Origin of the sequence: Thermosporothrix hazakensis (genome assembly GCF_003253565.1) — a bacterium.
Taxonomy (GTDB): Bacteria; Chloroflexota; Ktedonobacteria; order Ktedonobacterales; family Ktedonobacteraceae; genus Thermosporothrix; species Thermosporothrix hazakensis.
In genome coordinates, this window is the sequence record NZ_QKUF01000002.1 from 114,967 (window position 1) to 230,309 (window position 115,343).

The window sequence follows — 115,343 nt, forward strand, 5'->3', positions numbered from 1 at the left end:
CGGCAGTTGCCGTATACCTGCTGTGTCTCCATCAGCACATGACGACGCTCCACACCTTGCGCCACTCCATTGATACGTATGCGCCGCCGGGTTGACAGATCAATTGCCAGTAAGCCAATACCGAATACGCTTCCCCGGGCGAAGCGCTCATAAAGCGGGTCCGCCGAATCAGGAAAAGCGGCCATATCAAGAATATGTTCCGAGAGTGGTTGCAGAAATCCCGGAGCGCCAAACAGCACCGAAGCCCACACCTTCCCCCGTGGATCCGTTGCCCCGAGCACCACCATCGGTAGCCCGAGCAGAAACAGTTGCAGCGCCGGCGGCATGGTCGACCAGATACCCTGGCCCATTCGCTGCGCCCTGTCATAGACGCCTGCACGCTGCTGAACCGCGATTTCTCCTTCATGATAGAAAGCGTTCATCTGTTCTGTCCTTTCTGTACAAACCCACCTGTAGCGCTCCTTGGAGCGCTACAAATGAGAAAGGCCAACATGAAGAGCGTTCATACGCATGTCATTGTTCTACTATGTCTGTCTTCCGCTCAATCCTGATGCTGAGCAGCAGCAGCAGCAACGCCATCAGAACGCCTGCCCCACCAATCCAGACAAGCTGTGTGACATCAACTATACGCAGTGACAGCCCACCAACCGCCGAGCCCGTCGCTATGCCCAGATAATACATCGAGTTATTCAATGCGAGCATGATCTGCGCATGCTGTGGAGCCAACCGCAAGAGACGTTCCTGCTGTGGCACAAAGACCACTGAAACCAGAAATCCCCAGATGAGCAGAGCCAGGAGCGCAACCATGAGGTTCCCGGCTGTCGCCAGCGCCAACAATACCTCAACCACGATGAGGACAGACAGGAAGAGCATCAATAGCCGGTTCACCCGGAAACGGTCAACGAGCCTTCCCGCGGCGATTGTGCCAAACATTGCCCCCAATCCGAATAACACCAGCAGCCCACTCACATCCACTCCCGGCAGATTCAGGTGCAACAGCGGGGCGATGTAGGTATAGACGGCGTAGACGCCAATATTACAGAAGAACATCGGCACGAGTGCCAGCACCAGACGAGGCTTCAACATCGGCTCCAGACGCGTGCGCAAGGACACAGAAGGCGCTGCTGCTGCTTTGGGCAATCTTCCCATAATCAGCCCCAGAGAAGCCAGCCCCGAAAGCACAACCACCAGGAAAAACGATTGACGCCAGCCAAAATGTTCGCCGATCCAGGTTCCAAACGGGGAACCAAGCGCTGTGGCAATGGTTATTCCGATCACAACCAGCGCAATCGCCTGACCGCGCTTCCCTTCAGGGGCAAGTGAGCCGGCGGTAGCATAGGCCAGCGGCACATAGGTACAGGCAAAGATACCCGCCAGAATGCGGCTGAACATAAGCATGACAAATGATGGCGCGATCGCCGACAGGACATTTGCCAGACAGAAAAGCAGAAGTGAGCCAACTAATACATAATTGCGCGACCAGCGACTTGTAAGTGCTGCTGTCAGGGGAGCTGCAATTCCATATGTCAGGGAGAAAGCCGTCACGAGCTGGCCTGCAACTCCCTCCGTTATCCCCACATCATGCGCAATGGCAGGGAGCACACCCGCGACGACAAACGCGTCTGTCCCCAGGGCAAACGTGCCTAGCGTCAGCAGGAAAATACGCGGATCAATCGAACGACGCCGCTCTATTGAGAGCGTTTCTACGTGAGACATGAAAAGGAGGTCTCCTTTCAAGGTTTCATTGTAACTATTTTTGTTACAATAGTCGGTAAAAAAAAAGAGCCGACATCCTCACACAACCCCATTGTCACTATTTTTATTACAATGGGTAGCAAAAAAAAGAAGCAGGGTGCGAGTTCGTGCGCCCCTCATTCAGGTCGCGGCGGATTGCGCTGCAATCGGATGTTCGTCTGTATATTTCAGGGTGCGCTGTAAGATATCGGCAATCGTGATCTGTGTCAGTTGTTCCTCGACCGAGTTCTGTACATCTCTGTACACTTCTTCCAGCACCGGTCCGATCCCATGACCAATGCGGCACTTTGGATTCGGCGGCGTATGATGCATGGCAAAGAGAGGAGAGGGCCGCGATGCACGATACACGTCGAGTAGCGTGATCTCCTCCGGCTTGCGGGCAAGCGTCCAGCCAGCATTGTTCCCGCGCTGAACCCGCACCAGGCCATATTTTGCCATCTCGCCTAACAGACCCCGCAAGATCACCGGATTGGTATTCACGCTTTGCGCAATTCGCTCCGAGGTCGCGATATAATGATTATCTGCGTTATTGGCAATCCAGGTCAGTGTATGGATAGCCAGCGTCAAGCGACTATTGGCGCTCATAAGAATGTCCCTCCTCTCCGCAGCATGCGATGTAATAAAGTTTATTACATCGACTGGATAGTAGTAATATACTCGCCATCGTACCAGGTTGTCAAGGGCAGATCCGAAAACGCCGCAAGCGTTCGCTTCAACAAGAACCCGACACGCAGGTCTGATACACCAGCCACACAAGGGGGCTGTACAAACGCCATACAGCCCCTCGTCTTATACTCGTCGATAGGTCTCCGTCTCATCGGGCCAGGTTCCAGCGACCAGCGCAAAGTATTTCTCAACATAGGCGGCTATCTGTTCGAGCGCCAGCCGTCCTTCTGGCACCATATCTGCGAACGCCGTCCAGCCGTGAAACATGTTTCCCCACGGCACGCACTGCGCTCGTCCACCGGCAGCCCGGATTCGATCTCTTAACCGGAACGCATCATCAAGGAGAAACTCATGCTCGCCCACAACCACAATGATCGGGGGTAAACCATGCAGATCTGCATACAGCGGTGAGGCCAGCGGCGTCGCTGCATCTTCCGGGTGGGCATAGAGCTTCGCCGCATATTCCAGCAGTACCCGACTGAGAATCCCGTCTGATTGCCCCTGTGACGGCGGATTCGCCAGCGTCAGATCAACCCAGGGAGAAATACAGGCTGCCACTACCGGCAACGGGAGCCCCTGATCTCGTGCCCGCAGGAGCGTCGCCAGCAGAATACCACCTCCGGCAGCCGCGCCTACCAGCGCGATCTGTTCAGCAGTATAGCCCTGTTGCAGCAGCCACGTGTAGGCGGTAAGCCCATCCTCTACCGGAGCCGGAAACATACATTCAGGGGCAAGCCGATACGCGATCTGAAGAACCTTCGTACGGCACGCGTTCGCCAGCATGCTGATTGCAGTACGATCCGTTTCCAGCGATCCATTGATATAGATCCCGCTATGGAAATAGAGCAAGACACGCACTGCAATGGCATCAGCCGGGATGATCCACTCAGCCGCGAGCGTCCCAAGCTGGAAGGGTTCCACCGTTACCTGATACGTACGGGAATCAAAGGGTATTGTCTCCTCAAAAGCGGTGCGGCAACTTTCAAGGGAGAGCTTTTCAGGAGTGGAGTTATACACGCACTGCAATTTGTTGTGTAGCCGTTCCTCGATGAGATGGGCATCGTCAGTCATTGGCTCACCTCTTCCTTGCAACAGGAAAATACAGGTAAAATAAGAGATACCTGTATTATAATGCAGTGTCATTCTGGAGGTCAAGGAAATGGTACAGGTACTCTACGCGCAGTGCCTGTACCATTCGCTGTTCTCCTTTTTGGAGAGGGGGGCAATTTTGTCGATGCGGTTGGTCCAGATCCACCCGTTATAGTCGGATGGGAGCCGCTTCATATCATCTGGCGTATCGAAGCCGCTAGAGAACTCGCTACCGTCGCCACCAACAATAATCACGCGGGTGTTATTGCTTTCCATACGCTCAAGAAAACGCCCGGGCCAACCCCAGAACCAGTGAGCCAGAGCCTCGGGAATATGCAGCTCGGTGTTCTGGCAGGCCGGCGGGACATAACCGCTCCAACCAAGTACCAGATACGGGATCAGACAGCTTTTCATGGTCTCCTTTGACATCACACGAATGCCAGGAAGCTGTTCATGAAAAGAGGCAACCGGCAGATCGCCACCATAGACGGTCAGCAGGCATTGCTGTGCCGCTGAAAGCCGTGAGAGCACCTGAGCAAGCTGTCTGCCCTCTTCTGGATCATTGCTCTTGACGTGGATCAAGAACGCCTTGTCCGGGAATGTCTGCAACACCTCATCAAGCGAGGGCATCATATGCAGTCCCTTCCCGCGGAGCGGGTAGGTTTTCCCACCATCGGCAGTGTAGCCATAGCCGACATCGAGCTGTTTTAATTCAGCCAGCGTATGTTCACGCGTCACGCCCTTCCCATTGGTGCGACAATCAAGCGTCCAGTCGTGGAACACCACAAACTTGCCATCTCTGGTCGGCTGCACGTCAAACTCGACCATGTCAGCGCCCAGACGAAACGCCTCTTGCATCGAGGGGATCGTGTTCTCGATAAACGAGTGTTCCGGAGGATAAATGCGCTCGGCGGTACAGGTATCATTTTGGAGTCCATGCGTATCAAAGGTCTGGGCAACACCGCGATGAGCCAGTAGAAACGGCCTACCCGTTCGCTGTTTTACAAACAATGGCCCATTATTGATAGAGAGGAATGCGACGAAAAGCAGCATTACAATGCACCCTATAAGCAAAGCTCGCAGGCAACCACTTCTTTTTTTCTCCATAGAGTGAATAGCGATTCCTTTCAAAACAGAAAATAAGCTCAAACATCCATATATCTGCTAGCATACTGAATGGTAGAGGTCGCTGTCTACCTTTATGGAATAATGCTCAATATATGGCTGTTTTTTACTATAACCAATGCAAATAGATACTGATGTAAAGAAGAAAAGGGGAATTGCGGAATGAGAGCAATTCGTTTCACAAGAAAAGATATACCAGGAATTCGATATGAAGAGGCGCCAGAGCCTTCCCTTGCCGGTAAGAAAGAGGTGCTGGTTCGTGTCTATGCGACCTCTGTGATGTGGCAGGAACCGCAATGGGTTGAAACCTGGAAAACCACAGCGGGAACCGAGCGCACCCACCCCATTCCGGGCCATGACCTTTCCGGCGTTGTAGTCGCAGTTGGTGATGAAGTAACTGGCGTCAAGGCAGGCGATGCCGTCTACGCGTTGACCGAGTTCGATCGCGATGGAGCCGCCGCCGAATATACTATCGCACATGAAAGCGAACTGGCTCCCAAGCCGCGCTCACTGACCCATGTGCAGGCCGCCGCGATACCCCTTGTTGGTCTGACAGCCTGGCAGGCTCTCTTCCAGCATGGCAAGCTAGAGGCAGGACAGACGATTCTGATTCATGGTGCGGCGGGAGGCGTGGGAAGCATTGCCGTCCAACTGGCACATTGGGCGGGGGCTCATGTCATTGCGACAGCCAGCGCGAAAAACCATGCCTTCTTGCGTGAACTTGGCGCTGACGAGGTCATCGATTATCGAACTACTCGCTTCGAGGAACAGGTGCAGGCTGTTGATCTGGTCCTTGACACGGTTGGTGGTGCAACAGTAGACCGCTCATGGAGCGTGCTGAAAAAAGGGGGCAGACTTATTTCGGTCTTCGCTCCAATCTCCGAGGAGAAAGCCAACGAACATGGTGTCCACAGCGCCTTTTTCGTCGTCCGTCCAAGCCGGGAAGAGCTGATACAGCTTGGTAAGCGTATTGATGAGGGCCACATTCAACCGATCATTGAGCAGGTCTTCCCGCTTGAGGAAGCGCCGGCCGCGTTTGCACAGGCCTCCCGAGGACATACACGCGGAAAGCTGATCCTTCAAGTGCGTGAAGACGAAAGCTCAATCACTCATTGATATATACCATTTCAGGCACACGATACAGTAAGAACAGAGAACCCCACAAACCACCATTTCTCCACCACCGAAGCCTTTATGTGAGCAAAGAGAAGAGAAAAGGGTATCTGCCCTCTCTCTTCTCTTTCTCGCTTTCAGGCCAGGCACTCACTCAGCCGACGCCGTGCCACGAGAGGCCTGCGAATGCACCCGGCGAGACAGATCAATAAGAAGCTGCTGTGCCCGACAACGTACCTCTGCAAGCAAGGCGAAATCCGCCTATAGGTCGTGAGCCCTCTATTTCCGGTTGGCTACTCTATTTCTTTACGTGTTGCTTCCAGCTTCTGCCGATCACATCCCGCAACAGAACGCTTGCTCCCTGCCGAGCGTGGTTGCCTTACCCGGGTCTGTCACCAACACCGTTTGTTGTTTCAATGGTTCCACCGTCTTCTTTTCCTATGGGAACCTGTCAAACTGGTCTCTTCATTTCGGCTTTGCTATAATAACGATACGCTTTGTATCATTATTGTTTCATACTATACACCACGGATCGTTTCTGTCAAGGGAGGAATCATGGTCCAACAAAAGCAGCAGACTCCGGGCCGTCCACGCAGTGAGGCATCACATCAGGCCATCTTGCAGGCCACTATTGACGTGCTGAAACAGCAGGGATATCGAGCAACCACCATCGAGGCTATCGCGGCGGAAGCGGGAGTCGGGAAAAAGACTATCTACCGCTGGTGGTCCTCAAAGGCCGAGGTTGCCCTTGAAGCGCTCACCACCCACAGCAATACACATGTCCCCTTTCTCGATACTGGCTCGTTACAGAGCGATCTCTTAAGCTACTTTGAACGCTCATTTGAGAGTTTGCGCGGAGAATCGGGGATGCTGCTCCGGGGCATCGTCGCCGAGGCGCTGCTTGACCCTGCATTCGCCGCAACCTTTCAGCGTGTCTTTATCGTGCCACGCAGGGCATCGCTGGTTGAGTTGCTGCAACGTGCTCAGGCCCGGGGAGAGCTCACAGCCGAGACCAATATAGAGGTGCTCGCGGACATGATCTTTGGCGCGAAATGGTATCGCTTCCTGCTCTATCCCGCCCCGCTGGATACAACGTTTGCGCAGGAGATCGTCGCGCTGGTATCGCGTCACAGAGCATAAGGCCGCGCTGAATCTTCATTTTCAATTGTTCAGCTTGACTTCTGATATCGATGAGTGTATCTTTTTTATAACAAACGTTTGATATAAAAAGTGAGTACCAGAAATGCCGAAAGTTGTTGATCACGTCAGCTATCGCAAACAGCTCCTCTCTCGCTGTCTCGACCTGTTTGCCCAATCGGGGTATAGTGCCCTGACGATGCGCCAGATCGCCGAAGCGCTTCAGGTTTCGACGGGCACACTCTATCACTACTTCCCGACGAAAGAGGCCCTGTTTCAGCAGCTTGTCGAAGAGGTCACCGCCCGGACCACGGAGATGATAACGTCCTTCGTTCAGCAAGATATGCCACCGGAACAGCGCCTGACGATGCTGTTTCGCTTTCTTGAGCAGCACGAAAGCTTTCTGAACAAGCAGTTGATGGTCACACTCAACTACTACCAGCATCGCGACCTCTACGGCGAAGATGCGGGCCTTCTCTTACAACAGGGCGGACTACGCTATCAGCAGCTCCTCATGCAACTGCTAGAGATTCAGGACGAACCGTTCCTCTTTCTCCTTCAGAGCCAAATCAACGGGTTGCTCTTTTCACGCATGATACATCATGTGACAGTTCCTCTAGTGGAACAGGCACAGCCCCTGATTGTGATGCTGAGCATGTATCTTCAACAATTCAGGCAGAACAAGAGCGTCGAATAAGGAGGTTCATCACCATGACGACCATTCCCAGGCACACCTACACTACCCTTCAACGCAGCCTGCGCCACGATATCCCGCCCATGCGGCTCTATCACAAGGCAAAGAAGCTCGGCACCTGGGACCCGCGGGCCATTGATCTGACGAAGGACCGTCAGGATTGGCTCAATATGCCTCAGAAGAAGCGTGAGGCCCTGCGCAACTTGCTCGTTGGCTTTCAGGCCGGTGAAGAGGCCGTCACGCTCGACCTGCTCCCGCTGCTCATGACGGTCGCACGTGAGGGACGACTTGAAGAGGAGATGTATCTGACTACCTTTCTCTGGGAAGAAGCCAAGCACACCGAATTCTTCCGTCGCATCTTTGATGAAGTGCTTGAGGAACCAGGGGCGCTTGTCGAACAGAAGGCAAGCAGCGATACTGGAGGACGCAACCTGTTCACCGAAGACCTGACGCACGATATGCACATCTTGCTGACAGATCCCTCACCGGTCAACCAGGTACGCGCCTCCATCATCTACAACATGATTATCGAGGGTGTCTTTGCCGAGACAGGCTACTACAGCTTCTCACGCATGCTCAGCCAGGAAAAGATCATGCCCGGCCTGATGGAGGGCATCCAGCTTATCAAGCGCGATGAGTCCCGCCATATCGCTTATGGGGTCTTCTTTATCTCCCGCCACGTTGCGCAGGACAAATCGCTCTGGCCTGTCGTTGAGGCACGTATGCACGAGCTCTACGATCGCGCTCGCAACAACCGATCGGATCAACCCCCGACTCCCGAGCAAGAGGAGATTCGCAACTTCGCCTATCAGCAGTTCCAGAAACGCCTGAATCGCATCGCCAAAGCACGTGAACAAACGCTGGAAGATGTCTACCAGATTGCGAACATTGAAGAAGAAGCAAACTAGCAGAGAGAATGAAACAGGGATCGATTATGCAAACGACAGTAGAAACCCGTTATGGCAAAATACGCGGAACCGAACTGAGCAAAAGCATCGTCTGGAAAGGCATTCCCTACGCTCAACCCCTTGCAGGACCGCTTCGCTTTCAGCCACCACAGCCACCTGAGCCCTGGACGGGGACCCGTGACGCAACCGAGTTCAGCCCGATTGCTCCCCAGCCAATCCTTCAGGAACAGCGACTCAGTCAGATCTTTACAGGCAAGCAGGGGAAGCCTCCTGTTATCGGCGAGGACTGCCTGACACTCAACATCTGGGCTCCACAGGACCGCAGCCAGAAACATCCGGTCATGGTCTGGATTCATGGTGGCGCGTTTGTCTCCGGCTCAGGCTCGACCCCACTCTATGATGGTGAGAGCCTGGCAACTGAGGGCGATGTGGTGGTTGTCACCATCAACTATCGGCTTGGTGCCCCTGGCTTCCTCTATCTGGAAAATGAGGGACAGCCCCAGTGCAACCGGGGTCTCTTGGATCAGATTGCAGCCCTGCGCTGGGTTCAGGAGAACATCGCAGCATTTGGTGGTGATCCCGACAATGTGACCGTGTTTGGCGAGTCGGCTGGCGCGATGAGCATTGGCACCCTGCTCGCGATGCCCGCGGCAAGGGGGCTCTTCCATCAGGCCATACTCCAGAGCGGCGCGTCCCATGCTGTTTCCACAAAGGAGCAGGCAGAACAGCAGGCAGGAGACTTCTGGAAGGCGCTCGGCAAGGAGCAGCCTGACCTGAACGCTCTGGCGGAACTCCCGTTTGAAGAGATCATCCAGGCACAGGTGCGCTCCGCCGAGGGCAAAACACAAATGAGCTACCAGCCCGTAATTGATGGCGTCACGCTTCCACAGGCACCCATCGATGCCGTTGCCTCGGGCTCCGCACGGGAAGTATCGCTCCTCATCGGCACCAACCGCGATGAATGGAAGCTCTTTGAAGCGATGCAGACGATGAAAGTTCCCTTCAATGAGGAGATCTTTGCAAAAGCCTTTGGCCCGGCGGCTCCAGCGGTGCAAGCAGCCTATACAGCAGATCAACGTGGTGAGACCCCGGCTGAGGTCTGGTCCAGCGTGCAAACGGATCGCATTTTCCGCATACCCGCGATCCGTCTGGCAGAGCGACAGATACAGCACTCCCCGGTCTGGATGTATCGCTTTGACTGGGTATCTCCAGTGCTATACGGTCGCCTGGGAGCCTGTCACGGTCTGGAAATACCTTTTGTCTGGAACACCATTGAGAAGGCCGCCGCCTTGACAGGCAACACATCCGACAGCCATGCTCTGGGGAGGCGCATGCGGGCCGCCTGGATCGCCTTCGCACATACCGGCTCCCCTGAAGCCGAGGACCTGCCTCACTGGCCGCGCTACGATCTCGAACGCCGTGCAACTATGATCTTCAATACCTCATGTGCCGTGATAGACGATCCCGAACCCCACACGCGCGCCCTCTGGGAACGCTTGATGTAGCCACACAACGGAGAGGGAAGGAGAGACACCGCTTTCTCCTGCCTCTCCGGTTTTTCCCGCCCTCCCTCGGCTTTACAATGCCATCATCTTCACGTCTATCTCCTTAGAAAGCAGAATCGATCACTATCAATCGTAAAGAGCGAGGAACAAAGAACCACATAGATGTCTTCCAGGAAGAGAAGAAAGGATCATCTCCATATGCGTGTCATTCGCCTGCTCATTGCGACCGTCCTGCTCTTGGTCGGCATTGTAGCGCTCTATTTCCTGGGCCTCACGCCCTTCGGTCACGCCATCTGGATGGCGCTTTTCTTTCGCGGTTTCGGCTTCTGGCTGATCGCTGCCGGGATCGCGGGCCTGTTTCTGATCCCTGCCGCGATTCTCAAGTTCACGCGCGGGTATTCCCCGGGCTTGCGCTTCTTGCTGACACTGGGGGTTGTTGAGTTGCTCGCCTTCTTTCTCTTTCTCTTTCTCAACAACCAGTTCTATCACAAGTACCTGGCACAGCAATCGTTTGAAACGATCACCAGTCTCCCGAATACCACGCAAATACGCTATCTGCCGAAAGAAGTCAGCAAAACCTTCGGCAGCAACCGCTATCAGGACTCCCAGACAGCCCCGGGCGACTTCCACTCGATTCAGATCGGGGAGAACATCGAGTGGGTCGCGGCACGGGTGCCCAACGGCTTTATCAATAAGCTATCAAACGCAGGGCATCCTGATCGTACAGTCAGATGGCAGCCTGAAAAGCGTTGATGCGCCGATGACCTTTGGCGAGGGCATGGCCTTCAACCGCAGCATCGAGTGGCAAACCTATTCACGGCGCTTTAACAGCGATATCGACACACCCTATTACATACTCACCTCCACTAACGAGGTGCTGACGCTGGTCCCCTCCATCGGCTATCACTTCCAGTTTCCGGCTATGGTTCCTTTTTGGGAAAGCACCTATGTGATTCATCCCGATGGCACGATTGAGAATCTGAGCCCCGAACGCATCCAGCAAGATCCCCGCTTCCAGGGGCAACGCCTGTTCCCTGAAGGGCTTGCCCGCGAGATTGGCAACTCCTGGGGTTATCGGGACGGCATCTGGAACGCGCTCTTCATCCACAGGAATCAGGTAGAGCCCGTTTCCTTTGAGCATGACGAAAATCAGATGCCCTATCTGCTTCCCGCCACGGACAGCCCCATCTGGGCGATTGCTTGCAGCCCGGTCAGCCAGGCACACGGCATTAACACCCTGCTCCTCTGGAACGCGCACAGTGGCAAAATGCAGGTCTACACTGTGCCGAAGACAGCGAGTCTGCTTGGCCCGAACAAGGCAATGGAATATGTACGAGCTGCTTATCCGCTCTATAACTGGACAAAAGACGAAACGGGCTCCGTGGTGACGCTGGAACCACGCCCGGTGATTCGCGATAGCAAACTGTACTGGATGGTCTCTGTCACCAACACCAACTATGCAGGCGTCTCGCTACAAACGCTGGTCAACGCCGAGGATGGCAGCGTCCGAGCCTTCCATAGTCCAGACGAGATACAGGCGTTTCTGCATGGGACGTACGAGGGAGAAAAGCCGCCCACCTCTGCCGATACGCAATCACAGCAGCAAACAGATATCTCAAAAATGAGTGATGATCAACTGTTCAAGTTGATTGATAATGCGCTTAACGAGCTCAAGAAACGCCGCGAAAAGAAATGAGGCAGATCCAAATATTGGTGTCTCTCCTGTTCCTCCCCTGCCGTGTGGCACGCCATTCCCACGCCTGCACACAGCCACGAACAGGACCAGAAAGAAACGGAGCAGCACCGTCAATCGTACTACAGATATGGATAAGCTCGGTGAGCTATGGTTCACTTTGCTTTTCTCAGCAGAAATGATAACCTGGTAGAAATACCGACATGGGAAGTCAGGAACACTCAAATTCATGACAACAACTTCAAGCAATTCATCATCTTCTCAAAAAGCACGGAAACTCAAAAAGCACCCTTCACAGACCTATATCGAGGAGAGTCAAAATATCATACTGTTGCTGAATCGCCAGGGCCACATTACGTATGCCAGCCCGGCACTCACGCAACTGATGGGCTATGTTCCTGAAGAGCTGCTCGGACGCGCACTTGATTCTCTCGCTCCCCGGGACGAAGCCCGTATTCTCCGCATCATCCTGAAAGAGGTACAGCCTTCCCCTGGCAGAACCCTGAAAGCCGAGGTAGTGCTTCGTTGTAAGGACAATACCACGCGCCGCTTTGAGGGAAGTTTGACGAATCTGCTTGAGGTGCCGGGAATCGAAGCCCTTCTCTATACCCTGAGTCCCGTGCGGGAAGGGCGCCTTGCTCCCTCCACTGGCTGGCATAACATGGGAGCAACAGATCACTTTGTTCAGTTTTATGAGCATGATGACTTTCTTCTGCACTCATTGAGCGGCTATGTGGCAGCCGGGCTCGCCGCCAATGAAGGCTGTATTGTGATTGCCAGCGCCGAGCATCTTCGCAAGCTGAACGAACTCCTGCAAACGCAGGGATGGGATATTGACGCCGCCAGCAAAGAGGGAACGTATGTGACCGCTGAGGCTACCGAGGCGCTGTCCTGGTTTGTCAAAGGGGAAAAGCTGGATGAAAAGCGCTTCTCCCGCATCTTTGGCGGCCTGATTGAAAAAACTGCTATCAATCGACCACATGTGCGCGTCTATGGCGAGATGGTCGCACTCCTGTGGGCGGAGGGCAAGCAGACCACTGCGATTCAGCTAGAAGACTGCTGGAACAACTTACAGCACTCAATCTGCCCGTTCTCGCTCTTCTGTGCGTATCCTATACGCAGCTTTCAGGGAGATATGCATAGCCCTTCATTTGAAACCATCTGCCATCAGCACTCGCAGGTAATCCCCGAGGAAAGCTATACCTCGCTCCAGAGTCCAGACGAGCGACTTCGCGCCATCACGCACTTGCAGCAACAGGCGCTTTCCCTGTGGGGCGAGATTGCCGAACGCAAGCAAGCAGAAGAAAAGCTTCGCATCTCAGAGGTGCGCTATCGTCGCCTGTTTGAGGCTTCAAAAGATGGTATCCTGATTCTTCATCCGCGTTCGGGCTCAATTACCGACGCCAACCCGGCTATCGCCCAACTGCTTGGTCGCTCACAGGAGGAGCTGATAGGACAGGATATACGGCAGGTGCTCCTCTCTCGTGAAAGCACAAAAGCTGAAACATTTCTGGAAGAACTGCAACAGAAGCGCTTTCTCCATTATGATTCGCTCTTCCTGCCCCATCCGGATGGCACGCCTCAGTATCTGGAGTGCGTGTGCAACCTCTATAAGGTCGATGAGCACGAGCTCATCCAGTGCAATATACGTGATATCACCGAACGGAAGCAGGCTGAAAAGGCGCTCCGTAAGGCGGAAGCGCGTCTACGCTTTCTTGCAGAGTCGATGCCGCAAAAGGTCTTTATTGCCAGGCCTGACGGCTCCATTGATTACGTCAACCCCCAGTGGTATGACTTTACTGGCCTCCCGGCTGAAGAACTTCTGGGATGGAGCTGGCTGCAATGCCTGCATCCCGATGATAAGGAAGCGACACTTCAGAGCTGGCTCCATTCCCTCAAGAGTGGAGAGCCGCTTGAAATCGAACATCGCTTCCGGCGCGCCAATGGAGTCTACTGCTGGCATATCAGCCGAGCCATTCCCATACGCGATGACACGGGCCAGATCACTACATGGATCGGCTCGACAACGGATATTGATGAGCAAAAGCAGCTTGAAGAGCGTAAGAATGCCTTTATCAGTATGGCAAGTCACGAGCTCAAGACCCCGGTGACGAGCCTCAAGGGCTTCACGCAAATCCTACAGCGTCGTCTGGGCAAAAATGCCGATAGCCAGACTCTGATGTTCCTCAACAGAATGGATTCGCAGCTCAAGAAGCTCACAGCCCTCATTACTGATCTGCTGGACATCTCGAAAATCGAAATTGGCAAGCTCTCGTTCCATAAAGAACCGCTCGACCTCGACACGCTGGTTCAGGAAACCGTGCAGAACGTTCAGGAGATCAGCAGCACACATCACATTCAGTTACAGGGCAGCACAAACGCCCGCATCTATGGCGACAGGGATCGATTGGAGCAGGTCCTTATCAATCTGCTGACCAATGCCATGAAATATTCTCCCCATGCCGATACAGTCATTATACGACTGGATCGACAGGACAATAAGGCACGCATTGCCGTACAGGATTTTGGTATTGGCATTGCGCCAGAGCATCACCACAATATCTTTGACCGCTTCTATCGCGTCATTGATTCGGAGGAACAAACCTATCCAGGCCTCGGTATCGGCCTCTATATTACTCGCACCATTATTGAGCGGCATGAAGGCCAGCTCTGGCTGGAAAGCCAAAAAGACAAAGGGAGCACATTCTATGTCACCTTGCCACTCTATGACTAATCCCCACCCTTCAGACTTTGTGAAAGGAGATGGGAGACAATGACATCTACCGGTAAAAAGGTACTGATCGTTGACGATGACCCCGATATCACGCTTGCACTTGCAGCAATGCTGGAAGATGAGGGGTATGATGTCACAACCATCGACAGAGGTGAATATCTGGAGCAGCTTCCAGAACAGAATATGCCCGATGTCATTCTGCTGGACATGCTGCTTTCGGGCGTGGATGGTCGCGAGATTGCCAGACGCCTGAAACAGCAACCTGCCACGCGTCATATTCCCATCTTGATGCTCTCAGCGCATCCCAATGCGGCTCAAGAGGCGGAAAAGGCCGGAGCAGATGACTTTCTGGCCAAGCCCTTTGAGCTTGATGAGCTGCTCAACAAAGTCGCGCTACACCTGCATTCATCCGCCTGAATATGCTCTTCTATACTCTTTCTTCTCGCTATGCAAACAGAAACGCTTTATGGCGCTCTCATCCGTCATAGCTCCGATGCCTCATGCGCTCGTTGTTGCACGAGTGCTGCCGTCTGCTCCTGAAGGGGGAGCCGGGAGCGCCGATCATATTCCTCACGGGCCCGCTCCACCTCCTCAATGTGCTCCTCCGACCAGTCGCGAAACGCCCAGATCGGTTCAATGATGGTCTCCCCCAATGGAGTCAGCGAATACTCGACCATTGGCGGTATCACCGGATAGACCACGCGTTTGATCAACCCGTTGCGCTCCAGATCACGCAGGGTTTGCGTCAGCATCTTCTTTGAGATCCCTTCAATGATAGTCTGAAGCTCGCTGAAGCGTAGCGTTCCTTTATGCAGCGCACCCAGGACAAGCAACGTCCACTGATTGGAGAGCAGGGACAGGCCGCGTCGCGTGGGACAGAGTACGTCTATTGTTGGTTTTGAATCGTTGAAGGTAACCATGAGGTGACTATATCACTTTTTGGTTCCTTCTTACAAGAGCTGCGTCCATCACGTATAATCAAGACACATTCAAAAAAACAACGAACTTGAGAAGCGTGGCAAGATCAAGAGGGAAAGACGACAATATTGCAGCGAATGCACTTTCTGACGTACGTCCGGTCGGCCTGTTGATAGGTTTTACCTGGGCAAAGGCAGAATCCCTCAAAGTTCTTACCCGGGAGAAAGGAAAGCAACTTAATGAAAGCAATCGCAATCAATGCATTTGGTGGTCCAGAGGTATTGCAGCTTCAGGAGATGCCCAAGCCAGTTCCCGGCCCGGGAGAAGTTGCTATTCGCGTCGCGTATGCCGGGGTCAACTTCGCCGAGTCGATGCTGCGCCGGGGAGGCCACCATACCGTTCACCTCCCCACCATTCCCGGGCTTGAGGTCTCGGGACACATCGCGGCACTTGGGAAGGGCGTCGAGGGGCTACGCGTCGGACAGCCGGTTGCCGCTTTCACACGAGAAGGAGGCTACGCGGAAGTTGCCATTGCACAGGCCGCTCTGACCTTTCCTCTCGACACCCTGAGCAAGTCCATTGATCTGGCAACCGCCGCCGGATTTCCAACGATCGTCCCAACGGCACATGATCTGCTCGTCCGCGTTGCACGACTGCAACAGGGTGAATCGGTGCTGATTCATGCGGCTGCCGGCGGCGTTGGCACGCTGGCCGGTCAGATAGCACGGTTGTTGGGCGCAGGCCGGGTCATCGGGACCGTCAGTACGCAGGAGAAGGCACGCTATGCGGCACAGTTTGGCTATGATACTGTGCTTCTGCGCGACAACTTTGTCCAGCAGGTCCAGGAGCTAACGCAGGGGCGTGGTGTAGATATCGTGCTCGACTCCATTGGAGAGCCTGTTCGTAGCCAGAGCCTCGCAGTTCTTGCACCGCTAGGACGGCTCGTCATCTTTGGCGGAGCCAACGAAGATGTCAAGAAAGCGCTCGACCTTCCGAAGATGCCAGGCAACATGCTTGCCGAGAACAAGGCTATCATGGGCTATAGCATCGGTATATTGGGCTCCAGTGCGCCCGCGCTCCTTCAGGAGACTGCCGCGCGCACCCTTGAGTGGCTTGCACAGGAGCGCATTCGGATCGACATTACCGAGATCCTGCCGCTGAAAGAAGTCGCAACAGCTCATGCTCGGCTGGAATCGAGAGCGTCAACCGGGAAATATATTCTCCGGGTCAACGGCTGAGTATGAAGAAAGGGAAGGGGCAGTACCGCAATACTGCCCTCTTCCCATGCTGGTATTTGCGTTGTTGTTGTGGGATCTATCACAGGAAGTTCTATGTCTCTTATCTCTATTATACCTGCATGGCAATATCACTGTTCCTGCTGCACATACACACTGCGTATCTCGTCATAGGAGCTATCCGTTACGGGCGCGAAACAGTGCAGACAGCTCTCCTGCAAGATCCGGGCATGCTCCCTCTCGGTATGCATACTCAGCAGTGCCTCGCGTAATGCCTCCTTGAGTCCGCGATCCAGGCGGGAAGCCGCGATCACCGGCGGGCTTGTTGCCGGACCAATCGAGGCAATAATACGTATCTGTTGACTGAGCTCAGGTCGTGCGACCAACAACAGGTCAAGCACATGCGAATCAAGCGCCGTGGCGTCGGCCATGCCATCGAGCACCATCTGTAGTGAGCGCTCATGCGACCCCGAAGCCAGACAGCGCCCAAAATACGCGCAGGTTTCGCCTTGCAAGGAAAGCGCCCGGGCAACCGCTACATAGCCGGAATAGGACACCTGCTCGTTATACACCCAGGTCGCGCCACGTAAATCGGCAAAACGGGTAAAGCGGCTATCCTGCCGCACCACCACATCCGAGAAGTACACCGGACGCGCACAATAGCGCATGGCAACCGCGACCGGTGCCGCCAATAACTCAACCGACTCGGGCTGACAGGCCGTGAGCCGCACATAATCCAGTCCGCAGACAAAGCCGAGGTCAGCGGCTCCTGCGGCAAACGCATCAAATGATGTGCCAACCTCAAGCTCGATGGGCTGCCCTACTCGTCGGGCCAGATACGCCACTATCGCCTGATAGGTTGGAAAGAAGACCGGGGCAAGAAAGGTTACACAGCGAAGCATCATACTCCTTTCGCTTACACACTCAAAGCTCGACAACAACATGCTCAGGGCGCGGATAGGAATACTCGTAGATTCTGGCCTGCGCGTTCATATATGTATACGTTCTGGTCAGCGAACCGGAGCGCATTGCTGCCTCCCGACCCTCATCCCCGAAGAGATAGAACTTCGTCGACACGATGACCAGTTGACCGGGTGTAAAGCCTTCGAGCAATATTCCCCGATGCAAGCGAATCCACTCGTAGTACTGTGGGGCAAGCTGGTGCGCGGCCAGCATATGCATCTGATGCTGCGTGACCGTCTCTTTTGCTTCTTGCTTCCGAAACACTACCAGATTGCACCAGTTGCCATCATGCAGTTCAACGGAAGAATAGCTCAAGATATCCGGAGCCTTTGCCAGTTCCATAATGAGGGTTTTATCCACCTCCGTCAGCGCTTCCACAACCGCCGCCTCCGGGTCCAGGCGCTTCTTGCCCAGAAAGCCAACAAAAAAGAGCGGGCCCCGCTCAAACGTATCCCTGTTCTGGTACAGTACGATACGATGCGCATAGCTATACTCATCACGTGTCTGCGCCAGAAAGGGCAGCGCCCCGGGAGCAAGCGGCCAGCGCAATGCCTCCTGTACATGGGCCGCCAGATGACGCAACATCACCAGATCAAAGGTGCTGGCATAGACGTCAGCCAGGGTAAAATGCTGTAATTCAGGATAGAGAATCATACTATACTCTCCTTCACAAGAGGATAGGGTAATACAAACACAAAAAGAGTCAAAGAGAAAAACGGGTGGAGAAAAAAAAGCAGGAGTTAACAACAACACATACAGCAGGAGAAGAAACAGGGGACGAAGAGGCGGCCTACAACCGTAACAGGGAACTCAGATCGCTCGGTTCTGTATCGATACATTTCTTCTCTCTCTTTACAATACAATAACGATACTTCCTGAGAATCATTATATGGATGAGCGCAAACAATGTCAACCACGGAGCAGAAAAATGAGAGGCCAGTTTTCTGGCCCCTCACCAGTACCCCATGTCGTGTACCACACGAGAAGCACCCTGGGGATACTCTCACGCTGACAGTCGAGAAGTGAGTAAATCTCAGAGGAGTTGCAATCAGTCTGTCTGCTCTGTGACTGCCGCGCTCTTCTGTTGTGCCTCGATATAGTTCGCATACCACAGCCCGCTCTGCTTGATAATCCGCTTCTGAGAGGGATAATCGACATAGACCAGGCCAAAGCGCTTGCTATATCCTTCGGCCCATTCATAGTTGTCCATCAGCGACCAGGCAAAATGGCCCTGCACCGGAATGCCCTCGGCGACCGCCGCTTCAATCGAGGCCAGATGGGAGCGCATATACTCGACCCGCTCGGGATCATGAACCAGATCTCCACCATCCCAGATATCGTTGAAGGCAGCCCCGTTCTCGGTAATGACGATTGCGGGCGGAGCGTAGTCCTGCTGGACCTGGCGCAGCGCTTCCAGTAAGCCCTGCGGGTAAATCTCCCACCCCATCACGGTACGTGGTGCGTCCTCGGGAACTGGCAGCGCCTCAAGCGCATTACTCTCTCGCGAGGTGCGCCAGCGCGAATAGTAGTTGACGCCCAGAAAATCCAGCGGAGCCGCGATGCGCGCCATGTCATCAGGCTGAATATCGGGTGCAACACAGCCCAGATCTTCAAACAGCCCGTCAGGATAGCATCCCCGGAAGAGCGGATCAAGGAACCAGCGATTGCGGAAACGGTCCAGTCGCTCCGCCTGTTGTCTGGCCTCATCGCTCTCATCCATAGCATAAACCGGATAGGGATCGACCGTGAAGCCGATTTTCGCTCCGGGCTGTAAGAGGGCCCGCAGGCGCGGCAGGACCAGCCCATGCGCCAGAAGCACGTGGTGTCCGGCATTCAACGCGTCCTGCTTGTTTGCCAGACCCGGCGCATGCACTCCCACACCATGCCCGAGATAGGCGATACACCACGGCTCATTAAAGGTGATCCACCAGTTTACCCGATCACGCAGACGCCGGGCCACAATCTCGGCGTAATCAGCAAATGCCTGTGCAGTCTCTCGTCGGAGCCAGCCGCCCCGCTCCTGAAGCGCATAGGGGAGATCCCAGTGATACAGCTTAACAAGCGGTGTAATGCCCTGAGCCAGCAGCTCATCAACCAGCCGATCATAGAAATCCAGTCCCTTTTCATTGACGGTTCCTGTCCCCTCGGGGATGATGCGCGGCCAGGCAATAGAAAAGCAATAGGCATTAAAATGCAGCTTTTTCATTAATGCGATATCTTCTTGAAAACGATAATAATGCTCAAGAGCCACATCACCTGTATCACCCTGATAGACCTTGCCTGGTGTCGCCGCGAACCGATCCCAGATGGACTCACCGCGCCCGTCTACGCGAGTCGCGCCCTCTATCTGGTAGGCCGATGTAGACGCGCCCCAGAGAAAATGGGAGGGAAAACGATCCGAATGCACAGCACCCTCCGTCGCCGTTTTCTGGCTCATGCGTCAATTACTCCTTAGATGCTATTTCGTTAGAGAGAGAACGTGAACGGCCCATTGGCGTGGTATCATGCTTCTGTGCCCCATACAGAAAACAGGACGTCCAATGTCCGTGACCGAATTCGGTGCGTTCCGGGAAACGCTCTTTACAGACCGGCATCGCATGTGGACAACGAGTATGGAAGCGACACCCTGTCGGAGGCTGGATCAGGCTTGGCACCTCGCCGCGAGCCTCTAGCGGTGTCCTGCGCTGTCCTTTCAGTCTCATGCGCTCTGGAGCAGGCGTCGCTGAGAGCAAAAGCTGCGTATAGGGATGTTTTGCCTGCTGAATCACCTGCTCACTCGGTCCCCCTTCCACCATCTGACCGGCATAGAGGACCAGTGTCTCATCAGCAAAATAGCGAGCGCTTGCCAGATCATGCGTGATAAAGAGAATCGCAATCCGCTCTTCCTCTTTGAGCTGCGCCAGCAGATTCAGAATATCCAGGCGGATCGAGACATCCAGCATTGACACCGGCTCATCAGCAAGAATCACTTCTGGACGCACAGCCAGCGCCCGGGCAATCGCCACACGTTGCCGCTGACCGCCGCTGAGCTGATGCGGATACTTTTCAATAAACTGCTCGGCAGGCGTCAGGCTCACACGCCGCAATAGAGCAAGAATCTGCTCCGTCTCTTCCTCCGCATTCTTCGCAAAGCCATAGATGCGCAGCGGGCGGCTGAGGTGATAGCGCACATTATGCACCGGGTTAAGCGAAGCAAAGGGATCCTGAAAGACCATCTGCACGCTGCGGCGATAGGTGGTCAGTGTGGCCGCGTTCGCCTTGCCAAGCGGCTTGCCATGAAAGCGAATCTCGCCACCAGTCGGGTCATAGAGCCGCGCCAGCAAACGCGCAATCGTTGATTTGCCGCTGCCGCTTTCGCCAACCAGCGCCGTCACCCTGCCCGGATAGAGTGCCAGCGAGGCCCTTTCCAGCGCGTGGACCGCCTGTTTACCCCCGAATGGATTCCACTGACGCAGCGGAAACTCTTTCTGCAAATTCATGATTTCCAGTATAGCCTGTTGGCTCATTGCGTTCATCTGCGTCGTTTCCTTTCTGCAAGCTCCGAGTAGCTACGCGCAATCTGAGCGGTCGAGGGCGGCTGATTCAAGAAGCGCGGATTATACAAATGGCAGGCAACCAGTTGCTCGGTCGGTCCGCTCGGCTCAAGCGGAGGAACCACCCCACGACACGCCTCAAAAGCCATCGGGCAGCGCGGATGGAAGGCGCAACCGGTCGGCATCGCCCGCAGATCAGGAGGCGAGCCAGGAATACCGATCATCTGCAAACGTGGTCCATGCAGCGTCGGGAAAGCGTTCAACAGGCCATAGCTATAGGGATGGCGCGGCTGCCGATAGAGCTGCTCGCTAGTAGCCTGCTCGACAATATTGCCCGCATACATAATCGCGATCCGGTCCGAGAGTTCCAGCAACAGCGAGAGATCGTGCGTGATAAAGATCAGCGCCGTATTAAACTCACGGCACAGCCCGGCGATCAGATCCAGAATCTCGCGTTGCACCACCACATCCAGTGCCGTCGTTGGCTCATCCATAATAATCAGTTCGGGACGCAGCGCAAGGGCGATCGCGATCGCCACACGTTGCCGCATGCCGCCGCTCAACTCATGCGGGTAGCTTCTCAGACGATCAGCGGCAATACCGACCAGATCCAGCAACTCAACCGCTCGCTTGTGATAATAGTCCTTCCCCTTGCCGGGCCAGTGCGTATGCAACACATCAATAATCTGATCGCCGATGCTCAGCACGGGATTCAACGCGTTCATCGCACTTTGAAAAACAACCGCCAGCTCTTTCCAGCGAAACGAACGCAGTTGCGCCATTGACAGCTTCATAATATCAATGCCGTTGTTCGCGTCCAGTCGATCCAGCAGCGCGGGCGGGGTCTCCTTCTCTGGATCGGGATAATAGATCACCTGTCCACTGGTAATCATTGCCGGAGGGCGGAGCAGGCGAGCAATCGCAAAAGCCAGCGTTGATTTACCGCACCCGCTCTCGCCAGCGAGGCCCAGGACTTCGCCGCGATGCAGCGTCAGGTCGACGCTCTTCACCGCGTGGACTGCCCCATCCATCGCCTCATAATCAACGCTGAGCGATTTCACTTCGAGTAATGCGTCCATCTTACGCCACTTTCTTCTTTCTTCGGGCAAGCCGCCGCTCGTTGCGCAGCGTCGGGTTTGCCAGCTCATCAATGCCGAAGTTGATAAAGGTCAGACCGGCACAGAGCAGCGCCACACAGAGGCCTGGCGGGACAAACTGCCACCATCCACCTGTCATCAGTGCACCATCCGTCTGCGCCCAGTACAGGATCACGCCCCAGGATGGCTCAGAAACATCACCCAGTCCCAGGAATTCCAGGGCCACTTCAGAGAGCGCCGCGAAGATAAACGTCCCGACAAAGCTTGAGGCCACAATTGCGATCTCATTTGGCAGAATCTCAAAGAGAATAATACGCCAGGGCTTTTCACCAAGCGTGCGAGCAGCGGTGACAAACTCGCGCTGCCGCATCGAGAGCGTCTGCGCGCGCAACACACGCGCACCCCAGGGCCAGCTTGTAAACAAGAGCACCAGAATAATCGTCCAGGCTCCCTTCACGGCAAACGACGCGACTACGATTGCCAGCGGCATGCCGGGCAGCACCAGGAAGATATTCGTGATAAACGACAGCACATCGTCGACCCAACCGCCACTGTAGCCCGCGAGCAGGCCGATCAGCACCGAGAGCAGCGTTGAGCCAGCCGCAGCCGTAAAGCTGATTAACAGCGAGACACGAGTTCCGTAGACCAGACGCGCAAAGATATCCTCACCCTTCTGCGTGGTCCCGAGCCAGTGCGTCGCCGATGGTGCCTGAAACAGATCGTTCGTCAGGGTATGCGGATCATATCGCGCAAACAGCGGGCCGACCAGCCCTACCAGGATAAAGAACAGCAGTATCCCGATCCCGATCATCATACGCGTGTTTGAGGTAATCTGGGAAAGCTGTGCCTTCCACTGGCTCTGCACCTTGCCTGTTGTTCCCGCGACGTTCCCCGGCAGGACCACAGGCGCAACCTGCGCAGGGGACGACGCTTCTTGCACGTTCGGAGTGCTATTATTGGTCTCTTGCTGCATCAATTATCCCCTTTCGTGTCGCACCCGTGGATCAAGGAGCGCATAGACGATATCCGACAGAAAGTTCGCAGTCAGCATCGCGATCGCGATCATCAGGAAGATTCCCTGAATCAGGCTGTAGTCGAAGCCGCGAATAGCCGTCAGCAGGTCAAAACCGATGCCCGGATACGAGAAGACCATCTCTGTCAGCAGCGCACCACCAACCACAAAGCCAAGCGACATCCCCAGACCGGTGATGTTGGGCAGAATGGCGTTTCGAGCGGCATAGGTAAACATCACGCGCCGCTCGGGCAGGCCTTTTGCTCGCGCCAGCAACACATAGTCTTCCGAAAGCGTTGTGACCATTGCATTACGCATGCCAAGCACCCACCCGGAGATAGAGCTGATCACCACTGTCAACGCGGGCAGGATCGCATGCAAGAGCACACTCAGAATAAAGTCCAGGTTCCAGCCGGGGTAGATATCGCTCAAGGCATCATAGCCACCACCGAGCGGGAAAATCCCCATATTAAAGGAAAAGATATACAACAATCCCAGGGCCAGCCAGAAATAGGGAATCGCCGAGAAGAAGGTCAACAGCGGTGTGACCACGGTATCAACCCATGAATTGCGCTTCCAGGACACCACCACACCAAGCAGCGTACCGAGCAAGAAGCTGATAATAGACGCCACTCCCACCAGGCCAATCGTCCAGGGCAGGTCAGTCGCGATGACCTGAACCACCGGCGTTGGAAAATGCGAGGTAGCAATACCAAGCTCACCACGCAGCAGATTCCCCAGGTAGTGAAAGTACTGTATCCACAGCGGATCGTTGCTCACGCCTAATTGCAATCGAATCGCGTCGAGCGTTGCCTGCGTAATTGTGCCCTGTCCACGCAAGCGGTTCACATACGCCTGCACAGGATCACCAGGCATCAGACGCGGAAGAATGAAGTTAATGGTGACCGAGGCCCACAGGGCCGCCAGATAAAACGCGATACGGCGGAGTAGATGACGCATCCTTCTTTCTTTTCTCCTTTCAGCTTGGGTTCGCGCAAGAGGCAGGGATAAGAACGGGCCTTATCCCTGCCCGCCACCCGCTTATGCAGCAGGTTTCAAGCGGAGAACGATTTGCGTGCAGTCGGGAGCGTCAAACGGTGATCCATAGGCGTACGGGTTGTCCTTGTCAGGCCAGCCGGTCGCGTTCTTGGTGCTGTACTCAAACCAGCTCACATTGTAGTACAGAGGAATCGAAGGCAATTTCTCGACGACGATCTTCTGAATACCATAGAGCGCCTTTTTCTGAGCTTCCTTATCGGAGGTTGTGCGATACTGGTGCAACAGGTTGTCCGTCTCGGAGTCTTTCCAGTGCTGCCAGTTGGTTGCACCACCATTGGCGGCCTTGCCCTGATCCCAGGTATTGGAGCTCAGCAGCCAGTCGTTCAGGAAGAAGAACGGCGAAGGCCCTTTGTTCGTCCAGGAGATAGCCGTGTCATAGTTGCCGGTGTTCAACGCATTCGAGTAGATTTCGGGCGAAGCCATCGCGTTCGGTTTGGCCTCAATACCCGCAGCCTTCAGGTTGTCAGAGATAACGGCAAGCGCACTCTGCCAGTCAGCCCAACCATTGGGTACGTTCATATTGAAGGAAAGCCTCTTGCCGTCCTTCTGGTAAATACCATCGCTGCCTTTGGTGAAGCCAGCCTTCTCCAGAAGCTGAGTCGCCTTTGCAGTATCATGGGTGAACGAAGCATTCTGATACTCCGGTGCGATCCAATCTTTATGGGCTGGCAGCAAACCAGTCGGATTGGCAGGAACGCCGTAGGGAGCCGCCTTCTGCTTGATCTCTTCGCGGTTGATCGCGGTGCTGATCGCCTGACGCACCTCAGGGATGTCGAAGGGGAACTTGGTCAGGTTCAGATACAGCATCACAGTGTTATTGCTCTCGAACCAGTGATGATAGTTCTTCGGGTCCTTGTTGACGAAATTGGCATCAAACTTCGGATCCCAGCCAACACCGGCCCAGTCGATTTCACCACGAGAGAGACGCAACATCGCCGCGGTGTTATCGTTGGTCGCGATATAGCGAAGCTGTGCGATCTCCGGCTTACCAGACTCCCAGTAGTTGGGGTTCTTCACCAGTGTATAAGCCGAAGGGGAGAACTCTTTGAGGGTGTAGGGTCCGGTACCAACCGGCTTCTCGTTCTTGTCGGTTGCCGGGTTGGACTTCGCTTCCCAGATATGCTTCGGCACAATATAGGTCTGACTGAAAAGCCAGGTTGCCGTTGCATCGGCATTCTTGAAGTTCACCTTGATGGTATTGGCATCGGGCTGTGCGTAATCCTGGATCAGGGTTGTCCACAGACCGGAGGTGTCAGTTGCAGGATATTTCTTCAGCATATCCAGCGTGAACTTCACGTCATCGGCGCTGAAGGGCTGTCCATCGCTCCACTTCACGCCCTGTCTGATGGTAAAGGTGATACTCTTTACATCATCAGAAAGCTTGTAATCGGAGGCCAGGATAGGCTTGATCTCACCGTTGTAGCGGTTCACATAGATCAGGGTCTCATAGATCATGCCCTGTGCACCGTACATGCCACCAGCATTCGGGCTGATGTACGGGTTAAAGTTCGCGGAGGAGAAATTTCCCGCGGGCGATGCCAGGATATTGAGCGTCGTCTGTTTGTTCTGTTGCTGAGGATTTTGCCCCTGCGACCCGCCACTTTGACAGGCCGACAGAACAACCAGAAGAGCCAGCAGTGAAAGCAGTGTTAACTGTACTTTCCCCTTGACTCTGGAGAACGGTCGTAGAGCCATTGAAAAAACCTCCTGACGACAAACGAAAAATCACACGTTGATTCCCATGCACTCATTGCATGTAACAGCTACTTCGATAAAGAGAGAGGGGTACAGAGTTGCTTACATGATGCTCTTACAACAACATGCGTCTTATGTGTGATAAATACCGATCTGGAAAGGTTCCGTTCAGATACCGACCACTTCCACTCATAGGGCAACGAAGGCGTCTCGATCATGCGCAGCAACAGCTCGATAGCACTTCTCCCCATCTCATCCAGCGGCTGCCGGACCGTGGTCAGGGGAGGCTGCATCAGCGAGGCGAACAGCACATCATCAAAGCCAACCACCGTCACCTCTTCAGGAACCCGCAAACCAAGCGATTGCGCCGCAAAATAGACACCCTGCGCCATCAGATCGTTCGCGGCAAATATAGCGGTCGGGCGCTGATCCAGCGTCAAAAGACGTTCGGCGCAGAGCTGACCACTGCTCAGGGTGAAATCACCGGTCTCGATCAGTTGAGGCTCAACCATGATCTGAGCCTCGGCGAGCGCGTCGCAATATCCCCGAAAGCGATCGTGCGACACCTGATATTCAAGCGGCCCACGAATATGTGCGATCCGCCTGTGTCCGAGACGCACCAGATACCGCGTCGCTTCATATGCACCGTTGCGCTGATCGGCGGACACCCAGGGAATGCGCTCAGAAGGGGTTGCTTGATCGTCAAGGATCACCACAGGAAACCCCTGACGTTGCAGCTTCTCCAGATACTCGGTCGATTGCCCTGGATAGATTGCCAGCAAGCCAGCAACAAGCTTACGCTCCAGGATACGTTCAAGAATCTCGCTGCGGTCCTTCTGATGATTGCGATCATTGACGCTATACAGCACAAGCTCATAGTCGGTCTGCGCAATCACCTCAGCCACGCCATGCATAATCTCCGGGATAAGAGGCCAGGTCAGTTCCGGAATGAGAGCGCCAATCAAACGACTCCTTCCGGCAAGCGTCGAAGCTGCGACACTGGGAACAAACCCGTGCTCTTCCACCACCTTCATCACCCGCTCCCGGGTCTCTGCGTCTACATCTGGTCGATTATTGAGCACACGAGAAACGGTCGTTTTGCTCACACCCGCCAGTGCGGCAATGTCCCGTATCGTCATCCTCTTTGCCATGCGGTTTTGTCCTCTTCACAATCAAATAGGTGCGGGCCCGTTTCCGGGAACGGTTGCGGGAACGGTACAGGAACCGCTTCCAGGAGTTAGTGTACGCGGGATTGAAACAAAAAACAGGTAGCAAAAGTGGTATTTTCGGGGTTTATTTTTGATACCAGCGAGCAAGCAGGGGCACGATATAGGTACCAACCAGCTACATAGGTCTGATCTATGGTCCCGGAATACTTGACTATTTCTGGCGTTTTGAGGTATCTTGGTAGAAAACAAGCTGCGCAATAAGCTGGTTCCCGAGAAAACAAACAGAGAAACCGCAGACACAATGTAGTGGCATAAGGGCTTATAGAAACAGGAAGCAATGACACGCTCACATCCTACGGTCCACGGACAGACCTTAGTGTATCGACTCGACGACCGGGAAATTCAAGTGCAGGTTGATTCCCCCGAATGGTTCGAGTGGCTGACAGAGGCAATGACGTTTGCTTTCCACTCTGCGGAAGGCTCCTTTACCGCGCGTAAGGAGCGTACCAGCAATGGTCGTGGCGGCTGGTACTGGAAAGCCTATCAGCGCCGTAAAGGGAAACTCTATCACGCGTACCTCGGCAAAACCGAAACCCTGACACTGCAACGCCTGCTGAGCATCGCCGGACAGCTTTCCCGAGATGGAGCACAACAACCTGAGGAACCAATTGACCAGGAACCGTTTTTCCTGCACATCGGGCCCCTGATTGGCCGCGAGCAGGAAATAGCCACGGCGCTGGAACTGCTAAAGCGCCCGGATATCCGCCTGCTGACCATTACCGGACCGGCAGGGGTCGGCAAAACACGTCTCGGTGTCCAGCTCACGCAGATGCTTTCCGCTGAGTTTGCCGATGGCTCGCAGAGCGTTTCGCTGGCAACAGTACGTGATGCCTCGCTGGTGCTGCCTACGATCGCCTACCGGCTAGGCTTTGTTGAGGCAGGCGAGGAGTCACTGCTACAACGTGTAAAGACCTATCTTGCCCACAAACAGATGTTGCTGCTGCTTGATAACTTCGAGCAGATCGTCATCGCTGCACCTCTGCTTGCTGAACTGCTCTCGGCCTGCCCGCAGATCAAGTTCCTGGTCACCAGCCGCGAGGCTCTCCATATCCGCTCAGAGTATGAGCTGAACATTGCGCCGCTCCCGCTTCCTGACCTGCGCCGCCTTCCCGATCTCAATGAACTGGCCCAGAATGCTGCGGTCTCGCTCTTTGTCCAGCGGGCCGCCTCGGTGAAGGTTGGCTTTCGATTGACCGCCAATAACGCCCGCCCGATTGCCGAGATTTGTACGCAGCTTGACGGGCTCCCGCTCGCGATCGAGCTGGCAGCCGCCCGGGTGAAGTTCTTCCCACCCCAGATGCTACTTGCACGTCTGGGAAGCCGCCTTCAGATCCTCACGGGAGGAGCGCGGGATCTGCCCCCACGTCAGCAAACATTGCGCGATACGCTCCATTGGAGCTACGAGCTGCTGACCGAACAAGAACAACGGCTGTTCCGTCGTCTGGCCGTCTTTGTCAATGGCTGCATGATTGACGCGGTTGATCCGGTCTGTGGCACGGCCGATGAGAGCGATACGCTAGAACTCATCACCTCATTGATCGATAAGAATCTTGTACAGAGTATCGAGCAGGCAGACGACCAGATTCGCCTGATGATGCTGGAGACGGTGCGCGAGTATGGGCTTGAGTGCCTGCAAGAATATGATGAGATCGAAACGGTACGTCAGGCGCACGCTGCCTACTATCTTGAACTGGCGCTAGAGGCCGAAGCGCACCTGAAGGGAGCCGATCAGGTCGCATGGCTGAACCGACTTGAGCAGGAATACGACAATCTGCGCACTGCCTGTCACTGGCTCCTTGAGCGTCAGCAATATGAGGCCACGCTTCAGCTCTGTAGTAGCCTCTGGTGCTTCTTTCTGATTAGAAGCCACCAGAGCGAGGCGCTCCACTGGCTGGAACAGGCGTTAACCTATCATCACACGACAATCTCTCCATCCTTACGCGCAAAAGGCTACTATACCGCCGGACTGCTCGCGGGAAGTCAGGGCCTCCATCCGCAAAGCCTGCTCTATCTTGAAAAGAGTCTGGAACTCTCGACCGATAAGCACAACAACGCAGCAGCCCTGAATCAGCTCGGGCATATTCGCGCCCGGTCATCACCTTTGGAGGCACACAAGCTCTATCAGCAAAGCTTTGAGCTGGCGAAAGAGGTACAGGACTCGCACTGCATGGCCGATGCCCTGATCTCGCTGGCAGATGAGGCGCTGGCGTTGGGTGATCTGCCTCGATCACGTACCCTCTTCACGGAGAGCCTGCGCATCTCTGAGGAGCTACATGACAAGCGAAACATCGCCTGTAGCCTGGGCGGACTGGGTCAGGTCTACGCGCAGGAAGGGCGCTTCTCCGAGGCCCAATCATTCCTGCTGCGCAGCCTCAGCATTTTCCGCGAGATCGGCGATCGTACCAACCTGGCTTATATGCTGATCCCGCTTGGCATGGTGACCCTCTATCTGGGCGACTATCCAACCGCGCAGGCGCTCTTTCAGGAAAGCCTGACCGTGTCGCGTAGCCTGGGCAATCAGAACCATATCGCGAACTATCTGGGCATTCTGGGAGAAGTTGCCCTGCACAAGAAAGGCGAGGAAACTGCGGCCCGCATCTTGCTTGAAGAGAGTCTCTCTATCTTTCGCGAGACAGACAACGAGGAGGGCATTGCTTCACGCCTGCTTGTGCTTGGCAATCTGGAACTGGCGCAGGGACATTTGCAGACAGCAGAGCCACTGCTACAGGAAAGTCTGCTGATCTTCCGCAAGCTTGCAAACCGAGCCATGACTGCGACCGCGCTCTATATGCTCTCTCATACCGCGGCCCATCTGGGGAACTATAGCGCCGCACGCGCCTACATGGCTGAGAGCCTGACGATCACTCGCGAGATCGGTGACAAATGGCAGATGCCCTCGCGTTTGAGCCACCTCGGATTGATCGCGCTCAATCAGGGAGAGCTTGAGGTGGCACGTCCGCTCATTGAGGAAAGCATTGTGCTTGCACGCCAGTCGGGGGATCTGCGCTATCTCTCCGATGCGCTTGGAATCATGGGCCTGCTCTTGATGAACGAGGGCAATTATGCAGGTGCACAAACCCAGTTACAGGAGAGCCTGAGCATCTCGCAACAGATCAAGGACTCCATAGCCAGTGCCTATCGTCTGGCCGATCTCGGCACGCTGGCCTTCTATCAAAAAGACTACGCACATGCTCGCCCCCTGATCGAGGAAAGCCTGATGATCTGTCTGGACGCGGGCAACCGCTGGTTTATCGCGTCATGTCTGGAACGCCTGGGAGAAATCGCGATTGAGGAGCAGCAGACGGTTCGTGCCGTACAACTCTGGGGAGCCGCCGCCACGATTCGGGAAACTATTCAGGCCCCGATTCCGCCCATTGAGCTCAAGCCCTATCAGGAGGCCGTCGCAAAGGCCCGACAGCAGCTCGGTGATGAGCAGTTTGAAAGTATCTGGGCTTCGGGACAGAAGAAGACGCCCGCCGAGCTCCTCTCACTCACCCATACCGAGCCGCTTGAGGAGAAAAGCGTTCTGTCCACTCCGGGCACCGGACTGACGACCCGCGAGCGTGAGGTTCTGGAACTGGTCACACAAGGGCTGACCAACGCGCAAATTGCCGAGCGGCTGATTATCAGCCCGCGCACCGTGCAGACACACCTGACCTCGATCTACAGCAAAATCGGCGTCACCTCGCGGAGCGCCGCCACACGCTACGCTATTGAGCAAAAGCTGATTGAGAGCTCCGCAGAATGGCGTAATCTCGCGTAATCTCTCCATTCCAGCATGTTTCCCACCAGAAATACGCACTCTTGCCGATGTGGATACCCACGCTATAGGGCTATGCTTGAAGGAAAGGACGAAGAAGCAATGAAGCATACTACAAAGAGAGAAGGCACCCTATGGCACGAACCACTCTACCGCACGTCATTGATGACTGCCTGCACTTGCAGGAAACACCCCCTTCTACCATCACTATAGGTTCAGCGGGCTGGTTTCGCTGGCTCGAAGAGAACACCTCATTTTCTTTCCGGCATCCGCTGGGCACGTTCACCGGGCGTCGTGAGCTGCATCAGCAGAAGCCGTACTGGTATGCCTATCACAAACGCGAGGGCAAAACGTTGAAAGCATATCTTGGCAAAGCAGAGGACCTCACAGCAGAGCGCCTTCTTGCAGTTGCCACCCTGTTATTTACCAGAACGACACTGCGTCAGCCAGCTTCAGAGGCCACATCAAGCCATATAGTAGCGCGTCCCTATCTCTTTCAACACTGCCTGCGCTCGTTGCACAAAAAGCTGATCCTGCTCTCTGCACCCGCCGGTTGGGGCAAGAGCACGATACTCCAGGAGTGGCAGCGTCTGCTTCAACAACAGAAAGTGCAAACTCTTGTCCTGACGCCGCACGAGGCCGGCTTTCAGGCCTCGCTCAATGCCGCCCTGACAGAGCATGCTGAGATAGCCATTCACTCACACGAGCAGGCGCTAGAAACGCTGCGTCGCCTGCAACGCGTGGTGCTGTTCCTCGATCAGAATGAGATCACCTGCGCTGACGAGATTATACACTTTCTGCAACAGGCCCCGGCAGGCTGTCACCTTATCCTGGCGACGCGTCACCCGTCAACGCTGGCGCGGCTCTCCGTTCAGAACCTCATAAGCGAACTGTCTCTTGAACAGCTTGCGTTTCGTCCGGAGGATATCCGCACGCTTGTGCAGCAGCTTACTGGCACAGAGCCCACAGAGGAAACCGTCAACCAGCTTGCAGAGCTTACCGGGGGCTGGCCCCTGGGAATTCGCTGGCTCCTGACACACTGTCCCTTCCCGATCACCAATGATGAGCTTGCAACCGTGCTGGAACACGATCGCTCGCTACAGCACTTTGTAGACGAGGAGATCCTGCAACCACTCCCAAAGCCCTGGCGGGACTTCCTCCTTCAGATCTCCATTCTGGATGAGCTCGACGAGCAGCGCTGCAATGCCGTGCGCGAGCGCACCGACAGCCATACACTGCTTGCCTCGCTGGCACAGGCACACCTTTTCCTCCAATCGACCGAGCATGGAACCCTTCGGCTGATCCCGCTTCTTGCCCGGGTGCTCCGCCAGCAGACCGATACAGCACCGCTTCACGCTCGTGCGAGCCGCTGGTACAGACAGCGCGGGCAATTGCAACAGGCCCTGTTCCATGCCCATCAAAGTGCTGATGAGCAACTGGTCCAGCGCCTGCAGCTTCACTCGGCCCTGCTCCATCTGTTCAAGGGACAGGACGTACCGGCACATACCTCACCCCTGCTTGCGGCCCTCGCTGTGCAGCGCTTTGACGAGGCAGAGCGCCAGCTTGCCACCCTTGAAGATACCGACCTGATCAGTCTGGTACAGCTCTATCTGGCAGGGCAGACCGGGAAACGCTATCCCATCGAATACGTATCCGAGCAGCCAGACGTCCGGGCCTGGTGCGCTACGCTTGCCCCGATCATGACCGGCGATGTTGCAGAATATCCTGTTCGGGAACTTCTGGCATCCAATGGGCACCAAACATCGCTTGCGCTCGGAGCGCTGGCCTTTCTCTTGCTTCAGCAGGGAAAGCTTCAACAGGCAGCCTCGACACTCGAACAGCTCAGGGAGCGGCTTGAGGCTGAAACAGATTCGCTGCTCTATGCCCTGGGAATGAGTGAACTCGCGCTGGAACGCCATGACCTCCCCACGGCGGCGCACTTCCTGCTACAAGGCCAGCAGCTTTTGCACGCCACACACTACTGTCATGCCGCACTCTCATTGCGCCATACCATTGCGTATACGCGGTTCTATCTGGCCCAAAGCCAGTATACGCGGGCGCTTCAGCTCGCCAGCACGATCGAGGAGCAGGCAACATGGCCACAGCTTGCCCATCAGCTTGCAGCCGCACAGCGGGCCTGGGTTTTCCTGTCACAGGAGCAATTCGACAAGGCGGAATACTGGCTGACCATCTGCAAAAACAATAGCGTGGCGCTCCCTGAGCTGCTTCAGACATGGATCGCACAGCTTGAAATTCGGCTCCACCCCCAGAGCGCATATCGGCATCTGCCCTTGCTCAAGCAGGCCGCCCAGGCACATCAGCGCTGGACCGATCTGCTGACGTACGAGCTCTTTCAGGCGCACCTGTTCTATACTACTGGAGCTCAGGCAGCGGCACAGGCCACGCTCGAACGGGCAGTGCTGCGAGCGCGTCCCGAACAGCATATTCGTCCGTTCCTTGAAGGGGGACAAACCATCTATCGGCTCTTGAGGCTTCTCCAACGGGGCGCGGTTGCTCCGGCCTTTGTGCGTACACTTATCACGCATTTTCATAAGGTTGAGCCCCGCCAGAGCAGCGCCCTTTCTCGGGAGGCGTCCACACTGACCCGACGAGAGCATGATGTGCTGCAATTACTGGTTAAAGGAGCCTCCAACCGCACCATTGCCCGTGAGCTGGTCATCAGCGAGGGAACCGTCAAAAAGCATGTCTTTAACATCTGCTCCAAGCTCAACGCCCAAAATCGAGCCCAGGTTATCGCACAGATTCTACAGGAGCAGCAATTCAGATACACGGAAGCGTCGTAAAGGGACCGAGCGGGGACAGGCAGTGTTTCCTGTCCCCGCTTTTTCATGCGGTCGCTCGCCGCAAAATCTGCTCCACAACGCCAGTCTTGGCATCTGCATAGTTCTGCACATATTTCCAGTTTCGGGCCGCAAGCGTGCGCTTGGTCTCTTCATAGAGCTCGCGATCCTCCGGATGCGTGCGCAGCCAATCGCGGAAACGCAGCATCCGAGCAACTTCCGGGCACCCGGGCGAGAAGACATGCAGGTTGCACATCGGCTCGGTTCTCTTGAGCACCCGATGCTCATACCACTCTGGCTCACGAATCCGCAGGGTGTAACCAGCGGCTTCCAGCGCTGGCACATAGGACGCCTCATCCGCCGCATCTGGCACAACAAGCACGATATCGATAATCGGCTTGGCGGCCAGACCCGGAACCGAGGTTGAACCCACATGCTCTAGCTGGCATACTTGACCATTCAGGGCAGCCCGAATGTGCTCCGCCTGACGCTCAAAAAGATGAGGCCATTGTGGATCATAGTCAACGAACTCAATCGGTTTATGTAGCGGAACAAGCTCTCCAATTGTGACGGCTTGAAGCTGTTCCTCCGTTGTTTCTCTGATCTGTTCTTCATGCTCAGACACAGAACACCTCTTTTGTCAGAATCCAAAACACACCAATCTATCTATCATAGCATAGGAAGCGCTCTGTGAGAACTTAGCCTTTCAGGCCGCTCTGCTTGTATCCCTCCACGATATAGCGCTGAAGCAAGAAGAACAGCACCATCAGCGGCAGAATCGCGACCGCGGCGCCGATAAAGAGTTCGTGTAAATTCAACACCTGAGCGTTGAGGAAATTGGATAGCACCACCTGCACCGTCCAGGCCGTCCGATCCTGCCCGACCACAAACGGCCACAGGAAGGCGTTCCAGCTCTGGATAAAGGTAATCACGCTCAACGCGGCAATGATACCATACGAGTTCGGAACCACAATCCGCCAGAACGTGCCCCAGTAGCCCAGACCGTCCACACGCCCCGCCTCTTCCAGCTCACGCGGGAAACTCAGGAAGAACTGCCGAAACAGAAACGTGGTGAAGCCGCTGAAGATACCCGGCACAACCAGCCCCTGTAGCGTGCTAAGCCAGCCCAGATAGGAGACGACCACATAGGTTGGCACATAGATCACCGCCGAGGGAATCATCAGCGTGAGCAGGATCGTATAGAATACCTGGTTGGCATAGCGATACGGCACCCGCGCCAGACCATAGCCCGCCAGCAACGAAATAAGGATCTGCCCCACCGTCTGCAAGAAGGCGATCAAAGCCGAGTTCACCATTCCATCCGAAAAAGGAACCTCCGAATCCGAGAAGAGTTCGCCAATATTTTCAAAGTGCAGCGCAGAGGGGAAGAAGGTCCAGTTCGGTGAGGTGATTTCCTGTTCCGTAGCAAGCCCGTTACGCACGATCAGATAAAATGGTAAGAGAAAGAGCAGCGCCAGTACAATCAACACACCATAATGCAGCGTGTTCAGGAGCGCCTTCTTCAGCGTGACACGCGGCGCTGGTCGCACAACAGAAGTTGACATACATTCTCCCTTTGCATACTGTATCTTAATTGGAGCGCCCGAAGCCAAGCAAACGGCCCTGTAGCAAGGTAAAGAAGATGATAATGATGGTAAGAATCATCGCTCCGGCACTTCCGAGCCCATAATCCTGGCTACCAAGCGCGACATTGTACAGATACATCAGTGGCGTGCGCAGCAGACTTTGATTGCCGCCCGACATGATATTCCAGAACTCGTCAAATGCCTGATAGGCCGCGATAATGTTCAGCAACAGGATCGCAATAGAGGTATTGCGTAGTTGTGGCACGGTGATATACCAGAACGTCTGCCAGCCTCGTTTTGCGCCATCAACCAGCGCGGCCTCATACAGCTCACGCGGGATCTCCTGAAGCCCGGCAATAAAGATGATCATATACATGCCAAGCTGGAGCCAGAGGCGCACCGTTACCAGTACCAGCCAGTACCAGGGAGGATTAGGCGAGGAGATCCACTGCACCGGGTCCAGGTTGAACAGATGGAGAATCGCATTTGCCAGCCCATAGCGCGTCCCGTTGAAGATACTCATTTTCCAGACAATCGAGGCCAGCACATATGAGCAGGCTGTTGGCAGAAAGAAAACCGAGCGAAAGAACCCCTGTGCGAACTTCGCGCTGTTGACCAGCAGGGCCAGCCCGAGCGCACAGAGAAACGTGGTCGGTACAATAAAAAAGGCAAAGATCGTAAAGGTCAGCAGGGATGAGGTAAACTGCTGATCCTGAAGGAGATCACGATAGTTCCGCAAGCCCGCAAAGCCTGTCGGGAGAATCACCGCCCGAGCCTCCGAAAAGCTCAAGACAATGCTCCAGATAATCGGAACAAAGAAAAACAGGATCAGGCCAAGCATTAAGGGAGCCACAAAAGACCAGAAGATCAGCGTCGTCTTGATGGAACTGCGTCGCACGCGCCGCGCGCTCTCTCGCTCGCCAATAGACGGCATCAGCGCCGCAGCCGGGGTCTCTGGAGAGCTCATCCGATTTTCCCTCCTTGCGTTGAACTACAAACGGTATGGAGGAAGAAAGCGCTCCATACCGTTCAACATGGCCTAGCTCAAGAGCTTCTGCAACTCTTTATCGCACTTGTCCGCGGCCTTCTTCAGCTCGGACATTGCGTCAGCATTGTGCTTGACAATGTTGCTGACGGCATCGGTCAGCGCGAGTTGCATGGCGTTATCCCAGTACGGCGTATTGGAATGTCCATACGCATTCAGGAACTCCACTGCCTTCGCGGCAAGACCTTTCGTCAGCTTGTCCGTTTTCGCGGCGATGCTCTTGCGAGGAGGAACATGGAAGCCATAACCGACATTCCAGTCAATCTGTATGTCGGTGTTATCGATCCAGAGCCACTTGACATACTCCTTCGCGGCATCGATATGCTTGCTCTTCGCCGAGATCATCTCAGCCCAACCACCAAAGCCAACCGCAGGCTTGCTCTGCGCATCCAGCGCCGGGAAGGGGAACACGCCGAAATCGTCACCAAGCGCCGCCTGAATCTCCGGCATGGCCCAGAGTCCACACCACTGCATGGCACACATACCCTGCTTGAACGGCTCGGAACTCCACCAGAAGACAGGCGCATCAGGCAGCAATCCCCCGGATGCATTCAGCTCACGCAGCTTCTCATAGGCACCCGCCACGCGCTCGTTCACAAACGTAATCTTGTTATCCTCGGTAAGAAACTCGGAGCCAGCCGCCCACCCCAGAATATAGAGAAGAGCATCAATACCGCCGTCAGAGCCGATATAGAGCCCCTTCATATCCTTATTCGAGAGTTTCTTTGCCGCTGAAATAAGCTCGTCTATGGTCTGAGGCTCTTTCTCAATGCCTGCCTTCTGGAACAGGCCCTTGCGATAGTAGACCATCGACATGTCATTCAACATTTTGATCGCGTAGATTTTGCCGTTGATCCGGAGGGGTTTCAGGGCGTTCTCGTTGAAGTCGTTAAGGACCGGGGAAATAATATCATCGAGCGGCACAACCAGACCGGCTTTCACCTGATCAACAGTCGGGTTGGGAAGCTCAAAGACATCGGGAGGATTGGAACCAAGCAGAGAGGTACGTACTTTATCGGGATACTCATTTCCGGTGCCCGGCACCCAGTTAACTGTGACTTTCGCCTTTGTGTACTGTTTGGCGTAGCGTTGTACCGCCTCATGGGTGCCTTTTTCGCCATACTGATGATACCAGTGCGTCAATGCAGGCAGATCTGAATTGCTTCCTCCTCCGCCACCGGTACCCGCACAGGCTGCCAGTAATCCCCCACTGAGAGCCAGCGAAGCAGAATAGCGCAAGAAATGCCGTCGAGACTGAGTCGATCCGTGAGCCATATACCAAGCCTCCTACATGGTAATAAAACCGCACAACAATTGGTCATAGGAATTCTTACGGCCCATCGCTCTTTCTCCACCCCACATGAAATGAGAATCCGCATAAGCCAGCGATATGCGAATTCACGGGTGCACGCTTTCTATCGGTTTTGCCTGCCCTCTTCCTTGAAGAGCTTTCAACCGATCATCGGGGTTGCCACAAACGTTCTAGAAGAAGAAACGCTGTTTCCTTGCTGGGATACTGGAATCGGATTTTTCCTCATGGTCTCTTTGTTAAACTAATGTTATAAAAATCATACCATTCACATTTTTCTTTGTCAATGATACAAGCGAGCAAGATATTTCAGTTACACGATAGAAGAAGAAATCCTCGCCCTCCCTTCGCTCCTCTACTCTATAAATAGTCTTTTCAGGTAGAGCCTCTGTTACCAGGAAAGGACCGGTAACAGAGGGAGTACATCAATTGGCATAGGTGTGGACAAAGGTCAGAATACGCTTCAATAGATCCTGCCAGTGCTCTTCATAGAAGAGGTCGGTGCCGTGGGCGGACCCACTATAGATGTGCATTTCCTTCGGAGCATTCGCCACCTGATAGAGCTTCTCCGTATCCTCGTGATAGGTGTCATCCTCACTGTTGATGATCAACTGTGGAGCAGTTATCTTCCTGACCGTCTGCTCATCCACCCAGCTAATAAAGGGAGCCGAGAGGGTAATCACCCCTGCCACCTTCGTCTGCGCGGCAGTCAGCAGCGATGTCGTGCCGCCAATACTGGCCCCGATCAACACGATCTTATTCGCCCCCTGCTGCTGCATAAAGGTAATCGCGCCAAGCAGATCAAGCTCATACTTGCTGGTATTATCATCACCCTCCGAATCGCCATTGCCCCGATAGTCGTATGCCAGCACCCGAAGCCCCTGCTGAGCCAGCCAGGGAGCCAGCATCTCCCATTCCTGCTTGGAGCCTCGGCGCATATGGGAGCAAATAACAGCCGTCTGCCCCGAGGCGCCATACAACCACCCGGTCAGCTTGATTCCATCGCGCGAGGAGAACTGCACCGTTCGCTTCGGGACCGCCGGTGGCGTCGGTGAAGGAGTGGGAGCCGGAGGTGTTGGCGTTGGTGATGCTGTACCCTCTTGAGGGGACGACGCACAGGCCGTCAGCAGCAACAACAGGCACAAAATCACGAGTTGACGAACAGACTGTCTCATCCTTCTCTCCTTGTAAAATCTCATACATCGATATGTCACACAATACATACGTCAGTGGAGACATACTTTTTCTCATTCCTGGCTCAGCCGTACGCGGTGTAACGTGACGAGGCTGTGATATCGTCTTATCTATACGTGAGGGGGCTGTGAGGTCACTGCGATATACTACACACAGAACGAAGAAGAGATATCCGCTTCCCCCCGAAGCCGAGGCGGCAACAAAGGAGAGATTGTTATGGCTTTCCAGAAAGATGCCCTCTACGCTCGCTTGCAGCCACACTTTCACGAGCGAATTCGCCGTGATGAGCCGCTGTCGGAGCATTGCGCCTTTGGGATTGGAGGTCCCGCAGATCTCTGGCTTGATCTGGTATCAAAAGAAGAACTCTTCAGGCTGGTGCAGCTCTGTGGAGAGCACCGTGTCCCGCTCTTGTTGATCGGAAATGGAACGAACATTCTGTTTGCCGACCAGGGTGTGCGCGGCATCGTTGCCCATCTTCACGAGAAAGAGTTCGAGGTGGAGAATGAGGGAGATTCTGCACTGCTCCTTGCCGATGCCGGGTTAAGCTGGCCTTCTCTCGTCAACCAACTGGCCTCGATGGGATGGAGCGGGCTTCAATTCACAGCCGGGATTCCCGGTACCCTGGGTGGCGGGGTCATGAGCAACGCCGGCGCCCACAATAAGCATTTGGGACAGGTGCTTGAGTGGATTGAGGTGCTTGACGCACGCGGGGTGAATGCGGGGGAGCCTGGTGCGATAGCAGTACCACAGATACGCCGCTATTCCCGTGATGAACTGGATCTTCGGTATCATCACAGCCGCTTGCGCGAACAGCGATATGTCCGTTGGAGCGAAGATGGGTCGTTGCTTCCGGCTCCACATGCCTTGATCGAGCCGCCAGAAATGGTGTTACGACTCGCCCTGCGGCTCTATCCTGACCAACCGGAGCACATACGCGAGGAAATCGGTGCGTATGAGGCAATTCGACGCGCTGAGCTTCCGCGGGAAAAACGATCGGGCCCGGTCTTTCTTGATCCTGAGGGACAGCGGGCAGGCGAGCTCATCAAGCGGGCGGGACTGCGCGGTCGGGTCTTTGGCAATCTACAAGTCTCACCACGCAATGCGAACTATCTCATTAACCGTGGAGGTGCCAGCGCAAATGATGTCGTTGCGCTGATCTCATATATTCGTGGCGAGGTACTTGCTCGTTGTGGCGTTGATCTGGCAGTTGACCTCGAATTACAGGGCGAGTGGCAACCCGTCAAGACGCATACAATGATCTCTGCCTATGCGCGAAGAGAAGCGTATGCACGCAAGGAAAGGAGGCGATAAGATCTGTTCAAGCCGGTATAGGACTCCTCCTATACCTGACCTTCCCGATACACAACCATCCTGAAAAGAGTGAGTTGATTGAGCTTTCCACAATGCCGTTAAGCTCAAGCCTTCTCAAAAATACTGTAGTAAGATCGTGCCTTTCAATAACGTCGTCGTGCTGCCCGGGATCAGCTCCGGGCGGCATTTTTTGCCCCCTGAAGGACACAGCACACCACCCACAGAGAACGCATCCTCGTGCTTCCATGCGGCTGAGACACCTTCTCTCGCCTCTCAACGTGTCTCTTACAGTTGCGCCTGCTCGCCGGCAGGCAACACAAGCTATTGTAGCAGAAAGGGCCTCACAACCATGCAACAAGAACAGGAAAAGACCCGGGGACATCTAGCTGCACGACCGAAACCGACCGGGGAATCTTCAGCTCCCGTCGGCCTGCACCCGCTGGAGCTGGACATACAGCGCGATGGCTTCCTGTATGTACCTCAGGGCTATCAGCCCACACACCCGATGCCGCTTGTGCTGATGTTGCATGGCGCAGGCGGGACCGCTCATGGCACGCTTAGCTACTTTCTTCCAAGCATCGAGCAGATCGATTTTCTCCTGCTCGTTCCCCAATCGCGTCAGCAGACGTGGGACGCGATTGAACATGGCACAGGTGTCTATAATGCCGATGTTTCCTTTATTGAGCGTGCACTGGAACAAACCTTCAGCCGCTACGCTGTCGATGCGTCACTGCTCGCGATAGGCGGCTTTTCCGATGGCGCTTCCTACGCGCTCTCGCTCGGTCTGATGAATGGAGACTTGTTCAATCATATCATCGCGTTCTCGCCGGGTTTCCTCTCGCCCCTTTATACTGAGGGCAAGCCACGCATCTTTATCTCACACGGCAGGCAGGACCCTGTACTCCCGATTGATCGATGCAGCCGCAAAATTGTACCACTGCTTCAGCACAACAACTACGATATCCACTATCATGAGTTCGATGGGATGCACGCGGTCCCGCTCGACATCATTCACGAAGCCTGGCGCTGGTTCCTGGATGGCTATATACCGATTTGATTCCGCGTCACTTTCCCCGTCTATCAGAGTAGAGACGCATGTTCGTAGACTTTCTTTTATCAGGAGAATCATACTTTGGTAGACTTCCAACAGGGCTTCATTAAACTCTCGCCAATCCCACCACAGCAAGTGATGTCGCTTGTTGGGCCTATGCTGGTCGCAGATGAGCAGATCATAGCAGCGTTCAAATCAATTCGCGACTCCGTGGTTTTTACCAATAAGCGGATTCTGGCAATCAACGTGCAGGGCATTACAGGGAAGAAGATCGATTATACCTCATTGCCCTATAGCAAGGTCCAGGCTTTTTCAATCGAGACCGCAGGCGTGCTCGACCGTGATTGTGAGCTGGAACTGTACTACAGTGCGGTCGGGAAAGTCAAATTTGAGATCAGAGGAAGCTTTGATATTGTCGGCTTCAACAGAATACTGAGTCAATACGTGCTCTAGTGAGGAAGAGAAGAAGGGCAGATGTTCTCTTTCTGCCCTTTAAATAGCTTATGCCTCAAACTCATAATCCAGATGGAACAAGGCCGCCTGCTCGGTATGCTCAAATGAACAGCGCCCCTTCAAGCCACGCAGTTCATCGGTTCCCGAGCCCGGCACTATATAGCCGAAGGTCTCAACGAGCTTATCACCCTCCATCGCGCCTCCATGCTGCACTACAAAACTCCCGAAGCGCTCTCCCAACCGTCCCGTTATTCGTTCCGTCGCGACATAGCCCTTGCCATCCTCACTCTCGCAACTCAGCATGCAGACCGTGCTCTCTGCCTCAAGCTCTCCGGAAAAGACCTTTTTCAGATCGGTCCGATACAGAGTCGCCCCCTTCTCTGGCTCATCATAGGGCTGTGGCTCCCAGGAGATTACCTTGAAATTCGATGTACAACGCTTACCCATATGTAAACTGTCCTTTCTGTTTCATGCTGATCTCAGTGTACGTCCTATTCCGGACAGAATCGTTCCTGATCTCAGACATAGAAATAGTGCAACCGACAGCAGCGACGGAACATCCTGCTCACATCCAGGGGACAGCAGCAGACGAGCAGAGGACACCTCGCCCTCCCGAGCGGGGTACGGAAGGCCACAAAGCCGGTCAGAAGAAGCGTTTGCAACCACTATAAACAAATTTTCTATCATAAATAGTATTTTCTTGTCGATGCAAAATTGCATATTCAGTTTTGTAATGCATATATACTGAAAATAGAGTGTAGTGGAACCGGTCAGAGTGACGAGGCCGCTGACCGCTTCGCGTTCACTCACTGTTTGGTGGGGATGAGTGCAGAGCTGAACAGGGTTCTGAGCTTTTCCTGCACTACAGAGCTCAAGAAGAGAAAGGGAACAAAGCACGCGGTCTGATGGTTTGCTTCGAGCTGTAGTTTGTATGATTTGTTCTGCTCCTCTGTTTGGCTCTCACTCGGTAGGCGCTCACCGTGTTGACAGCATCAGATGAAAGGAGACTGATAATGGACAAACCCATGTCGACTACCAATGTCATGTATGATGGTGATGAGATCCGTCAGATCCAAATGCTGCTTGTCCTGCTCTCGCACCTGCCACCAGACAGTATGCTACGCGAGATCTTTGAACATGCTATGGCGCTTCCCCATGATCCCTGGGCAGCGCGCGTCACCCCCGTTACTGATACCAGTTTCTACGGCCTCAAAACCTGGCTGGAATCCCTCTGGGCCCGCGACGGCCTGAGTGCTGATGAACAGCGGCTGGTCGACTGGCAGCGATCGGGCAAGAATATCGAGATCGCTGTGCGCGAACTCAAGGCAATCCAGCAACTGACAGGCTTTAAATTCGGCATCGTAGCACTGAACCCCGGACAGCAATCGCCAATGGTCTCCCAGTAGGAGGTTTCCCCATGCCTGCACTACCATGCGCAGATGAACAGTTGCTCTATCAAGCCGCCGTTGATCACACATTTCGCAGCGCTCTGATGGAGCAGCCGACCGCGTTTGGCATCGACCGCAACGCCGTGCGGATCCCCGATGCAGTCGAACCACAGGATCAGGCGACGCTCAACTTCTGGCGCGAAGCCATTGCCGCCATTGAGGTCTATGGTTGTGTACAGTCCTGTAGCTTCGGACCAATCACAGCCATCTGCGACGGAAACACCAAATAGCCTGATGCTCGCATCCTCAATGACGCGGATGTAGTGGCCCGACTGTTCGGGCGCTCAGGCAACATCCTCACGGTGGGGGATCAGCGCTCTTCAGCCTGACCTGCTCTGGATCATATCGGGATCACTCCTGATCGGGGGCTGTTTGCCCACACACCTGGCATGTTCGAGCGAGGATACCACCCGCCGCCGAGGATATCCTGAATCTTTACAGACTGATTGCAAGGAGAGTGCGCGATGTTTCCTCTGGATATTGCCTGTCGCGCCAGCAACCTGACAGAACGCGAGCAGCTTGTTACAGCGTTGACCGCCAGGTATGCCACGCCGACATGCACCCTCAGCGCCTTTGATCGCTGGAAAATCGACTCGCTGGCCGAAAAGCTCGCCGGATACATGGAGCCACAGCGCAAGGCCGAGCTCGTCGCCCTCCTCTCGACATACAAACGTTTTGAACTGGGGCTACCCGCTCTGGAAGAGCCTGCACACGCCCTCTTTGTCGAAACACACCGGGCGTGGCTTCCCACCTATCAGCAGGCCCTTGAGATTTATGATCACGCCTCGGTGCAGCAACGCGACCCCGATATTGCCTATGGACGCTTCGCCAGGGCATGCGAACCCTTCCTGCACTACCTTCACCGTGAGCTGGCGTCAGCACGTCATCGAGCGAACACCCTCAGCGGCTGCGAGTTCTTCTCTTCCCAACTGCTCGACGACCTGCAACTTCACCTGCTTGGTCGCTTTGAACTTCCGCTTGCCTGGGCCATCGAGACAGATGCAAAGGTCTATTGCGCCCGCTCTGGCATCAACCGCACCAGCACCACCGCCGACGACTATATCAGCTACCTGAATGTCACCTTCTCGGATCGGGACGCCTACCACCGCTTCTATCTTCGCTTTCCAACCCTCGGGCGCTGGCTGGCACAGATCACACGCTTTGTGCTCGATAACGGCTGCATGCTCATCGAGCGCCTCACTCGTGATCGGGAAGCACTCTCGGCCTGCTTCTCAGGCACACCGATTCGCCGTATCCTGAGCGTTCAGCCGGGCAAGTCCGATTACCATAACGGTGGGCAGAGCGTCACCACTGTTCACGTTGAACTGGAAGATGGAACCCCGGGAACCCTGCTTTACAAGCCGCGTTGTGTCCGCTCCGAGGTCGCGCTTGCGGAGCTTCAGCAGCATCTGGCAACACGTGGCGTGATCCCGTTCGCGACCTACCTGACCATCGCCCGAGACGGGTACGGATTCGCCGCCATGATCCCGCCCCATCGCAACCATGTTACCTCACTGGAACAGGCCGCGCAGATCTATGAGGAAACTGGCGGCTATCTGGGGCTCTTCCATATTCTGGGAGGCAGTGATATTCATCTGGAAAACCTGCTTGTGGCCGATGGCCATGCCTTTATCTGCGATGGTGAAACAATCCTGGGCGTGCTTCCCTGCGGGCAGGAGCAACCGGCTGGCAGTCTGCTCGACTCGGTGTATAAAACGGGGCTGCTCGAATGGCCTCGCACCGATAGTACGGATATGAAACTCAGCGGTGTCGCGGGTGGCAAGCCCTTTCAACTGCCCTACGCGCAACCTCGTATCAGCACACAACGCCTCTCGCTGGCGCTCTCCGTGAGCAGTGAAGTCGGGCTACATGTCGATCCAACCGCCGCAAATCGAGTGTATTTCGAGGGGCAGCTTGTCGAGCCCGAAGCCTTTCAGGAGAGCATCCTGCGCGGCTTTGATCGCGTCCATACCTGGTTTCAGCAGCATCCTGAGGAGGCAACCCGTGTCCTCACGCGCCTCTTCGCTGATGCCTCGGTGCGCTTCATAAGCTGGAGTACGCAGATCTATATGCAATTATTGCTCGCCGCCTCTCATCCCTCCTGCCTGATGGAACCTCTGGAAGTGGATCTGATCTTCGCAAGCCTGCGGTACCACCCGCGCAAATGGGATCATGGCGGCGCTATGGCTGACCGCGAACAGGCATCACTCTGGCGGCTGGATATCCCCATCTTTACTGTCAGGGCGCAGGAGCGCACGCTTGTACATGATCAGCAAACGCCTCTGCCACAGCCGCTTGAGCTCTCGCCGCTTGAATATGCCACGCAGCGCATCAAACACCTGACCCCGGAAAACCGGCTCCGCCAGCGCCACTATATTCGAGCGAGCCTCTCCACGGCAGAGGTTCAGAATCCATCTTTTGTGGCTTCGGCGCTCGACTACGCCCGGCAGATCGGCGAGCAGCTCTGCATGCATCTGCGCCCACCCACGGCCTCCGCCCCGTGGACATCGTACCGGCTGACTCGCGAGGGCCTGGCCGAGGTTGACATCAGCACCGAGCTCTACAATGGCTCCGCTGGCATCGCGCTATTCCTGGCCTATCTCGATGCGATCGAGCCTCGGCCCGCCTTTCGTGCAGCAGCAGAACGGGCACTCGATCACGCGATCACCCGGCGCGACCCGTCACAACCTGGCGCATTCCAGGGAATCGGTGGTCTGATCTATCTCCTCACGCATCTGGCACATCTCTGGCAGCGCCCGGACCTCCTGGTGCTGGCGACCAGACTCAGCCGAGAGCTGGCCACCTTGATCGAGCAGGATCGAGCATTTGATGTGCTTGGCGGTACCGCAGGCCTGATTCCCGTCCTGATCGGGCTGGCACAGGCAACCACCGACGAGCCGCTGAAACTGGTTCAGCACTGCGTGCGTCATCTGCTTCAACATGCTGAACACCAGGGCGACACGCTGAGCTGGCCTTCACCGCATCCCGAAGAGGCAAAGGCAAATCTGACCGGCTTTGCCCACGGAGCCAGCGGCATCGGTTGGGCACTGATTCTCGCGGGCTGTGCTATCGGGCAGCCTGAGGCAATCGAGGCCGGACGGCAGGCCTTCGCGTATGAGGCGCTGCACTTCGACCCCGAAGAACAGGACTGGTACGACCTGCGTACCCGCGGCATCACGCCAAACAAGAAGGGTCTGCATTTCGCCAATGCCTGGTGTAACGGAGCGGCGGGCATCGGCCTGAGCCGTATTGCCTGCTGGTCGCTGCTCGGCGATGACCACCTGCTCCATGAGGCTTCGCTTGCGCTGGCGGCCACATTGCGCAATTTTCATAAGCTCAGCAATGACACGCTCTGTCATGGGCGATCGGGCAATGCTGAACTCTTCCTCCGCTTCGCCTGTCTGAAGCAGGAGCCCGCCTTCAGGGTAGAGGCCAACGTCCAGGCACAGAGTCAATGGCGCTCCTTTGAGAAGGCGCGAAGCTGGCTCTTCGGCGGCGCAAATGTCGATGTCTTCCCTGGCCTGATGCTCGGGCTGGCAGGCTTCGGCATGCACTTCCTGCGGCTGGCCTATCCCGAGCGTGTTCCTTCACCGTTACTTCTGGATTCTCCGCAGTTAGAAAGGAAATAAGCAGCTATGTCTATCCAAACCTGCACCACTTTTCTTCACGAGATCCTCTCTTCAACTGAGCTCAGGCAGCAAATGAAGGCAGTAACGGATACCAGAGAAATTATTGAGCTCGGGCGCAAATATGGCTACATCTTCGATATGCAGGACCTGATCGCCGCCTCATCCTCATTCAACCAGGAAAGCGCTCCACACCAGCCGCCACCCACCGAGCAGAAGCCCGCCTTCTATCACTATGAATATGATATGGAACAGATTCGGGGCTTCGAGGAGATCGTCAAAGAGCTGGAGAACCTGAAAATCAAGCCACCCACTGTTGATATGGAGCGCTACGAGCAGAGTTTCCGCACGGATGACTTTCAGTTTCTCTCCCTGTCGCCTGCGGACCCCGCTTTCGAGGGACGGTACAAAGAGATCATGCAAGCGCACTGGGAGCCTTCCGCCGAAGCGCACGAGTTTTCGCGCCGCGACTTCCATCTTGTCAATCTCGATCAGCACATCAACCACCCGGGGTATGAAGCCTACCTGGAAGCCAAAACGCGCATGATCTCCCTGCTGGAAGCATTCTTCGGCTGCGAGATCCGCTTTTCGGGCAGTATGTGGTATCCGCCCTTTGCCTACCGCCTCTGGCATACGAACGAATCCCAGGCGGGTTGGCGCATGTACCTGATCGACTTTGACACGCCTTCCGGTGGCGGGCGTTCCTTCTTCCGCTACATGAATCCGGAAAACAAGGAGATTGTCACGCTGGAAGAGCGCCCGAAGATAGCCCGCTTCTTCAAAATTGAGCAGGCAAAGGAAAAGCTCTTCTGGCACTGTATTGCCAATGCCAGCATGCGAAACCGCTGGAGCTTTGGCTTCATCGTTCCTGATAACTGGCTTGAGCGCTTCCCACAGCAAGACAACCCGATCTGATTCCTCTACCCGTTATCCAACCGCTTCCAACACGAAGGCAACATGGTTTCCTCAACCATGTTGCCTTTTATCATGCTGACTCACCACACAAACGATCAGGGTCCGCGGACCATGCACCCCTTCAACGCGGCAGAACTCAATATCACTGGTGGCAGAGGGGCCGGAAATAAAGGTGATAGGCCGCATGGCATGCTCGGCCAACTTCGCGATGGCTTCGGGGACCAGCCCAACCACCTGACGCTCGAAGACCACACAGCAATGCAGGTCGGGAATCAGCGAGAGAGCCCGCCGCCCCTGTGTCTCGCCGGCATTCAGCACGATTGTGCCCGTTTGGGCAATCGCCAGCGCACAGCCTGTCATCACATTGGAGAACTCGTTCAGTTCGCGGGTGCTCAAAGGGGGCACATCTCGACGCACCTCCACGCCATCAGGCAGCCAGGAGCGCGGGAGATCTGCCGGTATCACCAGCCGTTTCACATGAAAGCGTTGACAAACAGCCGTGACCTCCTGCGACAGATTATCCTCGGAGGTACGAATAACATGCGCCTTATAGTCGCGCAGACACGCTACGAACTCATTCAGGATGGTTTCGCGATCACGCTCGTCACGCTGCCGGTACGAGCGCTCGACTTCGGGCGGCTCCTCAATTGTGGCATTCGCCCACCAGATCCGGGTGAGCATTTTGTACTTCGCATTCTGCAAGGTCATCGCTTCGCTCCTTTTTGGCGCTCACGCCACCACTCACGAAAGCTCTGGTTGGGGACGGGGTGCAGATCGCGAGCTGCCGTCCAGCCTGCCAGCATGCCCGGCAAAGAGGTAATGGTCCCCTGATGGATAAAAGGAATCTGCCCCTGTCGCGCTAGCCGTTGCGCCTGCTCGTAGCGCCAGGGATCCGCGAAGATCTGGCCCATCACCCGCATCGCGGCCACCTCAGGATTGAGCAGCGATTCCTGACGCGTGACCTTGCTCCGCAGATGAAGCAGCACTTCAGGGATATTGATGCGAACCGGACAGACTTCATAGCAGGCTCCGCACAGGCTCGACGCATAGGGAAGCGTCGCCGCGTGCTTCTCGCCCACCAGTTGCGGCGTGAGAATTGCCCCGATGGGCCCGGGATAGACCGACCCGTAGGCATGGCCACCAGTGCGCGCGTAGACGGGACAGAAGTTGAGGCAGGCGCTACAACGAATGCAGTGCAATGCCTGTCGCCCGATCGCGTCGGCAAGCACACGCGTGCGCCCGTTGTCGAGCAGCACCAGATGAAACGCCTGTGGTCCATCTCCCGGGGTGACACCCGTCCACATGCTGGTGTAAGGGTTCATTCTTTCGCCGGTCGCGCTACGCGGCAAGAGCTGGAGAAAGACCCCCAGATCCTCAAAGGTGGGAATAATCTTTTCAATACCCATCACCGTAATCAGCGTCTCAGGCAGCGTCAGGCACATGCGCCCGTTGCCCTCGCTCTCGACCACGCCGATGGTTCCAGTCTCGGCAATGGCGAAATTCGCCCCGCTGATCGCCACGCGCACTGTAAGGAACAGTTCACGCAGATAGTGCCGGGACGCCTCCGCAAGCTGGCGGGGGTCATCCGAGAGTTCCTGCCCACGAGCAATGGTGTTCATGAACAGCTCCCGAATCTCCTGGCGGTTCTTGTGAATGGCAGGCACCACGATATGCGAGGGTGTGTCATGCGAGAGCTGGATAATAAGCTCGGCCAGATCGGTTTCAATCGCGTGAATGCCCGCCGCTGCGAGCGCCTTATTTAACTGGATCTCTTCGGTGGTCAGCGACTTGACCTTGAGCACCTGACTGACGCCGGTCTGCTCTACAAGCCGGGTCACAATACGGTTCGCTTCATCGGCATCGTGTGCCCAATGGACGTGACCGCCCGCCCTCTGCACAGCCTCTTCAAGCTGCAACACATAGTCATCCAGGTGACGCATCACTCGTGCCTTGAGCGCCGCACCAGCCGCACGGAGTTCTTCCCAGTCGGGCAACTCGGAGACCACCGCATTGCGCTTCGCTCGAATCGTGGTCGTGGCATGCTCCAGATTGTGGCGAAGCTGGCTGTTGCTCAGCTCTTTGCGAGCCGCTTTCGGAAACATCGGCAGGGTCCGTGTCTTCATGATCGGGCCTCGCTTTCCGTCTGGACCAGTATCTCGGCAAGATGCATTGTCTTCACGCCTGCCCGGAGCCGGTGCAAACCGCCACCAATATGCATCAGACAGGAGGTGTCGCCAGCACAAAGCACCTCGGCTTCCGTGTCGAGCACATGTCGCATCTTATCGCCAAGCATCGCCATTGAGGTATCAGCATTCTTGATGGCAAAGGTGCCACCAAAGCCACAGCACTCATGTGAGTCGGGCAGCTCAACCAGATTGATTCCCTTGACCGCCCGCAACAACTGCAATGGCGCGTCACCAACATGCAGGATGCGCAGGCTATGACAGGTGGGATGATAGGTCACGCGATGGGGAAAATACGCGCCGACATCCCGCACACCAAGCCGCTTGACCAGAAATTCCGAGAGCTCATACACGCGGGGTCGAAGCTCCTCGACAGCTTCACAGAGCCGTCCATCACCAGATTTTCGGGCAACAACGGGATAATATTCGCGCACCATACCAACGCAGGAGGCGGAAGGGGCAACCACAATCTCCGCATCCCCGAACACCTGAACAAAGCGACGAACCAGCGGGAGCGTCTCCCGTTGATAGCCTGTGTTGAAATGCATCTGACCGCAGCAGGTCTGCGCCTCTGAGAACTCGACAGTATGACCGAGACGCTCAAGCAGACGCGTGGTAGCAATACCCACGTGAGGAAATAACGTATCATTAAAGCAGGTAATAAAGAGGGCAACTCGCATAAAGCATCCATCCTCTCACAGGCGGCGTTCTGATTTCCGATTTCTCTTTCTACTATACCGATTACAGAGAAATGCCCGGCCATCCTGTGGAGGTGGAAGAGAGAGCAGGGGCAGCCCTGCACTCTTTTCAAGGTCTCAGGTCGTCTGCAACTCCAGCATCTTCTGATGGAGCGGTGTACCCGTCTGCAACCGAATCTGACCGGTTTCACGGCCCAGAATGGCGGAAAGCACCCAGTTCAGCGTGAGTTGCAGGCGCTTGGTCATCGAGGGAATCCGAAGCAAGTACACGAGGTGCCAGACAACCCAGGCGGGCAGTCCGGTCAGCGTCACATCGCCAATCCTTGCCACGCCAGTTTGACGACCGAGCAGCACCAGATGACCAAGCATCTTGAACTCATATGGCTCTGGCTGCCCGCCACGAATCACCGTCGCAATCGCCTTGCCAAGATAGTTCCCCTGATGCAGGGCAGCCTGTGCGGTTGCCGGAATCGGGTTTCCTGTGGCCGAGTCATACGCCCAGGCCGAATCTCCCAACACATAGACGTCTGGATGCGTGGGAATGCGCAGGTATTGATCGACAAAGACCGCGCCATTGTGCGCATGATGCACGGGCAATTCTTTCACCACGTGCGGGGCTGTCGTTCCGGCGGCCCAGAAGAGCGTATGTGATGGAATCGTGCCGTGAGACGTCTCGACCGTAGTCGCGGTCACTGCCTTGACCGATGTCCCGGTGTGGATCTCAATGCCCTCGCTCTCAAGCACCTGCCGCGTCTTCTGCGCGATCCCGGGGTTACTTGTGGGCAGAATCCGATCCGCACGACCAGCCACAATCACCCGTACCGGATGATTCACCAGCCACGGATATTCTCTCGCGAGTCCACTGGTCACATAATCATGGATAATAGCTGCAAGCTCAACACCGGTATCACCCGCCCCACCAACCACAAACGTCAGGAAAGCCTGCTTCTCCTCTGGATCAGAGGTGCGATGTGCAGCCTCAATGCAGTCTATCAGCCGGTTGCGCAATTCCAGCGCATCGGCAGGGGTATGGAACGGGAATGCATATTCTTCCAGGCCCGGCAAATGCGGCATCGTGGTATGACTGCCCAGCGCGATGACCAGGATGTCATAGGAGCGCATGCCAGCCGAGGTGTGCACCCGCTTGTTCTCAAGATCAATCCCGACGACCTCAGCATGCAACACGTGGAAGTGCCGTCCTCGCTGGAAGGCCCGAATAGGGATCAGAATGTTGTCTGGATCTGCTCGCCCGCTGGCAACCGTCCAGAGAAGCGGCGTAAACAACATATCATTGTTTCGATCCACCACCAGGATGCTGACATTATCCGATGGTCCAAATTGCTGGTCGAGCTTCAAAGCGGTAGAGAGACCTCCGAAGCCAGCCCCCAGGATCAGGATACGCGTTCCTGACTGGTGATACGATTCCTCCGACTGGCTGACATGCGCCTCTTCTTCCCGCCTGTGCTGCCACCATTTTCGTCCGAGAAGCACGCCCCCTGCGGCGGCCAATCCCAACAACGCCATTCGTTTTCGCATGCGCTTCTCCTCCTTTCCCTGATTGCAAAACAGAGCAGAACCGGTCTGCCTTCTGGGTATACACGATAGAAAGCCAACCCGGTGTAACAGCAAAGCCTGGCTTCTCTCGCCTACCTCACCCATATTGACAGCACATGCTACGCTGGATAACACATCCATTTGCTGAAGGAGATCCTTTATCTATGCGTCTTTTCCTTTCCTCGTTCCGGCTTGGCAGGCAACCAGAGCAACTGGCCCATCTGGTCAAAGAGAACAGGCGAGCGGCAATCATCCTGAACGCCTGTGACACGCTCACAGAAACAGACCGGCAGCTACGCCTGCAACAGGAGATGACAGCGCTTACCGAGCTTGGTCTGACACCGGTTGAGCTCGACCTGCGCCACTACTTCAACAAAACCGAGGAGCTTGCGGCCCTGCTTCCTGCTTTCGGTTTGATCTGGGTACGGGGAGGCAACTCGTTCGTATTGCGCCGAGCCATGCGTACCAGCGGCTTTGATACGCTCCTGCCCGATCTGCTACGACATGATGCACTTGCCTACGGGGGCTATAGCGCGGGTGCTGTTGTGCTGACCCCATCATTGCGGGGCGTGGAACTGGTTGATGATGTAGAAGCATGCCCCGCTGGCTACGCTCCTGAGCCGGTCTGGGAGGGGTTGAACCTTGTTCCCTATGCGCTGGCTCCGCATTATCGCTCTGAGCATCCTGAGTCAGCAGCGGTCGAGCAACTGGTTCAATACTATATTGACCATCATATCTCTTTTAAAGCATTGCGGGACGGGGAGGTCATCCTGATAGATGGCGAGCAGGAAACGGTGCTCTCCTGAGATTCGGGAGGCGGCCCTTGCACCAGGCCGCCAATCCCTAGCCGCCAATCTGCTGGAGCATGGAGGGAAGATCTATCAGGCCACGATGCGAGACAATCTTTCCCGCCCGAAGCTTGAAGAAACGATAGCCCCCGATCGCAAACGTCTTACCTGTCGCAGGAATGCCACGAAACGGCTCCCCCGTATGTGTGCCTTTCAGCGTCAGGCAGACGGCGACAGTATCCCCTTGCCCGACGATCTCTTCAATAATGGTTTCATGATCAGGATAGGCCGCCTGCATCAGCGCAAGCGCACGTTCATGCCCCTCGCGGTTGCGCGGCTCATACGTGAAATCGTAATACGCGGGATCAAGAAAGTCGTCAAGCGCATCTGTCCGCTTGTTGTTCCAGACCTCGGTAAGAAAGCGCGTCACCACGGCACAGTTATCTGAAACGGTCATCCGGTATCCTCCATCGTGTTCAAATCGTTCTTTCTCTATGAAAGCGTTTTCGCTCTCAAATAGTCAAGCAACCTGACTACCTCAAGGAGTATACTCTATACAGAGAAAATAGTCAAGCAACCTGACCATTACATGAGAAAAAGGAACGGAATTGATGGAACCGACACCTACCTATGACCTGACCATCCTGCTCGGGCTCGGCTTCCGCAGCATCATTGACGCGCTGCACGAGCATCTGACAGCCCGGGGCTATGGTGACGTGCGCCCGGCGCATGGCTTTGCCTTTACCCGCCTGGCTCCGGCTGGCGCGACCGGAAACGAGCTCGCCGAATTCCTGGATATCACCAAGCAGGCAGCCAGCGAAATGATCGACTACCTTGAGCGGAGAGGCTATGTGGCACGGCAGCCGCACCCCCAGGACAGGCGCGGCAAGCTTGTCACCCTGACAGAACGAGGCTGGAGCTGCATTCGCGAGACTGAAGCATTTCTCTCGCACCTGGAAAGGCAACTAACAGCAGAGCTTGGAGCCGAGCGGATGCACACCCTGCGCACAGATCTGCGTCACCTGGTCATGCTGGTCAATGGGGGCACGCTGCCCCAGAAGTTCCGCCCGACCTGGTAAATGAGCACCGTCGCGTCCGGATGCATCAGCACCCCTCCAGGGACGCCAGAAGTGCAGGAACTTGCATCCTCTCCCTTCAGGGGTTATACTCTTCTCATACATGTTGGGGAACAGTCGTTCATTTTTTTCAGGAATTTAGGAGACGAATGGCAAAGGCAACGCTTGTCTGGTCGCAGGATGCACAGCGCTATCTCTGGCGCGACACACAGGAGAGCGGTATTGTAGAGCCGGAAACATGGAAACAGCGGCTCTCAGCATATACCTCATTCTCATTTCAGGGCAGAGAAGGACAGCTCACGCTGCTCAAAGAGATGCGCCCACGCGGCAACGACGGCTACTGGTATGCCTATCGTCGGCGGGGCAAGCGAACAGTCAAGCGCTACGTCGGGCGCACAGGAGACCTGGACTTCGATCGCCTTGAACAGATCGCGCGAACCCTCATGGAGCAGCCCGCCCCCTCCAAACCAGACGAGCGACCTGTTGACCTGCTGCTCTCGAAAACACGGCTCCCCAGGCTACATTCTGCGCTGCTCGTCCGAGATCACTTGCTGCGTCAGCTTGATCGAAGCCTGGAACAGAAGCTCACCCTGATTTCCGCGCCCGCCGGTTCAGGAAAAACCACTCTGGTGCGGCAGTGGATCGCCGCACGACAGGAGTCCATGCCGCCGGTTGCCTGGGTCTCACTGGATGCCGACGACAACGATGCAAGCCGTTTCTGGCGCTATGTGATGACCGCCTGCCTGCATTTCCAGAGCGGGATACAGGACGCCCTGACGCTCCTTCAAACGAAGGCGCAACCACCCTTCGAGCCATCAATCATCGAGACAGCACTGACTCTGTTCCTGAACGAGCTGGCGCAATCCAGGCATGGGGGTGTGCTGGTGCTGGATGATTACCACGTTATTACCTCCAAGCGTATCCAGGAAAACATGACATTCTTCCTCGACTACCTCCCCGAGGACATGCACGTCATCATCACGACACGAAGTGATCCGGCATTCCCGCTGGCTCGCCTGCGTGCCCGGAACGAGCTCTATGAGATCCAGTCCGCGGCGCTGCGCTTTACGCAAGCGGAAACCCGGCGCCTGCTCCAACAGGAAACGGGAGCGTCCGTTCTCCCTGAGGTCGCACAACAGATCACGACGCACTTCGAAGGATGGGCCGCCGGGCTGCGTCTGCTCCTGTACACATTGCAAGCACACGCAGCCTTCCCGGAAATGAACACCATCCTGCACACCTTCGCGAGCCGTCAGGACTCGTTGCAGGACTATTTTGTCACGGAGGTGCTGAACACACAGCCTGAGCCCATGCAACGGTTTCTGTTGCAGACAAGCGTGCTCGGTCGCCTGAACGCTTCCCTCTGTGATGCACTGACCGGCAGCCATGACAGTCAGCACATCCTTGCTGAGCTGGCCCGGCTGAACCTATTCCTTGAGCCGCTCGGCGCGGGTGAATGGTACCGCTATCATGGACTCTTTGCCGAGGCTATGCAGCAGGAAGCCCGGCAGCGGTTGGGAGCAGAGACGCTCTCAGCTCTCTCTTCACAGGCAAGTCTCTGGTATGAACAGCACGGCTTCTACACGGAAGCAATCGAGGCGGCGCTGCACGCCCGCAACTATCCGCGTGCCATTGTTTTGATTGAACGCTTGCTTGCGCTCTCGCCACACGAAAACCAGCAACGCGACTACCACGCCCTGTATCACTGGTTAAGCCAGCTTCCCACCGAGCAGCTCACACAGCACCCGGCGCTTTGCCTGGCATACGCGATCGCCCGGTTGTTTACCGTCGTCACCTGGCAGCCCTCCGGGGAACATCTGGAAAGCATCGAAGGGTTCCTGCGTATCGCGGAGGAGCACTTTCAGGCCGAGAACAATCATCCGCGCCTGGGTGAAATCTACGCATTTCGCGCCCTGCTTGCCTGGCGGCAGGATGACTCCGAGCTGGCCGGGAAATATGCCCGACACGCCCTGACCTTGCTCTCGCCCGAACAACTCTCCTGGCGCTGCCTGAGCCTGAGCATGGCAGGAAAAGCTGCATTACTGCATCTGGGAGAGGTCACGACCTCGCGTCAGCTCCTCGAAGAGGCCTACGCGCTCTGTCAGGAGGTCGATAATCACTACTTCAAACGGACGACCGCGAACATGCTGGCCCGCACCTATACGGAGCAGGGCGAACTGCATCGCGCCGCCGACTACTATCAGCGCGCGCTGGACGAGGCGAGGGCCCATATCTATAGCAATGATATCGCGCACGCCCTGCTCGGCCTTGCACACATCTCGTATGAGTGGAACGAGCTCGCTACCGCCCAACAGCAGATACAGGAAGCGCTGGCCATCAATGAGCAGCTTGGCTACACGCTTCATCAGGTACAGGGAACCTTGCAGCTTGCTCGCATCAGTCACGCCCGAGGAGAAAGTCAGCAGGCCATTCACCGGCTGCACATGCTGGCAAACAGCATGAAAGGCCTTTCTGGCTCCCTTCCTGTGACGCTCATTCGTGAGATACAGGCGCTACAGGCACAGCAAGCACTGGCAGCGGGAGATCTGGCAACCGTACAGCGCTGGATCCATAGCACGCGTGATGAGGCGGTACAGCCCTTCACTGCCGAACGTGAGGCGCTGGTACTTGCTCGCTGGCTTCACAGACAGCACCGCGATGACGAGGCACTCGACCTCTTGCAACGCCTGCGGTGCGAGGCTGAGGCATCGGGCCATATGCGCAGTGTCTATGAGATACAGGCCCTGCTCGCCCTGCTCTATGCCGCACAGAAGCAGTACGCCCGCGCACAACAGACGCTTCGTTCCCTGCTTGAACAGACCTATGTCGAGGGCTATATGCGCCTGTTTCTGGATGAGGGCAAAGCAATGATGGACCTGCTACACTCCCTGCTTCCATCGCGGACGTCCTCTCTGGCTGGCTACATCCAGCGCCTGCTACATGCCTCACCGGAAGAGCCCCAACCTGCACCTGCCCTGCTGGAGCCACTCAGTCCACAAGAGCAACGTGTGCTCTATCAGCTTTCACTCGGTCGCTCCAATGCCGACATCGCACAACAGTTGATTGTCTCTGTCAACACGGTGCGCACGCAGGTGCAGAGCATCTATCGCAAGCTGAACGTGCATAACCGCGCCTCCGCCATCAAGGTCGCGCATCGTCTGGGTCTTCTCAATCCCGTTCCCCAACAGGCGAACGAGTATCATACACCCTATCGTCATTCGGGATGATGTGCGCCACTCTCCCCGAATGCTACCCTATCGACGTACTCACACACACTGATCTATGATGGAGGAAAAAAACATGCGTCGATGGGGCGTTGTTCTCGCGGTCGGACTCTCAATCATCATGTTCTCTGTTGATATGAATGTGGTTGCGCTGGCACTCCCGGTGATGGGGCGTGCCTTTCACCAGACAGACGCAGCTATGTCCGCCGTGATGATGGTATATTCTGTCCCCTTAACCCTGCTGATGCTGCCCGCCGGGCTCCTTATCACCCGCTGGTCACCACTTACCACCTTTCTTGTCGGCGTGCTTGGCTTCGGTATAGCCAGCATGATCTGCGCTTTTGCGCCCTCATTCTCTGTGCTGCTGATCGGACGTGCGGTACAGGGCGCATTTGGAGCACTGATCGGCTCACAGGGAATGGCGATTGCCACTGCCGCGATTGAGCCACACGAGCGCGGGCGAGCAATGGGAATTCTCGGTTCAATGGGACCATTAGGAGCCATTGCCGGGCCAGCGCTTGGGGGGCTCATACTCTCCGTATGGGAATGGCCCGCCGTGTTCCTGGTCAATATCCCGGTTGTGCTGATCGCGACAGTGCTGGCGCTGCTCTGCTTGCCCGGCGTCACGTTTGGTACTGTCACCCGGAGCGGTTTCGGGCAGATGGGCTACCTGCTGCGTCAGCCCCGCTTTCTCGGTTCGCTGGTTATCCTGCTTGCCTTTAGTTCAGCCAGTGGAGCGCTCTCGTACCTGATGCCATTCGTGCTGCAAGACGTGCATCATCTCGATCTGGCGGCCTCCGGCTTTATCCTGCTGATTCCATCACTCAGCATGCTGATTATAGGTCCTCCCGGAGGCTTCCTGACCGACCGCCTGGGCGTGCGGCTGATGATGCCTCTCGGCTGGACGATCTCACTGATCGGGCTACTGATGCTCCTTCTGACCATCGCCACCCCGACCAGCGCCCTTGATCTGGACTGGCGTCTCTTGCTCTTTGGCCTGGGCAATGGCCTCGCTTACGGCCCGCTTCTCACCTTTATGATGAGCATCGGCCCACGTGAAACGCTCGGAGCCGCAAGCGCGCTTTCCAACACCGCGCGACAGTTTGGCTTTCTCTGCGGTCCGGCACTGGTCAGTCTGCTCTGGTCCTGGCAAGCAACCGCCAGTATGGCAACCCGCGCGACCAGCAGCGTGCTTGTCATGCTCGGGCTCGGGATCATCGCACTGATCTGTACGTTCCTCTCGGTGCGCGGTCTGCCCCGCACGCTGACCGAGGAGCCACAAGAAACAGTCCTGGAACCGGTTCATGAGTAGACCTTTAATGAGGCCCGGCAACGATCGGGCCTCTTGACAAGTCCTGCCTTTATCGGGTAAAGTCATACGTATGACGTACCCGGAGAGGAATGTATGCAGGAGAAACAGCCACGCCCAACCAGTTTCGATGTAGCGCGTCGCGCCGGGGTCTCGCAATCAGCCGTGTCACTTGTCTTTGGCGGAAAAGCGGAGGGCCGCGTAGGGAAGCGCACACAGGAAGCCATCCTTCAAGCCGCGCGTGAACTTGGCTACCACCCGAACAGAGCCGCACGCACGCTTCGTTCTGGACGCTCCCGAATTGTTGCACTCGTCGTTCCCGATGTCAGTAACCCCTACTTTGCCGCCGTGCTTCAGGGTGCTGAAGAAGCCGCACGCACATCGGGCTACTCTGTACTGCTTGCTCAATTGCACGAGGAACAGGACTGGCAACACGTTGTTCTGGACGCACTGACCTCTCGCGCCGTGGACGGTTTCCTGTTCTGCACCCTGCAACCGCCCAGCGAGAGCATAGCGCAGGTCTTGCAGGGGAAAGCGATCATTGTCGATGAAACCTATCAGGGCCTCCCATCACTTCAACTGGACGTGGAGACAGGCATGCAGGCAGCAATGGAACATCTCATTCACCTGGGGCACAGGCGCATTGCTCATCTGGGTGCCGCTGTCGATGCCACCTCGTTCCATCAGCGACATCATGCCTATCAGGCAGCGCTACATCAGGCCGGGCTCTCATTTCCAGCAGACTATCTGGCGCGTGCCGCTTTTACCAGTGCCGATGCATCGCGAGCTGCCCATCAGCTTCTGACCTGCCCTGAGCCGCCATCAGCGATTGTCTGTGATAGCGATGTGCTGGCGGTTGGGGTCTACAAAGCAGCTCGGGCGCTGCACCGCTCAATTCCGCGTGATCTCTCGGTTGTCAGCTTCGATGACAGCATTATCGCCAGCATGCTTGACCCCGAGTTGACCACCGTTGCCATTCCAGCTCGCACGATTGGTGCGCAGGCGCTTGCGTTGCTCTTGCAGGCGCTTGAAGAAGGGACAGCCCCCGCGTCACTGACCATCCCTCTCACATTGATGATTCGGGCCTCGACGGCGCAACCGGCAGGCTAGGCAGTCAAGAAAGGATTCAGCATGCGCTATCATCTCATTTTTGATGCAGATGACACACTCTGGCAAAATAACATATACTTCGAGCAGGCCATTCACAATTTTATCACCTTCCTCAACCACTCACAATTGAGCGCCGAAGAGGTACGGGCTACGCTTGACGAGGTCGAGCGCCTGATGGGCTATGGAACCGTGAACTTCACCCGAAGCCTGGTCGAGACCTATTGCCGTCTGGCCGAGAAAGATCCACAGGAAGAGGAACTTCAGCAGGTGCGTAGCTTTGGCGAACAGATTCGCATGCAGCCGCTGGAGCTGCTTGATGGCGTTCAAGATACGCTGGAGTATCTCTATCCTCGACATGATCTCTTCCTGTTGACAAAAGGAGATCTTGAGGAGCAAAAACTGAAGATCGAGCGCTCAAATATCGAGCACTACTTTCAGAAGGCGCTTATCGTGCATGAAAAAGATGTCCCGACCTATCACCGGATCGTTGAGGAGCTGCATCTTGACCCGCGCCATACCTGGATGATTGGCAACTCTCCCCGGTCTGATATCAATCCCGCGCTTGCGGCCGGGCTGAACGCGGTCTTTCTTCCGCATCCGCACACGTGGCGTTTGGAGCATGAAGATGTAGTGCATCAGGGAGAAGGGCAGCTCCTCACGCTCTCCGCTTTTCACGAACTTCGCTCTCATTTTTAAGTAGAAAGAAGAGGTATCCTATGGCACAGCTACCCGCACATCCAACCCTGCCCGACCTTCAGCGCTATATGGATGAGATCTGTAAGGAACGCGGCTGGACAAAAGATAGTTACGCCGAAAAGTTCCTGCTCTTCACCGAAGAGATCGGTGAACTGGCAAAGGCAATTCGGAACGCTCAGGGACTCTATCAGGAGCAGGCAAAACAGAAGCGGTGGGAGCTAGAGGAAGAGTTCGCCGATGTGTTCAGCTACCTGCTCGATCTGGCAAATGCCTTTCAGGTCGATCTGGAAACCGCGTTCCGCAAAAAGGAGGAGATCAACGCGGGCCGAACCTGGAATTAAGGAGGGCAGCTTTCCCCTCCTTTTTAAGGGGATACAACCCAATCCCCCGGCACCGGAAGCCGTCTGACGACTTGCCATGTGCGACATGGGCGTTCATCTCACAATGAGAGAGGCTGATAGCAAGGAGCGCCACCAGTCTCTTCTGTTGGCTTACAGGATCTTCTTCGCTCCGGGGATGGCCCGCAGCGCCCCCGCAAGCAGAAAACATACCGGGACCATGAGCAGCGCGGCTACCACGAACTTTACCAGCGGGTAGAGCGGCACCCAATGCAGGAGAAACGCACCCGCGACGATGACCATTGGATGAATGATAGAGACTGTGTACGACTGCGCTGCCATCCCCTTCAGCACGCTTCCCTGGCGGTTCAAACGCTGCCGAAACAACAACAACCCGATACAGACATGCGTGCACATGATCGCTTCCCAGAGCGCATAGGTAGCGGCCTGCCAATGCAGCCCCCACGAACGCACCATCAAATCCAACCAGCACCGAAAGCGGAAAGAGGATGGCCGATGCAGCCGCTACACCCCACAGCGCTTTTCTCCCAAGAGATATCGGGAGCTGCTGGAACCTGTTGCAGCGATAGGCGATCAGGCCCACAATAAACATACAGATGTACTGTGGAAAGCTACCAGGCTGAAACCCGACCCAGGGAATGAACAGCCCCAGAGGAAACACCAGCCGCACCAGAAACGTCATCGCCGCGATCAGCAGCGTGAATAGCAGGGCCATGCGATAGGTCGGCACGTTCGGCAGGCGAGAAAGATCCAACTCCGGCCCCCAGCGACGATACAGCGCGTAGCCCGCAGTAAACAGCAGCAGCGCCGCTACAAACCAGAGCACGCCGGCCCGATCTGCTCCCAGTATGACCCCCTGGCACCGGTCACATAGCTGAGCAGCGGATTGAGCAGAAAGGAGACAACCAGTAACGGCACTCCAAGCCTCAGCAGACGCTCTTTCCAGAAACGGGCTCCACCCTTGCGGTCATATGCTCCCGGCACAAAATAGGCTGATATCAGAAAAAGAAGCTCATAAAGTAGGACTGATTTATAAACACAAAGGCTGCAAGCACAAGTACAGTAACTATATCGAGCTGAGAACTCGTGTCATAATAATATCAGAGCGCCAGCATAGCATACGTAACAGCAAGATGAACCAGCACAACCGGAATAGTAAGCAGGATACGAATATTGTCAATAAAGTGCAGACGCGTTGGTGCTACCCCCGGGACCGGCTCCGTCGCAGGATTTCCCTTTTTTTCTCGTAATAACATAGAATGTATCTCCTTTAGCAGTAGTTACTCTATCCAGAACGATCTTCTGCTAAAAGGATACCAGCCACACGAGGCAACCACACCACCCACCCGGGTAGTGCTGGTTATCGAGTCCGTTCAGGTATGCGTGGATAGAAAGGGGACCCAGGGAGAAGCACGTTTATGGGAATCTGAAGGTATGGAGGTTAGGGAATAAAACGCGGGAGAAGGAGAGCATGACACCACCCTCCTTCTCGAGGAACACTACCAGGTGACAGGGAGATGGGCCGGACCGTATGTCAGCGTCTCATCTGGCCTCCAGGGCACTTCCTCGGGAGGCACAGCCAGGCGAATCGTCGGCAGGCGCTTCAAAAGCGTGCTCCAGAGCGTCTGAAGTTCCATCCGCGCAATCTGCTGACCGAGGCAGGCATGAATGCCCCGACCAAAGCTCATCACCGGGCCACCCGTGCGGTCAAAGTCGACCTTCTCCGGGTCCGGGAAACGCTCCTCATCATAGTTGGCCGAGAGCGTGGACAGGAAAATGACTTCTCCGCTCGGGATCGTCTTGTCACCGAACGCCACTGCGTCGCGGGTAATTCTTGGACGACCATTGCCAACAGGCGTGATACGCAGAATCTCTTCCACAGCCGAGGCCATGCGTTCAGGGTCGTCGACTCGCTCCTTAAGCTGTTCCAGGAGGTCAGGACGCTGGAGCAAGATGAAAGCAGAGTTGGTAAAGGTCGTGCTGACTGTCTCAAACCCGGCGACAATCAACCCGAGTGCGAACGAGTACATCTCTCCCTCGGTGAGGACCTCGTCGCCGCCCTCGTCATGTGCCTTCACCAGCACGCTGATGATTGTATTGCGCGGGTTTTGCCTCTCCTGCTCAATAATATCTTTCAGGTACAGCGCAACCTTCTGCCACTGTGCCTGCCGCTGTTCAACGCTCACCGTCTTGGAAATAGCAGTGCGGCCCCACTCGCGCCAGAGCTTTTCATCCTTGCGCGGAATGCCAAGCAGCTCACAGAGCACGGTCATCGGTGTCTGAATCGCGTAATCCTCAAACAGGTCCGCCGGTGGCCCAGAGCGCTCCATTGCATCGATCAGCTCGTTGGTAACTTCGACTACACGTGCGCGAAGCGTGTTCGCATGCTGGACGGTAAACAGTTGTGTTACCAGACGACGGATCTTGTTATGTCGCTTGTCCGAGACGCTGAAGAGCGATTCATTGGAGGAGCTGGCCCCTACAACGTCGCCCGCCTCAATACGCGGCACATCGCCATCCGAACGCTGAATCATGCCACAACGAGGGTCCTGAAATGCCTTCGCGACATCTGCATAGCGCGTCAACAGGTAAGCATCGCCACCATACGGCATATGGACGCGGGCAACCGGGCATTCCTGCCGTAAGCGCTTGTACTCGGCAGGGCACTGAAGGCGATTCTCAGTAGGAAACGGGTAATTGAGTATTTCGTCCGCTGTTTGTACGTGCTGTTCTTCACTCATCATTTCACTCTCCTGAGAGACTCTATAGATACACTACACCATACCTGCTAGAGCGAAAACCAACTGCCTCTACAAAAAAACGATAGCAAAACAACGTGACCCCACAATCTACGCCTGTTCGCTATCGTCCTCTACAACAATCAGTTCCGACGTGTTCTCTTCATCCTCAACGGTAAACACCTGAGCCGGGCAGGCAAAAGCGGCATTTTTCACCTTCTCCAACAATTCCAGTGGAGGGCGCTCCTGCAAGACACGAACCACGCCATCTGTTTCCCGCTGATCGAAGACCTGCGGGCAGGCCAGCACGCAGGAACCGCTGGCAATACATCTGTCCGTAAAAGCTGTGACTTTCATTGATGCTGTTCCTTTCTACCTATCAACCGGAACCCTCAATTTGAGCAAGTGACTGGACAAAACAGCGTATACTGATGACATGCATCATCACTATCAAATATAATGTCAGTGAGTGACATTTGTCAACCTCGGAAAAAGGGCAGAGAATGACCATATCGAAGGAGCAAAAGGGCATGAAGAGAGAACTGAACCTCAGGGAGCGCAAGAAAATGATGGCTCGTATTGCCATCGAAGAAGCCGCACTGCGCCTCTTCCTCGAAAAGGGGTACGAGAACACATCGATCGAAGATATTACCAATGCCGTTGTCCTGTCCCCTCGCACCTTCTTCCGCTATTTCGCCTCAAAGGAAGATGTTGTTTTTGCGAGCTGGCGCGACTTCCACGACACTGCCAGAAGCGCCTTCGAGCAGCAGCCGGCCGGGATCACGCTGTACGACGCGCTTGAGGATATCTTTACACAACTGGGAGAGCTCCATCAGCGCCGACGCGACCATTTTTATCTGCTCTCTCGCGTCATCCTCACCACGCCAGAACTGCAACCGGGCTACCTGTATCGCATGGTCAGCATTGAGCCACTTCTGCGCGAGTTCATCAGCAAGCACTGGGGCGAACAGTACGACCCGCTACAGATCCGCTTTATTGCCGCGACTACTCTGACCGCGTTTCGCGTCGCGCTGCAATGCTGGCTGGAAGAGGAAACACACACCGACCTTCCCGCTATCATTCAGGCGTACATGGCACAACTCAAGAAGGGACTCTTCCTGGAGCAAACATCATCCTGACGACAGAAAAGAGAGAGGACCGTTATGCACCAGTACCTGGACGCCTGGTCAATCAGACCTGTGCATATTTCACCGCTGACAAGCGGAACTAACAATACAAGCTGGCTCGTTCAGACCGAGGAGGGAGAAGAGTATGTCTTGCGCATCACCCCGGGAAGACATAACGTATCTCGTATCCTCTACGAGATCCAATTGCTCATTAAACTTGCAAAGCAGCAACTCTCGTTCTCACTTCCAGTACCGTTATCGACGCATACAGGAGAACATCTACTCCATGATGGCACGGCGCTTGTCGCGCTCATGCGTCGCCTGCCGGGCAAGGGGAGCGGAGCACCAACCGAACGGCATCATCTCCCGCTGGTTCGTGCAGCCGGGGTCGCACTCGCACAGCTTGACAGCGCCCTCGCGACGCTTGATCTCCCTGCACCTGAGCAGACAGCCTTTGGTGACTTCGCGCACGCCTATCCATTGGTCCCCGATCCACTCGCTGCACTCAAGCGCCTGCCGCTAGAGCCTGAACAGAGCAACCGGCTCCGCGCCTTGCTTACGGATATTATGGAACGGACGCCGGGCCTCTATCAGCGACTCCCGCAACAATTGCTCCATCGCGACTATGACCCGGCGAACATTCTGGTACAGGGCAATCAGGTCACAGCCGTGCTTGATTTCGAGTTCGCCGGAACGGATCTGCGGGTGCTGGACCTCTGCGTTGCGTTAAGCTGGTGGCCGGTGTACCTGATGGGCAGCGAGCAGGAGTGGGAGGTTATCGATGCATTTGGACGTGCATATACCGCCCATCTTCCCCTGCACAAAGATGAGCTGCTCGTGCCGCCCGATGTCTTGCGTTTGCGAGATGCGGCCTCGCTCATTCACCGAATCGGGCGCTATCTTGCCGGGCTGTGATGCCCGCATGCAGAATCGGGTCCAGCATACCTTCTGGAGCGAGGAATGGCTGATCCACAATCGGAAGAAGCTGCTTCAGCACGTGTTGGCCTGGCAGGCTGCCCCGGAGCTCTCAGCCTGACCGAGCAAAGAGGCCGCATCACCTCGAACGCGGCCTCAAGAAGCGCTACCCTTCCTCAATGCTTTGTTGTAGCTCGTCTAGCTCCTGAAGCCAGAGCGCTGCGCTTGCATCACTGGGCATACGCCAATCCCCGCGCGGTGACAGGGCAACCGAACCGACCTTCGGCCCATCGGGCATCGCTGACCGCTTGAATTGTGCATGGAAGAAACGCTGATAGAAGACGCGCAGCCAGCGCACCAGTTCCGCAGGCGTATGATGCGCCGCGAAGACCTGACGGGCCAGCCGGAAAATCTTGTCCGGTGTAAAAGCATGCCGCACCACATAGTACAGAAAGAAATCATGCAATACATAGGGCCCTATAGTCGCCTCCGTCTCCTGAACCAGCTTGCCCTGCGCATCGGGCGGCAAGAGTTCCGGGCTGATTGGCGTCGCATTGATATCGCGTAGCACCTCGCTGGTTTCGCCGGTATAGACGCTCTCAGCGCACCACTCGATCAAGTAGCGCACCAGGGTCTTCGGCACCCCGGCATTCACATGATACATGGACATATGATCGGCGTTATAGGTGCACCAGCCAAGCGCCAGCTCCGAGAGGTCTCCAGTACCGACCATCATTCCGCCGATCTGGTTCGCCACATCCATCAAAATCTGAGTCCGCTCGCGAGCCTGTGCATTCTCATACGTGATGTCATGCGTATTGGGATCATGGTCAATATCGCGGAAATGCTGCAACACCGCGTCACGAATCGGGATCTGTCGAAGCGTGATCCCGAGCGATTTTGCCAGCCTTTCGGCATTGGTAAGCGTGCGGCTTGTGGTGCCAAACCCGGGCATGGTAATCGCGACAATGCCATCACTGCTCAACGAGAGCTTCTGAAACGCCTGCTGCACGACCAGCAAGGCCAGAGTCGAATCAAGCCCGCCCGAGAGCCCGAGTGTCACCCGCTTCATGCCTGTGTGCTTGAGCCGCTTCGCCAGCCCGATCGCCTGAAGCTGAAAGATCTCCCGACAGTGCTGCGCCCGCAGTGCAGGGTTCGCCGGCACAAACGGCGTCGGTGTCAGGTCAGGCCGGATCAGGGTTTCGCGCTCCACAAGACCAGCAGGGATGGTCACTTCGATCTTCCTGAACGCCTGCTGAGGCAGAGCTGACGAGAAGCTGCTATTGCGCAGGCGCTCATGGTTGAGTCGTTGCACATCCACATCCGCAACTGCTATCTGTGTCGAGAACTGAAAGCGCTCCGTTTCAGCCAGAATCAGACCATTCTCACAGATGACCGAGTGTCCATCGAAGACCACATCCGTGGTCGATTCGCCAGGTCCGGCAGCGGCATAGATATAGGCCGCCAGACAGCGGGCCGCCTGCTGCTGAATCAGCGCCCTGCGATACCCATCTTTCCCCAGGATCTCATCACTGGCTGAGGGATTCAACAGGACAGTCGCTCCGGCCAACGCCATACGCCCGCTTGGCGGCTCGACAGCCCATAGATCCTCACAGATCTCGATTCCGAGCACACAGCCCGGGAAGTTCGTCGCTGTAAAGAGCAGATCGGTACCAAAAGGAATCGCTTTCCCGGCAAGCTGAATCGTATCAACAGGACAATCTCTGGAAGAACTGAACCATCGCTCCTCATAGTATTCGTTGGTATTGGGCAAATAGGTCTTAGGAACGATGCCCAGAACGCCCTGTCCACTGACCAGAGCAGCACAGTTATACAGCTTTCCCTCTACCTCCATCGGCAAACCGACCAGCGCCACAAGCTGATAGTCTGCCGCCGCCTGCGCAATCTCCTGTAGTGCCTCACTTGCTCGCTGCAACAACAGTTGCTGATAGAAGAGATCGGCACAGGTATACCCTGTAATGCATAGTTCCGGAAAAAGCGCCACCTGACACCCCTGAGCCGCCGCCTGGCGCAAGGCTTCAATAATCGCCTGTGTGTTGTAGTGCACATCCGCAACGCGCAACTCAGGTGTAATGGCCGCAACACGGAGAAAATCCGGTGAGAATTGCTTCACGTTCTCCCTCGCTCCCTTCTCAAGTCTTCCTGATTATAGCATATGTATCAGGCGGGCAGAAATGTTGACAGCGCCTCGAAACCGATGCTATGTTCATAACCATTACTGACAAGAAAGGTACTTCTTTTTATGGAGAACTATTTCCTCGGGCTTGACTGTGGTGGGAGCAAAACCTACGCGGTGATTGTTGACGCAACAGGGCAGGAGGTCGGGCGCGGGCAGGGAGGCTCTGCCAACTTCACACAGGTGGGGCTGGAAGCAGCCATTCAACAGATGCAGAGTGCAATTGAGGATGCCGCTCGAAACGCGGGATGCTCGTTGCCGCTTCAGAAGGGCTGGCTTGGCATCGCCGGGATCGCCCGTCAGGAGGATATTGACGCTATCCTTCCCTCACTCTCGAAATACGCTGCTATCCTCCATATTACCAACGATGCAGAGCTTGGCCTGTGTGCGCTTGAACAGCGAGTCGGTGTGACCATCATCGCAGGAACCGGCTCAATCGCGCTCGGACGCAACGCACAGGGACAAAAGGCCCGCGCTGGCGGTTGGGGTTATCTGCTTGGCAACGAGGGAAGCGGCTATACAATCGGTCAGAATGCGCTGGTAGCCGCACTACAGTACGCAGATGGACGCGGCGCAGAAACCGTGCTTCTTGATCGAATCATGCAGGAATGGCAGCTCCGCCGCGTTGAAGAGGTGATCGGGCAGGTCTACGCACCAACTGGTCGCGCTATTGTCGCCCGCCTCTCGCGCCTTGTCTTTGAGGCTGCTCGCTCGGGTGATGTTATCGCTCAGGAGATCGTGGAGCGCAACGCCTACGAGCTGGCTCGCACCTGTACCGCGCTGGCCAATCGCCTTCACTTCCCGCGCGAGGGCTTCCCTCTGGCATTGGTCGGCGGCTTGCTGGTCCATGAGGCAGACTACCGTGAGCGTGTCCTGTCCCATATTCGCGAAACATATTCGATTGGACAACTTGAAATCGTTGCTCACCCGGCTCTGAGTGCGGCACGAGCGGCTCATACTCTGCCGCTGGAAGAACGACTTGCTGACGCCGGAAACTGAATTTTTCCCTTCTGAAAATAAGTTGATCTAAACAGGGCTTGAGGGTGACGTTACGTCATCCTGTATGCTTCTTTCAGCGACTCTATCAGATGAAGCACAGAAAGGAAGAAGCAACCAATGAATACGCCAAACGATTGGGTAAACAACTACCTGACCCCGGAAGAGCAGCAAAAGATGGCCGAGCTGTCGCGTCAATCCTACAGCTCGGCAGCCGCACAAAAAATCGCACAATGGGGCCAGAACTGGACAGAGGAAGATCAGCAGCGGGTCAGTCAACAATGGAACGCCGTTTTTGCTGAGTTAAAGCGGCTGGCCGTCGAGGGGAAAGATCCCGCCAGCCCCGAGGTACAAGCACTCGCCAGACAGCACCAGGAGCTTGTTCAGCAGTTCACCCGGGGTGATGCCGAAGTCGAGGCAGGCCTGAACCAGTGGTGGCAGAATTACAGCCAGCTCCCGGAGAACGAGAAGCCCATTCCTCAGTACAGTACCAGCCCGGAAGAAGCCGCATTCTTGAATCAGGCACTCAAGCACTATCATCAGGGCTAAAAGCGCACAGGCAGGGAGGGGGGAATCTCTCCCTTTCCCCCTGCTAGCGATGCAGGATCACAACCGGAATCTGTCGGGTCGTCTTCCGCTGATACTCAGCGAATCCGGGGTAGACTTGCAGCATCTTCGCCCAGAGGCGCTCTCGTTCCGCTCCAGTCGCGACCGTAGCCGTCATCTTCACTGTCTCGGTTCCTGTCTCCACCTGCACCTCGGGATGGGCCAGCAAGTTGTGATACCAGGCAGGATTATGCGGTGCTCCCGCATAAGAGGCGATCACAATGAATCGATCATCATCAGCGATACAGGCCAGTGGTGTGGTGTGCTGTTTGCCGGTTTTCGCCCCGGTGGTCGTGAGAAGCAACATTCCCTGACCTTCAGTCTGTCCCTCGATTTTGCCACCATTCGCCCGAAACTGCTCAATAATCTGTCTATTCCAATCTTGCATTGTCTCTCCCATTCTTTCACATAATCATTCAAAAAGATAGCTTCATAAAGAATAGCACGTTTCTCCATCGCATGTCAAAAAGCTCCAGAGTCAGTGGAAATCACGCATCTGAAATCGAGCGAGAGGGACATTTTCATGAAAAAGACGTTGCATCTGAAGCCGCTCGGCACAATACTCGCATATTCCCTCTCTTCCTGAAACATGATCGCTATATAAAACGTAACCCGTATAGTATAGAGAGAATCAGACCGGCAGGGAAGGCATCTCTTTTCGATATATGATCGAGGTGAAGGAGCGTATACAATGAGAATTGTTGTTGATCTGAACCGTTGCCAGAGCTATGGACAATGCGTCTTCGCGGCATCGGGCGTCTTCCATATGCATGGTGAAGAAGCCCTTGAGTTCGACTATGCACCTGATGATTCCATGCGCTTGCAGGTTGAACGGGCCGCCGCAGCCTGTCCGGTACGCGCTATCAGTATCGAGCGGACAAGCGAGCCAATCCCGGTGACGAAGCAGCCACGAGCCCGAACGCAGAAAAAGGACGGTGCATCATGACGCAACGTCAGGTAGATGGACATATCGTTATTGTTGGCGCTTCCCTGGCGGGCCTGCGAGCAGCGGAAACGCTCCGCGACGAGGGGTTCAACGGGCAACTGACGATCATCGGCGATGAGCCCTACGCGCCATATGACCGCCCTCCGCTGTCAAAAACCGTGCTGACAGGCTGGCTCCCGGTCGAGCATACAACACTTCCACGCCTGCGCGACATTCAGGCGGACTGGCTGCTTGGTGTGCCAGCAGTGCGACTGGACCCACGCAAGAAGCAGGTCACGATTGAGGGCGGACAGCAGGTCGATTTCGATCGCCTGCTGATCACGACCGGCACCCGCGCTCGTCCCTGGCCCGATCAGCAGCAAGCGGACCTTGACGGCGTCTATACCATTCGCACGCTCGACGACGCCGCCGGACTCCATGCTCGCCTGGCAAGCAGACCAAAGCGTGTCCTGATTATTGGAGCCGGTTTCATTGGCTCAGAGGTTGCCTCTGTCTGCCGGGAGCTGGACCTTCCCGTCACCGTCGTTGAGCGCGGCCCGACGCCGCTGGCCGGGGCGCTCGGTCAGGCCGCCGGTTCGGTTGCCGCCCGCTTGCAGCGCCGCTGTGGTGTCGATCTGCGCTGCAACACCACTGTCATGGAGCTGATCGGAGACGAGCAGGGACATCTTCGACAGGCCAGACTCTCCGACGGCGACACGCTTGATATCGATGTAGCGGTCGTCGCGCTTGGCTCGATTCGCAATACGGAATGGCTTGAGGGATCGGGGCTGGCCGCTGATAGACGAGGCATCGCGTGTGATTCCTCCTGCCGCGTCTTCAGCGAGGATGGCATGGTGCTGGATGATATCTTTGTAGCCGGTGATGTCGCGCGCTGGCCGCATCCGGTCTATAGCGGCGAATTGATCGCGGTTGAGCACTGGGGCAATGCCGTCGACCAGGCCCAGATTGCGGCCCATAATATGATCTGCCCACCCTCCGAGCGCCGCCCGCATAAAGCGCTGCCCGCGTTCTGGTCCAACCAATTCAACGTCAACCTCAAACTGGTCGGGCTTCCCTCTATTGCAGATGAGGTTGTGGTCACGCAGGGTAGTGTCGCGGATCTCCACTTTGTTGCCGCCTACGGTCAGAAGGGTCGCATTGTCGCAGCGGTCGCCATTAATCAGCCGCGCTGGCTTCCTGCCTATGAAGCAATGATTGAGCAGCGCGCGCCATTCCCGCCAATGCTGCACGCCGCGGACGGGCCCCCGGAGCTGCACCCGGTGCCTGCCGGAGTGCCACTTGAAGACCTGCCTACCCATAGTGCTGATGCCACTGCCACCGGTCCCTGGCCCGGCCCCGCGGAGATCTCGGCCTCAGCCATGCGTGATCCACGCATTCCACCCGGAACGCCGTTATTGTAGTCGAGATGGAGAAAGCCATGACACAAACCATCAACAAGGCAAAACTCTATGCACAGATACTCAATCCGGCCAGCCGGGCCAATCCATACCCGCTCTATGCGCAGTTGCGAGAAACCCCGGTGTCGCGTCAGGAAGACGGGACCTACGTTGTCAGCACCTACAAAGAGATCTCCGCACTGCTGCATGACCCGCGTATCAGTTCCGATGAGCGCAAAAGCACGCATGGAGCCGGCTCATTGGTCGCTTCAGCAAAGCTTGCGCCGGAGGGACAGGAAAGCCATCCACCGTTCATTTTCCTCGATCCACCAGAGCATGACCGGCTTCGTCGGTTGGTCATGCATCAGTTTACGCCCGAGCGCATTGAAGGGATGCGTCCGCAGGTCGTGCAACTGGTAAATCGCCTGCTTGAGGAACAGAGCGACAGGGCACAGCTCGATATCGTCGATCACCTCGCCTACCCGCTCCCTGTGACTGTGATCTGTCACCTGCTCGGCGTCCCTCGCGAAGATGAACCACGCTTCCACGCCTGGGCAACAATTCTCGCTCGGGGCCTCGATCCAGCACAGAGTATGACCGAGGAAGAGATTCAGCAGGCCGGGCAGGCTGTAGCTCAACTGGGTGAATATATGGATGGCCTGATAGCGGAACGTCGTGAGCACCCGCGAGACGATTTACTCTCCGGTCTGGCTGTCGGAAGCGACCCGGCAGGCCAGATGAGTGAACGCGATCTGGTCGTCACCATGATGCTGCTTTTGATCGCCGGTCATGAAACCACCGTGAACCTGATTACGAATGGCATGCTGACGCTGCTTCGCTACCCGGAGCACCTTGCACGCCTTCGCGAACAGCCCGAATATGTGATCGACGTGATTGAGGAGCTGCTTCGCTTCGAGCCGCCGGTTCACTTCCGTACGCGGACCACGCTGACCGACATCGATATTGCGGGCGTGACCATCCCGAAAGGGGCCACAGTCGCGTTGATGCTGGCCTCGGGGAGCCGCGACCCGGCTCGCTTCGATCATCCTGATATCTTTGACCCTATACGCCCGGACAACGAGCATTTCGGCTTCGGTGGAGGAATTCATTTCTGCGTTGGCGCTCCCCTCGCCCGAGTTGAGGCCCAGGAAGCTCTGCGGATCATGGCACGACGCCTGAAGAACCCGCGCCTGGTTACCGATCCGCCACCCTATCGTGAGAATGCTTCCCTGCGCGGACCGAAGCACTTGCTTGTCGCCTTCGATGCACTTGAGCCATAAAGAGAACGGGGATAGTATTTTGCCGAGGAAAGATACTATCCCCCTTTCTACCTCAAAAGAGGAGAACGAAGCCAATTACCGATCTAATATGTTCTGGTGTTCGTTACTGTCTCCCCCTTTTTTTCTAAGTTATGCGAAAGGCGCTCCTTCTTCTGATTGTTACGATCCATAACCGGCAATAAATAAAAGACTACGATACAGCTACAAAGCACGAGGCCCGGCACTCCCTGCCAGAACAACGAACAGATCACGCCCGCCCCTGAGGTAAGCGGCCCCAACAGATAGAGCCGGCTCACTCGCTTCAACTCGGTAGGGCTGACAAGCGGATCGCGTAGCCGGGGCGTACGCACAATATACCACCAGATCAGATTGAAACAAATAGATCCAAGAAACCAGACGCAGCTATAGACCAGAATGGCCGTCTGTTGCTCGCTTGTCCCGATATAGGAAGCGATGAGGGCCGCCGGGTATGGAAGCAGCACAACATCAAGAAGCAACAAAAGATTGAGCACATTCAATACATGATTCGTCTTTTTTACATAGCTCAACAGGGAATGGTGATTCAGCCAAACAACCCCCACCAGCGCAAAACTCAGCAAGAAGCTGGTATAGTTGGGCCATTGTGTCAGAAGCTCTGCCATGAGAGAACGCTGACAGCGCCCTTGCATGCAGGAGATCTCAGGGATGTGAATATTCAGCACCAGCAATGTGATCGCAATCGCGCACACGCCGTCAAAGAATGCGGAGAGACGCGCAGGCTCCAATTCCGTGCTGTGCTGCTTCTCGTCTTCGGTTACAGACATACTGGATAAGGACAATCCTTTCATTTTCTCTATGGTAAAACGATAGAATGATTATACAATAACAGGAGTATTCTTTCTTGCCTGCTGCAAAAAAAGCGAGCGCTTGCAGCCATTGCAAACGCCCGCTCCATGAATACGGAAAAGCTCACGGATTTCGTTTCGGTAGGTTGGGAATAGTCTGGTTACAATCGCCCACGAGCGGCAGGTTGCGACAGACATACTGTCCGGCGCTGTTCTCGGTCGCCGCGCCTGCTGGAGCTGGCTGATGCACACGCTGCTTCCAGAGCTGCCAGAGCATGAAGCCATCGAAGGCGCGTCCCTTGTTCTTGATATATTTGACCAGCGTCTCCACGTTGTAATATTGCGACGCAATGTTGTTCTGCCCGGTCAACATATCGGCATCATACACAGTTCCCGGGGGAGCATCGACTTTCAGAACCGCGCCCCCGGAGCCCTCTGGCGCAATCTCCATCCCCACATTGATCGGGCCACTATAAATCGCGCGATACGACTCGTAGCCCTCACGTGGATCATAGTAGTCGCCTCCGTCGTAGCTCATCAGGTTAATCATGTCGATCATGCTGCCCTTATCCTTCACGACGCGATACATGACGCCTCCAAAGGGCGAGCCCCACTGCACCTTTCCCTCTTCAAATGGCGTTCCAGCCACATAATACGCGCCTGTCGACCAGCCAACAACAGAGATCTTCAGGTTGGCATTCCGTGTGTGAATCTCGTTGTAGAGGTTGGTGATAATCCCGATGATCTCGCCATCTTTCGTGCAACTGAACTGAGCAGCGGGCTGCTTGTTACAGGAATCTCCCTCTGCCTCCCAATCGATATCGATGCCAGATGCGCCAAGATCAAGGGCCAGATCAACCACATGAGCAGCATTGAAGCGGCTCCACTGGCTTCCCTGACTGTAGGACCAGCCGCCAACCGAGACCCAGACCGATGTATTACGCGCCTTGAGCTGAGCAATGATATTGCGGAGATCCTGTGCCTGCTGTGCTGTCAGCTTCTTCTGCCCGTTATTGGTCGTTGCACCTTCAATAAACTCGAAGCCAGCAACCGCCTGATCGAACTCGAATGAGCCGCGCTGATAGGCTGTATCCGGTCGGGCAAACGCAAGGTTCACATCAGTGATATAGTTGGGGATATTCTCGGGGACCAGATCGTACAGGCTGGTATTCCAGGTGCTTGCATAGGTGACGTAATGCCGCGTCACCTCATGCGAATCGCCGGGCGCGGTCTTCGCGCTGACCGCACTGCTGGCCGCCGAAACATTCCCGGCAGCATCTTTCGCCCGTACCGTGAACGTATAGGTCGTGTCAGAAGCCAGCCCGGTGACAACCGCGGAGGTTCCCGTTACGCTGGCGGCCAGCGTCGTGCCGCGGTACACATCATAGCCGGTCACACCAACATTATCAGTGGAGGCATTCCAGTTCAGGGAGACACTGGAAGCGGTGACCCCCATCACTTTCAAGCCATCCGGCACCGAAGGCGCTTCCTTGTCCTCTGTGCCGCTGCCACAATCGCTTACATATTTCCAGACACCCCATTGTCCGCTCAGGTCGGGCTGCTCGCCTTGAGTCCACCATTTGGCCTCATACACCTTGCCGTTATAGGAAACACGTGCTCCTGCTGTATAGACAGCCGTAGCGCTCCAGGCCGGTTCCTGACAGGCAGCCAGCTTCGCTGCATGCGCCCGGGGAGCGCCAAATGCCAGAACCGAAGAGAGACTTAAGAGAAAAAGGGTAATGAACGTCATGTTCACTAAGCGCTGCTTTGCCTCTTTGCTCAACATCATTACTACCCCTCCTTAGGTAGTCATCTGCATCGATACACGAACAAAAAATATCTGATAACGTGTTCTCTTTCTATTGTACTCAAAATTGGTAAAGTTGTCTATACCACCAGACAGCAAAAAAGCAGGTCTCGAATTTTTTGCTATCGATTTCGCTCTTGTGATCCCATCGTGAGAAAAGAAGGCGTTTCTGAGAGCCATTTGAGAGCCAGCAGCCCTATACTCAGAGCAGGTCGGAAAAATCGGTACAGCGAACTCAGGAAAGCGAGACGAGGGCTTTCGCCTGAAGATAGGGTGCAATGTAAGTATAGTGGCAGTCTGTATACTGTGCGAAGTTGTTTCCCGGAGCCACCCGCGTTCTTCAGGCGCAAAGCCCACTCTCACTCACCCTACCCCCTGATCTCCCATCAAATGTGATATGCTTTAGGAAGAGAAGCGCCCACACACGCTTCGAGCAGCAGAAGCAATCTACCAGGGACTCCATACGGAATAGCTTGCAGCCCACCAGTGAAGCATATCATCTCTAGCATGCTTCAGGTTTTTTCATGTCTGGGCGATTGATTGGCAAAACAGGTACCATTGTTACAGGATGAGTATTTTGAAGGGAGAAAGAGCAATGAAACGAGTGGTTGTTACCGGTATAGGGTTAATCACCTCTGTTGGTCATACCACCGAAGAAACCTGGAAAGCGCTCTGTCAGGGACAATCCGGCATCAGGCCTATCACCAACTTTGATGCAAGCAACTATCCTGTTCGTTTTGCTGGCGAAGTGCGGGACTTTGATCCCTCCCCCTACATGGACCGTAAGGAAATTCGCCGCAATGATCCATTCACCCACCTGGCGGTAGGCGCAGCGAAACAGGCACTGGAACAGGCACACCTCACCATCACCGACGAGATTGCCCCTCAGGTCGGCGTCTGTGTTGGCAGTGGCGTCGGCGGACTGATGACCCTGCACGAGCAGTTCGAGGTGCTGCATACAAAGGGCCCGGCTCGCGTCAGCCCATTCCTGATCCCCATGATGATGATTAACTCGGCTGCCGGAGCCGTTTCGTTGCTCACCGGAGCAAAAGGGCCGACCTGGGCTGCTGTATCCGCATGTGCAACCAGCGGCAACGCGCTCGGTGAAGCCTGGGAGACCATTCGTCGGGGCGCCGCAAAGGCGATGCTCGCGGGCGGTTCGGAGCGTGGCATTACCCCGCTCGGGATCGCTTCATTTGCGAATATGCATGCCCTCTCGCGCCGCAACGATGACCCTCAGGGTGCAAGCCGTCCCTTTGATGCCGAACGCGACGGCTTTGTGATGGGCGAAGGCGCAGGTATCCTCTTACTGGAAGAACTGGACTTCGCGTTAGAGCGCGGCGCACCGATCCTTGCAGAAATGGTCGGCTATGGCGCAACCGCCGACGCCTACCACATTACCGAGCCTGCTCCGGGAGGCGAAGGGCTGGTCCGCGCCATGCAGATCGCGCTTGAGACGGCCAACCTGCGTCCCGAGGAGGTCGACTATATCAACGCGCACGGAACCAGTACCCGCTTCAATGACGCAACCGAGACCCAGGCCATTAAAACATGCTTCGGCGATCACGCCTACAAACTGGCGATCAGTTCCACCAAGTCGATGCTCGGCCATACCTTCGGAGGCGCGGGCGCAATCGAGGCTGCTGTCTGCGTGCTCAGCATTGTGTCCAACATGATGCACCCGACGATCAACCTCCACACACCCGACCCGGAATGCGATCTCGACTACATTCCCAATGTGGCCCGCGAAGGCAAAGTACACGTCGCCCTCTCCAACTCAATGGGATTCGGCGGACATAACTCCTCACTGATTTTCCGTCGCTATGCCTGAGCGCCGGGTGCATACTGGCTGTCTGCTCAGTCAGTATGCAGCGGGAGGCAGAATCTCGATATCGTACTTTTGAGCAATCTGGCGCAGCCGCTGAAGGTCTGGCTTCTCAGGCTCCGGCAGCGTCAGTTGTTCCGCCGGTCTCCCGAGCTCCTGCACAAAGGCATCGAACCCTTTCGGTCCCCCGGGTGACGTGATCACCAGCATTTTGAGCTGCTCGCTCTCAATGGTGAAGGAATGCGGCACCCCGCGCGGCATACACACAAAAGCGCCTGATTCAGCGTGCCACGTGTCGTCTCCACAGTGGATCGACATCGTTCCCTCGATGATATAGAACCACTCATCCTGATGATAGTGGATATGACGCGGCGGTTCCTGCCCTCGTGTGGCAGTGATTACCTGCAAGGCAAAGGCGTTCTCACTCTGTCCGCTGGATGCCTTTGTGAGGACCAGCGCGTTCAAAAACCAATACGCCTGTCCTTCATTTTCACGCAGCATATAGCCTCGCTTCTCCTGTGTCATCATCTTCTCCTGTTCCAGAGCAACAGCTTTCTTCTACACCTGACGTACAATATGGCTTGTTCGTGCACAGTTTCTCAAGAAGTGAACTTGCTCATTCTCTCTCAAGGCAAAATCTGATATGCTACAAAACAACTACTGACAGACTCATCAAAAACAGGTATGCTATGGATGCTATGAATACAGACAACACAGCATTACAACCCGGGCAACGTCTGGGCGAATACCGCCTGCTTCGGCAGATCGGGAAGGGGGGCTTCAGCGACGTCTATGAGGGCGAACATCTGCACACAGGACAGCGAGTTGCAGTCAAGGTGCTCCACGCCCGCCTGACAGACGCCGAGGACATCAAATCCTTTATTCGCGAAGCGCGTATCATGCGCCTGAATCATCCCCATATTCTTCAGATTTTTGATTTTGATGTCACAGCCGAAAACATCCCTATCATCATCATGCAATATGCCGCAAACGGCACCTTACGCCAGCGTTATCGGCCCGGGACACGAGTTCCCTTGCACGATATCGTCTCCTCTATTTCACAGGTTGCCTCGGCGCTGCAATATGCCCATGACCGCCGTTTGATCCATCGCGATGTCAAGCCAGAAAATATGTTGCTTGACGAGGCAAACAATGTATTGCTCAGCGACTTCGGTATTGTCACAACCGCTCATAGCACTCGCTCAACCAACATCCGCGACAACATGGCCGGAACCATCTCGTATATGGCTCCCGAACAGATTGAGGGGAAACCATCACCCGCCAGCGATCAATATGCACTGGCAATCACTGCCTATGAGTGGCTCTGTGGACGTCGCCCATTTCAGGGCACTATTACCGAAGTCATCACACAGCAGCGGGTTGCACCGCCACCGCCACCGCGCGACCTGGTGCCAGACCTGCCCGAAGCTGTCGAACAGGTACTCCTCAAAGCGCTGGCCAAAGCACCCGAAGAACGCTTTTCACGCATTGAGAACTTCGCACAGGCACTCGCACAGGCGGCCAGCTCAACAGGTACGCTGCTGATAAGTTCGTCGGGGTCCACACCTCACTTTACGGAACAGCCCATTACCACTCACCCATCAATACATACGCTGCCTACGGAGCGCTACCCCATCACACCGCAGCCCGTTCCGCAAAAGCAATCACGCCGCCTCTTCCTGCTTGGTGGGATCGGCGCGGCAGTGATCGTGGGAGGTGGGGCCGCAGCCCTCTGGGCAAGCAACACGCTCGGTCAGCAAGCACGGGTTCAGCCCACCCGGACGCCGCTATCCCCGACGCCATCACCAACCCAAAAAGCAACGACACAATATCCTATCCCCTACTCTCGGCATCGCGACCGGGTGAAGTCAATTGCCTGGCTCCCCGACAGCAAGCATATTGTCTCGGCAAGTAATGACAAAACGGTCCAGGTCTGGGATTTCAATTATAAAAAGACCGAAGAGCGCCCCATCACCCACAGGGGCGGTGATGCCTGGATGTGGGCCGTCTCCCTCTCGCCCGATGGCAAACAGATTGCCGCCGCCGACTTTGAAGGCGTCATCTGGATCTGGAAAACGGAGGAAGAGACCGCCCCTCTGCGCACGATCCACACACAGCCCGCCAGTTGGCTTCGCGCTCTGGCCTGGTCACCCGATGGGCGCCTTCTGCTTGCGGGCGGCAACGACAAACAGATACGCCTCTGGGATCCCAAAACTGGCAAACGAGAACGCGTCTATGCCGAACACAAGCAGGAGGTTTTTTCCGCTGTCTGGTCGCCTGATGGCTCGCTCATCGCCTCAACTGGCAAGGAGGGCAGCATCAGAATATGGGAAGCCCGCACGGGCAAGACCCGGCATGTTTTCACAGGCCATAAAGGTCCGGTCGAGTGCGTCTCCTGGTCGCATGATGGCACTCGGCTTGTCACGGCAGGCGATGATAAAACCATCAAAATCTGGAATGCATCAACCGGTAAGGTGTTGCGCACCATCACGGGTCATACCGGCCTTGTCACGTCGGTTGCATGGTCGCCAGACGGCACGCGGATCGTCTCGGGCAGCTACGACAACTCTACCCGCGTATGGGAAGCCTCAACCGGTCAGAAGCTCGCCAATCACTACCTTGCGCACACCAAACCCGTTCTTACGGTCGCATGGTCGCCAGACGGGAACTATATCGCGTCCGGTGGTATCGATCAACTGGTCTACGTCTGGGCCGCTCCCTGAGGGGGACTTTCATTGTAGCATGAAACAGGTGCGCCTGGCATCTGCGAAAAGGACAATGTGCTTTTCTGCAAACTCTGGCATACTACGGGTCAGATTGAAAGGGAAAGGATGAACGTTATTCTATGCGTATCGGATTGATCGGCGAATATAAGCCAGGAGTCCTCGCGCACCAGGCGCTCACATTAGCCGCTCATGATCTCGGCTACACCTGCGAGCCCGAATGGGTGCCCACGTCTCAACTTGAAGACGACACGGCACAACAACTGGCATCCTATCAGGCGCTCTGGTTCGTGCCAAATACGCCCTACGCCAGCATGGCAGGCGCACTCAAAGGAATCACCTGGGCCCGCGAGCAGCGCATCCCAACGCTTGGCACCTGTGGCGGCTGTCAGCATATGCTGATCGAGTTCGCCCGCAATGTGGCCGGGCTGCACAACGCGGACCACGCGGAAGAGCACCCGGACGCAGAACTGCTACTGATTACGCCCCTGGTCTGTTCAAACACCAACATTGTCACAACCTGCCTGCTGGCTTCCGGCTCGCGTGTGGCGACGATCTATGGCGCACCCGAGGTGACAGAAGAATACGGCACCTGCAACTATGGGCCCAATGCGCAGTTCTGGCCCAATCTTCAGCAATATGATATGCTCATATCAGGCAAAGATCCCGAAGGCGAGGCGCGTATTATCGAGCTGCCAGAGCATCCCTTTTTCATCGGGACCCTCTTTCAGCCAGAACGCTCGGCATTCCAGCAGCGCGTTCACCCGCTCATCCGCGCCTTGCTGCAAGCGCCTCTCTCAGAAACGAAGGAGTAACCCATGCACACCGTCCCATACATTCCGCTGACGATGATCCGCAAAGACCTGGACAATCTCCCCTCATTTTCCTGTCCTGATGGCTTCGCCCTTCGTTATTTTCGGCCTGGCGAGCAGCACCATTGGGCCCGCATCGAGCACCTGGCCGACGAGTTTCCCGATAAGGGGCAGGCCCTGTACCATTTCGAGGAGGAGTTTGGCAACCACCTGGAAAGCATGACGGAGCGCTGTTTCTTCCTCGTCAATGCCAGGGATGAACCCATTGGCACCGCAACCGCCTGGTATGGGGAGCTCAATGGCGAGGCATATGGGCGTGTTCACTGGGTTGCAATCGAGCCCGAGTATCAGGGAAGAAAGCTGGCAAAGCCCTTGTTAAGCGCCGTACTGGCACGTCTGTCCCGGGACCACCAGCGGGCACTGCTCGATACGCAGACAACCAGCTATCGCGCCGTCAATCTCTACCTCAATTTCGGCTTCGAGCCCTACCCTGTTCGCGACTCATGCCGGGAAGGGTGGGAACTCATGGAACAGGTCCTCAAGCGCAAGATTTTGTAGCGCCTTGAGATCAGGAAACATGGCCCCATAGGCGCGCGATCTATGGGGCCTGCCATAGCAGTGAGATCAAGCCACCAGCGGCACGAATCGCCTGTCCGGTAATCCAGCGAGACTGCTCGCTTGCCAGATACGCAACAATATATGCGATATCTTGTGACTGCGCCATTCGTCCGAGCGGTGTGGACGCAACTCTTCAGGCGGCCCTTCCGTCTCGACCAGTCCCGGCAACACCGCGTTCACGGTAATCCCCCGCGCTCCAAGCTCACGCGCCAGCACATAAGTGCATCTTTTCGTGCAAGTGCAGGACCGTATCTCGATGACCCTGAGATCAGCGCCTTTATCATAAAACTGAAGCGCGTCAGCCCGGTTTTCCGCGCTTAATGGGAGGAGCAGAAGGTTGCGGGCAAATGCGCGGACCACCGCACGTTTCAGCATCCTCTGATCGGTCATCTGACACTGGAACTTGCCAGCCTCAATATCAGTGGCGATCCCGATATCAAATGCTGTATCTATTCGGCCCTGCCCGGTTCGGAGGAAGAACAGAAGCCTGGACGACTGCTTAGCACGCTACAGGAGCACGTTCCAACCTTGAAGTAGCACGCTCAAAAAGGGGGAAATACCGCGCTTCCCCCTTCCCGCATATGAGGCGGATCTTACCCCTGAAGATAGGGCTGAATAAGGTGCATTTCCTGGAGCAGTCCCCCCCACTCGTCGGGGTCTGCATCGTCGTAAATCAGCGTGTAGGGGCCAGAGAAGCCTGCTTCTTGTAGCAACTCAAGGCAGGCAAGATAGTCATCATGATCAATGCCAGTCTCCGAGAAGTAGGCTTTAGCATGGCATGACTCCGCATAGGGAGCAATCGAGCGAAGATCCGCGTACTTGGTTTCGCCGTGCCAGTTGCCAAAATCAAGACACAGCCCTACATGCCCGTTCAGCCGCTCAAAGAGAGCATGCACTGCTTCAGGCGTGCTCAGCAGCTCTTTCCAGTTCTCAGTCATCAGGCGCAGGCCAGAACGCTCGGCCCGCCCCGCAAGCGTTAGCAGGTTTTGAGCGCTGCGAGCAAGTGTCTCTGAGTCGGAAGCGACCATTCCCGCCGCAACCCGAGCACAACGTGCACCCAGTTCCGCCGCAATGTCCAGCCAGCGTGTGAGCCAGTCAAGGTCGCGATCTGCCGTTGCCGCATTGGCAATATCTCCACTATCAATCAGCACCGAAAAGAGCTCTACTTCCCTTCGTTGAAGCTCTGCCCGCAGCTCCGCCAGATAGCCAGAATCAAGCGAAGGCAGATGAAAATGACAGATCTCCACTGTTCTGATGCCGTGCACGACAAGCTGTTCTGGCAGTTCCAGCAGCGTGTGCGTGCCCTTGCCATGTGTTTCAAGCGGGATCTGAAAGCCCTGCTCAACTCCATAGAGAGCGGGATTGCCAAGCACTCGCTTGACGCTCCATGTCGAGACCGAGAAGCGAGACGGCGTGCGCCGCGCGTGAGGTACAGTCATAAGCCGAGGATCCTTTCCAACTGAAAAAGCGAATTATGGCTATCATATCATATTCCCACGAACAAAGAGCGCCCTTTGCCCTCGTGAAGCAACCCCTTACATAGAGGTATACATATATATCATTTCTTATTCTATACTGTATATTTTTCTCTTTTTAACCGTTAGTATAAGTAGACGAACAGCGAGTAAAAAGGGCCGCTACGGCCTGCATTCTCTTGGAGAAAGGAGACACACGACTCTTTATGCCTGCACAACGCAAACATGCCATAGTCATCGGTGGCGGGATGGCCGGACTCCTTGCCGCGCGTGTCCTGCTCAACCATTATGAGGGAGTCACGCTGATTGAGCGTGATCGTTATCCCGCTATCCCGACCTTTCGTCCGGGTACCCCCCAGGGCCGTCATGTTCATGTGCTCCTGCTGGGTGGGCAACAGGCAATAGAAAAGCTCTTTCCCGGTTTTACTGCGAAGCTCTGCGCTCATGGGGCGGTCGAGCGCGACATTATCAATGATACGATTTTCTGCTATGGCGCACGCAGCCCCCGTCGACCATCGCATTTACGTGGCTACACCTGCACACGGCAACTCATCGAGTGGCAGGTGCTTCAGGAGCTCCGCAAGTTCCCACGCCTGACCTTGCTGGAAGGTCATGAGGTGAGAGAGCTTCTGTATGAAGACGGGGTGGTCCGGGGCGTTCGCTTGCATCAGCGGAATCATCAACCGCCGGCGCAGAAACAGCTTGAAGAGCGTGGGGCTGATCTGGTCGTCGATGCCAGTGGTCGCTACTCGCGCACCCCCCAATGGCTTGATAAGCTCGGCTATTCTCCCCCACGCGAAACGGCCATCAATGCGTATCTGGGCTACGTTACACGCTTTTACGCACCTCCTCCCAATTTTCAAGAAACCTGGAAATTGGTCGCGATTCAGGCAGTAGGTTCCCAACAGCGCGGAGGGGCGATTCTCTGTGTAGAGGGCGATAAGGAGCACCCTGAGCGTTGGATGGTTGTGCTGGTTGGCATGGGCAAGGATTATCCGCCAACGGACGAGGCATCGTTTCTTGAGTTCGCGCGTAGCCTGGCCGACCCGAGCCTGTATGAAGCGATCAAGCAGGCAAAACCGCTCTCTCCCATCTACGCTTATCGTCAGCATGAGAACTATCTGCGCCATTTCGAGCAACTTCGGCACTTTCCAACGGGGCTTCTTGTGCTTGGAGACGCGGTATGTACGTTTAACCCTATCTATGGTCAGGGAATGACAGTCGCGGCGCTTGAAGCTTTGCTCCTGGATCGCTTCCTGAGTACTACCAGAGGCACGCCCGCAGAAAAATTGCCGCTGCTCTTTCAGAAAAAGCTCGCTCGCCTGATAGACTTTCCCTGGCAAATGGCAAGCGCCGCAGACTATCGCGTCATCAAGGGAGCAAGCGCCCGGGGACTACAGCGTCTGACACATCTCTACTTCGAGCGGCTGATTCCCTTAATCGCAGTCGATCACTCCATCTCAGTAACATTTCAGGAGGTACTGAATATGGTGCGTCCGCCCACTGCACTCTTTCATCCCGCCATTATGGCCCGTGTGCTGACCTATCGCCATGAAAACGGAGCATAAAAAAAAGCCTGCCAATTCATCTCTGGGTGGCAGGCTTTCGGTATTGGGAGAGAAAAGGAGGGTAAACAAAGCTATGTGAGCATGAGGGACGCTCAGCAATGTCTGGTGTATAGAAACACCTGGAGTGATAACCGTCCATTGAAGGCTTCTACCTGCTCAAAGGATTGCCTTTTCTCTACATCTATGGAAATAAGCATACCTGAAATGGGGCGATTTTGCTGTTAGAGAGGTCACAGAGAGACTGTGAGGTATCACACAGAGAGGCAAAATACAAAGAAGTTTTCCGGGGGACGCCTGACTCGGTCCCCCGGTTCCGACCTAGCTGTTCTGAACGCTCGTTGGTTCGTCTTCCAGCGCCTGATGTGCGTCAGCTTTCAACTGCTCAAGCGCCTGCTTTTCAGCCGGGGTAGAGAGAGAGAGGTCATAGCGATCCTGTCGAATGGCATCGGTATAGGTCTGAATATCATCACGCTGACATCCCAGATAGAGCAGGGTTTGTCGCGTGATATTCAAGCCGCCTTCGAGCTCGGGGTGGATCACCGCGCTTGCACCCCGGGCAAACAGATCCTGAATGCCGCCCTGCGTTGCCGCGCGTACCACAATCGGCACCTCTGCTGCACGCTCGCGAACCGCCTGGACAATTAACTGAGCTGAGATCTCATCGGGCACCGTCACTACCACAGCGCGAGCCCGCTCCACATGCGCATGCTTCAGAATCTCCGAACTGGCCGCATCCCCGTAGAGCGCGGGGACCCCATGCTGTTCAAGCGCCTGCACAACACGCAAATCCATATCAACGACCAGACGGGGTAATCTGAGATAACCAAGAACCCTGACAATATGTTCACCGACTCGACCATAGCCAATCACCACCACATGCTCTTTCAAGAGCTCTGGCTCCAGTTCTGGCACACGCTGTTTCCCCTCAAGGAGCGACCAGAGGAACGGAACACGCTGTAATTGCCGCTCCAACCAGGGCATCAGCCGGAAAAGGAACGGGTTCACCATGATCGAGATCATTGCACCCGCCAGCAAGAGCGAGTAATGTTCCTGTGTCAACACGCCAAGCGAGACACCCATGCTCCCAAGCAGAAACGAGAACTCACCGATCTGGCTTCGTCCTGCCGCCAGCACCAGCGACGTTTTGGCCGAACGTGCCAGAATGGCCGTGAGCACAAGGGTTATCAGGAACTTGCCAAGCAGTATCAGCGCCGTAATCAACAACACGCCACCAAGCGAGTTTAAGAGGTGCAGCGGGTTAACCTGCATGCCAACCGAGACAAAGAACACCACCGTGAAGAGCTCCCGAAACGGTGAGATCTCCGCCTCTACCTGATAGCTTAATGATGACTCGCTGACCACAACCCCGGCCAGGAACGCGCCCAGAGCCAGCGAAACCCCGAAGAATTGCGATGCCGCCAGCGCCGTTCCAATCGTCAGTACGACAATTGCCACAATAAACAGCTCACGCGACTGCACCAGCGCCAGCTTGTTGAGCAACCAGGGTATCAGTCGCGTGCCAGCAACCAGCATGATCGCGGCAAAGACCAGCGCCTTTACCATTGCCAGCCCGACCGTTTGCCACAGCGGCTCTGTACTTCTCGAGGTCATCGTGGGAAGCAGGACAAGCACCAGTACCGTAATCAGGTCTTCCAACACCAGCCAGCCCACAGCAACTTTTCCATGCGGGGTATTAAGCAACCCCTCATCCATCATATTGCGCAACATCACCACGGTACTGGCAATAGAGAGAGCCAACCCGATCAGGATTCCTGCCTGCGTCGACCAGCCCATCAAAGGAGAGATGCCCACAACAACCAGCGTTAGAATGCCGATCTGGAGCAGCGCACCAGGAATCGCGATCCGACGCACAGCCCACAGGTCGGAGAGAGAGAAATGCAGCCCGACCCCGAACATCAGAAAAATAATCCCAAGCTCAGCAAGCTGCTGAATCATCGATAAGTCACCAACGTAGCCAGGAGTAAATGGACCAATTGCCACACCGCCAAGCAGATACCCGACCATCGTTGGTAATTTGAGGAGACGGGCGATATGTGCCCCAATCAGGGCGACAATGAGGGCCATTACGATATTCAACAGCAACGGTAAATCATGTATCATTGTTGTTTCCCCCATTACTTCCTGTATTCACAGTCATCGCGAATACTGCTATTGCATCAAAGTAGATGCTTTCTCGACTAGAAACGATAGAGATTCTCCTTTGTTCTTTATTCATGAATAGATATCTCTCTATGTTCAAACAGGTTCAAAAAGTGAGGATAGAAAAAAGGGAGCCCGGGCCGGTCCCCGGGACTACCGGATGACGTTCCTTCAATGAGGCGCTCCCATACAGCAGATGGCGAGCAGTTCAAGCAGTTCCTCTTCGAGAAAGTGACCCCATCGTCCCATGAAGCGTGATAGAGCATAGATAGACAACAATATATTGGCTAGAAAACCACTCACCCCCCTTGCAAGCATCACAAGCCAGAATATAAGACAAAGCGAGATCTCTGTTCACGCTGTGACTCACAATTTCATTCCATGACTGACAGTCATTATTTTACTATCGCGTCACTCTACTGTCAAGTATGTCCTTCCCTTCTTCTTCATTCTCATCCATTGAAATACAACAATAGAGCAGAATATCTGTTTTTCTGTTCCGGTAGCCTATAGAGAAAACCACCTTCTAACCATAACTTAGCAGCTTTTTATTATTCACAAAATATTATACCTCAAACAAATGTGGTATTGACAGATAAGCGCCGACAGTGTACATGAAATAGAAGTGACTGAACGAGGGTTTCACCCTTTGACAGTCAAGGTGCCAGATTGTTCCCCATGTGATGCAGGACGCAGTGAAACAGACCACTGCACAGGCATGTGCAAGGAGCGCCGTGCCGTAGATCGGTATGCCTGCTGTATCGCATGGGCAAAAAAGTCAGGAGTGAATATGGTTCTATTCAAAACCGAAACAACCCCATTAACCAACGTGACCACTCTTTTCTTACGGTTGGCGCTGGCAGCCGTGATGTTCCCTCATGGGGCGCAAAAGCTGCTCGGGTGGTTTGGCGGACATGGATTTGAGGGAGCAATGCTTCAATTCACGCAGGGATTGCATATACCGGCGATTCTGGCATTTCTTGCAATCATTGCGGAGTTCTTCGGAGCGCTTGGCGTTCTGACGGGGCTTTTGACGCGCGTTGCCGCCTTTGGCATCGGGAGCGTGATGACGACCGCAATGGTGTTGATCCACCTGAAGCATGGCTTTTTCATGAACTGGTCCGGGCAGGCAACAGGAGAAGGCGTCGAGTATTTCCTGCTTGCCATTGCCATCTCGCTCTCGCTGGTCGTTCTAGGCGGCGGGGGCTGGTCTCTCGATCAGTTGTTCTTCGGGCGTCTTGCGAAAACAGTGCGTGTGCCGGAGGGGGCAACCTCTGCCTGAGCAGCGGGCCTCTGGAGCGATCCGGGGGCCTTTACCTCTTCTCTAGCCTGGTACATACTTTCATTCATTTCCCGGGGTAGTACTGGTAAACTTGAAATTCTCTATTTTTTCGTGTATTCTATAGACACATGTACAGAGGTGCCAACCAAAAGCCTGAACACGTTCGCTCGTCACATACTCCCATGAAATGCTATTCACTGTTCCTGTACATGTCGCACGGATCAACCGTGTGAAGCGCGGTATCTCTACGGTTCCACGGTCTTCATCATGCAAGCATGGATGTTTTGCATGCGGAGTTCTCTATCCGTGTGAGGCACCGGCCGATAATTGATCCCTGGAGAAAGGAGTCTCACTATGCACAGGGAAAAACGGATGTTCATCATTGGTGGCCTGTTCCTCTCCTTGAGCCTTGCTCTGCTTCTGGTGCTACAGGGCTATCAACCCGCGCAGGCAGCCAAACCGAACAAACATCATTCGGTTATCTCGCACTCGCCAGACAAGTTGCTCCGTTCGATGTCCAACTACTGGACACCCGCCCGCATGAAAGCGGCGAAGCCGATTCAGACCCTGATTATCGGGAATGAAAAGAACCAGAAGAAGCAGGACGGGGTGATGCGTCCCTTTGCGGCGGCGGTCCCGGTCAGCTCGTACAGCCAGTTCCCCTACTCAACCATCGGCAAGATCTTCTTCACCGATAGCCGCACCGGCGAAGATTACCAGTGCTCTGGCACGTCAACCCAGAGCCAGAACGGCAGCGTCGTTGACACCGCCGGTCACTGCGTGGTTGAAGGTGGCTCCGCCGGCAACTGGTACACCAACTGGATCTTCTGCCCTCAATACCGCGACGGAAGCTGTCCAAAGGGGCAGTGGTCTCAACGCACCGCCTATACCAGCTCCGACTGGTACTACAACGGCTCCTTTGGCTCTGACCTGGCTGACGTGGTGGTCAACACCAATGGCAGCACGCTAAACGCAACGGTAGGTGCGGTTCGGTTCGCCTACAATCTCTCGCAGAATCAGCAATTCCTCTCGCTTGGCTATCCGGCAGCCCCGCCATTCAACGGACAGCGTATGTATTCCTGCTCATCCGGCGTGGTCTCACAGGATCCTCAGTATGGCGGCATCGGCATTTCCTGCAATATGACCGGCGGCTGTAGCGGCGGGGGCTGGCTTATCCGGCAGGGCAACACCTGGGCCGTCAACGGACATAACGACTATGGTCGGGGTGATGGCATTATGTATTCGCCTTACTATGGCGACGATGCATACGAGATCTTTAACGCAGCACAAACAGCCTGATCACCTTCCTCCTCACTGGTAATGACACGGAAGATCCCGGGGCGCTGGCCTCTGGATCTTCCTGCATTTCACTCTCTTGCACCGCTCCTTTCTCGTTATTGATATATCGATACCTATTGACAATAGCTCTGCCAATACCGTATTATTTAGGTTGCCAAATAAATTACTTACCTAACTAATTCCCTGTGATGGAGGTACAAGAAAGCATGGACGACTCGCTCAGTCCAACAGCGCAGAAACTCTTGCAGGCGTTCAGTCAGTTTTCTAAAGAGGCCTGGAAGAAGCATTACTCGGCAGTGGGGCAATATAAGCCGAGTGAAGTACGGATACTCTATCTTCTCAAAGGGTGTGAGGAGCATGGGCACGCTGAGGGCATGCGCGTCTCCGATATCAGCAAACTGCTGCTTGTTACACCTCCAACCGTCACACAGGTACTCAAAGGACTTGAACAGGATGAATTGATTGAGAGGCACACCAATCCTAAAGACCGCCGTGCCACGTTTATTCGGCTTACAGAAAAGGGGCACTCTATTATTCAGCGAGCATTTGATAGCTTCTCAGATGTGTTCCAGGGGCTGATTGAATATCTAGGAGAAGATCAAAGCAACCAGCTTGCTGAGCTCTTAACAAAGGCGTTTCTCTATCTGGAGAAAGGCCACAGGAACGGAGAAGAAGAAAAAATATGATATCCTTGTTCCGCTTCTTAAAACCCTATAGAGTTTTTCTCACACTTGTGCTTGTACTGGTTTTCCTACAAACACTTTCAGACCTTTACCTCCCAACACTCATGGCAGATATCGTCGACACCGGGATTGTCAAAGGCGACACAGCCTATATTCTGACCATTGGCAGTTTTATGCTGCTGGTCGCGCTTGGTGGCACCATCTGTTCTATCGGGGTCAGCTTCTTTTCAGCAAAGGTAGCTGTCGGTTTCGGTAAACTGCTTCGGCATAAGCTCTTCACGCATGTTGAAAGCTTCTCGCTTCACGAGTTTGATACGGTCGGGACGGCCTCGCTGATCACGCGCACGACCAACGACACCAACCAGGTTCAGCAGGTGCTCGTTATTATCCTGCGGATGATGATCAGCGCTCCTATCATGTGCATCGGCGGTATTATTATGGCACTCTCTCAGGATGTACAGCTCTCCTGGGTGCTGGTCGCGATTATTCCGCTGCTCGTGATCACGATCCTGCTTATTATGGGTCAGGCAATGCCCCTCTTCACGATCATGCAGAAGAAAATCGACCGTCTGAACCTGGTTCTAGACGAGGGGTTAACCGGTATTCGTGTCATCCGTGCATTTAATCGACTCAAGCATGAGAGACAGCGCTTCCATGATGCAAACCTGGATCTGACCAATACAGCAATTAAAGCGAACCGCATCGTTGCGGCCTCCATGCCAGTCATGATGCTGATCATGAACATCTCGACGATTGCCATCATCTGGTTTGGCAGTATCCGCATTAATAACGGTGACATGCAAGTTGGCGCATTAATGGCGTTCCTGCAATATGCGATGCAGATTCTTTTCTCGCTGCTGATGTTCTCGATGCTGTTTATCATGCTACCACGCGCCTCGGCATCCGCTGCCCGTATCAATGAGATTCTGAAGATGCGGCCCGAGATCACCGATACTACGGAGGCACAGCCAGTCGAGACAGAGCAGGGCATTGTGGAGTTCCGTGACGTGACCTTCAGCTATCCCGGCGCCGAGGAACCCGCGCTCTCGCACATCTCCTTTAAGGCCGAGCCAGGCAAGGTCACGGCTATCATCGGCGGCACCGGCTCCGGTAAATCGACGCTGGTCAACCTGATTCCGCGCTTCTACGATATTGATAGCGGCACGATCTTGATCGATGGTGTGGATATTCGCACCATGTCATTGGAGAGCCTGCGGGCAAAGTGCGGCTTTGTGCCACAGAAAGCCGTGCTCTTCTCCGGGAGCGTTGCCGAGAACATCCGCTATGGCAAAGAGGACGCCACCGACGAGGAGATACGCTATGCCGCCGAGATCGCACAGGCAGCGGAGTTCATCAGCGAGATGAAGGACGGCTACGATACCATGATTGCTCAAGGCGGCGTCAACGTTTCGGGTGGTCAGAAACAGCGTCTCTCGATCGCTCGGGCCCTGGTGCGCAAGCCCGACATCTATGTGTTTGACGACAGCTTCTCCGCGCTGGACTTCAAGACAGACGCGAAGCTTCGGGCCGCTCTGAAAGACGAGATCGCAAATGCTACCGTCTTTATCGTCGCGCAGCGCGTCAGCACCATCATGGACGCCGACCAGATCCTTGTACTGGATCAAGGTCGAATCGCCGGAATGGGGACACACCATGAACTGATGCAGTCTTCTCAGGTCTATCGTGAAATTGTCGCCTCGCAGCTCTCACTGGAGGAAATAAAATGAGCGAGCAAAAACCACAGCGCCAACAGCGGCAAGGGCATGGAGGTCCCTGGGGCGGCATGGGTATGCCTGTCCAGAAGGCAAAGGATTTCAAAGGGACGGTCAAGCGACTCTCACGCTACCTCTTGCCGCAGAAGTACCTCTTGCTGGTCGTGATCCTTGCAGCGATCATCAGCACCGTCTTTCAGATCGTTGGCCCGAAGATTCTGGGTATGGCAACCACCAAGCTGTTTGAGGGCCTGATCCTGAAGGTGAAGGGAGTGCCGGGTGCATCGGTTGACTTTGACGGCATCTTCCGCATCCTGCTGACGCTTGGCATCCTGTATGTAATCAGTTCGCTGTTCAACTACATTCAGCAGTTTATCATGGCAGGCATGGCACAAAAGATTGTGTTCACGCTGCGCCAGGAGGTCGAGGCGAAGCTTGCCCGGCTGCCATTACGCTTTTTTGATTCGCGTTCACATGGTGAGATCCTCAGCCGTGCCGTGAACGATATTGATAATATCAGCACAACGCTACAGCAGAGCCTGACACAGCTTATCACCTCAGCAGTCACTCTGATCGGTATCGTGGTCATGATGCTGCTGATCAGCCCGCTGCTCTCGCTGGTCGTGGTGCTGACGTTCCCGCTCAGTATGGTGGTCACAACCATCGTGGCGAAACGCTCACAGCGCTACTTTGGTGGTCAACAGAAGGCGCTTGGTGACCTGAACGGGCACGTCGAAGAGATGTACAACGGGCACAAGATCGTCAAAGCCTTTGGTCTTGAGCGTCGCTCAATCGATGAATTCAATGTTTTGAATGAAGAGCTCTATAGCCACGGTTGGAAAGCGCAGTTTGTCAGCGGCATTATTATGCCCTTGATGAACCTGATCGGCAATCTGGGCTATGTGTTTGTAAGCGTTATCGGTGGTATTCAGGTGATGCATAACGCCATCTCAATCGGAGATGTGCAGGCCTTTATCCAGTATGCCCGCCAGTTCACACAACCGATTACGCAGCTTGCCAACATCGCCAATATCATTCAGTCAACCATCGCTTCAGCAGAGCGCGTCTTCGAGCTCCTTGACGAGCAAGAAGAGGTTCCTGAAGCCAGCCCGGCCAAAGTGATCGAGTTCCCGCGTGGCTCCGTTACCTTCGAGCATGTGGACTTCCGCTACAAAGAGGACACACCGCTGATCGAGGATATGAACATCGATGTCCGCCCGGGCCAGACGATCGCAATTGTCGGACCGACCGGCGCCGGAAAAACAACGCTGGTTAACCTGCTGATGCGCTTCTATGAGCTCAATGGCGGCAGAATCACTGTTGACGGCACCGACATCACTGAGCTGAAGCGGGGCGACCTGCGACGCATGTTCGGTATGGTGCTTCAGGATACATGGCTCTTTAACGGCACGATTCGCGAGAATATTGCCTATGGACGCGAGAACGCCACCGAGGAAGAGATCATCCAGGCGGCGAAAGCAGCCCACGCCGATCATTTCATCCGCACACTGCCCGATGGCTACGACACCATTATCAATCAGGAGGGCTCCAACCTCTCGCAAGGCCAGAAGCAGCTTCTGACGATTGCCCGGGCCATCCTGGCAAATCCAACCATCCTGATTCTCGACGAGGCAACCAGTAGCGTGGATACCCGCACCGAGATCCTGATCCAGCGGGCCATGCAGGAATTGATGAAGGGACGCACCAGCTTTGTGATCGCGCACCGCCTCTCGACGATTCGCGATGCCGACCTGATCCTTGTAATGAACCACGGACGCATTATCGAGCAGGGAACCCATGAAGGGCTGCTGGCAAAGGGCGGTTTCTATGCCGATCTCTACAACAGCCAGTTCACCGGTTCCACCCTGCAAAAGAAGGCGATCTAAGCACCTCACGCTACCGCATTTCACGCTTCTCCGTCTCTCGTGGGCGGAGAAGCACTTTCTTTTTCGGGTTGAAACTCTTTCCTTCCGTTAATCGTGGCAGTAAAGAGGGGAATTTTGGTAATGACCGAAACACAATGAAGCAACCCGATGAAACAGGCATTCTTCCATACTCAGAATGAGCGGGTTTTCCTTGAAAGAACCATTCTTATTATCGAGGAAGACCTTGACCGGGGATATCAACTGGCACGCACTCTGAGAGCTGAAACGCCGTATCGAGTTCTATATGCAACGAACTATTTCCAGGCAGAGAAAATGATGCAGTGCCAGTCCCCCGATGTTTTGATTGCGAACGTCCATGTAGCAGAGAAAGTAGAGGGTGAGTGGATGACGTCCTTGCAAATTTTTGTAGGTGGAGTAGAAGGACCCCTGAGCATGATGCATATCTGTGCAAATGGGAGCGGGCTTGTTGCCCAACACCTTACCAAGATGCGCAGACCGTATATGATCCCCGAAGTTGTTGCATTAGTGAAGTCTCTTTTAGTATGAAACCAGATCATTCACAAGCAGCGGCCCAGGAAGCCCCCGGCTTTCAAGCGTGGATGAGTTCCGCCATGTGTTCAATTGAACAGTTGGTAGATCACTGCCGACTCACCGACTGAAGCAATATGATCTCTGTATCCATTGTCTGGCTGCCTCTCTTCCGGCTAAGAGGGAGAAAAGGCAGCTCAGACAACACGCTGTTTCAAATACACAATCTATAACGCTTCCTGAATATGGTTCCTCTTGCACTCTTGATATATAGAAAGGAAGCAATGGAGGGTTATGGTATTTTCTTCAACCGAGAATCATTCTGGAAATCGAGATTCAAGGCTGGAACGCTTAACCTCTCGTCAGCAGAGTGAACAGCTTCTTTTACAGGGACAGCCTCTCTATGACGGCATGTTCATTGAGATTCGCATTTTTGGCCACTGGTTGCCCGGTCATGTCGCGCTTGATAGCACAGGCTGGTATCTCCTGACGCTTGATAATGTGGGCATCCGGCTTCGCGCGGGTATCCCGGCTCGCTTCCCGGTTTCGCGGCGCTGGTCGAACGGCACAGATAAACAGCATCCTCCATCCTGAGTTTCTGCCGCCCAGCCAACCAGAGAGAATGTTCCTCCCCGATCCCCTGTACCTGCGACAAGGGGTTGAGTCCGGGTGTGCTCTCCACCTTCTTCGTTGAAAAGTGCGCTCGTTCCCCCTTTCGTGCCAGCCTACAACTGTTTCTGCCAACTGGCGCGTGTCATACATAAGCATCTGGAAGGAGGGAACAACATGCCAACGCGCTTCGATCACCTTGTAATAGCAGTTCGAGACCTTGACGCCGCCATTCGACAGTATCGACAGCTTGGTTTCGAGGTCCGGTACGGAGGACGCCACACCGGACGGGGCACGCATAACGCAATCATCCGTTTCGGGCTTGATTATATCGAACTCCTCTCCGTTTACAATAAAGCTGAAGCACTCGCCAGCGGCCATCGCGGCAGCAGGCTCCTGGAGATTCTTGAAAAGCATGAAGAGATTTTGCTTGGCTTTGCCCTGGCCACCAATGACATTACCCGGGAAGCCGAGCAGTTCCGCAAGACAGAGCTCTTCGCGGGCGAGCCGTTTCCAATGGAACGCCTCCTGCCCGATGGGCATCTGCTCGCCTGGCGTCTCTTTATTCCTGGTGGCACAGCATGGCGGCGTCCCTGGCCGTTCCTCTTCCAATGGGACACTTCCGACACCCAGCGGCTGCAACTCGAACAGCCGACCGCCCAACCCAATGGCGCAAGCCACTGGTCCCGCGTCGCCGTGGCAGTCGCCACAGGTCAGCCAACCATAGACCTCTATCGGCAACAACTGGGGTTGAAACAACTGGAAAGCATCGATGTCACCCAGCAGGTCGCAAGCTGCACGACGTTTCGCAGTGGGACAGGCAATATCGATCTGCTGATCTCCCGGGGAGAAGGCCCGCTACACCATATGCTTGACCGCTGTGGTGAAGGGCCTGTCGCCTTCAGCCTGACCGTCGATGATCTGGCCTACACCCGCCACTTTCTGACACAGTCCAATATTCCTTTCGAGCACGATGCAACCGGGGCCCATGTGATTCGCCTGACGCCGCAGGCCGGAGTGCCATTCTACCTCTATCTGGCGGGCCCCGATGCTGATTTTGCGCACCACGCGGTGTTTCAGCCCCTCGCCTACTAGAGAAGGGAGCTTCTGCTATGGTGCAGAAGTCCCCTTTTTTGAGTTGGCCTCAGCTCCCGGCAAAAAGCAGCTTCAAGGCATCCAACGAGGGCGCGAAGAAGTAGCCGCCACCGGTCGGAATGACCCATTCCTGTGCTGTCACCAGCGAGACAACTCCACCCTTGAGCGGCACCCGCGCCTGTCGCAGACGCTCACCGTTTGGACCGTTGTGCTGCCCGATCACCAGATCTAGCCCCTCACCCTTCTCCGGGAAATCGGGGTTGTTAAACCAGAAATGCGTGAGAAACTCAAATTGCCCGATAATAGAGGTTTGGTAGCAGACAAACAGGAGACCTCGGTCAGCGGGGCGGGCCAGATTGACCGGTTCATCATGCAGATCACGCAGCGGGTGCTCGAGCGTTGAAGGCGAGACAGGACCATAGGGCAGCCCGCGCCGCAGAATACGGCGTCTCTGGGTGTCGCGCTCGCTCACCGCGCTCTTCTCCTCATCGCTACAGTTCGGGCACAGGTCATGCCCGGCCTTCGTCAACGAGTCGCGGGGATAGCCCTTGCGAATATGGCTGATAAACGGGCAGAGATCTCCCTGACGGTCAGCGGGGGCTGGCTCGAATATACCGGGGGCGGCGCATCCTCCACATCGGGGCGCGAGCGTATCAGGTGGCTGTGCACCACCGGTCAGCACGGGGTCAGCGTGAAAGAAGCGGAAGTCGTTATTTGCGCATTCGTTCTTTGCCAGGTCAGGCGCATCCTCGTTCGCAGAGCGCGAGAGCGGCGCACCACTGAGCCAGCGTCCCACGACCTTCGCTCCCATCAATGCGGGTGAAATCCCCTGCTGTCGTGCTTGCTCATTCAAGAAGGCATGGAAACGCCCGACATCCTGCCGTAAGCGCCGAAAGACCAGAAATGAGCCATTGCGCCCCCAGGAGGGCCCGGCCTCAGAGATCGCGCCCCGGTGCACCGGTAGCTGCTCTCGCTCATTGCGCGGATTGGCCGTTGTAGTGCTGCTGGCGCTATCGGAAGGCTCGTTCACCGGCTTTGCAGGGTCCTGATAGGGATAGCCGAACACAAATTCACCCGGCCAGATCAACTGTTGCCCGGGCTTGCCGTGATTGGGGTCACGCGGATCCTGACGCGGAGTAATTACATCATCGGGATGCGCCGAAGCACGGCCTCTGACACCAGGTTGTGAGACGCCATCCAGAAACTTGAAGTGCTCGTGCCCGGCCAGCTCCTGCGGTAGATTGGCACCATATTGCGTCAACATGACAGTCACTCCTGCCAGACGGCTCTTGATCGAGATGACCGTCTCCCGCAGCGCCTCCGCCGAATCGCTTTGAATAATCAGGAGAATCTCGGCCTCGTTTCCGGGGCCTCCGATCAACCAGCGAGCCGGGTTGCCCTCAGCATCGGGTATTAGTGGATCACCAAGCACATCGGCGCGGCTCGCCATCCCCTCCCGAAACGCCGGATCAAGGAAGTCGTTTCCGTCCCGCAACTCCGCGGGCGTCCCGGCGGTCAATCGTTGCAGGGCCCCATATGAGAACGCAATGTTCACCCATGTCGCCTGCACTGTCGCGTAACCACGTCTGGTCCGAAGCGCCTTATAGAGCCGATTGAAGCTCAACACCTCCTCGGCAGTAGCAATCAGAGGCGTGATCTCTTTGAGCCAGCGCTTACAATGTGAGACATCCACAATTCTGAGGAAGAGCAGCGTTTCATGGCTCTTTGAGAATCCCGGAATCACGTTTCCCTGGATCTGATCGAGTTCAAGCACTGGTTCCCGCGTGGCATCGATTCCAGTAGTGGAGCGCAAAGCATGCGGAAAAGGAACCTCGCGTGCATGATGTATTGTTTGCTCTTGCATCGTGTTGTCCTTTCGTCATTGGTTTGGCTGATCCGGCATGTCATCGGGAGATTCGTATGTTTTGATCTGACTATGGATTCCCTTTTTTCGCGTAAAAATGTGTCTTCAACGCATCATCTGACCATCCAAAGGCGACAGGAAGTTCAATCATTCCGAGTATAGAGAGAGCTCAATTGCAGTATTCAGCAACAGGAAGCTTCCATCACAAAGAACGCTGGTATTCCAGTTTTTTTGCAGCGCAACCTGTACTCTTCCCTCGGGCTCTTCCAGGGCCGAGAGAATGTACACAGTTCCTGAGAGGGGGTTCTATTTCAATTGTTCATTGAAGTGCCATTGCATCTTTACTCGAACTGCGAGGAGCCGAGCGGAGGAGAAGCGTGAAGGTCGTTCCTTTGCCAGGCGTGCTTTCTACCTGGATAGAGCCTTTTTGTGCCTCAATCAACTCTTTTGCGATTGCCAGACCGAGCCCGTTTCCGCTTCCCTGGCGGAAAGGACGACTACGTGAAGGATCAACGCGATAGAGGCGATCAAAGATAAAGGGCAGCGCCTCCGCTGGAATACCCTGCCCGGTATCTCGCACGGCAATCACAACCTCGCCCTGTTTGCCCGGAGCGGCGGTAAGCTCTACCTGCCCATCCGACGGCGTAAACTTCAGCGCGTTATCCACGATATTGAGCAAGACCTGTTGCAGCCTGTCGCGGTCCGCATAGACCCGCGGTGTATCGGGAGCGATCGAGCAGCGAATCTCGTGCCCTGTCGCGAGCTGTTGCGCTTGCTGAAAGATCCTGCTGAAAACCGTTTGTAGCTCAAACGCCTCAAGTCGTAGTTTCAGCTTCTTTGCATCCAGCCGGGTGAGCGAAAGCAGATCTTCAACCAACCGGTGCATGCGCTGGACCTCGACGTACATGCCCTTCGCCAGCCGCCGTGTTGCGCCAATATCGCCCCGATCGGCTCCGATCAGCAGCATCTCCAGACTACCGCTGAGCGCTGTCAGGGGGGTGCGCAATTCATGAGAGACATCCGAGACGAACTGCTTCTGTCGCTGAAAGGCGTTTTCCAGTTGCACCACCATCTGGTTAAAAGAATGGGCCAACCGCCCGATCTCATCGCGGGATTTCGGGGTATCAATACGCAATGAGAGCTCTCCAGCAGCGATGCGACGGCTCTTCCGCTCCATCTCAAGCAACGGGCGCAACGTGGCATCAACAAGGGGGAATAGCAGCACCAGCGCACAGCATAAAGCGCCCAGATAGCAAACAAGCAGCAGAATATGGAACGTCGTGAGGAAGTCGTCAATAGATGCGATCGGCGTTCCCACCTGGAGCAGTGCCACGGTCCTTTCAGCGGAGACCAGAGGCACCAGGATGACCAGTTGCCGCTGACCTTGCGCGGTCTTCCCGAGCTTATAGGCATCTCCCTGAAGCCCATCTTCAAGCAATCGGGTGACATCGCTTTGTCCAAGCACAATGGGAGGAGGAGCCAGCGAGGTCGCCTGTCCGGGATAGAGCACCGAGCCGTCCGGTCGCAGGATGGTCATATTGACGCCCAGGCTCGTCAGGCGTTGCCGCAAGATCGCTACCGAGGCATCAAAGCCACGCGGCAGCTCTCCTTTGCGCTCTTCAGGTGCCCATGAGAGAGTAAAGGAGCGTCCGGGAATGCCCTTCGCGGTCAGGATCACTTCCCGACGGAGCGAAGACGCGGTATTATTTAACAGCGCCTGCTCGGTAACAAGCGAGAGTAACAGGCCTGCTCCCCCTAACAAAGCGGTCATCAAGCCAAGCACAACCAGCGTTAAACGCCAGCGCAGAGACAGGGAGGCAAGCCAGTTGCGAAACATGTGCCATATTCGCATCACGATTTGCTATCCTTTTGGTACGCCCGCCATGAGAGGCAGGGCTTCATCTCAATACGCGTTCCCGGTGCTATCCGCGTAAACTATAACCAACACCTCGCACCGTTTGAAGCAGACGCGGAGGCATATCGTGCAGCTTCTCACGCAGATGTCGCACATACACCTCGATGATGTTATCATCACCGGTATAGTCATAGCCCCAGACTCGCGACAGGATGATATCCCGCGTGAGAACCTGATTGGGATGCATCATAAAGAGTTCCAGCAGATCGAACTCGCGGGGTGTCAGCTCAATAACCTCCGAATCGACTGACACAAGCCGCGTGCTGCGGTTCAGCGAAATATGCTGGAAGGTCAGCTCATCGCCAACCACTTTCCCATGTCGGCGCAACACCGCACGCACCCGCGCCATCAGTTCCTTGAAGACAAACGGCTTGGTGACATAATCGTCCGCGCCCACGTCGAGCCCCTCCACCATATCGTCAACCTCATCCTTTGCCGTCAGCATGATAATAGCGCTATCGTGCGTGCGCCGCGCCAGCCGGGTCACGGTCAGACCGTCGAAGCCCGGCAACATAATATCCAGAATCACAATGTCGGGCTGATGCTCGGTAATCATATGAAGCGCATCAGGTCCATTGGTTGCCACAAGGACGTGAAACCCCTCATAGGAAAAACCCATTTGCAGAAACTCAACTATCTGTGGCTCATCATCAACAAGCAAAACGGTACATTGCTTATTCACTTGCTTACTCACTTCAGCTACCCTTTTCCTTTTGCTTCTGCTCTGGTGTGTTCTCTGTTTTTCAAAGCCCATCTTCTCTCTATCAGAAAAAGCTGAAAATTCGCTGAAGAGCCATGATTTTCAGCGAATTTTCAGCAAACTTCGGGGCTTTTTCAGGTCGCCCTGCCACAATACCAGATGTGAACACAAGCTCAAGCGAACGATAAGTGACGGTCGCTCACCGCCGCTGTACATATTCGCCGAAGCAGCGCCCCCGATGTACAGCATGTCTGCATCCAGCAGCAACGACGCTGTGTGAGTTGACCATACTGAAAGGACATATTGTGCAAAGAGAGCAGACAAAAAGACAGCCGCATGTACGCGAGTTAGATTTACTGCGTCTCTGTACGGCTTCCAGTGTCGTGACTATTCACGTCCTCTCATTCACTGCCGTCTTGAATCATGCGGAGTGGGGAGTACAACTACAGAACGCCTTTGTCACGGCCCTGCACTACTCGCGTGAGATCTTCCTGTTCGTTACCGCCTTCGCGCTGGTCTACGTCTACTACCACGCGTATGAGAACAGGCCTTTCCCGCTCAAAAAGTTCTGGATGAAGCGCGGCATGGGCATCTTGCTCCCGTATACCATCTGGAGCCTTTTCTACACCTGGCTTGGACAGGGAACAGACAACTATCTACAGAAAGCACTCTATAATCTGTTAACTGGAAGCGGCTTCTATCATCTCTACTATATCATTCTGACACTTCAATTCTATCTTTTGTTGCCATTGTTTCTGCTATTTCTGCGTCGATTCGGTCGGCATCCCTGGAAAATTCTGGCTGTCAGCTTTACCTTCCAGATAGTACTTCTGGTGTTTGATTACTATATCATGCAACATGACGGTATCTCTTCTCCCTTCTGGGACGCCATCGGGCCATATAAGGCGCGCTTCTTCCTGTTCTATCAGTTCTACTTTGTGCTTGGTGGCATTACTGCCCTCTACTTCCGGCAGATGCGAGATTTTGTCCTCAAACATAGCAGGCTTATCACCGGCTGTCTGATCGGGACGTTGGCTCTGCTCTGGGCGCACTACGTCCTTCAGATCCACGTCTTTGGGAAGTCTATCAACTATGCATCGTCCGTGCTCCAGCCGCTCATGGCGCTCTATGTCACCGCGGCGCTGCTGTTCGCCTTCTGGCTTGCCTGCCGTTGGGTTCAGAAGAGCCCACCGGGACAGCCTCCAAAGGGCGCGAACTTTGTACATCTGATTGCCAAAAGCTCCTTCGGCATCTACCTGCTTCACCCGCTTGTCCTCAACGAAGTGCAGCGCTGGATCATGCCATATATCCCGGCAGATTTCCCGGTCGCGATCAGCGTGATCCTGATTGGCATTTTCACGCTCTGCACCTCGACGGCGCTCAGCATCCTCCTGCTGCATACGCCGCTTGCCTGCCGTCTGATTGGCCGTGATACACCAGCACCTCGTTCAGGCAAGGCCATCCAGGCAGTTCCGGCCTCTCAGCGTTCCGCCTGAACTGTTGCCCGTGAAGTGTGCCCCACAGTGGTTGAGGCACACTTCATTTTCTGCTGCATCACGCGTTTCGACGCTGTGCAAAGAGCCAGGGGAAAAAGCCCTCTGCCTCCTTCGCGGGCTCCAATGTATAGACATCACCCCAGATCGGGTGCTTGCGATTGGGAAAGATCGTGACATGACCCTCACCACCCGCCTGCTGAAGCGCCTGAATCATCAAGGTCGAGGCTGAAGCCGGGATCGTTGTATCATTCGCCCCATGAAACGCCCAGACCGGCACATCCCGAAAGCGCTCAACGGTGGACGGATCGCCCGCGCCCGAGACCGGAGCCGCCGCCGCAAAATAATCAGGCCAGCGAGCAAGAGCATCCCAGGTTCCCGTAGCGCCAAGCGAGATCCCGGTGATATACAGCCTGTTGGCATCGATACCACTATAGTCCTGCTGTAAGCGATCAAGCAACTGTTTCGCCAGCAAGAGCGAAGTGCTCGGTTGCGCTGGCTGTGTATAAGAACCCTTATGCGCATCGACCTGCACCCAGGTCTGCGACGGCTCTAGCTGTGGCACGACCACAAAGCACGGCCACTGTTCCTGAACGGAGGGTTTATCTTTCTCGTCAGGCGTTCCCCAGAAGTAGACAAACGACTGACCCAGAATCTGATTCTGATTTTGAATCGGCGTGAAGTGCTGGCGCTTCCGTTCACCTACACCATGCAACAGCAATACCAGGGGATAACGCTTTGTTTTATCATAGTTTTGAGGTACATAAAGATAATACGTCAGTTTCTGATTCTTTTCATTCACAAAGGTATGCGTTGTGAAGCCATGAGTTGGAATAGGAGTCTTAGGGGGGCCGGGCTCAAGGGTCGGTGTTGGTTTGGGCATTATAGCAGGGACAATCGACCCGTCTTGATACCATTCTCGCCCCAGAATACCAGCGACAACAAGCAGGGCCAGCAACGCCCCCGCACCAAAGAAAACTCTTCTTTTCATATCTTCTCCGCAATGTTTGACGCACCATCAGAAGGCATGCCAATCTTCCCTATTCAAGAGAGAACAAATAGGGCTTTTTCTTTGCAGAGAACACATCGGAGCGGGCTTTTCTGGATAGCTTTATGATCTGTATTATGGGGGTGAAGCAGGCAACCTGTCAAGCATCCAGCCTGGAGAGGCTATGAAAGAGGCCGTCCCGAAACAGAAACAGCCTCTCGAACCGGTTTTAGCGCGTGGCCCACAGCATGCCGCGCTTCATGATCTCCAATGCTTCCGGCACATCAAAATCCCGGCGCACATGCCCGAGTGACGAATAAAAGACCCGACCCTCGCCGTAGCGCTTCTTCCAGACCACAGGCATCACCGCGCCCTCAATCCAGGGAGCATGCTCCCCACTAAAGGTCGTGGTCGCCAGCACCTCATTCATCGGATCGACATGCATATAGTATTGCTCGGAATGCATATGAAAGTCGGAAAGTCCCGCCATAATGGGATCATCGTGTTTCACGATATGCACATCGTAATCGATAATATCACCGGGATGAGCCACCCACTGACCCCCGATCATAAATTGATAGGCTGGATTGTTGCGGAAAGCGTCGGCCGCTCCACCATGCCAGCCAGCGAGCCCCGTCCCATTCTGAACAGCGGTTAACAGGCCGCTCTCCTGCTCAGGGCTGATCGTCCCCATTGTCCAGATCGGCACGATCAGATCTGTTGCCTGCAATTTCGCGGCATCAAGAAAGACATCAAGCGTTGTAGCAACCTCAACCGTATAGCCCTGTTCACGCAACACACCCGCGAACAGGTTCGCACACGCTTCCGGCTCATGGCCGGGCCAGCCACCCCATACAATCAATGCAGTCTTCATGAAAAAGCATTCCTCCTCATGCCTGTCAATAGAATCGTATAGTTTTTAGTGTATCACCTGCACACCCGAGGAATCGAGCCTCTTGACCGGCGCATTTGTCCCTGTTAGAATGAGTGTTCAAGCGCATCAGAGAGGATTTGCAATGGAACTCACGCTGAAACAGGCAAAAAGCATACTGACCCCACAACGCCACGGCTTCCTTGCAGCCGGTCCGTATCCCTTCACACATGCGCTCTCAGCCTATACGGGCTGCGGCTTCGGCAAGACAACCTGTGGTATGTACTGCTATGCCCAATTTCTGCCGAATTGGCGCGTAGGACACGCTCACGCCGCCTGGGGAGAGGCAGTAGAGGTCAAAGCCAATGCCGCTGAGCTGCTTCACAAAACACTTGCCCGGATGAAGCCTACGGCGCGCGCCCGCCTGCGCATCTTTATGAGCAGCACCACCGACCCCTATCAACCTGCCGAGCACCGCTACCAGATTACCCGTTCCTGCCTGGAAACCTTCGCACGCTATCCCGATCTGGACCTGCTCGTCATCCAGACCCGCTCACCGCTGGCGCTACGAGACCTTTCGCTCCTGGCCGATATTCCCTATGCCTGGCTCTCTGTCACTATCGAAACAGACGATCAGGCATATTTGAAAGGGTTACGAGGTGGACCGCCGCTGGAAAAGCGCTGGCAACTGGTTCGGGCAGCGAGTGATGCAGATATCCCGACACAGGTGACGGTCAGCCCTTGCCTGCCCTATAGCGATATCGAGCGGTTTGCCCACCGGCTGCTCACAAGCGGAGCGAGGCGCATTATCGTCGATACAACAGTTGATGGCGACGGCTCCGCAGGGGAACGCACCGCACAAACGCCCTTTGCCCATGCCGAACCCACATGGGCCGAGACCGAGCGCGCTCACCGGCTCTATCGCCTCCTCTGCGAACAAGCTGATGGACTCTCGATCGGGTGGAGCAACGCCGGTTTTTGTGGCATCGAGCCTCGCTCATGAAAACCACTCACCATGAAAGAGAGGCACACAAGCAACCTTCTGATGATGCTCATCCCGCTTCCTCGTGCGGGGATACAACTCTATTCCGAATAATGGTACCGTCTATGGACCCTCCTTTGCTCCTGTTCATTGAGCCTCACTCTGGGGCTTCAGAGTCCTATTTGATAGAGGCCACCATACAGCAACCAGCAAAGTATCACCCTCCAAACTTCCACTTTTTTCCCACTTTTTCGCCTCTCTTCTCCCACACTGACAGACCTACCCATTGCTGTTTTTCCCCTTCTTTCACCCGATTTTGCATTCACACAAGGGGAGAGGCTGGTTCTTTCTTCTCCTCTATTTCAACAGTCGTGTTGCAAAGATGTCATTTTTCTCTCACAAAAGACGACATTCTTGCTATATTTTGTGTAACATCTAACACGTCTAGAGCTTTCACTATGCTATAGTATATAGTAGAAACTGCCAGGAACTGGCATCGTATAGTTGAAGAGGAGAATATGACGTGAAGAATCACCAGGGATGGTCAGGGATTACAGAAGGAATCTTAACCATACATATCGGTACCTCGATGCTCGGGGCAGTACTGTATGCCACTAACCTGCTTATTGCCCATCTAAAAAACAAGAAGCAGCTTTCCGAGGTTGAGGACAGATTATTGAAAGATCTGGAAGCATTTACCATCACCATTGACCCATTCGTCAGTCAGAAACAGGGAGACCCAGAACAATGACCATGCGGCTTTCACTCCATAGCATCCTACTCGATACTGGACTGACCCCTCAGCAGATCGACTGTGGAAAAACCTGGACTATTACCAAGATGCTCTTAGGGCTACGTGTCAAACGAAGTGAAGCGGAAAAGATTATTGCCGCCCTGAATCGCTACACAGGGAGACAGTATCAGGTCGAAGACTTCCTTGACGATTTCCTGACCGAGCTTCCACAGGAAGTCATTGACGCAAAACTTGCCGAACTGAATGAGCTCCATCGTCAGTGGCAGGAAGCCCGGGGCACTGAACAGGGCCCACAGCTTGCCCGACGCATCATCGAACTCAAGCAATGGCTCAAAAAGCACGATGTCTTCATTCAGTTCTATGAAGCCCTCAATTGTTATGCATCCTACGAATGGTGAAACAGGTTTCTTCTACAAGCAGGAAAGCGAGACAATGCCGTGTTTCCTTTCCCGCTTGTGCCCTCGCACTTCAAGCCAGCCCGTGATACACTGTGCATACAAGCAGACAACAACTGGCAAGGAGAAAACAGCATGACTTTTCAGAGGGCATATCCACCCGCCGTCCCCGCCTCTGGACCCGCATACTGGCTACCGTTCAGACAAGGCAAACTGCTCACACAGCATGGCCTCATTCAAGCCAGTAGCGACCTCCCCGAGGGCATTCACCCGCTCTACATCGGTACCCTCGATGGCATCCCCTGCCTCGCCTGGGAGCTGGATGACAATGCCACCATTCCCGAGAGCTGGCAACCAACCGCGGTCCGCGCCCTCTTTGGCACTATCGATGAGGCCGCCTACAGCGCTGTTGGCTACGCGATGCACCTGCTCTACTGGGTGAGAACGCATCGCTATTGCCCTACCTGCGCTCAGCCGCTTGGTCCACTCTCCGAACAATGGTCGCGCCAATGCCCAGCCTGCGGCTATATCGGCTATCCACCGGTATCACCTGCAATCCTGGTGCTGATACATGATGGTGACCGTGTGCTCCTCACCCATAAGCCGGGCTGGAACGCACGCTACAGCGTCATCGCCGGCTTTGTTGAGCCCGGGGAGTCGCTGGAAGAATGCGTCAGGCGCGAGGTGATGGAAGAAGTCGGCGTGGAAATCACCGATATCGTCTACAAAAGCAGCCAACCGTGGCCCTACCCGCAGCAGCTTATGGTCGCGTATACTGCCCGCTACGTCAGCGGGGATATCAGGCTTGACGAGGCCGAACTTGATGACGCCCGCTGGTTCCGCTACGACAACCTGCCAGAGATTCCCGCACCTCTGAGCCTCTCTTATCACCTGATCGCCGATTGGGCTCGCGAGCGTAGCGAACAGCAGCAGCACTGAACAGCGAAAAAGTGGAGTGCAACGATACACTCCACTCTCAGAGCATTCAAGCAAATAGTTGTTCTTGCCCTATGCCTGTTGCTCGATTGCTGCCGTACGCTGCTGAATCGAGCGCAAACGCTCCATATCGAACTTCACCCGCCGATCGAAGGTGTAGATCCCATTCTGCTCCTGGTAAACATCGGTAAGCTGCGTGTAACAATACCCGAACATATGCGGATTATCGAGCAGCACGTTACAGAGACCCTCGAAGCGCTGGTAGAATTCCTCAATCGAGCGAGGAGCGGTGCCATAACCCCAGCTTGTGGTGTCGTCGCCCGGCTCCCGCTCGGAGTTCCACCAGATACCACCGAACTCGCTCACAAAATAAGGCTGTCCGCGATAGGGCAATGAGATCGCGCGCCCGTTATGTTCGTTCACAAAGGGCTTGCCCTCCGCCAGTCCTGCATGATTGCTGGCAAAGCGCACCGGATCCTGTTCATAGTCATGGCTATCATAGATGTCACTTGCGTCAACGCGATGGCTATAGCCGGAAGCATCCAGAATCGGACGCGTGGAGTCAAATGCTCGCGCCGCAAGGAATAGCGCCCGCGTCATGTCATCAAGCACAGTGATGGTATCGGTGAGGGGCTGCCAGGTCTCATTGAGTGCGCACCAACCAACAATGGCGGGATGCGAGTAATCACGCTCAAGCGCCTCAAGCCACTGCGAGACATAGCTGACATCCGGCTTCTGATGATCTTCCACAGGTCCATAGCCGCCACATCCCCAGTCAGGCAACTCACCCCAGACAAGATACCCCAGGCGATCCGCATGATACAGGAAACGCTCCTCAAATACCTTCTGATGCAGACGTGCCCCGTTAAAGCCAGCCTCTATACTCAGTTCGATATCGCGACGCAGTGCCTCATCACTGGGAGCCGTCATAATGCCATCGGGATAGTAGCCCTGATCAAGCACCAACCGCTGAAAGATGGTCTTGCCGTTGATCTTCACTGCCTGCCCCTCAATCGTCACGCTGCGCAGGCCCGCATAGCTGCTCGCCTGATCGATGACCGTTTCTCCCTCAAGAAGCTGAATGTCCAGATCATAGAGATAGGGAGCGCCCGGCGCCCAGAGGTGACGACGCTCGGCGGGAATCGGCAACGTAAGCTGTGGCGCGAAATCCTGATCGGCGGGACAACGTACAGTGCAGACGACTCCCTCCTGATCGCGCAGCGTTGCCTGGACAGTCATTCCAGTGCGTGGGCCGCTCAACGGTTGCACCAGATGGAAGCAGCTATTCGCGACATCGGGCGTAATCCGCGGACGACCGAGCGCGGTCGGCGGCACAGGCTCCATCCAGACAGTCTGCCAGATGCCCGTAGTACGAGTGTAGAGACAGCCATAGTTGCCATAGCGCTGCGACTGCTTGCCCCGGGCCTTCGGTGAGCGAGCATCATCACGAGCGCGCACAACTAATGTGATCTCGCTTCCGGCCAGTGTTGCAGGCAACTCAACGCTGAACGGGGTAAAGCCTCCCCGATGGCGCCCCAGCTCCTGCCCATTCACCCAGACGGTCGCGTCATAGTCGACAGCCTGAAAATGCAGCAGGATGCGCTGCCCGGCCCACTCGGCAGGGATACTCACCTGCCGCCGATACCAGACAGCGGGCATGAAATCAGTGTTCCCGATGCCTGAAAGCTCGGACTCCGGACAGAACGGCACCTGAATGCGCTCGCTTAATTCACGCTCCAGCAGCCCACGCTCAAGACCGCTATCTCCTGCATCAATCTCAAATTGCCACTCTCCGTTCAAACACTGCCACGAAGAGCGCACAAACTGCGGACGCGGGTACTCAGCACGGGGTTGTACCATAACGTTTCCTCCTTGATATCTGCGACATTGCCAGTTTCTTTGAAAAAAGCACAGGCTTGTATGGTATAGTATCTGGAAAAAAGGCAAAAATCCATGAGTGAGACCCAAGCAGACCTTCGTGAAACCCACATTGTTGGCGCTGATACAGATGAACAGATGGTCGGGAAACAGGCCTGTCCGGCGCTTGGCTTTTATCGGATTCAGCTTACGGGCATTTCAAAGGCGCTTCCCCCCTTCCGCTTCGTGCGCGTGCGACCCTCGATGAGTCAGATTCTTGTCTGTCTCTCCGGATGCGGCTCCGTCTTGATTGACGGCCAGTGGACTCCCTGCACGCGCGGCATGGCCTATGTCACGCCTCCCGACTGCCTGCATGCCTATCATGCGGAAAGCGCCTGGGAAATCTGCTGGATCACCTATAACGAAGATCCTCCGGGACAGCCAATGGTGGCAGTCAAGCGCCCCACGCTGCTGGAAATCGACCCGTATCCGCTCGCCGCCTCTATAGAAGGACTCTATCGCGAATATATCGGAGCAGCAGAGCAGGCAGTGATGCAGCAATGGACACAGCTTATCCATATTCATGCACAGCGGATTGTCGGTCCGGTCCATATGGAGCGCCGTCTTCAGCAGCTCTGGGAGCGCGTCAACGCCGACATCGCCGCCCCGTGGACAAATGAGCGGCTGGCAGCAAAGATCGGGATCAGCAGCGAACAATTACGCCGTCTCTGTCAGCACTATCTGGGACGCAGCCCGATGAAGCATGTCACGTTATTGCGCATGAGGCGGGCAATCACCCTGCTGGCAAGCGAATACTATACCATTGAGGAGATTTCCGAGCGCGTCGGCTATGAAAACCCTTTTGCCTTCAGCACGGCCTTCAAGCGGCTGATGGGTATCTCTCCCTCGCAGTATCGCCGCCAGCTTCATCAATAAAAAAAGAGAGGCCGTCCAGACACTGGGACGACCTCTCCCCGGGACGAAGAGCCTATCCATCTTTGAGCTGCCCCGGGCCTCTCTACACGCTTCACCCCTTCATCTCTCCACGCATTCAGTTCACCGCAACCTGAGCACAAATACCAGCAACAGCAACCGTTTCCCGCCTGCCATACAAGCTGTGCTGGCTACTCTCGCCTCTGCCGGCGCTCAAAGCGTGGTAGCTGCTGCGCCCTCCTGACACCGCAGCAACGTGTCGCTCTCTGATCCCTCAAACAGAGCAATAGTGTTCAACTCAAAAGAAAATAGATTATTCATTGTAGAAACTGTAATTCTCACTTTAGCGGTAGAACATATTGCTTCTAAGATCAAGTATAAGCATGTATCATCATATGTCAATAAAACAAACGTTCTTTTCACGATGTTTTCACATTCCACAGGAAAAAGGAAGTACAGAGAAGAGCAAGCAAGGATCCAGGTGACAAACATTGGAGTGAAGCCTGTGCAACTCACTTCAACTCAAAACACACAACACCACACGACAACCAGGAAGAGGACCGATCTCTATTGGCTTCATACCTGCCCTCAGTAGAGTCATAGCAGTGCAAAGCGTGTCAATTTTTTGCATGTATTTGGAACCTGAAAAAAAAGATGTACCGCCCGATACACGACGGTACATGCACTCGTTTGTGATGCTCACTTCCCCACCTGTGTATGTGCCAGGCGCCGATGAATGCCGTCAAAATGCTCAACCATCGCCGCCGCCGCTGCGCTGCCATCTCCCGCCGCCAGCGCATCCAGAATACGGCGGTGCGCCTCGACGGTCGCCAGAGGGTGCTCAGAGAGCCCCGGCAGCTCAGAACGAACCACATGAAATATATCCCAGAATGCCTGTAGCAGCTTCACAATCAGGGTATTTCCGAGCGGACGATACAGGACCTCATGAAACGCACGATCCTCTTCCGGGAAGAGCTCACCCCGCGTTGCGCGCGCCTCCATTCCCGCGACAAGTACCCGCAGATCAGCCAGGTGAGCAGGGGTTGTCACCTCGGGCAAGCGGGTAACAAGCTCACATTCCAGAATCTGGCGCACTTCTAGCAGTTCACGCAATGTCTGAAGATCCTGCGGAGCCTCAAACAGTACCCGGAACGATAGCCCTGTAACCAGCGCCTGAAGCGAGAGGTTGCCAACAAACGTCCCCTGCCCGTGCCGTGTCTCAACAATGCCAACCGTCTGCAATACTTTGATCGCCTCGCGCACGGCATTGCGGCTGACCTGAAGTTCGGCTGCAAGCTCCGTCTCTCCGGGCAAGGGCGAACCCGGCGTCAAATGATGTTCAATAATATACCGTTTGATATACTCCTGTATATTCTGTTGCAATGCTTCATTTCGTGGTGAAGATCTGGCAACCATCGCCACTTGACTCCTTCTCAAGTTGTGTTGTACACTGCCTTTATCAACTTGTAGGACAACTATATTGAGAGTTAGAATGTCTCTCAAAAAGATATGACATCCTACAAGCTGGCTTTTCACCATTATACCATAAAGGAGGGATCGTTAACGCATCATCTGATACGGGCAGGATACAGCATGGTATCACTGTCTATACAGGAAGCGAAAAAGACGTACATATTTCCTTCAACGGTTGAAGCAATTGCAACGAACGCACGCATCACAAACTGATGATCTGACGAGCGCCTGTATTTACTGTATAAGTGAAAGGGAGTAGAACCTATGGCAATGGCTGCCAGACCCTGGTATAAAGATCTTAGCGGCCAGCACTGGCGCGCCTTCTGGGCCGCCTGGATTGGCTATGCACTGGATGGTTTCGACTTTGTCCTTATCACCTATGTTTTGACGAATATTGCAGACGAATTCCACCTCGACCTCGTGACTGCCAGTACCCTGATCAGTGCCTCCTTCATCACCCGCTGGCTTGGGGGCGCAGTTGTCGGCAGTATCGCCGATCGTATCGGGCGTAAAAACGCCATGATTGCCGGTATCTGGCTCTACGCGCTTGGGACCTTCCTCTGTGGCTTCGCCTGGAACTACTGGTCACTGTTTGCCTTTCGCCTGATCGTGGGCCTGGGTATGGCTGGTGAGTATAGCGCCAGTTCGCTCTATGTGCTTGAGAGTTGGCCCAAACACGTACGCAATAAGGCGAGTGGCTTCCTGATTTCTGGCTATAATGTCGGAAGTCTGGTCGTCGCTTTTATTTACCCCTTTATTACCGCTCATTTCGGGTGGAGAGTGCTCTTCTATATTGGCATCGTGCCCGTTATTCTGACACTCTACATGCGCAAGAACCTGCCCGAGCATACCGAATGGCAACAGACATCTACCGAAAAAGCGGGCGGCATCTCGTTCTTTAAGCTCTTCTCACCGCGCATCCTGCCAGTGTTTATCGCGATCACGCTCTTTATCTTTGCCGCGTTTCTCTATAGCTGGCCCGTACAATCGCTGTTGCCGACCTACCTGAAATCGATTGGCTACGATGCAACTGGCGTCTCACAGGTGATGTTCGCGGCAAACTTCGGGACACTGCTTGGCTGCATCTTTGCGGGCTTCCTGGGCGATCGCGTCGGAACCAGGCGAGCGTATATCTATTCGCTGCTGATCTCATTGGTGCTGATTCTCCCCTTCTTCATCATTGGCAAAGCGAACATCTGGCTGCTTGGTCTGTTGATCTTCGTGCTGCTCTTTGTCAGCCAGGGGATTGCGGGACTGCATCCGAAGTTTATGTCAATGTACTTCGCGCCTGAGGTGCGAGGCTCCGGCGTTGGCGTGGCCTACAATCTCGGCTCACTTGGTGGTGCAATTGCGCCGATCTGGGGAGCCTTTTTCGCGAACCTGATGGGTCTGGGGACTGCCTTAGCCGTGCTTATGTTTTTCTGGACTTTTGTCGTTGTTGCGCTCGTTGTCTTTGATGTTCCGGGGCGCCTGTTACAACGCACAGCCGGGATCAGATCCTATGAGGTCCAGAATACCACACCTGAAGGAACAGTAGAGCCATCACAGGTATAATACGTAGAAATAAGGAGAGAAGAAGATGCAAGCAGCTCGCTTGAGTGGCATTGTGCCACCACTCAGCACACCGATGACCGAAACCTTCGAGATTGATATTCCCTCGCTGGAAAAGCTGATTACCTTTCAACTGGACGCAGGTGTGCATGGCCTGTTCGCGCTCGGCTCCACAAGCGAGGTCGCATTTCTGACCGATGCGCAACGAGCGACCGTGCTGGATGTCGTGGTGCGTTGTGTGGCCGGTCAGGTTCCCGTCCTGGCTGGAACTATCGATATGACGACCACTCGCGTGATTGAACATGCTCGCGCCGCTGAAAAAGCAAGGGCAGATGCGTTGGTTGTCACTGCGCCATTCTATACACGCATCGGTCAGGCCGAAATCAAAGCGCATTTCCGACAGGTGCATGAAGCAGTCGACCTGCCGATCTTTGCCTACGATATCCCGGTTGCGGTCCACAGCAAGCTTGAGCGCTCGACCGTGCTCGAACTGGCTGAGCAGCAGATTATTAGCGGTCTTAAGGATAGTAGCGGAGATGAAGCGAACTTCCGGGGACTGGTCATGGCACAGGCAGCCCATCCTGATTTCAGCGTCTTCACCGGCTCGGAGTTGCTTGCCGACGTAGCCCTGTTCATGGGTGCGAGTGGTGTGGTGCCGGGTCTGGGCAACGTCGATCCCGTCGGCTATGTGCGACTCTATGAAGCAGCGCATCGGGGCGATTGGGTAGCCGCTCGCCAGGAGCAGGAGCGCCTGTACCGCCTCTTCGATATCGTGAATGTGGGGCTTCGCCGTATGGCAATCGGATCGTCCGCGATGGGGGCATTCAAAACCGCGCTTCAGCTTCGTGGCATCATCGCGACAAACGTTGTGGGTCGGCCTCAGCTCCGGCTCAACGATGATGAGGTTGCACAGGTGCGCCGCGCGCTTGTTGCAGCCAACCTCCTCTAAACAGGAAAGCGAGGGGCCTGCCCTACAAGGCTCCTCTTCCGCTTCTATTGACCCAGACGGCGCACATTCAAACCGAGGCTGTACTTATCCCCGCAGTAGAGCGACTCGACATACTCAAATGGCCCTCGGTCCTTCGCGCTGGTCAGCCGTCGAATCCGCAACAGAGCACTCCCGGGAGCAACCCGAAGCAGGCGCGCCACCTCCTCGCTTGCGTTGACCGCCTCAACCACTTCCTCCGCGTAATCCGCTGAGAGGTTATATTCTCGCTCCAGCACCTCGTACAGCGAGACCCGATCAAGATCGGTTCGCCTGACCAGCCCGGGACAGAGCGCGGCGGGAAGGAAGACTGTCTCAAGCGCCATTGGCACATCATTCGCGAGTCGCAAACGCCGCAGACAGACGGCCCCTTCATGGGCTGCGACCTTGAGCATCTGCGCCTGCTCCTCTTCCAGAAAAACAAGCTCCTGACGTAAAACGATCGAGCCGGGAGTCAGGCCGCGCTGTCGCATATCCTCGCTGAAGCTGGCGAGCCCGCGCACGTTCTTGCGAATCAACCGCTCGGCCACAAAGGTGCCTGAGCCGCGCCGCCGCACCAGCAAGCCCGCCTCTTCCAGATCAGCCAGAGCGCGACGCACTGTCAGGCGACTATAGCCATAGCGCTCACTCAGCGCCCGCTCGGAAGCCAGACGCGTTCCCGCCGCCAGACGTCCCGACGTAATCTCCGCGGCCAGATGGTCGCGCAACCGGGTATAGAGCGGCCCATCAGTCGGCTGCCTGACCTCGTCTTCCATCCTCTGTTCTCTCCTTTGCAAGCAAGGAAGCACCGATAAGCACCGCATCATGAACCAGCTCCATACGCCGCACCGTACAGGAACGCCGCATCACTGGAAGCGCCTGCATCTGTAACCCGTATTCCAGCGCGGGAAGATAGAGCTCCTCGACCTGCAACACGCCACCGCCAAGCACAATCGCCTCCGGGCCCAACGTGTTGACCAGGCCACCAAGCGTCAGGCCCAGAGCCCGTCCGGCCTGAGTCAGCACCTCACGAGCCAGCGTTTCCCCATCTCTGGCACGCTTCGCGATGGTCGCGACGTCAATCGACCGCCCGCTTTCTTCGGCGTAGATCTCCATAATCGCCCGCCCGGATGCATAGCCCTCGATGCACCCTCTGCGCCCACAGGGACAGAGCCGCCCCTGCTCAGGGCGAAAAAGCAGATGGCCGAGCTCACCCGCCACCCCGGACGCTCCTCGATATACCTTCCCATCGAGCACAAGGGCCCCGCCGATGCCGGTTCCCACCATGACCAGCAACATCTGACGAACGCCACGCCCCGCACCAAGCTGTGCCTCAGCCAGCGCCGCTGCCTTGACGTCGTTCTCCACGGCTACAGGAAGCTGTAGGAGCTCCTCCAGACGCTCCCGCAAGGGCAGGCCACGAAAACCCGGGAGATTCTCGTTTGCGTCAACGACAATGCCGCTCTCGTGATCGACCTGTCCGGCACTGCCCACGCCTACCGCGCTGACCGGGCCATGTAAGCGTAACAGGCCCTGCACCAGCTCAGCAGCAGTCGTCACAATCGCCTCGGCCCCGCGAGTGACCGGCGTCGAGGCCTGAATGCGCTCAAGCACCCTGCCGTCAGCATCGACAACACCGGCGGCAATCTTCGTGCCACCAATATCAACCCCGATCAGCATGTCTCAGCCTCCGTTAATGCATCAACAAAGCCACGTGTGACAAGGTGCGGGCGCGTAATCGCGGAACCGACCACCACAGCATAGGCCCCACATGCAAGTGCTTTACGAGCCGCGGCGGGCGTGTTGATCTTGCCCTCAGCCACAACCGGAACCTGAATGCGCCGCGTCAATTCGCGCACTAGCTGCTCATCGGGCCCCTCATCAAGCGTCGTGTAGGGCGTGTACCCGGCCAGCGTTGTCGCGA

General features: G+C 55.4%; 105 protein-coding genes (2 of these 105 only partly in view). 55 read left to right on the top strand and 50 right to left on the bottom strand.

Annotated features, from left to right (window positions below; all coding sequences use genetic code 11):
* The 6 genes from EI42_RS05745 to EI42_RS05765 all read right to left on the bottom strand — a co-directional run.
* On the bottom strand, positions 1–422 hold the 5' end (the start) of the coding sequence (locus EI42_RS05745) for a pyridoxamine 5'-phosphate oxidase family protein (protein ID WP_111319779.1). It extends 496 nt beyond the left edge of the window; only the first 422 of its 918 coding nucleotides appear in the window; the start codon lies at positions 420–422; its stop codon lies off the left edge, out of view.
* 91 nt (positions 423–513) lie between these two features.
* A complete protein-coding gene (locus tag EI42_RS05750) occupies positions 514–1,716 on the bottom strand; it encodes an MFS transporter (RefSeq protein ID WP_111319781.1) in 1,203 nt (400 codons plus the stop codon).
* 159 nt (positions 1,717–1,875) lie between these two features.
* Positions 1,876–2,340, bottom strand: a complete 465-nt coding sequence (locus EI42_RS05755; protein WP_111319783.1) for an Rrf2 family transcriptional regulator — start codon at positions 2,338–2,340, stop codon at positions 1,876–1,878.
* A 44-nt stretch (positions 2,341–2,384) separates the two neighbouring features.
* Positions 2,385–2,531, bottom strand: coding sequence for a hypothetical protein (locus tag EI42_RS32350; protein ID WP_170142391.1), 147 nt, complete (start codon positions 2,529–2,531; stop codon positions 2,385–2,387).
* 13 nt (positions 2,532–2,544) lie between these two features.
* On the bottom strand, positions 2,545–3,492 hold the full coding sequence (locus EI42_RS05760; protein WP_170142392.1) for an alpha/beta hydrolase fold domain-containing protein: 948 nt from the start codon (positions 3,490–3,492) through the stop codon (positions 2,545–2,547).
* A 102-nt stretch (positions 3,493–3,594) separates the two neighbouring features.
* On the bottom strand, positions 3,595–4,563 hold the full coding sequence (locus tag EI42_RS05765; protein ID WP_211326042.1) for a glycerophosphodiester phosphodiesterase family protein: 969 nt from the start codon (positions 4,561–4,563) through the stop codon (positions 3,595–3,597).
* A 234-nt stretch (positions 4,564–4,797) separates the two neighbouring features.
* Between EI42_RS05765 and EI42_RS05770 the strand changes: the two genes are divergently transcribed.
* From EI42_RS05770 to EI42_RS05810, 9 genes are all read left to right on the top strand, one after another.
* Positions 4,798–5,751: an NADP-dependent oxidoreductase gene (locus EI42_RS05770; RefSeq protein WP_111319789.1), complete on the top strand. Its 954-nt coding sequence runs from the start codon at positions 4,798–4,800 to the stop codon at positions 5,749–5,751.
* 552 nt (positions 5,752–6,303) lie between these two features.
* Positions 6,304–6,888 carry a TetR/AcrR family transcriptional regulator gene (locus tag EI42_RS05775; protein ID WP_111319791.1) on the top strand — a complete coding sequence of 195 codons (585 nt, stop codon included), beginning with the start codon at positions 6,304–6,306 and terminating at the stop codon, positions 6,886–6,888.
* A gap of 103 nt (positions 6,889–6,991) precedes the next feature.
* On the top strand, positions 6,992–7,582 hold the full coding sequence (locus EI42_RS05780) for a TetR/AcrR family transcriptional regulator (protein ID WP_111319793.1): 591 nt from the start codon (positions 6,992–6,994) through the stop codon (positions 7,580–7,582).
* Positions 7,583–7,596: 14 nt separating this feature from the next.
* Positions 7,597–8,487, top strand: a complete 891-nt coding sequence (locus EI42_RS05785; RefSeq protein ID WP_111319795.1) for a R2-like ligand-binding oxidase — start codon at positions 7,597–7,599, stop codon at positions 8,485–8,487.
* 26 nt (positions 8,488–8,513) lie between these two features.
* Positions 8,514–9,992 carry a carboxylesterase/lipase family protein gene (locus EI42_RS05790; protein WP_211326043.1) on the top strand — a complete coding sequence of 493 codons (1,479 nt, stop codon included), beginning with the start codon at positions 8,514–8,516 and terminating at the stop codon, positions 9,990–9,992.
* A gap of 198 nt (positions 9,993–10,190) precedes the next feature.
* The gene (locus EI42_RS05795) at positions 10,191–10,745 is read left to right on the top strand and encodes a hypothetical protein (RefSeq protein ID WP_111319797.1); all 555 of its coding nucleotides are present in this window, start codon (positions 10,191–10,193) and stop codon (positions 10,743–10,745) included.
* Between the two features lie 7 nt (positions 10,746–10,752).
* A complete protein-coding gene (locus tag EI42_RS05800) occupies positions 10,753–11,688 on the top strand; it encodes a hypothetical protein (protein WP_111319799.1) in 936 nt (311 codons plus the stop codon).
* Positions 11,689–11,914: 226 nt separating this feature from the next.
* A complete protein-coding gene (locus tag EI42_RS05805) occupies positions 11,915–14,419 on the top strand; it encodes a PAS domain S-box protein (protein WP_111319801.1) in 2,505 nt (834 codons plus the stop codon).
* 39 nt (positions 14,420–14,458) lie between these two features.
* Positions 14,459–14,836: a response regulator gene (locus EI42_RS05810; protein WP_111319803.1), complete on the top strand. Its 378-nt coding sequence runs from the start codon at positions 14,459–14,461 to the stop codon at positions 14,834–14,836.
* A 65-nt stretch (positions 14,837–14,901) separates the two neighbouring features.
* On the opposite strand, the gene EI42_RS05815 is transcribed toward EI42_RS05810, so the two are convergent.
* Positions 14,902–15,339 (bottom strand): winged helix-turn-helix transcriptional regulator, encoded by a 438-nt coding sequence (locus EI42_RS05815; RefSeq protein ID WP_111319805.1) that lies wholly within the window; start codon positions 15,337–15,339, stop codon positions 14,902–14,904.
* A gap of 237 nt (positions 15,340–15,576) precedes the next feature.
* Here EI42_RS05815 and EI42_RS05820 point away from each other — a divergent pair, with 237 nt between their 5' ends.
* Positions 15,577–16,575, top strand: a complete 999-nt coding sequence (locus tag EI42_RS05820) for a quinone oxidoreductase family protein (protein ID WP_111319807.1) — start codon at positions 15,577–15,579, stop codon at positions 16,573–16,575.
* A gap of 128 nt (positions 16,576–16,703) precedes the next feature.
* On the opposite strand, the gene EI42_RS05825 is transcribed toward EI42_RS05820, so the two are convergent.
* From EI42_RS05825 to EI42_RS05865, 9 genes are all read right to left on the bottom strand, one after another.
* Positions 16,704–17,477 carry a PhnD/SsuA/transferrin family substrate-binding protein gene (locus tag EI42_RS05825; RefSeq protein WP_170142393.1) on the bottom strand — a complete coding sequence of 258 codons (774 nt, stop codon included), beginning with the start codon at positions 17,475–17,477 and terminating at the stop codon, positions 16,704–16,706.
* Positions 17,478–17,496: 19 nt separating this feature from the next.
* Positions 17,497–18,189 (bottom strand): hypothetical protein, encoded by a 693-nt coding sequence (locus EI42_RS05830; RefSeq protein WP_111319811.1) that lies wholly within the window; start codon positions 18,187–18,189, stop codon positions 17,497–17,499.
* Between the two features lie 394 nt (positions 18,190–18,583).
* On the bottom strand, positions 18,584–19,972 hold the full coding sequence (locus tag EI42_RS05835; protein ID WP_111319813.1) for a GH1 family beta-glucosidase: 1,389 nt from the start codon (positions 19,970–19,972) through the stop codon (positions 18,584–18,586).
* A 7-nt stretch (positions 19,973–19,979) separates the two neighbouring features.
* Positions 19,980–21,050: an ABC transporter ATP-binding protein gene (locus tag EI42_RS05840; RefSeq protein ID WP_111319815.1), complete on the bottom strand. Its 1,071-nt coding sequence runs from the start codon at positions 21,048–21,050 to the stop codon at positions 19,980–19,982.
* Positions 21,047–22,147: an ABC transporter ATP-binding protein gene (locus EI42_RS05845; RefSeq protein WP_111319817.1), complete on the bottom strand. Its 1,101-nt coding sequence runs from the start codon at positions 22,145–22,147 to the stop codon at positions 21,047–21,049. Before EI42_RS05845 ends, EI42_RS05840 begins: the two co-directional genes overlap by 4 nt.
* A 1-nt stretch (position 22,148) precedes the next feature.
* The gene (locus EI42_RS05850; protein WP_111319819.1) at positions 22,149–23,138 is read right to left on the bottom strand and encodes an ABC transporter permease; all 990 of its coding nucleotides are present in this window, start codon (positions 23,136–23,138) and stop codon (positions 22,149–22,151) included.
* Positions 23,139–23,141: 3 nt separating this feature from the next.
* The gene (locus tag EI42_RS05855) at positions 23,142–24,137 is read right to left on the bottom strand and encodes an ABC transporter permease (protein WP_111319821.1); all 996 of its coding nucleotides are present in this window, start codon (positions 24,135–24,137) and stop codon (positions 23,142–23,144) included.
* An 81-nt stretch (positions 24,138–24,218) separates the two neighbouring features.
* Complete coding sequence (locus EI42_RS05860) at positions 24,219–25,931, bottom strand: ABC transporter substrate-binding protein (protein ID WP_111319823.1); 1,713 nt, start codon at positions 25,929–25,931, stop codon at positions 24,219–24,221.
* Between the two features lie 68 nt (positions 25,932–25,999).
* Positions 26,000–27,070 carry a LacI family DNA-binding transcriptional regulator gene (locus EI42_RS05865; RefSeq protein ID WP_211326044.1) on the bottom strand — a complete coding sequence of 357 codons (1,071 nt, stop codon included), beginning with the start codon at positions 27,068–27,070 and terminating at the stop codon, positions 26,000–26,002.
* A 367-nt stretch (positions 27,071–27,437) separates the two neighbouring features.
* Between EI42_RS05865 and EI42_RS05870 the strand changes: the two genes are divergently transcribed.
* Together EI42_RS05870 and EI42_RS05875 are read left to right on the top strand one after the other, a co-directional pair.
* Positions 27,438–30,923: a tetratricopeptide repeat protein gene (locus tag EI42_RS05870; RefSeq protein WP_111319827.1), complete on the top strand. Its 3,486-nt coding sequence runs from the start codon at positions 27,438–27,440 to the stop codon at positions 30,921–30,923.
* A gap of 131 nt (positions 30,924–31,054) precedes the next feature.
* Positions 31,055–33,724, top strand: coding sequence for a LuxR C-terminal-related transcriptional regulator (locus EI42_RS05875; RefSeq protein WP_111319829.1), 2,670 nt, complete (start codon positions 31,055–31,057; stop codon positions 33,722–33,724).
* A 43-nt stretch (positions 33,725–33,767) separates the two neighbouring features.
* Here the strand turns inward: EI42_RS05875 and EI42_RS05880 are convergent, their stop codons facing one another.
* The 5 genes from EI42_RS05880 to EI42_RS05900 form a co-directional block, all read right to left on the bottom strand.
* Positions 33,768–34,346, bottom strand: coding sequence for a GrpB family protein (locus tag EI42_RS05880; protein WP_111319831.1), 579 nt, complete (start codon positions 34,344–34,346; stop codon positions 33,768–33,770).
* A gap of 73 nt (positions 34,347–34,419) precedes the next feature.
* Positions 34,420–35,286, bottom strand: coding sequence for a carbohydrate ABC transporter permease (locus EI42_RS05885; protein WP_111319832.1), 867 nt, complete (start codon positions 35,284–35,286; stop codon positions 34,420–34,422).
* Between the two features lie 25 nt (positions 35,287–35,311).
* Entirely contained in the window at positions 35,312–36,274 is a 963-nt protein-coding gene (locus tag EI42_RS05890) for a carbohydrate ABC transporter permease (RefSeq protein ID WP_211326045.1), read from the bottom strand.
* Between the two features lie 72 nt (positions 36,275–36,346).
* Positions 36,347–37,627, bottom strand: coding sequence for an ABC transporter substrate-binding protein (locus tag EI42_RS05895; protein WP_111319834.1), 1,281 nt, complete (start codon positions 37,625–37,627; stop codon positions 36,347–36,349).
* Between the two features lie 459 nt (positions 37,628–38,086).
* Positions 38,087–38,836, bottom strand: a complete 750-nt coding sequence (locus EI42_RS05900; RefSeq protein WP_170142394.1) for an alpha/beta hydrolase — start codon at positions 38,834–38,836, stop codon at positions 38,087–38,089.
* Positions 38,837–39,071: 235 nt separating this feature from the next.
* Between EI42_RS05900 and EI42_RS05905 the strand changes: the two genes are divergently transcribed.
* From EI42_RS05905 to EI42_RS05915, 3 genes are all read left to right on the top strand, one after another.
* Positions 39,072–40,166: a UDP-N-acetylmuramate dehydrogenase gene (locus tag EI42_RS05905; RefSeq protein WP_111319838.1), complete on the top strand. Its 1,095-nt coding sequence runs from the start codon at positions 39,072–39,074 to the stop codon at positions 40,164–40,166.
* A gap of 349 nt (positions 40,167–40,515) precedes the next feature.
* Positions 40,516–41,223: an alpha/beta hydrolase gene (locus EI42_RS05910; RefSeq protein WP_111319840.1), complete on the top strand. Its 708-nt coding sequence runs from the start codon at positions 40,516–40,518 to the stop codon at positions 41,221–41,223.
* Positions 41,224–41,298: 75 nt separating this feature from the next.
* Entirely contained in the window at positions 41,299–41,670 is a 372-nt protein-coding gene (locus EI42_RS05915) for a PH domain-containing protein (RefSeq protein ID WP_111319842.1), read from the top strand.
* Between the two features lie 48 nt (positions 41,671–41,718).
* Here EI42_RS05915 and EI42_RS05920 read toward each other — a convergent pair whose 3' ends face one another.
* The gene (locus tag EI42_RS05920; protein WP_111319844.1) at positions 41,719–42,117 is read right to left on the bottom strand and encodes a DUF3224 domain-containing protein; all 399 of its coding nucleotides are present in this window, start codon (positions 42,115–42,117) and stop codon (positions 41,719–41,721) included.
* A 566-nt stretch (positions 42,118–42,683) separates the two neighbouring features.
* Between EI42_RS05920 and EI42_RS05925 the strand changes: the two genes are divergently transcribed.
* The 4 genes from EI42_RS05925 (at position 42,684) to EI42_RS05940 (ending at position 47,659) form a co-directional block, all read left to right on the top strand.
* On the top strand, positions 42,684–43,076 hold the full coding sequence (locus EI42_RS05925) for a DurN family substrate-assisted peptide maturase (RefSeq protein ID WP_111319846.1): 393 nt from the start codon (positions 42,684–42,686) through the stop codon (positions 43,074–43,076).
* An 11-nt stretch (positions 43,077–43,087) separates the two neighbouring features.
* Positions 43,088–43,348 (top strand): cinnamycin family lantibiotic, encoded by a 261-nt coding sequence (locus EI42_RS05930; protein WP_111319848.1) that lies wholly within the window; start codon positions 43,088–43,090, stop codon positions 43,346–43,348.
* A 234-nt stretch (positions 43,349–43,582) separates the two neighbouring features.
* Positions 43,583–46,747 (top strand): type 2 lanthipeptide synthetase LanM family protein, encoded by a 3,165-nt coding sequence (locus EI42_RS05935; RefSeq protein ID WP_111319850.1) that lies wholly within the window; start codon positions 43,583–43,585, stop codon positions 46,745–46,747.
* Between the two features lie 6 nt (positions 46,748–46,753).
* A complete protein-coding gene (locus tag EI42_RS05940; RefSeq protein ID WP_111319852.1) occupies positions 46,754–47,659 on the top strand; it encodes a Nif11-like leader peptide family natural product precursor in 906 nt (301 codons plus the stop codon).
* Between the two features lie 51 nt (positions 47,660–47,710).
* Here EI42_RS05940 and EI42_RS05945 read toward each other — a convergent pair whose 3' ends face one another.
* The 4 genes from EI42_RS05945 to EI42_RS05960 form a co-directional block, all read right to left on the bottom strand.
* Positions 47,711–48,367 carry a LutC/YkgG family protein gene (locus EI42_RS05945; protein ID WP_211326046.1) on the bottom strand — a complete coding sequence of 219 codons (657 nt, stop codon included), beginning with the start codon at positions 48,365–48,367 and terminating at the stop codon, positions 47,711–47,713.
* Positions 48,364–49,782, bottom strand: coding sequence for a LutB/LldF family L-lactate oxidation iron-sulfur protein (locus tag EI42_RS05950; RefSeq protein ID WP_111319854.1), 1,419 nt, complete (start codon positions 49,780–49,782; stop codon positions 48,364–48,366). Before EI42_RS05950 ends, EI42_RS05945 begins: the two co-directional genes overlap by 4 nt.
* Positions 49,779–50,522 carry a (Fe-S)-binding protein gene (locus EI42_RS05955; RefSeq protein ID WP_111319856.1) on the bottom strand — a complete coding sequence of 248 codons (744 nt, stop codon included), beginning with the start codon at positions 50,520–50,522 and terminating at the stop codon, positions 49,779–49,781. Before EI42_RS05955 ends, EI42_RS05950 begins: the two co-directional genes overlap by 4 nt.
* A 135-nt stretch (positions 50,523–50,657) precedes the next feature.
* On the bottom strand, positions 50,658–52,076 hold the full coding sequence (locus tag EI42_RS05960) for an NAD(P)/FAD-dependent oxidoreductase (protein WP_211326047.1): 1,419 nt from the start codon (positions 52,074–52,076) through the stop codon (positions 50,658–50,660).
* A gap of 182 nt (positions 52,077–52,258) precedes the next feature.
* Here EI42_RS05960 and EI42_RS05965 point away from each other — a divergent pair, with 182 nt between their 5' ends.
* Positions 52,259–52,900: a Type 1 glutamine amidotransferase-like domain-containing protein gene (locus EI42_RS05965; protein WP_111319858.1), complete on the top strand. Its 642-nt coding sequence runs from the start codon at positions 52,259–52,261 to the stop codon at positions 52,898–52,900.
* Positions 52,901–52,937: 37 nt separating this feature from the next.
* Here the strand turns inward: EI42_RS05965 and EI42_RS05970 are convergent, their stop codons facing one another.
* Positions 52,938–53,339 (bottom strand): ester cyclase, encoded by a 402-nt coding sequence (locus EI42_RS05970; RefSeq protein ID WP_111319860.1) that lies wholly within the window; start codon positions 53,337–53,339, stop codon positions 52,938–52,940.
* A 154-nt stretch (positions 53,340–53,493) separates the two neighbouring features.
* Between EI42_RS05970 and EI42_RS05975 the strand changes: the two genes are divergently transcribed.
* The 6 genes from EI42_RS05975 (at position 53,494) to EI42_RS06000 (ending at position 60,638) form a co-directional block, all read left to right on the top strand.
* Positions 53,494–53,961, top strand: a complete 468-nt coding sequence (locus EI42_RS05975; protein ID WP_111319862.1) for a MarR family winged helix-turn-helix transcriptional regulator — start codon at positions 53,494–53,496, stop codon at positions 53,959–53,961.
* Between the two features lie 146 nt (positions 53,962–54,107).
* Positions 54,108–57,185, top strand: coding sequence for a winged helix-turn-helix domain-containing protein (locus EI42_RS05980; protein WP_170142395.1), 3,078 nt, complete (start codon positions 54,108–54,110; stop codon positions 57,183–57,185).
* A gap of 73 nt (positions 57,186–57,258) precedes the next feature.
* Entirely contained in the window at positions 57,259–58,494 is a 1,236-nt protein-coding gene (locus EI42_RS05985) for an MFS transporter (protein ID WP_170142396.1), read from the top strand.
* A 93-nt stretch (positions 58,495–58,587) separates the two neighbouring features.
* A complete protein-coding gene (locus tag EI42_RS05990) occupies positions 58,588–59,601 on the top strand; it encodes a LacI family DNA-binding transcriptional regulator (RefSeq protein ID WP_111319868.1) in 1,014 nt (337 codons plus the stop codon).
* A gap of 21 nt (positions 59,602–59,622) precedes the next feature.
* On the top strand, positions 59,623–60,297 hold the full coding sequence (locus tag EI42_RS05995) for an HAD family hydrolase (protein ID WP_111319870.1): 675 nt from the start codon (positions 59,623–59,625) through the stop codon (positions 60,295–60,297).
* Positions 60,298–60,317: 20 nt separating this feature from the next.
* Positions 60,318–60,638 carry a MazG nucleotide pyrophosphohydrolase domain-containing protein gene (locus EI42_RS06000; protein WP_111319872.1) on the top strand — a complete coding sequence of 107 codons (321 nt, stop codon included), beginning with the start codon at positions 60,318–60,320 and terminating at the stop codon, positions 60,636–60,638.
* Here the strand turns inward: EI42_RS06000 and EI42_RS06005 are convergent.
* From EI42_RS06005 to EI42_RS06015, 5 genes are all read right to left on the bottom strand, one after another.
* Entirely contained in the window at positions 60,613–61,482 is an 870-nt protein-coding gene (locus EI42_RS06005) for a hypothetical protein (RefSeq protein WP_111319874.1), read from the bottom strand. The genes EI42_RS06000 and EI42_RS06005 overlap by 26 nt on opposite strands.
* On the bottom strand, positions 61,467–61,658 hold the full coding sequence (locus EI42_RS34810; RefSeq protein ID WP_428843951.1) for a hypothetical protein: 192 nt from the start codon (positions 61,656–61,658) through the stop codon (positions 61,467–61,469). The genes EI42_RS06005 and EI42_RS34810 overlap by 16 nt, the downstream gene beginning before the upstream one ends.
* Positions 61,659–61,756: 98 nt before the next feature.
* Positions 61,757–61,912 carry a hypothetical protein gene (locus tag EI42_RS32355; protein WP_170142397.1) on the bottom strand — a complete coding sequence of 52 codons (156 nt, stop codon included), beginning with the start codon at positions 61,910–61,912 and terminating at the stop codon, positions 61,757–61,759.
* A gap of 243 nt (positions 61,913–62,155) precedes the next feature.
* On the bottom strand, positions 62,156–63,400 hold the full coding sequence (locus tag EI42_RS06010) for a cytochrome P450 (protein ID WP_111319876.1): 1,245 nt from the start codon (positions 63,398–63,400) through the stop codon (positions 62,156–62,158).
* A gap of 105 nt (positions 63,401–63,505) precedes the next feature.
* Positions 63,506–63,751, bottom strand: a complete 246-nt coding sequence (locus tag EI42_RS06015) for a ferredoxin (RefSeq protein WP_111319878.1) — start codon at positions 63,749–63,751, stop codon at positions 63,506–63,508.
* Positions 63,752–63,924: 173 nt separating this feature from the next.
* Between EI42_RS06015 and EI42_RS06020 the strand changes: the two genes are divergently transcribed.
* Together EI42_RS06020 and EI42_RS06025 are read left to right on the top strand one after the other, a co-directional pair.
* On the top strand, positions 63,925–64,533 hold the full coding sequence (locus EI42_RS06020; RefSeq protein ID WP_170142398.1) for a TetR family transcriptional regulator: 609 nt from the start codon (positions 63,925–63,927) through the stop codon (positions 64,531–64,533).
* 24 nt (positions 64,534–64,557) lie between these two features.
* Positions 64,558–65,436 carry a phosphotransferase enzyme family protein gene (locus tag EI42_RS06025; protein WP_111319882.1) on the top strand — a complete coding sequence of 293 codons (879 nt, stop codon included), beginning with the start codon at positions 64,558–64,560 and terminating at the stop codon, positions 65,434–65,436.
* A 166-nt stretch (positions 65,437–65,602) separates the two neighbouring features.
* Here EI42_RS06025 and EI42_RS06030 read toward each other — a convergent pair whose 3' ends face one another.
* Positions 65,603–67,570 carry an NAD(+) synthase gene (locus EI42_RS06030; RefSeq protein ID WP_111319884.1) on the bottom strand — a complete coding sequence of 656 codons (1,968 nt, stop codon included), beginning with the start codon at positions 67,568–67,570 and terminating at the stop codon, positions 65,603–65,605.
* A gap of 129 nt (positions 67,571–67,699) precedes the next feature.
* Between EI42_RS06030 and EI42_RS06035 the strand changes: the two genes are divergently transcribed.
* Positions 67,700–68,632 carry a BadF/BadG/BcrA/BcrD ATPase family protein gene (locus tag EI42_RS06035; RefSeq protein WP_111319886.1) on the top strand — a complete coding sequence of 311 codons (933 nt, stop codon included), beginning with the start codon at positions 67,700–67,702 and terminating at the stop codon, positions 68,630–68,632.
* Between the two features lie 117 nt (positions 68,633–68,749).
* On the top strand, positions 68,750–69,178 hold the full coding sequence (locus EI42_RS06040) for a TipAS antibiotic-recognition domain-containing protein (protein ID WP_111319888.1): 429 nt from the start codon (positions 68,750–68,752) through the stop codon (positions 69,176–69,178).
* A 43-nt stretch (positions 69,179–69,221) separates the two neighbouring features.
* Here the strand turns inward: EI42_RS06040 and EI42_RS06045 are convergent, their stop codons facing one another.
* A complete protein-coding gene (locus EI42_RS06045) occupies positions 69,222–69,623 on the bottom strand; it encodes a nitroreductase family deazaflavin-dependent oxidoreductase (protein ID WP_246046272.1) in 402 nt (133 codons plus the stop codon).
* 303 nt (positions 69,624–69,926) lie between these two features.
* On the opposite strand from EI42_RS06045, the gene EI42_RS06050 reads away from it, so the two are divergent.
* The 3 genes from EI42_RS06050 to EI42_RS06060 are packed head-to-tail and all read left to right on the top strand — an operon-like array spanning position 69,927 to position 72,837.
* The gene (locus tag EI42_RS06050; protein WP_111319892.1) at positions 69,927–70,181 is read left to right on the top strand and encodes a ferredoxin; all 255 of its coding nucleotides are present in this window, start codon (positions 69,927–69,929) and stop codon (positions 70,179–70,181) included.
* Positions 70,178–71,581, top strand: a complete 1,404-nt coding sequence (locus EI42_RS06055; RefSeq protein WP_111319894.1) for an NAD(P)/FAD-dependent oxidoreductase — start codon at positions 70,178–70,180, stop codon at positions 71,579–71,581. Before EI42_RS06050 ends, EI42_RS06055 begins: the two co-directional genes overlap by 4 nt.
* A gap of 17 nt (positions 71,582–71,598) precedes the next feature.
* Positions 71,599–72,837 (top strand): cytochrome P450, encoded by a 1,239-nt coding sequence (locus tag EI42_RS06060; RefSeq protein ID WP_111319896.1) that lies wholly within the window; start codon positions 71,599–71,601, stop codon positions 72,835–72,837.
* Between the two features lie 83 nt (positions 72,838–72,920).
* Here EI42_RS06060 and EI42_RS06065 read toward each other — a convergent pair whose 3' ends face one another.
* A complete protein-coding gene (locus tag EI42_RS06065) occupies positions 72,921–73,640 on the bottom strand; it encodes a TMEM175 family protein (RefSeq protein WP_170142399.1) in 720 nt (239 codons plus the stop codon).
* Positions 73,641–73,785: 145 nt separating this feature from the next.
* The gene (locus tag EI42_RS06070; protein ID WP_211326048.1) at positions 73,786–75,450 is read right to left on the bottom strand and encodes a glycosyl hydrolase family 18 protein; all 1,665 of its coding nucleotides are present in this window, start codon (positions 75,448–75,450) and stop codon (positions 73,786–73,788) included.
* A gap of 613 nt (positions 75,451–76,063) precedes the next feature.
* Here EI42_RS06070 and fabF point away from each other — a divergent pair.
* Positions 76,064–77,299: a beta-ketoacyl-ACP synthase II gene (fabF, locus tag EI42_RS06075; protein WP_111319900.1), complete on the top strand. Its 1,236-nt coding sequence runs from the start codon at positions 76,064–76,066 to the stop codon at positions 77,297–77,299.
* A 30-nt stretch (positions 77,300–77,329) separates the two neighbouring features.
* Here fabF and EI42_RS06080 read toward each other — a convergent pair whose 3' ends face one another.
* Positions 77,330–77,821: a cupin domain-containing protein gene (locus EI42_RS06080; RefSeq protein ID WP_111319902.1), complete on the bottom strand. Its 492-nt coding sequence runs from the start codon at positions 77,819–77,821 to the stop codon at positions 77,330–77,332.
* A 170-nt stretch (positions 77,822–77,991) separates the two neighbouring features.
* Between EI42_RS06080 and EI42_RS06085 the strand changes: the two genes are divergently transcribed.
* The 3 genes from EI42_RS06085 (at position 77,992) to EI42_RS06095 (ending at position 81,386) form a co-directional block, all read left to right on the top strand.
* Positions 77,992–80,016 (top strand): WD40 repeat domain-containing serine/threonine protein kinase, encoded by a 2,025-nt coding sequence (locus EI42_RS06085; RefSeq protein WP_170142400.1) that lies wholly within the window; start codon positions 77,992–77,994, stop codon positions 80,014–80,016.
* Positions 80,017–80,138: 122 nt separating this feature from the next.
* The gene (locus EI42_RS06090) at positions 80,139–80,831 is read left to right on the top strand and encodes a CTP synthase C-terminal region-related (seleno)protein (RefSeq protein ID WP_111319906.1); all 693 of its coding nucleotides are present in this window, start codon (positions 80,139–80,141) and stop codon (positions 80,829–80,831) included.
* A gap of 3 nt (positions 80,832–80,834) precedes the next feature.
* Positions 80,835–81,386: a GNAT family N-acetyltransferase gene (locus tag EI42_RS06095; protein ID WP_111319908.1), complete on the top strand. Its 552-nt coding sequence runs from the start codon at positions 80,835–80,837 to the stop codon at positions 81,384–81,386.
* A 40-nt stretch (positions 81,387–81,426) separates the two neighbouring features.
* Here the strand turns inward: EI42_RS06095 and EI42_RS34815 are convergent, their stop codons facing one another.
* On the bottom strand, positions 81,427–81,552 hold the full coding sequence (locus EI42_RS34815; RefSeq protein WP_211326049.1) for a hypothetical protein: 126 nt from the start codon (positions 81,550–81,552) through the stop codon (positions 81,427–81,429).
* Positions 81,553–81,827: 275 nt separating this feature from the next.
* Between EI42_RS34815 and EI42_RS34820 the strand changes: the two genes are divergently transcribed.
* Positions 81,828–81,983 carry a hypothetical protein gene (locus EI42_RS34820; protein WP_428843952.1) on the top strand — a complete coding sequence of 52 codons (156 nt, stop codon included), beginning with the start codon at positions 81,828–81,830 and terminating at the stop codon, positions 81,981–81,983.
* Positions 81,984–82,039: 56 nt separating this feature from the next.
* Here EI42_RS34820 and EI42_RS06105 read toward each other — a convergent pair whose 3' ends face one another.
* A complete protein-coding gene (locus EI42_RS06105) occupies positions 82,040–82,885 on the bottom strand; it encodes a sugar phosphate isomerase/epimerase family protein (protein WP_111319910.1) in 846 nt (281 codons plus the stop codon).
* Between the two features lie 242 nt (positions 82,886–83,127).
* On the opposite strand from EI42_RS06105, the gene EI42_RS06110 reads away from it, so the two are divergent.
* A complete protein-coding gene (locus EI42_RS06110) occupies positions 83,128–84,489 on the top strand; it encodes an NAD(P)/FAD-dependent oxidoreductase (RefSeq protein ID WP_111319912.1) in 1,362 nt (453 codons plus the stop codon).
* A 318-nt stretch (positions 84,490–84,807) separates the two neighbouring features.
* Here EI42_RS06110 and EI42_RS06115 read toward each other — a convergent pair whose 3' ends face one another.
* Positions 84,808–86,610, bottom strand: a complete 1,803-nt coding sequence (locus EI42_RS06115) for a cation:proton antiporter (RefSeq protein ID WP_170142401.1) — start codon at positions 86,608–86,610, stop codon at positions 84,808–84,810.
* Between the two features lie 829 nt (positions 86,611–87,439).
* On the opposite strand from EI42_RS06115, the gene EI42_RS06120 reads away from it, so the two are divergent.
* The 8 genes from EI42_RS06120 (at position 87,440) to EI42_RS06155 (ending at position 95,743) form a co-directional block, all read left to right on the top strand.
* Positions 87,440–87,931 (top strand): DoxX family protein, encoded by a 492-nt coding sequence (locus tag EI42_RS06120; RefSeq protein WP_111319916.1) that lies wholly within the window; start codon positions 87,440–87,442, stop codon positions 87,929–87,931.
* 354 nt (positions 87,932–88,285) lie between these two features.
* Complete coding sequence (locus EI42_RS06125) at positions 88,286–89,230, top strand: trypsin-like serine peptidase (RefSeq protein ID WP_111319918.1); 945 nt, start codon at positions 88,286–88,288, stop codon at positions 89,228–89,230.
* Positions 89,231–89,436: 206 nt separating this feature from the next.
* Positions 89,437–89,916, top strand: coding sequence for a MarR family winged helix-turn-helix transcriptional regulator (locus tag EI42_RS06130; RefSeq protein ID WP_170142402.1), 480 nt, complete (start codon positions 89,437–89,439; stop codon positions 89,914–89,916).
* Positions 89,913–91,640, top strand: coding sequence for an ABC transporter ATP-binding protein (locus EI42_RS06135; RefSeq protein ID WP_111319922.1), 1,728 nt, complete (start codon positions 89,913–89,915; stop codon positions 91,638–91,640). The genes EI42_RS06130 and EI42_RS06135 overlap by 4 nt, the downstream gene beginning before the upstream one ends.
* Positions 91,637–93,511: an ABC transporter ATP-binding protein gene (locus EI42_RS06140; protein ID WP_111319924.1), complete on the top strand. Its 1,875-nt coding sequence runs from the start codon at positions 91,637–91,639 to the stop codon at positions 93,509–93,511. The genes EI42_RS06135 and EI42_RS06140 overlap by 4 nt, the downstream gene beginning before the upstream one ends.
* 147 nt (positions 93,512–93,658) lie before the next feature.
* Positions 93,659–94,057, top strand: a complete 399-nt coding sequence (locus EI42_RS06145) for a PleD family two-component system response regulator (RefSeq protein WP_111319926.1) — start codon at positions 93,659–93,661, stop codon at positions 94,055–94,057.
* Positions 94,058–94,333: 276 nt separating this feature from the next.
* Entirely contained in the window at positions 94,334–94,633 is a 300-nt protein-coding gene (locus tag EI42_RS06150) for a DUF5348 domain-containing protein (RefSeq protein ID WP_111319928.1), read from the top strand.
* A gap of 192 nt (positions 94,634–94,825) precedes the next feature.
* Complete coding sequence (locus tag EI42_RS06155) at positions 94,826–95,743, top strand: VOC family protein (RefSeq protein WP_111319930.1); 918 nt, start codon at positions 94,826–94,828, stop codon at positions 95,741–95,743.
* 49 nt (positions 95,744–95,792) lie between these two features.
* On the opposite strand, the gene EI42_RS06160 is transcribed toward EI42_RS06155, so the two are convergent.
* The 3 genes from EI42_RS06160 to EI42_RS06170 form a co-directional block, all read right to left on the bottom strand.
* Complete coding sequence (locus tag EI42_RS06160) at positions 95,793–97,607, bottom strand: Dyp-type peroxidase (RefSeq protein WP_111319932.1); 1,815 nt, start codon at positions 97,605–97,607, stop codon at positions 95,793–95,795.
* Positions 97,608–97,926: 319 nt separating this feature from the next.
* Positions 97,927–99,459 (bottom strand): sensor histidine kinase, encoded by a 1,533-nt coding sequence (locus EI42_RS06165; RefSeq protein ID WP_111319934.1) that lies wholly within the window; start codon positions 99,457–99,459, stop codon positions 97,927–97,929.
* Between the two features lie 70 nt (positions 99,460–99,529).
* Positions 99,530–100,204, bottom strand: coding sequence for a response regulator transcription factor (locus EI42_RS06170; RefSeq protein ID WP_246046382.1), 675 nt, complete (start codon positions 100,202–100,204; stop codon positions 99,530–99,532).
* A gap of 299 nt (positions 100,205–100,503) precedes the next feature.
* Between EI42_RS06170 and EI42_RS06175 the strand changes: the two genes are divergently transcribed.
* Complete coding sequence (locus tag EI42_RS06175) at positions 100,504–101,718, top strand: acyltransferase (RefSeq protein ID WP_211326050.1); 1,215 nt, start codon at positions 100,504–100,506, stop codon at positions 101,716–101,718.
* 58 nt (positions 101,719–101,776) lie between these two features.
* On the opposite strand, the gene EI42_RS06180 is transcribed toward EI42_RS06175, so the two are convergent.
* Entirely contained in the window at positions 101,777–102,706 is a 930-nt protein-coding gene (locus tag EI42_RS06180; protein WP_111319939.1) for a carboxylesterase family protein, read from the bottom strand.
* A 226-nt stretch (positions 102,707–102,932) separates the two neighbouring features.
* On the bottom strand, positions 102,933–103,577 hold the full coding sequence (locus EI42_RS06185) for a ThuA domain-containing protein (protein ID WP_111319941.1): 645 nt from the start codon (positions 103,575–103,577) through the stop codon (positions 102,933–102,935).
* Between the two features lie 142 nt (positions 103,578–103,719).
* Here EI42_RS06185 and EI42_RS06190 point away from each other — a divergent pair, with 142 nt between their 5' ends.
* From EI42_RS06190 to nudC, 4 genes are all read left to right on the top strand, one after another.
* Entirely contained in the window at positions 103,720–104,577 is an 858-nt protein-coding gene (locus tag EI42_RS06190) for an SPL family radical SAM protein (protein ID WP_111319943.1), read from the top strand.
* Between the two features lie 502 nt (positions 104,578–105,079).
* Complete coding sequence (locus EI42_RS06195; RefSeq protein WP_111319945.1) at positions 105,080–105,307, top strand: hypothetical protein; 228 nt, start codon at positions 105,080–105,082, stop codon at positions 105,305–105,307.
* Positions 105,304–105,708, top strand: coding sequence for a hypothetical protein (locus EI42_RS06200; RefSeq protein WP_111319947.1), 405 nt, complete (start codon positions 105,304–105,306; stop codon positions 105,706–105,708). The genes EI42_RS06195 and EI42_RS06200 overlap by 4 nt, the downstream gene beginning before the upstream one ends.
* A gap of 132 nt (positions 105,709–105,840) precedes the next feature.
* On the top strand, positions 105,841–106,644 hold the full coding sequence (nudC, locus tag EI42_RS06205) for an NAD(+) diphosphatase (protein WP_111319949.1): 804 nt from the start codon (positions 105,841–105,843) through the stop codon (positions 106,642–106,644).
* A gap of 69 nt (positions 106,645–106,713) precedes the next feature.
* Here the strand turns inward: nudC and EI42_RS06210 are convergent, their stop codons facing one another.
* Complete coding sequence (locus EI42_RS06210; RefSeq protein WP_111319951.1) at positions 106,714–108,501, bottom strand: glycoside hydrolase family 2 protein; 1,788 nt, start codon at positions 108,499–108,501, stop codon at positions 106,714–106,716.
* 93 nt (positions 108,502–108,594) lie between these two features.
* Here EI42_RS06210 and EI42_RS06215 point away from each other — a divergent pair, with 93 nt between their 5' ends.
* A complete protein-coding gene (locus EI42_RS06215) occupies positions 108,595–109,434 on the top strand; it encodes a helix-turn-helix transcriptional regulator (protein ID WP_111319953.1) in 840 nt (279 codons plus the stop codon).
* Positions 109,435–110,130: 696 nt separating this feature from the next.
* Here EI42_RS06215 and EI42_RS06220 read toward each other — a convergent pair.
* Positions 110,131–110,847 (bottom strand): FadR/GntR family transcriptional regulator, encoded by a 717-nt coding sequence (locus tag EI42_RS06220; protein WP_111319955.1) that lies wholly within the window; start codon positions 110,845–110,847, stop codon positions 110,131–110,133.
* Between the two features lie 321 nt (positions 110,848–111,168).
* On the opposite strand from EI42_RS06220, the gene EI42_RS06225 reads away from it, so the two are divergent.
* Together EI42_RS06225 and EI42_RS06230 are read left to right on the top strand one after the other, a co-directional pair.
* Positions 111,169–112,458, top strand: a complete 1,290-nt coding sequence (locus EI42_RS06225) for an MFS transporter (protein ID WP_111319957.1) — start codon at positions 111,169–111,171, stop codon at positions 112,456–112,458.
* A gap of 25 nt (positions 112,459–112,483) precedes the next feature.
* Positions 112,484–113,404 (top strand): dihydrodipicolinate synthase family protein, encoded by a 921-nt coding sequence (locus EI42_RS06230; RefSeq protein ID WP_111319959.1) that lies wholly within the window; start codon positions 112,484–112,486, stop codon positions 113,402–113,404.
* 44 nt (positions 113,405–113,448) lie between these two features.
* Here EI42_RS06230 and EI42_RS06235 read toward each other — a convergent pair whose 3' ends face one another.
* The 3 genes in view from EI42_RS06235 to EI42_RS06245 are tightly spaced (each overlapping or abutting the next) and all read right to left on the bottom strand, a layout consistent with a single transcriptional unit that may run on beyond the window.
* Positions 113,449–114,195, bottom strand: coding sequence for a GntR family transcriptional regulator (locus EI42_RS06235; RefSeq protein WP_170142404.1), 747 nt, complete (start codon positions 114,193–114,195; stop codon positions 113,449–113,451).
* Positions 114,167–115,099 (bottom strand): ROK family protein, encoded by a 933-nt coding sequence (locus EI42_RS06240; RefSeq protein WP_111319963.1) that lies wholly within the window; start codon positions 115,097–115,099, stop codon positions 114,167–114,169. Before EI42_RS06240 ends, EI42_RS06235 begins: the two co-directional genes overlap by 29 nt.
* Positions 115,093–115,343 carry the final stretch of an N-acetylmannosamine-6-phosphate 2-epimerase gene (locus tag EI42_RS06245; RefSeq protein ID WP_111319965.1) on the bottom strand. The gene runs 442 nt beyond the window's last position, so only the last 251 of its 693 coding nucleotides appear in the window; its start codon lies beyond the right edge, outside the window; its stop codon occupies positions 115,093–115,095. The genes EI42_RS06240 and EI42_RS06245 overlap by 7 nt, the downstream gene beginning before the upstream one ends.

What these genes read in the sequence shown, in the direction of transcription:
- EI42_RS05935 (WP_111319850.1), top strand. Translation starts at nt 43,583, where the DNA reads ATGTTTCCTCTGGATATTGCCTGTCGCGCCAGCAACCTGACAGAACGC.
- EI42_RS05760 (WP_170142392.1), bottom strand. Translation starts at nt 3,492, where the DNA reads ATGACTGACGATGCCCATCTCATCGAGGAACGGCTACACAACAAATTG.
- EI42_RS05765 (WP_211326042.1), bottom strand. Translation starts at nt 4,563, where the DNA reads ATGCTGCTTTTCGTCGCATTCCTCTCTATCAATAATGGGCCATTGTTT.
- EI42_RS06110 (WP_111319912.1), top strand. Translation starts at nt 83,128, where the DNA reads ATGCCTGCACAACGCAAACATGCCATAGTCATCGGTGGCGGGATGGCC.
- EI42_RS06155 (WP_111319930.1), top strand. Translation starts at nt 94,826, where the DNA reads ATGCCAACGCGCTTCGATCACCTTGTAATAGCAGTTCGAGACCTTGAC.
- EI42_RS06240 (WP_111319963.1), bottom strand. Translation starts at nt 115,099, where the DNA reads ATGCTGATCGGGGTTGATATTGGTGGCACGAAGATTGCCGCCGGTGTT.
- EI42_RS05795 (WP_111319797.1), top strand. Translation starts at nt 10,191, where the DNA reads ATGCGTGTCATTCGCCTGCTCATTGCGACCGTCCTGCTCTTGGTCGGC.
- EI42_RS05860 (WP_111319823.1), bottom strand. Translation starts at nt 25,931, where the DNA reads ATGGCTCTACGACCGTTCTCCAGAGTCAAGGGGAAAGTACAGTTAACA.
- EI42_RS05985 (WP_170142396.1), top strand. Translation starts at nt 57,259, where the DNA reads ATGCGTCGATGGGGCGTTGTTCTCGCGGTCGGACTCTCAATCATCATG.
- EI42_RS06040 (WP_111319888.1), top strand. Translation starts at nt 68,750, where the DNA reads ATGAATACGCCAAACGATTGGGTAAACAACTACCTGACCCCGGAAGAG.
- EI42_RS05775 (WP_111319791.1), top strand. Translation starts at nt 6,304, where the DNA reads ATGGTCCAACAAAAGCAGCAGACTCCGGGCCGTCCACGCAGTGAGGCA.
- EI42_RS05750 (WP_111319781.1), bottom strand. Translation starts at nt 1,716, where the DNA reads ATGTCTCACGTAGAAACGCTCTCAATAGAGCGGCGTCGTTCGATTGAT.
- EI42_RS06035 (WP_111319886.1), top strand. Translation starts at nt 67,700, where the DNA reads ATGGAGAACTATTTCCTCGGGCTTGACTGTGGTGGGAGCAAAACCTAC.
- EI42_RS06045 (WP_246046272.1), bottom strand. Translation starts at nt 69,623, where the DNA reads ATGCAAGATTGGAATAGACAGATTATTGAGCAGTTTCGGGCGAATGGT.
- EI42_RS05865 (WP_211326044.1), bottom strand. Translation starts at nt 27,070, where the DNA reads ATGACGATACGGGACATTGCCGCACTGGCGGGTGTGAGCAAAACGACC.
- EI42_RS05965 (WP_111319858.1), top strand. Translation starts at nt 52,259, where the DNA reads ATGCGTCTTTTCCTTTCCTCGTTCCGGCTTGGCAGGCAACCAGAGCAA.
- EI42_RS06080 (WP_111319902.1), bottom strand. Translation starts at nt 77,821, where the DNA reads ATGATGACACAGGAGAAGCGAGGCTATATGCTGCGTGAAAATGAAGGA.
- EI42_RS05975 (WP_111319862.1), top strand. Translation starts at nt 53,494, where the DNA reads ATGGAACCGACACCTACCTATGACCTGACCATCCTGCTCGGGCTCGGC.
- EI42_RS06165 (WP_111319934.1), bottom strand. Translation starts at nt 99,459, where the DNA reads ATGCGAATATGGCACATGTTTCGCAACTGGCTTGCCTCCCTGTCTCTG.
- EI42_RS05980 (WP_170142395.1), top strand. Translation starts at nt 54,108, where the DNA reads ATGGCAAAGGCAACGCTTGTCTGGTCGCAGGATGCACAGCGCTATCTC.
- EI42_RS06065 (WP_170142399.1), bottom strand. Translation starts at nt 73,640, where the DNA reads ATGTCTGTAACCGAAGACGAGAAGCAGCACAGCACGGAATTGGAGCCT.
- EI42_RS05820 (WP_111319807.1), top strand. Translation starts at nt 15,577, where the DNA reads ATGAAAGCAATCGCAATCAATGCATTTGGTGGTCCAGAGGTATTGCAG.
- EI42_RS06150 (WP_111319928.1), top strand. Translation starts at nt 94,334, where the DNA reads ATGGTATTTTCTTCAACCGAGAATCATTCTGGAAATCGAGATTCAAGG.
- EI42_RS06215 (WP_111319953.1), top strand. Translation starts at nt 108,595, where the DNA reads ATGAGTGAGACCCAAGCAGACCTTCGTGAAACCCACATTGTTGGCGCT.
- EI42_RS05790 (WP_211326043.1), top strand. Translation starts at nt 8,514, where the DNA reads ATGCAAACGACAGTAGAAACCCGTTATGGCAAAATACGCGGAACCGAA.
- EI42_RS05850 (WP_111319819.1), bottom strand. Translation starts at nt 23,138, where the DNA reads ATGCAGCAAGAGACCAATAATAGCACTCCGAACGTGCAAGAAGCGTCG.
- EI42_RS06020 (WP_170142398.1), top strand. Translation starts at nt 63,925, where the DNA reads ATGAAGAGAGAACTGAACCTCAGGGAGCGCAAGAAAATGATGGCTCGT.
- EI42_RS06090 (WP_111319906.1), top strand. Translation starts at nt 80,139, where the DNA reads ATGCGTATCGGATTGATCGGCGAATATAAGCCAGGAGTCCTCGCGCAC.
- EI42_RS05960 (WP_211326047.1), bottom strand. Translation starts at nt 52,076, where the DNA reads ATGCGAAAACGAATGGCGTTGTTGGGATTGGCCGCCGCAGGGGGCGTG.
- EI42_RS05875 (WP_111319829.1), top strand. Translation starts at nt 31,055, where the DNA reads ATGGCACGAACCACTCTACCGCACGTCATTGATGACTGCCTGCACTTG.
- EI42_RS05905 (WP_111319838.1), top strand. Translation starts at nt 39,072, where the DNA reads ATGGCTTTCCAGAAAGATGCCCTCTACGCTCGCTTGCAGCCACACTTT.
- EI42_RS05840 (WP_111319815.1), bottom strand. Translation starts at nt 21,050, where the DNA reads ATGAACGCAATGAGCCAACAGGCTATACTGGAAATCATGAATTTGCAG.
- EI42_RS05800 (WP_111319799.1), top strand. Translation starts at nt 10,753, where the DNA reads ATGACCTTTGGCGAGGGCATGGCCTTCAACCGCAGCATCGAGTGGCAA.
- EI42_RS06105 (WP_111319910.1), bottom strand. Translation starts at nt 82,885, where the DNA reads ATGACTGTACCTCACGCGCGGCGCACGCCGTCTCGCTTCTCGGTCTCG.
- EI42_RS06085 (WP_170142400.1), top strand. Translation starts at nt 77,992, where the DNA reads ATGAATACAGACAACACAGCATTACAACCCGGGCAACGTCTGGGCGAA.
- EI42_RS05805 (WP_111319801.1), top strand. Translation starts at nt 11,915, where the DNA reads ATGACAACAACTTCAAGCAATTCATCATCTTCTCAAAAAGCACGGAAA.
- EI42_RS05815 (WP_111319805.1), bottom strand. Translation starts at nt 15,339, where the DNA reads ATGGTTACCTTCAACGATTCAAAACCAACAATAGACGTACTCTGTCCC.
- EI42_RS06050 (WP_111319892.1), top strand. Translation starts at nt 69,927, where the DNA reads ATGAGAATTGTTGTTGATCTGAACCGTTGCCAGAGCTATGGACAATGC.
- EI42_RS05900 (WP_170142394.1), bottom strand. Translation starts at nt 38,836, where the DNA reads ATGAGACAGTCTGTTCGTCAACTCGTGATTTTGTGCCTGTTGTTGCTG.
- EI42_RS06220 (WP_111319955.1), bottom strand. Translation starts at nt 110,847, where the DNA reads ATGGTTGCCAGATCTTCACCACGAAATGAAGCATTGCAACAGAATATA.
- EI42_RS05945 (WP_211326046.1), bottom strand. Translation starts at nt 48,367, where the DNA reads ATGACCTTGCAGAATGCGAAGTACAAAATGCTCACCCGGATCTGGTGG.
- EI42_RS06225 (WP_111319957.1), top strand. Translation starts at nt 111,169, where the DNA reads ATGGCAATGGCTGCCAGACCCTGGTATAAAGATCTTAGCGGCCAGCAC.
- EI42_RS05930 (WP_111319848.1), top strand. Translation starts at nt 43,088, where the DNA reads ATGCCTGCACTACCATGCGCAGATGAACAGTTGCTCTATCAAGCCGCC.
- EI42_RS05990 (WP_111319868.1), top strand. Translation starts at nt 58,588, where the DNA reads ATGCAGGAGAAACAGCCACGCCCAACCAGTTTCGATGTAGCGCGTCGC.
- nudC (WP_111319949.1), top strand. Translation starts at nt 105,841, where the DNA reads ATGACTTTTCAGAGGGCATATCCACCCGCCGTCCCCGCCTCTGGACCC.
- EI42_RS06190 (WP_111319943.1), top strand. Translation starts at nt 103,720, where the DNA reads ATGGAACTCACGCTGAAACAGGCAAAAAGCATACTGACCCCACAACGC.
- EI42_RS06095 (WP_111319908.1), top strand. Translation starts at nt 80,835, where the DNA reads ATGCACACCGTCCCATACATTCCGCTGACGATGATCCGCAAAGACCTG.
- EI42_RS06010 (WP_111319876.1), bottom strand. Translation starts at nt 63,400, where the DNA reads ATGATGAGTGAAGAACAGCACGTACAAACAGCGGACGAAATACTCAAT.
- EI42_RS06140 (WP_111319924.1), top strand. Translation starts at nt 91,637, where the DNA reads ATGAGCGAGCAAAAACCACAGCGCCAACAGCGGCAAGGGCATGGAGGT.
- EI42_RS06185 (WP_111319941.1), bottom strand. Translation starts at nt 103,577, where the DNA reads ATGAAGACTGCATTGATTGTATGGGGTGGCTGGCCCGGCCATGAGCCG.
- EI42_RS34815 (WP_211326049.1), bottom strand. Translation starts at nt 81,552, where the DNA reads ATGGCGCAGTCACAAGATATCGCATATATTGTTGCGTATCTGGCAAGC.
- EI42_RS06135 (WP_111319922.1), top strand. Translation starts at nt 89,913, where the DNA reads ATGATATCCTTGTTCCGCTTCTTAAAACCCTATAGAGTTTTTCTCACA.
- EI42_RS05810 (WP_111319803.1), top strand. Translation starts at nt 14,459, where the DNA reads ATGACATCTACCGGTAAAAAGGTACTGATCGTTGACGATGACCCCGAT.
- EI42_RS06025 (WP_111319882.1), top strand. Translation starts at nt 64,558, where the DNA reads ATGCACCAGTACCTGGACGCCTGGTCAATCAGACCTGTGCATATTTCA.
- EI42_RS06015 (WP_111319878.1), bottom strand. Translation starts at nt 63,751, where the DNA reads ATGAAAGTCACAGCTTTTACGGACAGATGTATTGCCAGCGGTTCCTGC.
- EI42_RS06060 (WP_111319896.1), top strand. Translation starts at nt 71,599, where the DNA reads ATGACACAAACCATCAACAAGGCAAAACTCTATGCACAGATACTCAAT.
- EI42_RS05835 (WP_111319813.1), bottom strand. Translation starts at nt 19,972, where the DNA reads ATGAGCCAGAAAACGGCGACGGAGGGTGCTGTGCATTCGGATCGTTTT.
- EI42_RS05885 (WP_111319832.1), bottom strand. Translation starts at nt 35,286, where the DNA reads ATGTCAACTTCTGTTGTGCGACCAGCGCCGCGTGTCACGCTGAAGAAG.
- EI42_RS06000 (WP_111319872.1), top strand. Translation starts at nt 60,318, where the DNA reads ATGGCACAGCTACCCGCACATCCAACCCTGCCCGACCTTCAGCGCTAT.
- EI42_RS06145 (WP_111319926.1), top strand. Translation starts at nt 93,659, where the DNA reads ATGAAACAGGCATTCTTCCATACTCAGAATGAGCGGGTTTTCCTTGAA.
- EI42_RS06200 (WP_111319947.1), top strand. Translation starts at nt 105,304, where the DNA reads ATGACCATGCGGCTTTCACTCCATAGCATCCTACTCGATACTGGACTG.
- EI42_RS05955 (WP_111319856.1), bottom strand. Translation starts at nt 50,522, where the DNA reads ATGCGAGTTGCCCTCTTTATTACCTGCTTTAATGATACGTTATTTCCT.
- EI42_RS32350 (WP_170142391.1), bottom strand. Translation starts at nt 2,531, where the DNA reads ATGGCGTTTGTACAGCCCCCTTGTGTGGCTGGTGTATCAGACCTGCGT.
- EI42_RS06055 (WP_111319894.1), top strand. Translation starts at nt 70,178, where the DNA reads ATGACGCAACGTCAGGTAGATGGACATATCGTTATTGTTGGCGCTTCC.
- EI42_RS05890 (WP_211326045.1), bottom strand. Translation starts at nt 36,274, where the DNA reads ATGAGCTCTCCAGAGACCCCGGCTGCGGCGCTGATGCCGTCTATTGGC.
- fabF (WP_111319900.1), top strand. Translation starts at nt 76,064, where the DNA reads ATGAAACGAGTGGTTGTTACCGGTATAGGGTTAATCACCTCTGTTGGT.
- EI42_RS05845 (WP_111319817.1), bottom strand. Translation starts at nt 22,147, where the DNA reads ATGGACGCATTACTCGAAGTGAAATCGCTCAGCGTTGATTATGAGGCG.
- EI42_RS05950 (WP_111319854.1), bottom strand. Translation starts at nt 49,782, where the DNA reads ATGAAGACACGGACCCTGCCGATGTTTCCGAAAGCGGCTCGCAAAGAG.
- EI42_RS05920 (WP_111319844.1), bottom strand. Translation starts at nt 42,117, where the DNA reads ATGGGTAAGCGTTGTACATCGAATTTCAAGGTAATCTCCTGGGAGCCA.
- EI42_RS05895 (WP_111319834.1), bottom strand. Translation starts at nt 37,627, where the DNA reads ATGGCTCACGGATCGACTCAGTCTCGACGGCATTTCTTGCGCTATTCT.
- EI42_RS05855 (WP_111319821.1), bottom strand. Translation starts at nt 24,137, where the DNA reads ATGCGTCATCTACTCCGCCGTATCGCGTTTTATCTGGCGGCCCTGTGG.
- EI42_RS32355 (WP_170142397.1), bottom strand. Translation starts at nt 61,912, where the DNA reads ATGTTATTACGAGAAAAAAAGGGAAATCCTGCGACGGAGCCGGTCCCG.
- EI42_RS05825 (WP_170142393.1), bottom strand. Translation starts at nt 17,477, where the DNA reads ATGATGCTTCGCTGTGTAACCTTTCTTGCCCCGGTCTTCTTTCCAACC.
- EI42_RS06180 (WP_111319939.1), bottom strand. Translation starts at nt 102,706, where the DNA reads ATGAAAAGAAGAGTTTTCTTTGGTGCGGGGGCGTTGCTGGCCCTGCTT.
- EI42_RS06235 (WP_170142404.1), bottom strand. Translation starts at nt 114,195, where the DNA reads ATGGAAGACGAGGTCAGGCAGCCGACTGATGGGCCGCTCTATACCCGG.
- EI42_RS05830 (WP_111319811.1), bottom strand. Translation starts at nt 18,189, where the DNA reads ATGATTCTCTATCCTGAATTACAGCATTTTACCCTGGCTGACGTCTAT.
- EI42_RS05995 (WP_111319870.1), top strand. Translation starts at nt 59,623, where the DNA reads ATGCGCTATCATCTCATTTTTGATGCAGATGACACACTCTGGCAAAAT.
- EI42_RS05970 (WP_111319860.1), bottom strand. Translation starts at nt 53,339, where the DNA reads ATGACCGTTTCAGATAACTGTGCCGTGGTGACGCGCTTTCTTACCGAG.
- EI42_RS06160 (WP_111319932.1), bottom strand. Translation starts at nt 97,607, where the DNA reads ATGCAAGAGCAAACAATACATCATGCACGCGAGGTTCCTTTTCCGCAT.
- EI42_RS05780 (WP_111319793.1), top strand. Translation starts at nt 6,992, where the DNA reads ATGCCGAAAGTTGTTGATCACGTCAGCTATCGCAAACAGCTCCTCTCT.
- EI42_RS06115 (WP_170142401.1), bottom strand. Translation starts at nt 86,610, where the DNA reads ATGATACATGATTTACCGTTGCTGTTGAATATCGTAATGGCCCTCATT.
- EI42_RS05785 (WP_111319795.1), top strand. Translation starts at nt 7,597, where the DNA reads ATGACGACCATTCCCAGGCACACCTACACTACCCTTCAACGCAGCCTG.
- EI42_RS06120 (WP_111319916.1), top strand. Translation starts at nt 87,440, where the DNA reads ATGGTTCTATTCAAAACCGAAACAACCCCATTAACCAACGTGACCACT.
- EI42_RS06130 (WP_170142402.1), top strand. Translation starts at nt 89,437, where the DNA reads ATGGACGACTCGCTCAGTCCAACAGCGCAGAAACTCTTGCAGGCGTTC.
- EI42_RS05910 (WP_111319840.1), top strand. Translation starts at nt 40,516, where the DNA reads ATGCAACAAGAACAGGAAAAGACCCGGGGACATCTAGCTGCACGACCG.
- EI42_RS06210 (WP_111319951.1), bottom strand. Translation starts at nt 108,501, where the DNA reads ATGGTACAACCCCGTGCTGAGTACCCGCGTCCGCAGTTTGTGCGCTCT.
- EI42_RS05870 (WP_111319827.1), top strand. Translation starts at nt 27,438, where the DNA reads ATGACACGCTCACATCCTACGGTCCACGGACAGACCTTAGTGTATCGA.
- EI42_RS05755 (WP_111319783.1), bottom strand. Translation starts at nt 2,340, where the DNA reads ATGAGCGCCAATAGTCGCTTGACGCTGGCTATCCATACACTGACCTGG.
- EI42_RS06230 (WP_111319959.1), top strand. Translation starts at nt 112,484, where the DNA reads ATGCAAGCAGCTCGCTTGAGTGGCATTGTGCCACCACTCAGCACACCG.
- EI42_RS05925 (WP_111319846.1), top strand. Translation starts at nt 42,684, where the DNA reads ATGGACAAACCCATGTCGACTACCAATGTCATGTATGATGGTGATGAG.
- EI42_RS05940 (WP_111319852.1), top strand. Translation starts at nt 46,754, where the DNA reads ATGTCTATCCAAACCTGCACCACTTTTCTTCACGAGATCCTCTCTTCA.
- EI42_RS05770 (WP_111319789.1), top strand. Translation starts at nt 4,798, where the DNA reads ATGAGAGCAATTCGTTTCACAAGAAAAGATATACCAGGAATTCGATAT.
- EI42_RS06125 (WP_111319918.1), top strand. Translation starts at nt 88,286, where the DNA reads ATGCACAGGGAAAAACGGATGTTCATCATTGGTGGCCTGTTCCTCTCC.
- EI42_RS06070 (WP_211326048.1), bottom strand. Translation starts at nt 75,450, where the DNA reads ATGATGTTGAGCAAAGAGGCAAAGCAGCGCTTAGTGAACATGACGTTC.